At 40.7% G+C, this 115,343-nt stretch carries 87 protein-coding genes, 1 tRNA gene and 1 pseudogene (2 of these 89 only partly in view); 69 read left to right on the top strand and 20 right to left on the bottom strand.

Annotated elements, in window-relative coordinates:
• The 15 genes from KZP23_RS22375 to KZP23_RS22305 all read left to right on the top strand — a co-directional run.
• On the top strand, positions 1-127 hold the 3' portion of the coding sequence (locus KZP23_RS22375; protein ID WP_226334018.1) for a peptidyl-prolyl cis-trans isomerase. The gene continues 1,493 nt to the left of window position 1, outside the view; 127 of the gene's 1,620 nt are visible here — the last part of the coding sequence; its start codon lies beyond the left edge, outside the window; it ends in the stop codon at positions 125-127.
• Positions 128-189: 62 nt separating this feature from the next.
• On the top strand, positions 190-582 hold the full coding sequence (locus tag KZP23_RS22370; RefSeq protein ID WP_226334017.1) for a hypothetical protein: 393 nt from the start codon (positions 190-192) through the stop codon (positions 580-582).
• A 103-nt stretch (positions 583-685) separates the two neighbouring features.
• Complete coding sequence (locus KZP23_RS22365) at positions 686-1,051, top strand: hypothetical protein (RefSeq protein WP_226334016.1); 366 nt, start codon at positions 686-688, stop codon at positions 1,049-1,051.
• Between the two features lie 486 nt (positions 1,052-1,537).
• Positions 1,538-2,695 (top strand): endo-1,4-beta-xylanase, encoded by a 1,158-nt coding sequence (locus KZP23_RS22360; protein WP_226334015.1) that lies wholly within the window; start codon positions 1,538-1,540, stop codon positions 2,693-2,695.
• Between the two features lie 54 nt (positions 2,696-2,749).
• Entirely contained in the window at positions 2,750-4,291 is a 1,542-nt protein-coding gene (locus KZP23_RS22355) for a glycoside hydrolase family 43 protein (protein WP_394370991.1), read from the top strand.
• 14 nt (positions 4,292-4,305) lie between these two features.
• Complete coding sequence (locus KZP23_RS22350; RefSeq protein ID WP_226334013.1) at positions 4,306-5,685, top strand: family 43 glycosylhydrolase; 1,380 nt, start codon at positions 4,306-4,308, stop codon at positions 5,683-5,685.
• Between the two features lie 278 nt (positions 5,686-5,963).
• On the top strand, positions 5,964-8,447 hold the full coding sequence (locus tag KZP23_RS22345) for a glycoside hydrolase family 95 protein (RefSeq protein ID WP_226334012.1): 2,484 nt from the start codon (positions 5,964-5,966) through the stop codon (positions 8,445-8,447).
• Positions 8,448-8,490: 43 nt separating this feature from the next.
• Complete coding sequence (locus KZP23_RS22340; protein ID WP_226334011.1) at positions 8,491-9,456, top strand: glycoside hydrolase family 43 protein; 966 nt, start codon at positions 8,491-8,493, stop codon at positions 9,454-9,456.
• A gap of 23 nt (positions 9,457-9,479) precedes the next feature.
• Positions 9,480-10,316, top strand: a complete 837-nt coding sequence (locus tag KZP23_RS22335; RefSeq protein WP_226336571.1) for a sialate O-acetylesterase — start codon at positions 9,480-9,482, stop codon at positions 10,314-10,316.
• Positions 10,317-10,329: 13 nt separating this feature from the next.
• A complete protein-coding gene (locus KZP23_RS22330) occupies positions 10,330-12,249 on the top strand; it encodes an alpha/beta hydrolase-fold protein (protein ID WP_226334010.1) in 1,920 nt (639 codons plus the stop codon).
• Between the two features lie 105 nt (positions 12,250-12,354).
• Positions 12,355-14,304 carry a glycoside hydrolase family 97 protein gene (locus KZP23_RS22325; RefSeq protein ID WP_226334009.1) on the top strand — a complete coding sequence of 650 codons (1,950 nt, stop codon included), beginning with the start codon at positions 12,355-12,357 and terminating at the stop codon, positions 14,302-14,304.
• Between the two features lie 204 nt (positions 14,305-14,508).
• Complete coding sequence (locus KZP23_RS22320) at positions 14,509-15,879, top strand: glycoside hydrolase family 43 protein (protein WP_226334008.1); 1,371 nt, start codon at positions 14,509-14,511, stop codon at positions 15,877-15,879.
• A gap of 197 nt (positions 15,880-16,076) precedes the next feature.
• On the top strand, positions 16,077-17,819 hold the full coding sequence (locus KZP23_RS22315; protein ID WP_226334007.1) for a glycoside hydrolase family 43 protein: 1,743 nt from the start codon (positions 16,077-16,079) through the stop codon (positions 17,817-17,819).
• 243 nt (positions 17,820-18,062) lie between these two features.
• Positions 18,063-18,989: an alpha/beta hydrolase gene (locus KZP23_RS22310; protein ID WP_394370990.1), complete on the top strand. Its 927-nt coding sequence runs from the start codon at positions 18,063-18,065 to the stop codon at positions 18,987-18,989.
• Between the two features lie 45 nt (positions 18,990-19,034).
• The gene (locus KZP23_RS22305) at positions 19,035-21,755 is read left to right on the top strand and encodes a glycoside hydrolase family 3 protein (RefSeq protein ID WP_226334005.1); all 2,721 of its coding nucleotides are present in this window, start codon (positions 19,035-19,037) and stop codon (positions 21,753-21,755) included.
• Positions 21,756-21,909: 154 nt separating this feature from the next.
• Here the strand turns inward: KZP23_RS22305 and KZP23_RS22300 are convergent, their stop codons facing one another.
• On the bottom strand, positions 21,910-23,817 hold the full coding sequence (locus KZP23_RS22300) for a 7TM-DISM domain-containing protein (protein WP_226334004.1): 1,908 nt from the start codon (positions 23,815-23,817) through the stop codon (positions 21,910-21,912).
• A gap of 478 nt (positions 23,818-24,295) precedes the next feature.
• Here KZP23_RS22300 and KZP23_RS22295 point away from each other — a divergent pair, with 478 nt between their 5' ends.
• The 5 genes from KZP23_RS22295 to KZP23_RS22275 all read left to right on the top strand — a co-directional run bounded on the left by KZP23_RS22295 (position 24,296) and on the right by KZP23_RS22275 (position 32,159).
• A complete protein-coding gene (locus tag KZP23_RS22295) occupies positions 24,296-25,438 on the top strand; it encodes an endo-1,4-beta-xylanase (RefSeq protein ID WP_226334003.1) in 1,143 nt (380 codons plus the stop codon).
• Positions 25,439-25,500: 62 nt separating this feature from the next.
• Positions 25,501-26,607: a glycoside hydrolase family 43 protein gene (locus KZP23_RS22290; RefSeq protein ID WP_226334002.1), complete on the top strand. Its 1,107-nt coding sequence runs from the start codon at positions 25,501-25,503 to the stop codon at positions 26,605-26,607.
• Between the two features lie 387 nt (positions 26,608-26,994).
• Entirely contained in the window at positions 26,995-29,817 is a 2,823-nt protein-coding gene (locus KZP23_RS22285) for a glycosyl hydrolase 115 family protein (protein WP_226334001.1), read from the top strand.
• 11 nt (positions 29,818-29,828) lie between these two features.
• Positions 29,829-31,784, top strand: coding sequence for a sialate O-acetylesterase (locus KZP23_RS22280; protein WP_226336570.1), 1,956 nt, complete (start codon positions 29,829-29,831; stop codon positions 31,782-31,784).
• A 135-nt stretch (positions 31,785-31,919) separates the two neighbouring features.
• A complete protein-coding gene (locus tag KZP23_RS22275; RefSeq protein WP_226334000.1) occupies positions 31,920-32,159 on the top strand; it encodes a helix-turn-helix domain-containing protein in 240 nt (79 codons plus the stop codon).
• 503 nt (positions 32,160-32,662) lie between these two features.
• On the opposite strand, the pseudogene KZP23_RS22270 reads toward KZP23_RS22275, so the two are convergent.
• Positions 32,663-33,493: pseudogene (locus KZP23_RS22270) on the bottom strand (IS1595 family transposase); the annotation flags it as partial.
• 635 nt (positions 33,494-34,128) lie between these two features.
• Between KZP23_RS22270 and ltrA the strand changes: the two are divergent.
• From ltrA to KZP23_RS22235, 7 genes are all read left to right on the top strand, one after another.
• Positions 34,129-35,409 carry a group II intron reverse transcriptase/maturase gene (gene ltrA / locus KZP23_RS22265; RefSeq protein WP_226333999.1) on the top strand — a complete coding sequence of 427 codons (1,281 nt, stop codon included), beginning with the start codon at positions 34,129-34,131 and terminating at the stop codon, positions 35,407-35,409.
• Positions 35,410-35,774: 365 nt separating this feature from the next.
• Positions 35,775-36,260 (top strand): hemerythrin domain-containing protein, encoded by a 486-nt coding sequence (locus KZP23_RS22260; protein WP_137404738.1) that lies wholly within the window; start codon positions 35,775-35,777, stop codon positions 36,258-36,260.
• 3 nt (positions 36,261-36,263) lie between these two features.
• Positions 36,264-36,701: an RrF2 family transcriptional regulator gene (locus KZP23_RS22255; protein WP_137404737.1), complete on the top strand. Its 438-nt coding sequence runs from the start codon at positions 36,264-36,266 to the stop codon at positions 36,699-36,701.
• A gap of 95 nt (positions 36,702-36,796) precedes the next feature.
• Positions 36,797-38,620 carry a cbb3-type cytochrome c oxidase subunit I gene (locus KZP23_RS22250; protein ID WP_226333998.1) on the top strand — a complete coding sequence of 608 codons (1,824 nt, stop codon included), beginning with the start codon at positions 36,797-36,799 and terminating at the stop codon, positions 38,618-38,620.
• The gene (locus tag KZP23_RS22245; protein WP_137404736.1) at positions 38,604-39,596 is read left to right on the top strand and encodes a cbb3-type cytochrome c oxidase subunit II; all 993 of its coding nucleotides are present in this window, start codon (positions 38,604-38,606) and stop codon (positions 39,594-39,596) included. The genes KZP23_RS22250 and KZP23_RS22245 overlap by 17 nt, the downstream gene beginning before the upstream one ends.
• A 4-nt stretch (positions 39,597-39,600) precedes the next feature.
• Positions 39,601-39,885 (top strand): hypothetical protein, encoded by a 285-nt coding sequence (locus KZP23_RS22240; protein ID WP_222840310.1) that lies wholly within the window; start codon positions 39,601-39,603, stop codon positions 39,883-39,885.
• On the top strand, positions 39,872-40,294 hold the full coding sequence (locus tag KZP23_RS22235; RefSeq protein ID WP_137404735.1) for a cytochrome C: 423 nt from the start codon (positions 39,872-39,874) through the stop codon (positions 40,292-40,294). Before KZP23_RS22240 ends, KZP23_RS22235 begins: the two co-directional genes overlap by 14 nt.
• 962 nt (positions 40,295-41,256) lie before the next feature.
• On the opposite strand, the gene KZP23_RS22230 is transcribed toward KZP23_RS22235, so the two are convergent.
• Both KZP23_RS22230 and KZP23_RS22220 read right to left on the bottom strand, forming a co-directional pair.
• Positions 41,257-41,961, bottom strand: coding sequence for an anaerobic ribonucleoside-triphosphate reductase activating protein (locus KZP23_RS22230; protein ID WP_226333997.1), 705 nt, complete (start codon positions 41,959-41,961; stop codon positions 41,257-41,259).
• Between the two features lie 149 nt (positions 41,962-42,110).
• On the bottom strand, positions 42,111-44,234 hold the full coding sequence (locus tag KZP23_RS22220; protein ID WP_226333996.1) for a ribonucleoside triphosphate reductase: 2,124 nt from the start codon (positions 44,232-44,234) through the stop codon (positions 42,111-42,113).
• Positions 44,235-44,517: 283 nt separating this feature from the next.
• On the opposite strand from KZP23_RS22220, the gene nadA reads away from it, so the two are divergent.
• The 17 genes from nadA to KZP23_RS22135 all read left to right on the top strand — a co-directional run bounded on the left by nadA (position 44,518) and on the right by KZP23_RS22135 (position 62,628).
• Positions 44,518-45,444, top strand: a complete 927-nt coding sequence (gene nadA / locus KZP23_RS22215) for a quinolinate synthase NadA (protein WP_226333995.1) — start codon at positions 44,518-44,520, stop codon at positions 45,442-45,444.
• Between the two features lie 2 nt (positions 45,445-45,446).
• Complete coding sequence (locus KZP23_RS22210; protein ID WP_226333994.1) at positions 45,447-46,982, top strand: L-aspartate oxidase; 1,536 nt, start codon at positions 45,447-45,449, stop codon at positions 46,980-46,982.
• The gene (locus KZP23_RS22205; RefSeq protein WP_137404731.1) at positions 46,966-47,382 is read left to right on the top strand and encodes a 6-pyruvoyl trahydropterin synthase family protein; all 417 of its coding nucleotides are present in this window, start codon (positions 46,966-46,968) and stop codon (positions 47,380-47,382) included. Before KZP23_RS22210 ends, KZP23_RS22205 begins: the two co-directional genes overlap by 17 nt.
• Positions 47,383-47,586: 204 nt before the next feature.
• Positions 47,587-48,276, top strand: a complete 690-nt coding sequence (locus KZP23_RS22200; RefSeq protein ID WP_226333993.1) for a hemerythrin domain-containing protein — start codon at positions 47,587-47,589, stop codon at positions 48,274-48,276.
• 100 nt (positions 48,277-48,376) lie between these two features.
• On the top strand, positions 48,377-49,609 hold the full coding sequence (locus KZP23_RS22195; protein WP_226333992.1) for a hypothetical protein: 1,233 nt from the start codon (positions 48,377-48,379) through the stop codon (positions 49,607-49,609).
• Positions 49,610-49,668: 59 nt separating this feature from the next.
• The gene (locus KZP23_RS22190; protein ID WP_226333991.1) at positions 49,669-50,169 is read left to right on the top strand and encodes a c-type cytochrome; all 501 of its coding nucleotides are present in this window, start codon (positions 49,669-49,671) and stop codon (positions 50,167-50,169) included.
• Positions 50,170-50,196: 27 nt separating this feature from the next.
• Positions 50,197-52,221 (top strand): Sec-dependent nitrous-oxide reductase, encoded by a 2,025-nt coding sequence (nosZ, locus tag KZP23_RS22185; RefSeq protein ID WP_226333990.1) that lies wholly within the window; start codon positions 50,197-50,199, stop codon positions 52,219-52,221.
• Between the two features lie 7 nt (positions 52,222-52,228).
• Positions 52,229-52,816, top strand: a complete 588-nt coding sequence (locus tag KZP23_RS22180) for a hypothetical protein (RefSeq protein WP_226333989.1) — start codon at positions 52,229-52,231, stop codon at positions 52,814-52,816.
• 46 nt (positions 52,817-52,862) lie between these two features.
• Entirely contained in the window at positions 52,863-53,252 is a 390-nt protein-coding gene (locus KZP23_RS22175) for a nitrous oxide reductase accessory protein NosL (RefSeq protein WP_226333988.1), read from the top strand.
• A gap of 10 nt (positions 53,253-53,262) precedes the next feature.
• Positions 53,263-54,507, top strand: a complete 1,245-nt coding sequence (gene nosD, locus KZP23_RS22170; protein ID WP_226333987.1) for a nitrous oxide reductase family maturation protein NosD — start codon at positions 53,263-53,265, stop codon at positions 54,505-54,507.
• Positions 54,500-55,216 (top strand): ABC transporter ATP-binding protein, encoded by a 717-nt coding sequence (locus KZP23_RS22165; RefSeq protein WP_137404726.1) that lies wholly within the window; start codon positions 54,500-54,502, stop codon positions 55,214-55,216. Before nosD ends, KZP23_RS22165 begins: the two co-directional genes overlap by 8 nt.
• The gene (locus KZP23_RS22160) at positions 55,209-55,976 is read left to right on the top strand and encodes an ABC transporter permease subunit (protein ID WP_137404725.1); all 768 of its coding nucleotides are present in this window, start codon (positions 55,209-55,211) and stop codon (positions 55,974-55,976) included. The genes KZP23_RS22165 and KZP23_RS22160 overlap by 8 nt, the downstream gene beginning before the upstream one ends.
• A 4-nt stretch (positions 55,977-55,980) precedes the next feature.
• The gene (locus tag KZP23_RS22155; protein ID WP_226333986.1) at positions 55,981-57,066 is read left to right on the top strand and encodes a hypothetical protein; all 1,086 of its coding nucleotides are present in this window, start codon (positions 55,981-55,983) and stop codon (positions 57,064-57,066) included.
• Between the two features lie 36 nt (positions 57,067-57,102).
• Positions 57,103-59,352 carry a nitric-oxide reductase large subunit gene (locus KZP23_RS22150; RefSeq protein ID WP_137404723.1) on the top strand — a complete coding sequence of 750 codons (2,250 nt, stop codon included), beginning with the start codon at positions 57,103-57,105 and terminating at the stop codon, positions 59,350-59,352.
• A gap of 1 nt (position 59,353) precedes the next feature.
• Positions 59,354-59,794 (top strand): RrF2 family transcriptional regulator, encoded by a 441-nt coding sequence (locus tag KZP23_RS22145; protein ID WP_137404722.1) that lies wholly within the window; start codon positions 59,354-59,356, stop codon positions 59,792-59,794.
• A 187-nt stretch (positions 59,795-59,981) separates the two neighbouring features.
• Positions 59,982-60,707 (top strand): iron-sulfur cluster repair di-iron protein, encoded by a 726-nt coding sequence (gene ric / locus KZP23_RS22140; RefSeq protein ID WP_137404721.1) that lies wholly within the window; start codon positions 59,982-59,984, stop codon positions 60,705-60,707.
• A gap of 661 nt (positions 60,708-61,368) precedes the next feature.
• A complete protein-coding gene (locus KZP23_RS22135; protein WP_226333985.1) occupies positions 61,369-62,628 on the top strand; it encodes a tyrosine-type recombinase/integrase in 1,260 nt (419 codons plus the stop codon).
• 96 nt (positions 62,629-62,724) lie between these two features.
• On the opposite strand, the gene KZP23_RS22130 is transcribed toward KZP23_RS22135, so the two are convergent.
• The 6 genes from KZP23_RS22130 to KZP23_RS22105 all read right to left on the bottom strand — a co-directional run bounded on the left by KZP23_RS22130 (position 62,725) and on the right by KZP23_RS22105 (position 70,795).
• Complete coding sequence (locus tag KZP23_RS22130) at positions 62,725-65,805, bottom strand: efflux RND transporter permease subunit (RefSeq protein WP_226333984.1); 3,081 nt, start codon at positions 65,803-65,805, stop codon at positions 62,725-62,727.
• Between the two features lie 12 nt (positions 65,806-65,817).
• Positions 65,818-67,335 (bottom strand): efflux RND transporter periplasmic adaptor subunit, encoded by a 1,518-nt coding sequence (locus tag KZP23_RS22125; RefSeq protein ID WP_226333983.1) that lies wholly within the window; start codon positions 67,333-67,335, stop codon positions 65,818-65,820.
• Between the two features lie 20 nt (positions 67,336-67,355).
• Positions 67,356-67,634 carry a hypothetical protein gene (locus tag KZP23_RS22120; RefSeq protein ID WP_226333982.1) on the bottom strand — a complete coding sequence of 93 codons (279 nt, stop codon included), beginning with the start codon at positions 67,632-67,634 and terminating at the stop codon, positions 67,356-67,358.
• Positions 67,635-67,653: 19 nt separating this feature from the next.
• Positions 67,654-68,838 (bottom strand): TolC family protein, encoded by a 1,185-nt coding sequence (locus KZP23_RS22115; protein ID WP_226333981.1) that lies wholly within the window; start codon positions 68,836-68,838, stop codon positions 67,654-67,656.
• 79 nt (positions 68,839-68,917) lie between these two features.
• Positions 68,918-69,334, bottom strand: a complete 417-nt coding sequence (locus tag KZP23_RS22110; protein ID WP_226333980.1) for a hypothetical protein — start codon at positions 69,332-69,334, stop codon at positions 68,918-68,920.
• A gap of 876 nt (positions 69,335-70,210) precedes the next feature.
• Positions 70,211-70,795: a Crp/Fnr family transcriptional regulator gene (locus tag KZP23_RS22105; RefSeq protein ID WP_137404665.1), complete on the bottom strand. Its 585-nt coding sequence runs from the start codon at positions 70,793-70,795 to the stop codon at positions 70,211-70,213.
• A 316-nt stretch (positions 70,796-71,111) separates the two neighbouring features.
• On the opposite strand from KZP23_RS22105, the gene KZP23_RS22100 reads away from it, so the two are divergent.
• Together KZP23_RS22100 and KZP23_RS22095 are read left to right on the top strand one after the other, a co-directional pair.
• On the top strand, positions 71,112-71,549 hold the full coding sequence (locus KZP23_RS22100) for a MauE/DoxX family redox-associated membrane protein (protein ID WP_226333979.1): 438 nt from the start codon (positions 71,112-71,114) through the stop codon (positions 71,547-71,549).
• Positions 71,550-71,975: 426 nt separating this feature from the next.
• Complete coding sequence (locus KZP23_RS22095; protein WP_015268157.1) at positions 71,976-72,245, top strand: hypothetical protein; 270 nt, start codon at positions 71,976-71,978, stop codon at positions 72,243-72,245.
• A gap of 53 nt (positions 72,246-72,298) precedes the next feature.
• On the opposite strand, the gene KZP23_RS22090 is transcribed toward KZP23_RS22095, so the two are convergent.
• From KZP23_RS22090 to KZP23_RS22080, 3 genes are all read right to left on the bottom strand, one after another.
• A complete protein-coding gene (locus tag KZP23_RS22090) occupies positions 72,299-73,657 on the bottom strand; it encodes a RagB/SusD family nutrient uptake outer membrane protein (RefSeq protein WP_226333978.1) in 1,359 nt (452 codons plus the stop codon).
• Between the two features lie 717 nt (positions 73,658-74,374).
• Positions 74,375-77,587 (bottom strand): SusC/RagA family TonB-linked outer membrane protein, encoded by a 3,213-nt coding sequence (locus tag KZP23_RS22085; protein ID WP_226333977.1) that lies wholly within the window; start codon positions 77,585-77,587, stop codon positions 74,375-74,377.
• A gap of 34 nt (positions 77,588-77,621) precedes the next feature.
• Entirely contained in the window at positions 77,622-78,980 is a 1,359-nt protein-coding gene (locus KZP23_RS22080) for a TlpA family protein disulfide reductase (protein WP_226333976.1), read from the bottom strand.
• 940 nt (positions 78,981-79,920) lie between these two features.
• Between KZP23_RS22080 and KZP23_RS22075 the strand changes: the two genes are divergently transcribed.
• From KZP23_RS22075 to KZP23_RS22050, 6 genes are all read left to right on the top strand, one after another.
• A complete protein-coding gene (locus KZP23_RS22075; protein ID WP_226333975.1) occupies positions 79,921-80,322 on the top strand; it encodes a helix-turn-helix domain-containing protein in 402 nt (133 codons plus the stop codon).
• A 267-nt stretch (positions 80,323-80,589) separates the two neighbouring features.
• Entirely contained in the window at positions 80,590-81,891 is a 1,302-nt protein-coding gene (locus tag KZP23_RS22070; protein WP_226333974.1) for a Shedu immune nuclease family protein, read from the top strand.
• A gap of 276 nt (positions 81,892-82,167) precedes the next feature.
• Entirely contained in the window at positions 82,168-82,617 is a 450-nt protein-coding gene (locus KZP23_RS22065; protein WP_226333973.1) for a hypothetical protein, read from the top strand.
• Positions 82,604-83,392 carry a hypothetical protein gene (locus tag KZP23_RS22060; protein WP_226333972.1) on the top strand — a complete coding sequence of 263 codons (789 nt, stop codon included), beginning with the start codon at positions 82,604-82,606 and terminating at the stop codon, positions 83,390-83,392. The genes KZP23_RS22065 and KZP23_RS22060 overlap by 14 nt, the downstream gene beginning before the upstream one ends.
• 175 nt (positions 83,393-83,567) lie before the next feature.
• Entirely contained in the window at positions 83,568-86,831 is a 3,264-nt protein-coding gene (locus tag KZP23_RS22055) for a hypothetical protein (protein ID WP_226333971.1), read from the top strand.
• 260 nt (positions 86,832-87,091) lie between these two features.
• Positions 87,092-87,505 carry a hypothetical protein gene (locus KZP23_RS22050; protein WP_226333970.1) on the top strand — a complete coding sequence of 138 codons (414 nt, stop codon included), beginning with the start codon at positions 87,092-87,094 and terminating at the stop codon, positions 87,503-87,505.
• A 199-nt stretch (positions 87,506-87,704) separates the two neighbouring features.
• Here the strand turns inward: KZP23_RS22050 and KZP23_RS22045 are convergent, their stop codons facing one another.
• The gene (locus KZP23_RS22045) at positions 87,705-88,052 is read right to left on the bottom strand and encodes a hypothetical protein (protein WP_226333969.1); all 348 of its coding nucleotides are present in this window, start codon (positions 88,050-88,052) and stop codon (positions 87,705-87,707) included.
• Between the two features lie 82 nt (positions 88,053-88,134).
• Between KZP23_RS22045 and istA the strand changes: the two genes are divergently transcribed.
• From istA to KZP23_RS22030, 3 genes are all read left to right on the top strand, one after another.
• A complete protein-coding gene (gene istA, locus KZP23_RS22040) occupies positions 88,135-89,682 on the top strand; it encodes an IS21 family transposase (protein WP_226333968.1) in 1,548 nt (515 codons plus the stop codon).
• A gap of 11 nt (positions 89,683-89,693) precedes the next feature.
• A complete protein-coding gene (gene istB / locus KZP23_RS22035; RefSeq protein ID WP_226333967.1) occupies positions 89,694-90,431 on the top strand; it encodes an IS21-like element helper ATPase IstB in 738 nt (245 codons plus the stop codon).
• Positions 90,432-90,932: 501 nt separating this feature from the next.
• Complete coding sequence (locus KZP23_RS22030) at positions 90,933-91,550, top strand: hypothetical protein (protein ID WP_226333966.1); 618 nt, start codon at positions 90,933-90,935, stop codon at positions 91,548-91,550.
• Between the two features lie 120 nt (positions 91,551-91,670).
• Here the strand turns inward: KZP23_RS22030 and KZP23_RS22025 are convergent, their stop codons facing one another.
• Complete coding sequence (locus KZP23_RS22025) at positions 91,671-92,399, bottom strand: hypothetical protein (protein ID WP_226333965.1); 729 nt, start codon at positions 92,397-92,399, stop codon at positions 91,671-91,673.
• Complete coding sequence (locus KZP23_RS22020; RefSeq protein WP_226333964.1) at positions 92,386-93,045, bottom strand: sigma-70 family RNA polymerase sigma factor; 660 nt, start codon at positions 93,043-93,045, stop codon at positions 92,386-92,388. Before KZP23_RS22020 ends, KZP23_RS22025 begins: the two co-directional genes overlap by 14 nt.
• 113 nt (positions 93,046-93,158) lie before the next feature.
• Between KZP23_RS22020 and KZP23_RS22015 the strand changes: the two genes are divergently transcribed.
• The 10 genes from KZP23_RS22015 (at position 93,159) to KZP23_RS21970 (ending at position 101,950) form a co-directional block, all read left to right on the top strand.
• Entirely contained in the window at positions 93,159-93,332 is a 174-nt protein-coding gene (locus KZP23_RS22015; RefSeq protein ID WP_226333963.1) for a hypothetical protein, read from the top strand.
• A 2-nt stretch (positions 93,333-93,334) separates the two neighbouring features.
• Positions 93,335-93,745 carry a lecithin retinol acyltransferase family protein gene (locus KZP23_RS22010; RefSeq protein WP_226333962.1) on the top strand — a complete coding sequence of 137 codons (411 nt, stop codon included), beginning with the start codon at positions 93,335-93,337 and terminating at the stop codon, positions 93,743-93,745.
• Between the two features lie 4 nt (positions 93,746-93,749).
• Positions 93,750-94,511: an SMODS-associated NUDIX domain-containing protein gene (locus KZP23_RS22005; protein WP_226333961.1), complete on the top strand. Its 762-nt coding sequence runs from the start codon at positions 93,750-93,752 to the stop codon at positions 94,509-94,511.
• A gap of 2 nt (positions 94,512-94,513) precedes the next feature.
• Positions 94,514-95,686 (top strand): nucleotidyltransferase domain-containing protein, encoded by a 1,173-nt coding sequence (locus KZP23_RS22000; RefSeq protein ID WP_226333960.1) that lies wholly within the window; start codon positions 94,514-94,516, stop codon positions 95,684-95,686.
• Between the two features lie 466 nt (positions 95,687-96,152).
• Positions 96,153-96,551 carry a hypothetical protein gene (locus KZP23_RS21995; RefSeq protein ID WP_226333959.1) on the top strand — a complete coding sequence of 133 codons (399 nt, stop codon included), beginning with the start codon at positions 96,153-96,155 and terminating at the stop codon, positions 96,549-96,551.
• A gap of 870 nt (positions 96,552-97,421) precedes the next feature.
• Positions 97,422-97,895: a DinB family protein gene (locus KZP23_RS21990; RefSeq protein WP_226333958.1), complete on the top strand. Its 474-nt coding sequence runs from the start codon at positions 97,422-97,424 to the stop codon at positions 97,893-97,895.
• Between the two features lie 533 nt (positions 97,896-98,428).
• Entirely contained in the window at positions 98,429-99,343 is a 915-nt protein-coding gene (locus tag KZP23_RS21985) for an IS1595-like element ISEvi2 family transposase (protein WP_226333957.1), read from the top strand.
• Positions 99,344-99,569: 226 nt separating this feature from the next.
• Positions 99,570-100,040 carry a JAB domain-containing protein gene (locus tag KZP23_RS21980; protein ID WP_226333956.1) on the top strand — a complete coding sequence of 157 codons (471 nt, stop codon included), beginning with the start codon at positions 99,570-99,572 and terminating at the stop codon, positions 100,038-100,040.
• A 196-nt stretch (positions 100,041-100,236) separates the two neighbouring features.
• Positions 100,237-100,386 carry a hypothetical protein gene (locus tag KZP23_RS21975; RefSeq protein WP_226333955.1) on the top strand — a complete coding sequence of 50 codons (150 nt, stop codon included), beginning with the start codon at positions 100,237-100,239 and terminating at the stop codon, positions 100,384-100,386.
• A gap of 10 nt (positions 100,387-100,396) precedes the next feature.
• Positions 100,397-101,950, top strand: a complete 1,554-nt coding sequence (locus KZP23_RS21970; RefSeq protein ID WP_226333954.1) for a recombinase family protein — start codon at positions 100,397-100,399, stop codon at positions 101,948-101,950.
• Here KZP23_RS21970 and KZP23_RS21965 read toward each other — a convergent pair.
• Together KZP23_RS21965 and purL are read right to left on the bottom strand one after the other, a co-directional pair.
• Positions 101,916-101,988: transfer RNA gene (locus KZP23_RS21965), tRNA-Gln, on the bottom strand. The two genes, KZP23_RS21970 and KZP23_RS21965, sit on opposite strands and share 35 nt — an antisense overlap.
• Positions 101,989-102,148: 160 nt before the next feature.
• On the bottom strand, positions 102,149-105,835 hold the full coding sequence (purL, locus tag KZP23_RS21960) for a phosphoribosylformylglycinamidine synthase (protein ID WP_226333953.1): 3,687 nt from the start codon (positions 105,833-105,835) through the stop codon (positions 102,149-102,151).
• 555 nt (positions 105,836-106,390) lie between these two features.
• On the opposite strand from purL, the gene KZP23_RS21955 reads away from it, so the two are divergent.
• From KZP23_RS21955 to KZP23_RS21940, 4 genes are read left to right on the top strand one after another with little or no spacing between them, the layout of a single operon-like run.
• Positions 106,391-107,053, top strand: coding sequence for a TetR/AcrR family transcriptional regulator (locus KZP23_RS21955; protein WP_226333952.1), 663 nt, complete (start codon positions 106,391-106,393; stop codon positions 107,051-107,053).
• 3 nt (positions 107,054-107,056) lie between these two features.
• Positions 107,057-108,412: a TolC family protein gene (locus tag KZP23_RS21950; RefSeq protein ID WP_226333951.1), complete on the top strand. Its 1,356-nt coding sequence runs from the start codon at positions 107,057-107,059 to the stop codon at positions 108,410-108,412.
• Positions 108,413-108,438: 26 nt separating this feature from the next.
• Positions 108,439-109,572, top strand: coding sequence for an efflux RND transporter periplasmic adaptor subunit (locus tag KZP23_RS21945; protein WP_226333950.1), 1,134 nt, complete (start codon positions 108,439-108,441; stop codon positions 109,570-109,572).
• A 2-nt stretch (positions 109,573-109,574) separates the two neighbouring features.
• Positions 109,575-112,979, top strand: a complete 3,405-nt coding sequence (locus tag KZP23_RS21940) for an efflux RND transporter permease subunit (RefSeq protein WP_226333949.1) — start codon at positions 109,575-109,577, stop codon at positions 112,977-112,979.
• A gap of 435 nt (positions 112,980-113,414) precedes the next feature.
• Here KZP23_RS21940 and KZP23_RS21935 read toward each other — a convergent pair whose 3' ends face one another.
• The gene (locus tag KZP23_RS21935; protein WP_226333948.1) at positions 113,415-113,831 is read right to left on the bottom strand and encodes a lipocalin family protein; all 417 of its coding nucleotides are present in this window, start codon (positions 113,829-113,831) and stop codon (positions 113,415-113,417) included.
• Between the two features lie 349 nt (positions 113,832-114,180).
• Positions 114,181-115,343 carry the 3' portion of a M1 family metallopeptidase gene (locus KZP23_RS21930; RefSeq protein WP_226333947.1) on the bottom strand. Its footprint extends 703 nt past the window's final position, so the window shows 1,163 of its 1,866 coding nt (coding positions 704-1,866); its start codon lies beyond the right edge, outside the window — the gene reads right to left on this strand; its stop codon occupies positions 114,181-114,183.

The raw sequence follows: 115,343 nt of genomic DNA, 5'->3' as shown, positions 1-115,343 counted from the left end.
TCAAATTCAAAATAACTTATTGAAAGAAAAAGAGAGCAAAATACGTGGTCAGCAAATAACTTTATTGAAAGAGACTTACCCGATTAGTATCAATCTATTGGAGTCACAAGTGGCCACATTAAAATAAGAAAGTCAATTGATCAATATATAGAGGAAGTTAAATGAATTAATAACAACTAAAACCTAAAAATGATGAAAAAGTTAATCTTAATGTTTGCTATGGTGTTCATGGCCTTTTCTAGCAGTTTTGCATATAATAATGAGGAAATGGTTGAAGCCTATTATTCGAACAATACATTTGATTCTAAGAATGTGAATATTAATTCATATAGCACATTCAATTTAAGTTATAGTATTGAGAGGGTAAGTAGTGGGGCTCCCAATTATGATTTTAATGGTCGGGTCGCAGTTAAAAATAACGGAGTTACTATATTTAGTAAGGAGGTTGATTTAGTTGGATCGCCTGGATTTTATTATGAGCAAGGTAGTAATTTATCTTTTGGCTGGAATCATTGGGGTACAATTACAATTGAAGCCGAAGCTATTTCCAATGTACGTTCTTATGCGATTTTAATGTGGTAGGAGTTGACATAATATTTAAAATTATCATATAAAAAGTAAATTTTAATAATTTGATCAATTGACTTTATTCTTGTTATAATAAACTTTAACAACTAAATCTAAAATGATGAAAAAGTTAATCTTAATGTTTGCTATGGTATTCATGGCCTTTTCAAGCAGTTTTGCTTATGATAATGGTATTGGTGTAATGGCTACACCATATGTAAATTCAGATTCTCAAACGGCTACTATTAACCAGTATTGTGATATTGAATTTTCCTATGTGATCCATAGGGCTGATCCAAATTATTTGTATTCAGGAAGTGTGTTTTTGAGACAAGGTGGAGCTTATATTGCGGGCACTGAAATTATTGGAAGTAATGATTCAAATTATAATAGTGATACAAAAGTACTGACGAGACAATGGTATACTTTAACGTTGACATCTACCGCTAGTAATGGTTATGCTCATGGCCTTTTGTATTGGTAATGAAATTGTAAGAATAGTTTAACGAGTTAGAAATGGTTGTTTACTTGATCATTTGATAATTGCCCGGCCATTTAGGCCGGGCTTTAAATAGATATCCATTATTTTCAAATTGATCATAACTATTTAACTTATTAATATTCAGATTCTTGTCTTAAACGAACCATTGTTGGGCTTATGTGTGAAATACTAAACCTGTAAAGGTGAAATAACCTGTGTTTTAATAAATAAATAACGATTTATAAGTGCAATGATTCTCGTTAAGTCATTGATAAATAATATGTTGGGATGTTGTTGTGAAGTTTGAATCAACTCTAGTTGCTTTTATCTTTGATTTAAGATAGTTAGTTTTCATTAACCCAAAAAAATATCGACCATGCCTTAATCTATCTCCCTCATATTGCTGAATATATAGCTTGATTTCGCATCCTTAATTAGTCTTGGCTAATAGCATAGCCACTTTCAATTAACAATATAATAACCACTAATATGCAGTTTCGATCCACCCTACATCAATTTATACCCGTCCTGATCGGTTTCATTTGTTTGAGCCTTTTGGCCTGCAGTACTTCGGGAGAATCCATAAATAGAAATCCTGTTGTTTTAAAAGATACTTTTCAAGAGAAGTTTGTAATGGGTACAGCCCTAAATGCATGGCAAATAACCGGCAGGGATACCTCTTCCATTCAAATTGCAAAAGAACATTTCAGCGGTATTGTCGCTGAAAACATCATGAAAAGCGGTCGGATACAGCCACGTGAGGGGGAGTTTAATTTTGATCTGGCTGATCAGTTTGTGGAATTTGGGGAAGAAAACAATATGCAGATCCATGGGCATACGCTTATTTGGCATTCTCAGGCTCCCAGATGGTTCTTTACCGATGAAGAGGGGAATGAGGTGTCACCAGAATTGCTGACTGAGCGAATGCGCAAGCACATCTATACTGTTGTGGGCCGATATAAAGGTCGGGTGCATTCCTGGGATGTGGTCAATGAGGCCATATTGGATGATGGAAGCTATAGAAAGAGCAAGTTTCATCAAATTTTAGGCAAGGACTTTATCAAACTGGCCTTTCAGTTTGCTCATGAAGCTGATCCGGATGCAGAACTGTATTATAATGATTTTTCTATGTCCCAAGCAGGTAAACGGGAAGGTGTGGTCAAGATGGTAAAAGAACTTCAAGAGGAAGGTATTCGAATAGATGGTATAGGTATGCAGGGACATATCAGCTTAGAACATCCGGAAATTGAAGCGTTCGAAAAGAGCATGCTCGCCTTTTCTGATTTAGGAGTGCAGGTCATGGTTACCGAATTGGATCTTTCTGTGCTTCCTTCCCCATGGAGAAATAGGGAAGCGGGAGCCAATATTTCGGATAATGCGGATTATGAAGATCGGATGAATCCCTACAAAGATGGTTTGCCAGATAGTGTGTCGCAGGCTTTTGATAAACGATACTTGGAATTTTTTGAGCTTTTCCTGAAACACCAGGATAAGGTTTCCAGGGTTACCCTATGGGGGGTAAATGATAGTAATTCTTGGAAAAACAATTGGCCGGTGAGGGGTAGGAAAGACTATCCTTTGCTTTTTGACAGGGAAAATAAAGCAAAGCCCATAGTTGAAAAACTGATAAATCTTGCCAAGCAATAAATGTTATATAAGCTTTAGTGTCAAATGAGAGAATTTAAAAAATCATTTACTGTGATGAATTTTGTGGTGGCTTTTTTTATTGGCCATACTGCGGTGTCACAGGATCAAGGCGCAAAAAACCCTATCATCCATGCGGATGTACCGGATATGTCCATGATTCGAGTTGGTGATACTTATTATATGAGTAGCACCACCATGCACATGAATCCTGGTGTTCCGGTCATGAAGTCAAAGGATTTGTCCAATTGGGAATTGATTAATTATGCTTATGATCAATTGGGAGAAGTAGATGCCCTCAACATGGAAAATGGGAAAAATGCATATGGGGCTGGCTCTTGGGCAAGCTGTTTGAGATTTCATGAAGGGACTTATTACCTCAGTACTTTTTCTTCCACCACAGGCAAGACCTATATTTTTACCACCAATGATATGGAAGAAGGTTCATGGAAAACACATTCCTTTTCTCCTTCCTATCATGACCATACTTTATTTTTTGATGAGGATGGTAAAATTTATATGATATGGGGGGGAGGAAAGCTCCATATGGTAGAGTTAAAATCGGATTTATCAGGAGTCAAGCCCGGTACGGAAAGGGTGTTGATAGAAAATGCTACTGCTCCATCTGGGCCCAATGTGATGCTCCCGGCAGAAGGATCACAATTGTTCAAGGTAAATGGGAAGTATTACCTTTTTAATATCTCTTGGCCCCAAGGCGGGATGCGTACGGTCATTGTCCATAGAGCTGATCAGATAACCGGGCCCTATGAGGGAAAGGTCATGTTGCAGGACAAAGGAGTCGCTCAGGGAGGTTTGATCGATACGCCAAGTGGTGAGTGGTATGCTTATCTTTTCCGTGACAATGGAGCTGTTGGAAGAATACCCTATCTGGTACCAGTGGAATGGAAAAATGGCTGGCCGGTACTGGGAGAGGAAGGGAAGGTGCCAGATCAGTTGGATCTTCCTGTCAATGGAAGCCTGATTCCTGGTATTGTTGCTTCAGACGATTTTGACCGGAAAAGGAAAGACAAGGACTTGCCTTTGGTCTGGCAGTGGAACCATAATCCCGATCCGGCCTATTGGTCAGTTAGGGAAAGAAAAGGATACCTGCGCTTAACCACAGCAAGGGTGGATGCTTCTCTTATCGAAGCTAAAAATATTCTGACCCAGCGGACCATAGGCCCAAAATGTACAGGTGTCACCAAAATTGATTTATCAGGGATGAAGGATGGGGACTTCGCTGGCCTTGCATTGCTCCAGAAACTTTATGGACAGTTGGGGGTGAAAGATGAGAATGGCCAAAAGGTGTTGGTGATGATCAATGCAGATTCCGGAGAGACTAAAGAAATTGAACGAGTCCCACTCAACACAAAGTCTGTTTACCTGAAAGCTATTTGTGATTTTACCGATCGCCGTGATGAAGCCAATTTCTTTTACAGCCTTGATGGCAAAGAATGGAAAGCTATTGGGTCGACACTTCACATGAAGTATACACTTCCTCATTTTATGGGCTATCGCTTTGCCTTGTTCAATTATGCGACCAAATCACCTGGAGGCCATGTAGACTTCGATTACTTTCATATTACTGACCAACCCTAACCAGATTTATTCAAATGCCTAAAATATCCTATAATAAAAACTACTCCATCCTAATTGCCCTTTTTGTCCTTTGGGCAGGAATTTCCAAGGCCCAGAATCCTTTGGTCAAGGACCAATTCACAGCGGATCCATCTGCCATGGTAGTAGGTGATAGGGTTTATGTTTATCCTTCACATGATGTTTATTGGGAGGAAAATAACGGTAGGGAAAATTGGTTCTGCATGCAGGATTATCATGTGTTTTCATCCGAAAACCTCACTGACTGGACCGATCACGGAGTTATCCTTCGTCAAGAGAATGTCCCTTGGGGAAATCCCACCGCCAACAGCATGTGGGCACCAGACTGTATTGAAAGCAATGGAAAATATTATTTCTATTTTCCTGACCATAGCAATGCATCCAGTGTGAATGGGGAAGGTTTTACCATTGGGGTGGCCGTGGCAGACCACCCGGAAGGTCCGTTTGTCCCCCAAGAAGAGCCGATAAAAGGAGTAAAGGGAATAGATCCGAATGTGTTCATTGATGATGATGGCCAGGCTTATCTCTATTGGTCTCAAGGCCATATTTATGGAGCAAAACTCAAGGAAAATATGCTTGAGCTGGCAGCTGAGCCTGTGATTTTACAAGAGCTTCCGAGCAAAGGCCTTAAAGAGGGACCTTATATGTTCAAAAGAAATGGTAACTATTACCTTACCTATCCTCATGTGGAAAATGAGACAGAAAGGCTCGAATATGCCATAGGAGAGAATCCTTTGGGGCCTTTTGAATTTAAAGGGGTGATTATGGATGAGTCCCCTACAGGCTGCTGGACCAACCATCATTCGATCATCAATTTTAAAGGACAGCATTATCTGTTTTACCATCATAATGATTATTCTCCTGATTTTGACAAAAATAGGTCTATAAGGGCGGATAGTTTGTTTTTTGAAGCAGATGGAAGTATTCGAAAGGTAGTGCCTAGCCTTCGGGGCATAGGATTGAGCAGTGCTTTTGAGAAAGTCCATCTGGATCGTTACAGTGAGCTCAGTGAAACTGGAGCTACTATTGCCTTTTTGGAAGAGTCAAATCCATTTCTAGGCTGGAAAACGATTTTGGGAAATCAGGAAGGCTGGGTCAAATTTGATGCGGTGGATTTTGGAAAGGGAGATGCCCGAAGTATGACCTGGAGGGTCAGGGCTCCCCAAGGTGGAAAAGTTCAAATCAGGCAAGTAAGCAAAGAGGGACAGTTAATCAGTGAGGTAGAGTTGGTGAAGAATGAAGAATGGCAATCCATCACGGTTCCGCTGGCTTATAGGCCTTTGGGGATTCAGGATTTGGTTTTGCAAGGAAGTGAAGCAGTAGAAGTGGATTGGGTAAGGTGGGAAAAGGCCAAAGAAGGACTGGGAAGTTTATAGAAGTGAACAGGACATAATGGATGCAAAATGTTTTTCAAGAGAGTATGCTTGTGATTGGATATTAGGTATTTGATAATTGTAATGTGTGACATTAATGTGTATTCGGAAAGATGTGCGAAAAAGAAATTTTAAACGGAAATCCAAAATTTGGCCTTTGGGAAAAACAAAAAGGTAGAACTGTTACTCGATCTGTTAAGCAGTTAACCAATTAACCCCGACTCGGGCATTGACCTACTTAAATTAAAATTGGGCCATATAACAGATAACCTAATATAACCATGAATAAACTAATAACCCTTTTATCAATTTTTAGTCTGCTTTGCTTGTCTTGTGGGACTTCCGAAAAGGTGGATCAAAGCATCGAAGTTTCGGATGATCATTTGCGGCTTTGGTACGATGAACCTGCGGAACAGTGGGTGGAAGCATTGCCGGTTGGGAATGGCCGTTTAGGAGCGATGGTATTTGGAGATCCAAATAAGGAAACCATTCAGCTCAATGAAAATACTTTATATGCTGGAAGGCCCTATCGAAATGACAAGCCCGAGGCCAAAGAAGCTTTGTCAGAAGCTAGGAAGCTGATTTTTGAAGGAAAGTATGACGAAGCCCAGGAACTTATCAACCAAAAGTTTTTTAGCGGTGTCTATGGTATGCCTTATCAAACATTGGGGAATTTGAGATTGAATTTTTATGGAGAGGAACCAACTTCCGAATATTCGAGAGAACTCGATTTAGAAAAGGCCATTGTAACTACCCGGTATGAAAAGGGAGGTGTAAACTATGAAACCAAAGTGCTGTCCTCTTTTCCTGATCAGGTGATTGTGGTACAAATAACAGCGGATAAAGCGGGTGCCCTCGAATTTTCAGCCACCATGGACCGCCCTGGGCAATTTGATCTGCGCACCAATGGCAATGAGGAATTGATCCTTACAGGAATTTCAAGTGATCATGAAGGCATCAAAGGAGGAGTAGAATTTGAATCACGGGTAAGGATCGTGACAGAGAATGGGAAAATGTCTGCTACAGATGACAATTTAGCAGTAACCGGTGCAGATAAGGCCACCTTGTATATTTCCATGGCCACAAATTTTGAGAACTACCAGGATATCAGTGGGGATGAGACTGAAAAAGCCAGTGCTTTTTTGGAAAAGGCCACCAATAAAGGCTTCGACGCTATATTAAATGATCATGTGGCTGATTATCAGCAATATTTTAAGCGGGTGAGCCTTGATTTAGGAGAGACTGATGCCGTGGATAAGCCCACAGATGACAGAATTGTTGAATTTTCACAGGGAAATGATCCGCAATTAGTGACCCTTTATTTTCAGTTTGGCCGTTATTTGTTGATTTCTTCCTCCCGTCCAGGAGGTCAACCGGCCAATTTACAGGGGATATGGGCAGATCAGCTCAAGCCTGCTTGGGATAGCAAGTATACGGTCAATATCAACACCGAGATGAATTACTGGCCTTCGGAGATCACCAACCTATCTGAGATGAATGAACCCTTGGTCCAAATGGTCAGAGAACTATCCGAAACAGGGAAGAAAACGGCTAGAGATATGTATGGAGCTTCAGGTTGGGTGATGCACCATAATACGGATATTTGGCGGATTACTGGACCGGTTGACGGGGCTTTTTGGGGACAGTGGCCCATGGGCGGTGCTTGGCTTTCCCAACATTTGTTTGACAAATATGAATACGCTGGTGACATAGCCTATCTGGAATCTGTTTATCCCATTCTCAAGGGGGCTGCTGAATTTTATTTGGATTTTTTGGTTGAGGAACCTGACAATGGTTGGTTGGTGGTAGCGCCTTCTGTGTCCCCAGAAAATGCACCTTATAGTGATCATGGGGCATCAGTTTCCGCAGGAACTACCATGGACAATCAACTGGTTTTTGATGTTTTTACCAAAACTGTACGTGCCGCAGAGGTGCTGGGAGTGGATGCTGAGATGAGGCAAAAGATTAACGAAAAACTGGAGCAACTTCCTCCAATGCAAATAGGAAGCTGGGGGCAACTTCAGGAATGGATGTATGATTGGGACAATCCCGAGGACAAGCACCGCCATGTTTCCCACTTGTATGGACTCTTTCCATCCAATCAGATTTCCCCTTACAGAAATCCGGAATTGTTCGAAGCAGCTAGAACTTCTCTGGTGGCCCGAGGTGATGAATCCACCGGTTGGTCCATGGGCTGGAAGGTCAACCTTTGGGCAAGGTTGCTGGACGGCAACCGAGCACTTAAACTGATCACGGACCAGTTGAGTCCGGCCATATTGCCGGACGGAAAACACAAAGGAGGCACCTATCCAAATTTGTTTGATGCACATCCCCCTTTCCAGATCGATGGTAACTTTGGCTGCTCGTCCGGAATTGCGGAAATGTTGCTGCAGAGCCATGATGGAGCTATCCATATTTTGCCTGCTTTGCCCGATGCCTGGCAGGAAGGTAAAGTCAGCGGGCTAAGAGCCAGAGGGGGCTTTGAATTGGCAATAGAATGGAAGAAAAACCAGCCAAAGAAAATTGTTATAAAATCCACTCTAGGTGGGAACTGTAGAATTCGCTCTCATTATCCGCTTTCTGGAGATGGACTCTCGGAAGCAGAGGGAGAGAATGCTAATCCATTTTACCAAGAACCGAACACCAAGAAACCCTTGATCGCAGGAGGTGCTGAGCTAAACGGGCTGTCACTGAAGAAGATATATGAATATGATCTGGCGACATCTTTAGGTGAAGTATATGAAATAGTCCAAGATGAAAAATGAATTAATTCTTAAAGAAAGCATATTGATCAATTAACCAATAACCATGATTACTAAGAAAATAATATTGTTGGCAATGTTTATCGCTTTTATTGGAAGCAAAGAGCTTTTTGCCCAAAATCCCATTATCACTGATGTATTTACAGCAGATCCGGCACCTATAGTTCATGATGGTAAAGTTTATCTCTATACCAGCCATGATACAGCAAGTGTAGATGCCACCAACTACCAAATGAAAGATTGGTTGGTCTTTTCCTCTACAGATATGGTGAACTGGACCAACCATGGAGCACAGCTTTCCCCAAAATCATTTTCATGGGCTACAGGGGATGCTTATGCAGCGCATTGTATAGAAAGGGATGGTAAGTTTTACTGGTATGTATCCACTTTTCATAAAAAGGATGAAAACAGCAATGGTGGTGCAGCCATTGGAGTAGCTGTTTCTGATAGTCCTACCGGGCCATTTAAGGATGCTTTAGGAAAGGCTTTGATTGTTAATGAAATGACCACGGATAATGAGCATGGTTGGGATGATATTGACCCGGCTGTTTTTATAGATGATGATGGCCAGGCATATCTCTACTGGGGCAATGGCAGCTGTAAATGGGCTAAGCTAAAAGATAATATGGTTGAATTGGACGGTCCTATACATCACTTTAAGCCTAAGCATTTTATAGAAGGGCCTTGGGTGTACAAACGGCAGGACCTTTACTACCTGGTATATGCCAGTGCAGGTACCCAACCAGAAATGATAGAATACTGTACAGCATCAAGTCCTGAAGGGCCTTGGACCTATCAAGGGATAATCATGGAAAATGTTCCCAATTGCTTTACTGTTCATCCAGGTATAGTCACTTATAAAGGAAAAGATTATTTCTTTTATCATAATGGGGAGCTACCTACGGGAGGAAGTTATCGCCGGTCGATCTGTGTGGACTATATGCATTATAATGAAGATGGCACCATCCAAAAAATCAATCAGACCCAAAAAGGAGTGTTGTCAGTGAAATAATCCTTTACCACTAAACTATGAATATGAAATTATTATTGAAATGGATTTCTCTATCATTCGTCATTTTGTGCTTTGGAATTTCAGCTCAAGCGCAAGATAAGAGTTTTTACATTTTTCTGGCTTTTGGCCAGTCCAATATGGAAGGAGCTGCAAAGTTTGAGGAACAGGATATGGACGTGGACCCGAGATTTCAGGTGCTACAGTCTATCGATTGTCCTGACCTGAATAGAGAAAAGGGAAATTGGTATCCTGCTGTGCCACCCTTGACCAGATGTCATACAGGGCTTACACCTGTGGATTATTTTGGTAGGACTCTGGTGGAAAATCTTCCTGACAGTATTCGGGTAGGGGTGATCAATGTGTCTGTGGGAGGGTGTAGAATAGAGCTTTTTGAAAAGGACAATTATCAATCCTATGTGGAAACAGCTCCGGATTGGCTTAAAAACATGGTCAAGGAATATGACGGAAACCCTTACCACCATTTGGTAGAACTGGCAAAAACTGCCCAAAATGATGGGGTCGTCAAGGGAATACTACTGCATCAAGGGGAGTCCAATACAGGGGATAAAGACTGGCCACAAAAAGTAAAAGGAGTATATCAAAATCTACTGGCAGACTTGGGCTTAGCTTCAGAAGAAGTTCCTTTATTGGCTGGTGAAATGGTCAGCGCAGCGCAAGGGGGAAAATGCGCCAGTATGAATGCCATCATTGCTACTTTACCTGAAGTGATCCCCAATGCACATGTAATTTCATCTGAAGATTGTGAGGCCGTTTCCGATGGGCTACATTTTTCAGCAGCAGGATACAGGGAACTGGGTAGACGATATGGAGCACAAATGCTTTCGATTATTGGCAATTAACTTTTAAAAAATTATGAAAAAAATAACCTACTTATTGATTTTACTTGTTGGGACCGTTGCTACAAGCTTTGGTCAGCAAATAGAAAAAGAAGCTCCAGAGGGTTTTGACCAAGTGCAAAGTGGAATTGCACATGGAAAGTTAGATACGGTGGAGTATCAATCAAAAACCGTGGGCACAAAGCGCAAAGCAGTTGTTTATACCCCACCGAACTTTAATAAGAATAAAAAATATCCCGTATTGTATCTGCTGCATGGAATAGGCGGAGATGAAACAGAGTGGTTACGCGGTGGACAGCCTCAAGTGATCATGGATAATCTCTATGCAGCAGGAAAGGCCGAACCCATGATCATCGTCATGCCCAATGGCCGGGCGATGAAGGATGACCGGGCTACCGGAAATATCATGGCCAAAGATAAAGTGGAGGCCTTTTCCACCTTTGAGAAAGACCTGCTTCATGACCTGATACCTTTTGTTGAAAATAATTATCCCGTGTTGGCGGACAGGGAACACAGGGCTATTTCAGGCTTGTCCATGGGTGGTGGCCAAACCCTGAATTTCGGCTTGGGAAATTTAGACCAATTCGCTTGGATAGGCAGTTATTCTGCAGCACCCAACACCAAAAGTCCTGAAATGCTCGTTCCTGATCCAGCCTATGCCAAGGATAAATTAAAGTTGCTTTGGATCTCTTGTGGAGATCAAGATGGCCTTTTGGGTTTCAGTCAGCGCACCCATGATTACTTGGTCAAAAATGATGTTCCCCATATTTATTATTTAGAGGAAGGTGGCCATGATTTTAAGGTATGGAAAAATGGACTATACATGTTCTCCAAAATGCTTTTTAAGCCGGTTGACACATCCAAATTTAACCAATATAGTCCTTTAGGAATTCCAGCTTCTACAAATATCAGGGGAGCCAAATATCCACAAATTATGCCTGATGGAAGTGCTAAGTTCAAGTTAAGGGCGCCATCTGCCGATAATATTCAGCTTGACCTAAGAAAGAAATATCCTATGACCAAAAATAATGAAGGTGAATGGGAGGTGACCACAGAGCCTTTGGGAGAGGGGTTCCATTATTATTCCCTGTTGATTGATGGAAAGGCTGTGGCTGATCCCGCAAGCGAGACATTTTTTGGTATGGGAAGAATGGCCAGCGGAATTGAAGTGCCTTTCGATGGAGATGATTATTACGCAGTGAAAAATGTTCCTCACGGCGAGATCCGACAGGTCAGGTACTATTCATCACAATTGAGATCCTGGAGGAGATTTTTCCTCTATACGCCCCCAGGATATGATATGGACACGGACCGTGAGTACCCAGTACTCTATATCCTACACGGAGGAGGTGAGGATGAAAGGGGCTGGGCACAGCAGGGGAAGACCGATTTGATCCTAGATAATCTTATTGCTGAAGGGAAGGCCCAACCTATGCTGGTGGTGATGCCCGATGGAAATATGCCAATAGCAGCTTTTGAGGAAAGAGGACTGCAAATGTTCGAAGACGAATTAAAGAATGAGATCATTCCTCATGTGGAAAAGCATTACAGAACGCTAAATGGCCCGGAAAACAGGGCCTTGGCAGGACTTTCAATGGGAGGCATTCAGACGCTTTATGCGGGAATCAATAATACAGACCTGTTTTCCCACTTAGGTGTATTCAGTTCAGGATGGATCTCTCAGCGTCAAGGCAGCGTTGCCGAGGGGCAGTACGCTTTTATGAGTGAAAATGCAGAAAAGATCAATAATGACCTAAGCCTTTTTTGGATTTCCATGGGAGGAGAAGAAGATATCGCCCACAATAATTGTGAGAAAATGCTTGGGGAGTTTGATAAGATGGGGATAGACTATGAGTATAGCGAGTATCCCGGAGGACATACCTGGCCCGTATGGAGGCATGATCTCCACAGTTTTGCTCCTTTGTTATTTCAATAAATGCCTAAGCAATAATGGAGTACTATTAAAACCTGACAGGTTTTTCCTTGCTCTCAAATACAAAAAGTAAGATTGTTGACTCCCTAATAATTCAAAAGTCCAAAAATGAAAATTATTTCTTTTACACTATTATACCTTTTCTGCTTGTTGTTTACTGCGGAAGCTAATGCACAAAATGCCAAGTCCGTTTCCAGTCCTGACGGCCACCTCGAAGTCAGGGTGTCTATAAGCAATGGTAAGGCCCAATATGCGGTTCACTATCAGGATAAGGTAATGCTGGAGAACTCTCCTTTGGGGCTTGTGACCAATGAGGGTGACTTTACCTCCAATATGAGTTTTGTGGATGCTTCCACTGGGAAAATCGACAAGTCCTACACCCAGGATAAGATCAAGACTTCCTCTGTACAGTATCAGTCCAACACCTTGACTTACACGGCCAAGAATGAGGAAGGAAAGCAAATTACTTTTCACTTTCAGGTGAGCGATCATGATATCGCATTTCGCTATGAATTGCCCAAATGGGGGGATACCAGGGCAACAGTAGTGGAGCGGGAATTGACAGGGTTTCGCTTCCCATTAGCCACTACTACCGCTTTTCTCTCTTCGATGATGAAGCCCATGACAGGTTTTGCACGGACCGCACCCAGTTATGAAAGTGGTTATGTGACAGATGCGGCTTTGGAAAGCACTACGGCGGAATTTGGCTATGTTTTTCCGGGTCTTTTCAAAGTGGGGGAAGATGGATGGGTACTGCTATCCGAAACAGGTGTAGGAAGTAATTATAACGGAGCACACTTAAGTAGCTTTCAAGATGGAATGTACACTGTGGAATATCCTCAAATGGAACAAAATAATGGCTTTGGGAGCACAGGCGCACAAATAGGCCTTCCTGGTTTTACACCATGGCGTACCATTACAGTTGGGAAAACGCTCAAGCCAATAGTGGAAACCACCATTCCTTTTGATGTGGTGGAGCCGCTATATGAGGCCTCCCAAGCTTACCAATATGGAAAAGGAACCTGGAGTTGGATCGTATGGCAGGACAACAGTATGAATTATGAAGATCAGGTGAAGTATATCGATTTGGCTGCAGCCATGGAATTTGAATACATCCTGATCGATGCCTGGTGGGATGAAAGGATTGGCTATCAAAAGATGGAAGAGCTGATCCAGTATGCCAATTCGAAAAATGTGGATGTATTTCTTTGGTACAATTCCAACGGTACGGCCAATGATGCTTTCCAGACTCCATTGAACAAAATGAACACCTCCATTGCCAGAAAGAAGGAAATGAAATGGCTGAAGGAAGCAGGGGTGAAAGGATTGAAAGTGGACTTTTTCGGTGGGGACAAGCAGGAGACCATGCGGCTATACGAAGATATCTTGGTGGATGCCAATGACCATGGATTAATGGTGATTTTCCATGGAACCACACTTCCTAGAGGCTGGGAGAGAATGTATCCCAATTTTGTGGGAAGTGAAGCTGTCCTAGCTTCGGAAATGCTCATATTTTCCCAAGGTGTCCGAGAGAATGAAGCGTTTTATGCCTCCTTGCATCCCTTTATTAGAAACGCTGTGGGCAGCATGGAGTTTGGAGGGGTCTTGCTCAATAAATTCCTTAACAGGGGAAATGAACGAGGTCAAGAGCGCTTGACCACGGATAGCTTCCAATTGGCCACCGGGGTACTTTTCCAAAATCCTGTTCAGATGTTTGGTTTGACTCCTAATAACTTAACTGATGTACCGGAATTTGAACTGGAGTTTTTAAGGAAACTGCCCACTACTTGGGACGAAACGGTCTTTATTGATGGATATCCGGGCAAATACAGTGTCTTGGCCCGAAGAAGTGGGAAGCAATGGTATATCGCAGGCGTAAATGCTGAAAATGCTGCCAAGACATTGAAAATCAATCTTCCTATGCTCAAAGGACAGGAAGTCTCCTTGTACAATGACGATAAAGAAAGACAGCCCACACTCCAAACTGTGAAAGTTGGGAAAAATGGGGAACTGACCGTTACGGTTCAGCCGAGGGGAGGCTTTGTGATAACTCAATAAATTGAACAACACCTGGATAAATGATGAAATCTAGCATATTCCCCCAATGGAAAATGGTATAGATCTGCCAGGTTTGTATTTACCCATTAAACAAACCTGGCAGGTCTGCAACGCTCGGACATCCAATAGGCATCGGTCATCTGAGATAACAAATTCGTGACAATAACTAAGTATCTCATTTGTAGAACAGAAAAAAATAGACAGATGAAATTTCTTTTCAGACTACTTATAATATCCGTGCTTATTTCAGGTACGGGTATTCTACAAACAAAAGCACAAAACCCTATCATTCAGACCTCCTATACTGCGGATCCCGCGCCTATGGTGTACCATGATAAGGTCTATTTATACACCTCCCATGATGAGGATAATTCAACCTGGTTTACCATGAATGACTGGAGACTGTACACAAGCGAAGATATGGTCAACTGGACAGATCATGGGGCAGTTTTGTCTTATAAGGAATTTAGTTGGGGCAAGATGAATGCTTGGGCACCTCAGTGTATAGAACGGAATGGGAAATTCTATATGTATGTGCCGATAACTGATAGAAACAATAAAAACGGCATTGGTGTAGCGGTAGCTGACAGCCCTTATGGCCCTTTCATTGATCCATTGGGCAAACCTTTGATCAGTAATAGTATGGCGGATATTGACCCGACTGTTTTTGTGGATGATGATGGTCAGGCTTACTTGATGTGGGGAAACCCGGTATGTTATTATGTGAAACTAAATGAGGATATGATCACCTATGATGGAGAAATTGAACAGTTTCCCAATACGGTAGCAGCTTTTGGCAAGCGGGAAGGCAAAGAGGATCCACGACGTCCCACAACCTATGAGGAAGGCCCTTGGTTGTATAAAAGAAATGACCTGTATTACCTGCTCTTTGCGGCGGGTCCATTACCTGAACATATTGGCTATTCAACCAGTAGCAGTCCGATTGGCCCGTGGAAATACCAAGGCGTATTGATGCCCACCGAAGGCAGGAGCTTTACCAATCATCCAGGAATAGTGGATTTCAAGGGGAAAACCTATTTGTTCTATCATAATGGTGCCTTGCCCGGAGGAGGTGGATTTACCCGATCCGTCTGTGTCGATGAGGTGAAGTTCAAAGAAGACGGGACCATTGTTCCCATGACAATGACAGCAGGAATCACCAAGAGTTTGGGAACAATCAATCCTTATATCAAAAATGAAGCGGAGACCATTGCTTGGTCTGAAGGGGTAAAAGCCAATAAGAATGAGGTAGTGGGAAATTTTATAATAGCCACTAAGAACGAGGCCTATACCCAAGTAAAGCAAGTGGATTTTCGTGATAAGGGGCCAGCTGAATTTACGGCAAGGGTAGGGACTGTCCACAATGGCAATGTAAGCATGGAGATCAGGCTAGATAGTTTGGACGGGGAGCTATTGGGTACGGTCAATGTGCCGCTAACAGGCGGAGATGACAGGTGGTCTTTGGTGTCTACCAAAGTAAAACAGGTGGAGGGTGTCCATGACCTGTATTTTGTTTTCAAAGGAAAAGCACCCAATAATATCCTGTATTTCGACTATTGGAAGTTTTCGGATTGAGGCATTGCCGGATGGCAGGTGTAATGGAACTGAAGACCACAGTCCTAAGCAAGGACATAGACCTGCCAGGTTTGTTTAACGAGTATCTACAAACCTGGCAGGTCTACAACGAGAGCTTGAGTGAGCGGGCAACTTAGCATGTGACCAGAGACCTATTTAAATGAAAAAATAGCAACGTAAACATTTTATAAAGAGCAATGAAAAAGCAATTAACAAGTATTTTAGCGGTTTTGATGACTGTTTTCTCCTTGACCGGAGCTTATTGCCAAAAGAAACCAAACAATGTCCCCGTATTTTCGAAGGCAGTCTATGAAGGGAATGACGAGGTCTATAAAAATAACCCTTTAGCAGAGGATGAATTTTATAACCCGATTCTTCAAGGATGTTATCCTGATCCGGCCATTACCAGAAAAGGTGATGATTATTATATGGTAGTATCCTCTTTCGCTATGTTCCCGGGGGTACCGATTTTCCATTCCAATGATTTGGTGAACTGGACTCAGATCGGTCATGTGCTGGACAGAACCTCTCAGCTAGATGTGCATGATACAGGAATCAGTGCAGGAGTGTACGCTCCGGATATCCGTTATAATCCGCACAACGATACTTTCTATATGATAACCACTGCATTTGCAGGAGGTTTGGGGAATTTTGTGGTCAAAACCAAAGACCCCATGAAGGGCTGGAGTGAACCCTATAAGTTGAACTTTCAGGGGATTGACCCCGCCATATTCTTTGATGAGGACGGGAAGGCCTATGTGGTGCACAATGATGCACCAGCGCAGGGGAAGGAATTGTATAATGGTCACCGCGTGATTAAGGTTTGGGAATATGATCTTGAGAAGGATCAGGTTATTGCCGGAACAGATAAAGTGATTGTCAATGGGGGAGTGGACCTGTCCCAAAAACCAATTTGGATTGAAGCTCCACATATCTATAAGAAGGATGGCAAGTATTATTTGATGTGTGCTGAAGGTGGTACCGGAGGATGGCACAGTGAAGTGGTCTTTGTGAGCGATGATCCAAAAGGACCTTATATCCCGGCGCCAAGTAATCCGATTCTTAGCCAACGGTATTTATCCCAGAACAGACAAAATAAAGTAGACTGGGCGGGTCATGCTGACTTGGTATTGGGACCGGATGATAAGTATTATGGCGTTTTCTTGGGTATTCGTCCTAATGAAAAGAATCGGGTAAATACAGGCAGGGAAACCTTTATCCTACCAGTGGATTGGTCAGGAGAGTTTCCGGTTTTCGAAAATGGTTTGGTACCGATGGAGCCCAAACTGAAAATGCCCGAAGGCGTGGAGAACAAAACAGGACAGGAAGGGTTCTTTCCAAATGGTAACTTCACTTTTACAGAGGATTTTACTTCAGAGAAATTGGATTACCGTTGGATAGGCCTAAGGGGACCAAGGGAAGCATTTATTTCCAAAACTAAAGGCGGTTTGCAGATCAAACCTTTTGACACCAATATCAAAGAGGTCAAACCTACTTCCACGCTCTTTCACAGGCAGCAGCACAAAAACTTTTCTTTTACTACTACCATGGCATACCAGCCCCAGTCAGAAAAAGACTTGGCAGGTTTGACCAGTGTGCAAAGTGAAGCCTTCAATTATGTGTTTGGAGTTACCAAATCCGGAAAGAAAAATGTACTGGTACTGCAGCGAACTGAAGCACAGGGCAGAGGAAGAGACCGCGAGGTGAAGTCTGAAATCTTGGCGAGTACGGAGATTGACCTCAAGAATCCTGTGTCATTAAGAATAAGTGCTAAAGGAGATGAATTTCAGTTCAGCTATTCCACCAACGGAACTGATTTCCAAAATCTGGGAGGTACAGTGTCCGGCGATATCCTTTCCACGAATGTAGCTGGTGGCTTTACGGGCAATTTAATCGGTCTTTATGCTACGAAAGCCAATGATGCCTATCCAACGGAGTAGACAGATTTAAAAATCCATTAACACCAAAGCATGAAATACCTTTTTAAACCACCAACCAAAAGAGGTGGGGACTTTATGTCCTCACTTCTTTATTGACAGGATCCTGTTTGGAACATACCGAAGAATTAGGTCAAGTAGCTTAGTTCGAATGGTACTTGGAGGACCGTGGCTTGTATGAGGTCATGGCTAATGATATAATCGATTAATTTTAACCTATTTAATAACCTTATTATGTTTTATGTGATGAAAAACCTCACCAAAACCGTTTTTGCAATTGCCTTGCTCTTTAGCATCAAGCCTACCATGGCGCAGGATGGGACCATGTATCCAATTGACAAGCCTGAGGAACCCAATGCCATCCCACTGGGTACAGGAGGTGTGGAAGGTCAACCTGCTCCCGAGAGCTGGTTCCGTCAATGGGGTGATCCAATGGCCAGAAATATCAGTACTGCCACCCTGACCCCTTTTTTTCCAGAACCCGGTAAGGCCAACGGCACGACGGTGATCGTAGCGCCCGGAGGTGGGTTTAGATGGCTTTCAATGGGCAACGAAGGCTGGGAAGTGGCCAAAGCACTAGCTGAGCAGGGAATCACGGCATTTGTACTCAAATACAGGCTGCATCCGACGCCAGAATCTTTGGAAGATTTCAGTAATTCCATGAACAGGACCTTTGACGAAGCAGCAAAAGGGACACAAAATGGAGAAGCCACACCGCGACCTCGCAGGAACCTGTCCGATCAACTGGAGGATGCAGAAGCCGCCTATGCCATGATTGTTGAGCGTGCCGAAGAATGGGGAGTGGATATAGACAGGATAGGCATGATTGGCTTTTCGGCAGGTGCCGGACTTACTATGCACTGCACACTCAACTCAGAGACCATGGATTTGGCCTTTATCGGTCCGGTCTATGGCGGTATGGGAGAAGTGGAGGTACCAAAGGATGCACCGCCTATGTTCAATGTAATTGCCAGTGATGATTTTCTTTTTCATGGACAATTTGGTGTGATCCGCTCTTGGTACGAAGCGGATATACCAGTAGAGTTTCACCTTTACCAAAATGGAGGTCATGGTTTCGGTCTGGGAAACCCCGATCGCACCAGCAACAGTTGGTTTGAGGCTTTTATGCACTGGTTGGAGGTGAATGACTTTCTGAAGGGGGACGACAAGTGAGAAAGTGGAGCTAGAAGTAAATGATTTCATCAAAATGACCTTATCATGAATATGAAAACTAAAGAGGAACCACTTATACACAAATTAGGATTTAGTCATAGTACTATGGGGTTAAAATATTGGGGTTTAGGCTTCCTATTTTACTTTATGGTCGGAAACATGGCTATCCAGGCCCAGGAAGGTAACCTTGATTTTTCCTTTTTGGACACGGATAAAAACTTCGAAGAGCGGGTGGATATTCTGGTGGATCAAATGACTTTGGAGGAGAAGGTAAGTCAAATGATGAATGCCTCTCCGGCCATATCCCGTCTAAAGGTGCCTGAATACAATTGGTGGAACGAATGTTTACACGGCGTAGCCAGGGCAGGCTATGCCACCGTTTTTCCCCAGTCCATTTCCGTTGCGGCTTCTTTTGATAAAGGCCTTATGAAGGAAATCGGTACAGTGATTTCCGATGAGGCCAGGGCCAAGCACCATGAGTTTATCAGGAATGGAAAAAGGGGGATTTATACCGGACTGGATTTTTGGTCACCAAATATCAATATATTTCGGGACCCACGATGGGGAAGGGGCCATGAAACTTACGGCGAAGATCCTTATCTCACCGGAGAGCTGGCTTCCCAATTTATAGAGGGCTTGCAAGAGTATGATGGAAAATACCTGAAGACCATTGCGACTTCCAAACACTTTGCGGTCCATTCCGGTCCGGAGCCACTTCGACATTCTTTCGATGTGGATGTGAGTGATAGGGACTTGTATGAAACCTATCTTCCGGCATTCCGCAAAACGGTCAAAGAGGCAAAGGTGTATTCTATCATGGGGGCGTACAATAGATTTAGGGGTGAATCGTGCAGTGGCCATGACTTTTTATTAAATCAAGTGCTGAGGGAGCAGTGGGGCTTTGAAGGTTATGTGGTTTCGGACTGTGGCGCGATCCAAGATATTCATACAGGCCATAAGATTGCCTCGACAGCAGCGGAAGCTGCGGCAATTGGGGTTTCTGGTGGTTGTGACTTGAATTGTGGGAATTATTATGCCCACTTGACGGAAGCGGTAGAAGAGGGACTGGTAAGCGAGGAAGAGATTGATGTTGCTGTAAAGCGACTGTTTTTGGCCAGGTTCAAATTGGGAATGTTTGATCCAGAGGAAGCGGTTTCCTTTGCCCAGATACCTTTTGGTATTGTCTGTTCTGAAGCGCATAATACCTTGGCAAGACAGGCAGCCCAAAAAAGCATGGTACTGCTGAAAAATAAGGATGATTTACTGCCCCTTTCGGTAGATCAAGTCAAAAAAATAGCGATAATAGGCCCCAATGCAGATAATGTAGAATCGCTTTTGGGTAACTATCATGGCATACCCAAAAAGCCGGTTACTTTTCTGGAGGGAATAAAGCACAAAGTGGGACCAAAGGCGGAGGTTTTGTATTCAGAAGGCGTACATTCTGCGGAAGGGTTTTATAACCTGAAGCCTGTACCTTCTGCTTATTTTCAAACCGATGATGGACGTCAAGGGCTTAAAGCGTCTTATTATAATAACCTAAACTGGGAAGGTGAGCCGGTCTTGGAGCGGATAGATGACCAAATTGATTTTTCCTGGGAGCACCAGCCCATTTCCAAAGAGCTGATCGACAACTTTTCCGTAAAATGGGAGGGTTATTTGGTTCCTCCGGCAAATGGACGTTATGAATTCGGTGTGTTTTCAAAAAGAGGTATGAAAATACGTATTGACGGGAAAGAAATATCCAATGGAGCTGGTACCATCCACCGGGGAAGGTATGCCACCGATATTGTTTCCTTGGAAGCAGGGAAAAGGTATAAAGTTGAAGTGACTTTCTTTAGTGATGAGACCAATGCCATTGCCCAAATGCTGTGGGCAAGGCCGGATGTAAGCAAGATAGATGAGGCGGTTGCACTGGCCCAAAGTGCGGACTTGGCCGTGGTGGTGCTGGGATTGTCCCAAAGGCTGGAAGGGGAAAGCATGGATGTGGTCACTCCGGGATTTGATGGCGGAGACCGTACCGCGATCACTTTGCCGGCACAGCAGGAAGCTTTGCTCAAGGCCGTTAAGGCTACGGGAAAACCGGTGATTTTGGTGCTGAATGCAGGAAGTGCCATGGCCATCAACTGGGCCAAGGAAAATGTGGATGCCATCATCAGTGCTGGTTATCCGGGAGAAGAAGGTGGTAATGCACTTGCAGATGTGGTCTTTGGAGACTATAATCCTGCGGGGAGGTTGCCAATCACCTACTACCAATCGGTGGAGGATTTGCCACCATTTGAAGATTATGATATGAAAGGAAGGACCTACCGTTATTTTGAAGGTACTCCGCTTTATCCATTTGGCTATGGACTCAGTTATACCCATTTTGAATATACTGAGCTGACAATTCCTGCTCAGGTAAAAGCTGGAGAAGCTGTATCCTTAAGTGTGAAAGTGACCAATTCGGGGGATAGGGCAGGTGATGAGGTGGTTCAGTTATACCTGACAGACCAAGAAGCTTCTACTTTGCGGCCAATTCGGCAATTGGAAGCTTTTGAACGGATACACCTGAAACCTGGAGAAAGTAAAGAAGTGCGTTTTACCTTATCCCCCAGACAGCTTTCCATGATCAATGCCCAATCCAAAAGGGTCATTGAAGAAGGACGTTTTACGGTGCATGTGGGTGGAAAGCAGCCAGGCTTTGAGGGTGATTTGGATGCAGAAACTACCATGGTGGTGGAAGGAGAATTTCAGGTCAAGGGAAGTCAGGAGCTAGTTGATCTTTAAGAGCAAAATAATTGTGATTTTAGCAGTAAGTAATGTGAAACGATCACTTATTGTTAAATTTAAACCATTGTCCTATTAGAAAAGGAGGGACAATGGTTTTTCCATTCAAGTAGAGAAAGGTTGGTTTTAAATTAAGCACTTTTGACGACCATATTTATTCCAAATGAACCAATACTAAATTTTCCCATCCACTGAGGTCTTTATTGTGTCCGACTTTTTCCATGGCCTGAGTAATTTTGTTCTTGAATGCCCAGCAGGTTTCTCTCCTTAGGTCCAAGATCTCAGAAAGTTCGTTTAGGGTAAGGTCCACATCCTTTCTGTTGGACAGGTATAAAATGTAAAAAGCTTTTTCTATTGGGAATTTTAGTTTGTGAAATAAGGTTTCCACGGTCGGCGATTCAAAATAGTTGCAATTTTTACATCTTCTGCCATGGTTGGGAGCCTCGGCATATTTATTATATCCGCATTTTCTACATATGTATTTATCCTTCCATTTAAGTTCAGACAAAAACTGTAGGCAACTGTCCTTGTCAGGAAATACATTTTTGAAACTTTCAAAATCCAAGCCCTTCATCAGCGCAAGGTTTTTTGTTACTTCCTCCATATTGGTACGAAGTTGTTCATTGTTTTTTCTCAGGTACTCGTTGATCTGATTGACCTGGGTGTTGAGTTCTTGTAGCTTTAGATTGGTTGTTTGGAGCTGTACATTTTTGCTGGCCAAATCCTTTGCCATATTTTCAATCTTTTCTGTCCTTTCTTTTACCTTTTGCTGGAGTTTATTATTGAGCTCATCTGCTAGACGGTTTTTCTCTTCCAATGCCAATGTCTTTTCCTCACTCACTGTTTTGTATTGTTCCTGAAGAAATTTCATTTGGTTGAAAATAGAAAGGGAAAATAGGACCACTTCCAGAAAGATTACCGGATGTACAAAATACCAGTTGATCACTTGGTCATCAAATAATGCAAAGGCGATGGTATGACTATTAATGATGACCAAAAATAAGCAGGCATAGGCGAAAATATAGGACCAAGAATAGATTTTGGATTTCAATAAAAGTCTAAGACCAATAGAAAAAGGGACCAGCATAATAGATATGGTCAGGCCTATATAAGTTCGACCTTCTATATGAAATAGTGTGTCTTGGATAAAAAATAGGACGAATTTAAGAATAATTGCAATGATAGTTGCACGAAACATCAAGCTACTTGTATTGTATTTTTGTACAAACCTGTTGGAAAATAGTAAAGTAGCTATGACCACTGCCACCTGTGTGATATTTCCTTGGGTCAAAAAATTAAATTCAGGATGATTTGGCCATAAATATTGAAAGCCTAAGCCATCCCTACCAAAAGAAAACCAAATACAGGCCAGTATCAAACCTGCAAAGTAGAGGTATAAAGTGTCTCTTAACTTGTATACTAGATATAGATTGAAGACCAAAATGAGTGTTAGCACACCATAATATATACCTAAGAAATAATATTCGTTGAGGGTGTGTGCAATGAATTTTTCATTGGTACGCAAATGTAGATTAAAGGCAAGCGGATAGCTTCTCTTTACCTTAAAATAGTATGTCTTTTGCTCTCCAGGCCTTATGTCAAGGAGGTAATTAAAGTTTTTGTGTTTGATATTCCTTTGGTAAAATGGAAAATCATATCCTGAGGTATTAGCAGTAAAGCTACCGTCAGGATTGGGAAAATAATAAGTAAATTGATTGATGTCAAAACCCCAAGATTCAAAATACCATGAATGATTATGGATGTTTTCTAAATTTTTGATTTTCAGTCTTAACCAAATGTTTTGGTCAAATGCTTCATAAACAACATGAATATCAGAAACTGGCTCAAATTTATTAATGTATTCTGGAGATGAAATATCCTGGATGCCTAGTTGCGATGAAGGGTCAACGTAATAATCCATGTATTCAATGATATTTGCATAGTCTTTAGCCTCTTCTATATAGAATATATTATCATCTTTTTCAGTTTGCTTCCCATATAAATCTTGAAAAGAAAATATTTGATAAAGAAGTAGACTAATAATAAAATAAAAGCGATTCATTTTACTATGAAGATTATTTGGGTTAGTAATAAAGTGTTGAATATACAAATAAAAAATAAAGGTCCATAGCTTTTAAAAATACACGCAGTTAAAGTCGTTAATTAAAGGTTTATCATTTTCTTTAAGCGAAATATAAATGGGGTTTTAGTATAATTTTATTTTTAACTTTCTGATAATCAAGATTTTGTTTAAAGCGCAATTATTGTCAATGCTTCTTAACTATATTGTTTAGTAATTTTTACCAAAAGTTCATTCATTGGTAATATGAGCTAAGTTTTTATAATAGGCAGTAGTTTTAAACTGTTTGATATTTAAACGAGCGATTTTTATTTAACCTTTTGATTTTCAGGTATTTGTATGTGTTTGTGATACTTTTAAATTGATTTTGTTTGGTTTAAGTTTGTTTTGTATCCAGACGATAGAAAGGATTTTTGTTTGGATAGATCAATGATAACCCAATAATAATCGTGTATTACGTATGAAGAGTGCTTTATTGAAAAGGAGTTTTTTAGTCGGTTTAATATTTATTTTATTGAGTGGCTTTAGCACCAATGACCGACTTGGCTTCAAGGAGGTATTTATAGAAGATTTTTATATAGGATCGGCATTGAGTTTACGAAACATTAATGTCGATAATAATAAGGTAAAGCAAGTACTGTCAAAGAACTTTAACAGTATCAGTCCAGAAAATTTATTGAAGTGGCAATCAGTTCACCCAAGACCTGATACCTACGTTTTTGAATCCGCAGATCGTTATGTTGAATTAGGCGAACAGTTGGATATGTTTATCATTGGACATACCCTAGTATGGCATAATCAAACACCTTCTTGGGTATTTGAAAATTCAAATGGAGAATTATTAGATGAAAAAGTCCTTAACAAACGCATGGAAGGACATATTGAAACCGTGATGGGAAGGTATAAGGGAAGGATACATGGCTGGGATGTGGTAAATGAGGCCTTTACCGATGATGGAGAATACCGCAAGTCTAATTGGTATAATGCAATAGGCAAGGACTTTATCAAACAGGCATTCAAGAAAGCCAAGGAAGTGGATGGTGGTGCAGAACTGTATTATAATGATTATAATCTTTGGAAACCTCAGAAGATCGATGCAGTGATAGAGATGGTGAAAGAAATGCAAGCTGAGGGTGTGCATATAGACGGGGTAGGAATGCAGGGACATTACGGACTAGCTACCCCCACATTAGCACAAATAGAAGCATCGATCAAAAAGATTGCCGATCAGGGGTTAAAAGTAATGATTACAGAATTGGATATCGATGTACTGCCTAATCCTACCAACAGGCGTGGTGCTGATATAGATGACAATTTTGATTATGAACCACAATACGATCCATTAAAAAAAGGTATTCCTGAGGAAATCAAACAAAAATTAGCCAAACGATATTTCGAGCTTTTCCAATTATTTCAGAAATATCGAACAGATATAAGCAGGGTGACATTTTGGGGGATTCGAGATCAGGATAGCTGGTTAAATAACTGGCCTATAGTGGGGAGGACGGCATATCCACTGGTTTTTGAAAAAGATTACGCTATCAAGGAAGAAGTAATAAAACAAATAGAAGTGCTTAAAGATCAAGATGGAGTGATGCCTTGATCAAAGTTCATTTAGCCAATATAGATTATTAAATCAAACCTATTAAACCAATTAAAGGAATCATGAGATATCCAATATTCATCACACTTGTTTTTATTGCAGGAGGTATTATTTCTGGATGTGGAAGGGGAAATACCGAAGAGTCTAAGAAGGAATTTACTTTAGATACAGCGGAAGCAGTCGAGTTTCTTAATCCCCCTTTGATCAAGGAAATCTATACGGCTGATCCTTCAGCCCATGTTTTTGAGAATAAAATATATATATACCCCTCTCATGATGTGGAATCTACAGTGGAGGAAGATGACTCAGGAGCGCAATACAATATGAAGGATTATTTTGTGTTTTCGTTGGATAAGGCAAACGGGCAAGTAGTTAATCATGGAAAGGTTTTGGATGTCAAGGATGTGAAGTGGGCAAAACGGCAAATGTGGGCTCCAGATGCTGCTGAAAAAGACGGTAAATATTATCTCTATTTTCCGGCAAAAGACCATGAGGATTTATTCAGGTTGGGAGTAGCTGTTTCAGATGAACCAACAGGTCCTTTCATACCAGAGGAAGCACCAATGAAAGGTAGTTTCAGTATGGATCCATCAGTTTTTCAGGATGATGACGGTCAATATTATATCTATTGGGGAGGAATCTGGGGTGGACAGCTTCAAAAATGGAGGACCGGAAAATATGTATCGACAGGGAATAGTCCCTATGATGATGAGCCTGAGGATAACGAGCCAGCTATAGCACCCCAAGTGGCCATGCTAAGCGATGATATGTTGCAATTCAATGAAGCACCAAGAGATGTTGTCATTTTAGATGAAGCTGGAAATCCCATCAAAGCAGGAGATCATGAGAAAAGGTTTTTTGAAGCATCTTGGATGCACAAATATAATGGTACTTATTATTTCTCTTATTCTACCGGAGATACGCATAAGATAGTTTATGCCACTGGAAATAATCCATACGGTCCTTTTACATACCAAGGGGTAATATTGAATCCAGTACAAGGATGGACCAATCATCATTCAATTGTTGAGTTTGACGGGCAGTGGTATATTTTTTATCACGATACAGAACTATCGAATAAAAATTATTTACGGAATGTAAAGATGAGTCCACTTCGTCACTTGGAAGATGGAAGTATAGAACTTATTGAACCGATCATAGAAGAATAGATCATGATATACTGGACCCTCATATTGGTTTGTGGGCGGATTTTAACGTGGGGTTTACCACTTGCAAATCAAATGAGGATTGCCAGTTATCAGTGTGATGAAAAATAGAGGAATTGGCTGATAAGCAGTGTTGTGATTTAATAGGAAACAAAAAGAAATTATATCCATAGGATAAAAAGAGTTAACACTGGACCATAGATGGGTTTAGGTTAAAATAGGGTTATACATAACGAAAAATCAGGAGAGGGTCTCTCCTGATTTTTTCTTCAATGAAACACAAAAAGTGTTTCATTGCTAGGTATTTAAGTGCTGATTTAATAAAAATATATGCTTGTATTTAAAAAAGTAATCATAAAGTCTTTATTAATTGCATGGCTTGGGCTTTCAATGTCCTCACTAGAAGCTCAACAATTGGAGAAAATTGTAAGTTTTGAACCAGATGATAAGGGATTTTCATTGGTAGGAACAAATGGTTCTTCTGCTATTTTATTGGAAGAGGAAGCTGATGGAGGTGTAAAGGTAGCGGTTGAGAATTTTTTAAGTGATATACAGGAGGTTACCGGAGTTACTCCCGAATTATTGGATAGACCGCTAGACAGTCAATCGTCCCGAATGGTGATTATTGGTACCATCGGGGAGAGTAATTTGATCAATGATCTTATTGAGAACAGGAAACTAGAAGTGAGTGATGTGGGAGGGAAATGGGAAAGCTTTTTAATTCAAACCGTTCCAAAACCATTTCCAGGCGTTGAAGAGGCTTTGGTAATTGCGGGCAGTGATAAGCGGGGAACGATTTTCGGTATATATGAGATGTCTGAACAGATTGGGGTAAGCCCCTGGAGCTGGTGGGCTGATGTGCCTGTAAAAAAATCAGGATCACTTTATATAAAAAAGGGCAGGTACAGTTTGGGAAGCCCTGCGGTAAAGTACCGGGGAATATTTATCAATGACGAAGCACCGGCTTTAAGTGGCTGGGCCCATGAGAAATTTGGAGGCTTTAACCATAAGTTTTATGAGAAAGTTTACGAACTGATTTTAAGGTTAAAAGGGAATTTTCTATGGCCGGCCATGTGGGGCCGTTCCCTATATGAGGACGATCCTCTCAATCCTGTTTTGGCGGATAAATATGGAGTAGTCATCGGTACTTCCCATCATGAGCCTTTGATGCGTGCCCATGTGGATTGGGCCAAGCATGGAGAAGGTGAATGGGATTATACCAAGAATGATGAGAAATTAAGGCAGTTCTGGAGGAAGGGTATGGAGCGGATGGGAAGCCATGAAAGTTTGGTGACGATAGGGATGCGTGGAGATGGTGATGAGGCCATGAGTGAGGAAAGCAATGTAGCACTATTGGAAAAAATAGTAAATGACCAACGGGAGATCATTGCAGAGGTCACGGGAAAGCCAGCCCATGAAACCCCTCAGGTATGGGCCTTGTACAAAGAAGTACAGGAATACTATGACAAAGGCATGCGGGTACCAGATGATGTGACCTTATTACTTTGTGATGATAATTGGGGTAATGTCAGGAAACTTCCCAAGATTGGTGAAAAACAGCATTCGGGTGGCTATGGTATGTATTATCATTTTGACTACGTGGGTGGTCCCAGAAATTACAAGTGGCTCAATACTAATTCTATTCCACGAATATGGGAACAAATGCATTTGACTTATGAACATGGGGTGGATGAGATTTGGATTGTCAATGTCGGTGATATCAAGCCGATGGAATTGCCCACCAGTTTCTTTTTGGATTATGCATGGGACCCCAATGCATTGCCTGCGGAAAGATTGCCTGAATATACGCGTAGATGGGCAGCGCAACAATTTGGAGAAAGATTTAAGGTGGAAATCGCTGAGATCCTTGACCTATATACTAAATATAATGCCCGGAGAACCCCGGAAATGTTAGATCAGAATACTTATAGTCTTAATCATTATCAGGAGGCCGAAAGGGTAGTGGCTGATTATAAGGTTTTGGCTCAGGAGGCACAGGCCATTTATGACCGATTGGAAGCACAATATAAGCCTGCTTATTATCAGTTGGTATTATTTCCCGTGTTAGCTTGCTCTAATCTGCATGAGCTGTATTTGTCTTCGGCCAAGAACCGACTTTATGCCCAACAGGGCCGGGCGGTGACTAATGATATGGCGAAAAAGGTGGAAGAGTTGTTTGCTTATGATGCGGAATTAACGAGTTACTATAACGAGGAACTTTTGGACGGTAAATGGAACCATATGATGGACCAAAATCATATCGGTTATACCTATTGGCAGGAACCAAAATCCAATGTTATGCCGGAAGTAAAACGCATTGAACTGCCTGAAACGGGAAGTTTGGGAGTGGCGATATCAAATGCTGATGCGTTTTATCCCCAGGCCACTGAGTTGGTGCTCGAGGAGATGAGTCCTTTCCAGACCTATGATCAGCATATTGTTTTATTTAACCGTGGAAAATCACCTATCCAATTTGATATCCAAAAAAAGCCCAAATGGCTTGTACTGGATAAGTCCTCTGGTGGCCTTGATAAGCAAGAGAAGTTGACCATAAAGGTAGATTGGGAAAAACTGCCTTATGGAAAAACGGAAGGGGAGTTGACCATCAGATCCGGCAAAGAAAAAGTGAAAATACAAGTTCCTGTTAACCGGCTTGAATTACCGGAGAATTTTACGGGTTTTGTGGAGAGTAACGGTTATGTGTCGATGGAAGCAGACCATTTTACTTCGAAAGAAGAGATCAGGCCGGTGAGTTGGCAGATTATTCCTGGTTTGGGTAAAACGGGTTCTGCGATTACAGCTTTTCCGGTGGCTTATGAAACTGAGGATACAGGCGCACTAAAGCACCATGTTTCATTTGATGCCTATTTTACATCATCTGGTGAAATAACTATTCATACTTATCTATCCCCAACCTTGAACTTTAAAAATACAGAAGAGGGGTTGCGTTTTGGGATTTCTGTTGATGATGAAGCGCCTCAGATCATTTCTATGCATAAGGAAGAAAGACCTGGAAGTTGGGATAAATGGGTTGGTGAGCACATCAATATTAAAAGTAGCCAACACCTTATCAATCGGCCTGGGAAACACCAAATCAAACTATGGTTGGTAGATCCTGGTGTGGTGTTCCAAAAAATAGTGGTGGACACAGGGGGACTCAAAGGCAGTTATTTAGGACCTGAGGAAAGCTTTTTTAAAGTAACTAATAAATAAAGGAGATGAAAGTGTGTTTGAATAGAAGTTCAGTTGTTTGTCTAATTATATTATTGGTACTTAAGGTTCATTGGGGTTATGGAGAAGTGAAACTGCCCCATTTGATCAGCAATGGAATGGTGCTGCAAAGGGACCAAGAAATCCGTATTTGGGGCTGGTCGGATGCTGGTGAAACGGTGAAAGTGGTTTTTGAAGGAAAGAACAAGGTCGTAACGGCAAGTGCCGATGGAGTATGGGAAGCGTTTTTTCCGGCAATGAAGGCAGGGGGACCCTATGCTATGAAAATTTCCGGAAGTGCCAATGCTATTTCCTTGGAGGATATCTGGCTGGGGGATGTGTGGGTTTGCTCTGGTCAGTCTAATATGGAGCAGACCATGGCCAGGGTGAACCCCATGTTCCCAGATGAAGTAAAAAGTGCCAATAACCCCAAAATCCGTTATTTTGATGTGCCGGATGCCTATGATTTTGCTAGTCCCCAACTGGATGTGAAGGGAGGAAAGTGGCTTCCGGCTGATCAGGAACATATCAAACAGTTTTCCGCTGTAGCTTATTTTTTTGCCCAAAAGGTCTACCAGAAGTATGGGATTCCAATAGGTTTGGTCAATGCTAGTGTGGGTGGATCACCGATTCAATCATGGATCAGGGAGCGTGAGCTCAAACGTTTTCCAGATGATTATAAGGAAGCTGTTCGGTTCCAAAATCCAAATTTGATCAAAGAAATCGAACAACAGGACAGGAATAATATGCGGGACTGGCACCGGGCGGTAAGAAAAAAGGATCAAGGCTATGTCAATACTTCTATGTCTTGGCATGATCCTAAATATCACCCGGAAAATTGGAAGGAAATGGAGCGACTGGATCTGCTTCCAGTAGCACCCGGAAAACATCCCGAAAATGGCGTGTATTGGTTCCGAAAGGATTTTTTTCTGGAGCAGGAAAATGTAGATAATATAGAGGCCAAATTGCTTTTGGGAACTATTGTTGACAGTGATTCGGCATATATCAATGGAAAATTGGTAGGCACCACCGCTTATCAATATCCTCCAAGAAGATATAATGTTCCTAAGGGTGTTTTGAAGCCTGGAAAAAACATATTGGTAGTGAGAGTGATCAATGAGCGGGGCAGAGGAGGTTTTGTCAAAGATAAACCCTATCAACTTACAGTAGGAGATGAAATCATTAACCTGAAAAATGACTGGTACTATAAACAAGGGGCTGTCATGCCTCCTATGCCGGGGCAGACTTTTATTAGATTTAAGCCATTAGGCCTTTATAATGCCATGGTGGTGCCATTGCAGCAATTTCCTGTAAAAGGAGTGCTTTGGTACCAAGGGGAATCCAATGCTGGCCAGCCTCATAAATATGAGGATCAAATGGTCTCTTTGATTGAAGGTTGGAGGAAATCCTGGGGGATGCCAGATTTACCTTTTCTGTTTGTACAACTTCCTAATTTTATGGCTCCTACGGATGCTCCACATTCAGGAAACTGGCCTGAGCTGAGGGAAGCCCAAAGACAGACCTTAAAGGTTCCCCATACGGGAATGGCAGTGACCATAGATGTGGGTGAAGCCAATGATATTCATCCCTTAGATAAAAAGACAGTTGGGAACAGGTTGGCCCTTCAGGCTTTTAAAGTGGCTTATGGTGAAAAGAAGGGTGTTTATTCCGGTCCTATGATCAAAGGTGCCCAAAAAAGAGGAGATAAGGTGGTGCTAACTTTTGATCATGTAGGGCAGGGCTTAGACCTCAGCGAAGGAGAATCTCTTCAAGGATTTGCTATGGCTGGAGCAGAAGGGGATTATAAATGGGCAGAAGCCAGATTGGAGGGAGGGAAGGTCATTTTGAAATGTGGGGAGATTTCTCATCCGGTAAAAGTTTGTTATGCTTGGGCCAATAATCCTGTTCAAGCGAACTTGATCAATAAAGAGGGGCTACCTGCAAGTCCTTTTATTATAGATATTCAATAGGGATCTTTTTTGTCAGCTTAGATAATTCTAAAGTTGGATAGATTAAACAATAAACTCATTTGGTGAGTTTTAGTGGCCAAAAAAGAAATAATGGAGCTGCTACCTTATCAATAATCAAAATACTAACTCATTATATTGATATTATCAACCTACCTTAAAATCTGCGGAACAGTTGGTGCAAGCTTTTGGACTATCCAAAACTGGATGCATTCGGAAAGGTGGAAAGAATCGGGTCAACCTCCTAAGCCCATAAACGAAAAGGCTAAAGAACTGTATAAAAAGGGGATGTCTTACAACGAAGTGGCAAAGGCTTTGAAAATTTCCCGTTCTACCGCTTTTAAGTATGTCAAGGCGAGTGGTAAAGGTGGGGGGTGATTTTGCTAAACGCTGTTCTCGCAGCCGATTCAGTCCCCATCACCCCCTAGGTGCTGGCCAAATCTTACCGTTTTGACAAAACTTGATTCAAGTTACTGAAAATTGTTGAAAGTGGGTGGGATTGGGTATCTTTGTACTGAAAGCCGTTGCGGGCAAGTAACCCGTATGCCTTCATGGGATGGAGGGACTAAGTTCAGCGACTGATTACAGCGTAGCGGTTTTAAATCCCGTGTATAGAGCCAAGTTAGAAATGACTTGGCTTTTATTTTTTGTTGATTTTTCAGGGAAATGTCGGGAAAACGGAAAATAAAAAAAAAAATCCATAAAACATTGATTTTTAATGTTTTATGGATTTTCAACTGTTGACCCCTCAGTACTTATTTCGAACCGTTTTGTGGAGGATTTGGGAATAATTTTGAAACTTTCTGATGAAATTAATACCAAGAATAATTGTTTGTGATCCCGTCAGCTGGAGTTGACGGTACGTGGATCGAACACATTTCAAACTCAATCAAATAGTTCTGTAAATATTTATAAGTTATCATGTGATATACCCCCAACAGGTTTCTTTTAAGGTTACTGATGGCTTTGTGGCCCTATTTCAAGGTGTCGTTTACGGACTCCTTTCCAGATGGGACAGACAAATGGGAGGTCACCACTTCCTCTATTTTCGAGTAGGCCTTGTTCTTGTCGGTAAACAGTACCACATCGCCCTGGTGTTGGCCCGGAAAGGCATTGACACTCGCGCTGTCCACTTTGTACATGACCCTCATTTTGAAATAGCCACTGCGTTTTTTGATCAGTCCAGAATCCAGGTCTTCCAACAGGAAGGATTCGGCAGCCATGGCCACTGCTATCTGCCTCTGACGGCCCTTCCCCGTTTTAGCTGCACCTCGATCTGTTTCTCCTGTACGGTTTCCATGTAGCATTCATCATATTCGATCATATCACTAAGGGTATAGATTTCATCCCGTTGCCCCATCGCCAACCTGATCCTGTGTATTAGCCGGAAAGTGGTCTCATATCTGCTGAGGCCCAATTGTCGCTGGAGCTCAAGGCAGGAAAACCCTTTCTTGGTCGCCGACATAAACAGCCTGGCCAATAGCCAGATCCGGAGCGGTAGCTTACTGTTTTCCGTTACCGTTCCCGATTTCAGGGAAGAGCGCTTCCGGCAACTGCTGCATTCGAAAAACCTGCCGTTGGCAAACCAATAGTGACGGGTTATCTCTTGGTAGCTTTGTACACTGTATCCCTCTTTTCTCCCTGTATTTTTTGGTGTACTGTTCATAACTCTCCTCGTCGGGAAAATGCCCCGTGAATTCTATCAGGTTCATAGCTTTTCTTGTTTTTTATGCATGAAAACAACTATTCTCCCTCCTTGAAATTTAATGACACGTATTGTCACATTTTATTACGTGCTCTCTTACGGATACACATATGTGTGCCTTGAAGCGGAGGAATAAGTTCTCCGCATGCTGTTGAAAAGATGATGGTCGGCCCATCGTGTAGGCTGTCAGCCAGACTTCACAAACCACTTTATGGTGCGACTCACCGAAAGGTATTCGTACTGAGCGATAAAGAAAAGGCAGAGGTCATCTGTCAGGTGGGTAACGGGGAGCTGAACGAGAGTGAACCTCCATGTTAAAACATCGATATATCCATAGACCATACTGAAACTGAGGGGGTATATGTGTCCTCAGGAACAAGTCCGGCAGAAGTAAGCTGTTTACCGGCCGGACAGTATGCGGTGTAAAGGAGGCAGGAACCCGTTACAGGCTTTTCAACGGAACAAGGGAACTCTTTCAGCAGTGCTAAGGGAAAGCACAAGCAGCGAACCTGTAAGGCGAATACCGAAATGCTGAAAGGGGGCGGATTTCATCGTAGTAGTGGTGATACTCTGCGAAAGTAGAGAGGAGCAAAGGGTGGAACCAGAGTTGGTTTCCATATTAACAACAACTTGTAACAGGGGATGATTGATTATTATGAAACAAAGGAACATCCTGTAAGCAGGGTAATGGTACTGGAGGCCTTCAAGAAGGTCAAGATCAGTGGAGGAAGCGGAGGAATAGACGGACAGAGTATCAGCGACTTCGAGGAGGAACTAAACAGGAATGTTTACAAACTCTGGAACCGCATGAGCTCAGGAAGCTATCACCCTTCGGCGATCAAAGAAGTGTTGATTCCCAAGAAATCAGGGGGAACCCGTAGTCTTGGGATCCCAACGGTATCTGACAGGGTATGTCAGCAGGTAGTCAAGGCGTATCTGGAACGTATAGTGGAACCGACTTTTCATCCCGACAGCTACGGATATCGGCCAGGACGTAATGCCCACATGGCCATTCAGTCAGCAATCAGGCGATGCAGTAAAATCGGTTGGGTACTGGATATCGATATCAGTGGATTCTTCGATAACATACCCCACGATCTAATGCTGAAGGCGGTAGAACATTATACCAAGGAGAAATGGGTTTCGATGTACATAGATCGCTGGCTGAAAGCTGATGTTGTGAAGCAGGAAACAGGATTGACTGAAGGACGGGAGAAGGGTACTCCTCAGGGAGGGGTTATCAGCGGACTGCTGGCGAATATGTTTCTCCACTTCACCTTCGATAGGTGGATAGAGAAATACTGTCCGAAAATGCAGTTTGAAAGATACTCGGATGACATCATAGTTCACTGTGTTAGCAACAAACAGGCAGCATTCATGAAAACCCGAATAGCGGAAAGGATGAACGAATGCGGACTGTCAATGAACGAAGCAAAGACAAAGATTGTCTACTGCCGAAATGACCGAAACAGGGAAAACCCTGAGACGGCATGCTCCTTTGACTTTCTGGGTTATACGTTCAAACCGCGCTATTGTCCGACAAAAGACGGGCTGAAACTGATCACCGCTGCATGTATGAGCGAATCTTCCAAAACATCGATCAGGGATAAGGTCAGGAAGTTTTCCATAAGGAAATACCGAGGCAATATTCAAGGACTGTCGTCAGCTATCAATGTCATGATAAAAGGCTGGATCAATTATTACTGTAAGTTCCATAAATGGACAACAGTGGGATTATGGTTCTGGCTGAACAAGAAACTGATAGAATGGAAGATGGCCCAGAAAAGGAGGATTGGGAAACGAAAGGCAATCAGGTGGCTGGAAACAGTCTACCGTGGAAAGCCAAACCTGTTCGCCCACTGGCAATTAGTACCCCCAACCCTTGGCAAGAACAGGAGGCCTAACTTTGGAAGCGCCGTGTGATGGGAGACTATCACGCACGGTGCTGTGAGAGGTTTGGGGTGAAATTCCCCTTACCTACTCGACAAAATATTTAGAGTAAAGAATATGCAAAAGCTGTAAATAAAAGATAAAAATGTCTTTTATTTACAGCTTTTGCGTTTTACATTTGGGTTAAATATAATAGGATATTTGTTGGACCTTAAATTGATAAAAATCAGGGAGAAATTTAAATAGTACCAATAAGATTTTAATTATATGTGATACGGGAAAAAGGACTAACAGAGAAGCGGGTTTCTCAATTAATGTAATCGAGGGGAATGGTGAGTAATTAATTTATAGGTTGATGAATTGACTTAAGTAAAATTTTGTAATAATACTACTAATTTATGCCCAAGCCATTAAAACGTCATACTGCTTTGATCCCTCTCTCACAGGACCATCATTTTGGTCTGTTATTGGTGTGGAAGATACGTCAAGGACTAATGAAAAAAGTGGAAATTCAAAGGATTGTAGATTACCTTGATTATTTCGTTACTAACCATCTGGAATCTCATTTTCAAATAGAAGAAGAACTGCTCTTTTCTTTTTTAGCTAAAAATGACCTAATGCGAAAAGAGGCGGAGGAACAGCACAGATCAATCAGGGAGAATTACAAAAAAATTATCCAATTAGGGGTTGATGTGGATCAGCTTTCTCGGTTTGCAGATGAACTGGAGGCACATATTCGATTTGAGGAGAGGAAGTTATTCCAATATATGCAGGTTGAATTGTTAGATGAGGATTTTAGGAAGATGAGCGAAAAGGTTTATGAAGTACACCGCAAAGTAGAGGAGGAATGGCTAGATGAGTTTTGGGGAAAATCAAAGGTTTAATATATGTTTTCAAAAGCATGTGAGTACGGAATTCGGGCGATGATTTATATCTGGTCCCAAAGTAAGGATGGAGGGAAATTGGGTGTCAGGGATATCTGTAAGGAAATAGATGCACCGGAATATTTCACTGCTAAGGTGTTACAGTCTTTGGCAAAAAAGGATATGATAAGCTCTACTAAAGGACCAAATGGTGGTTTTTTTATCAACACTGCCCAAGAAAATCTACGATTGATCGATTTGGTGATTGCCATAGATGGTGATAGTATTTTTAGTGGATGTGGACTGGGACTGAAGCAATGCTCAGCAGCTAATCCTTGTCCTATACACCATGAGTTTAAAACCGTAAGGGACAAGCTGACCAATATGCTCACAAAAATGACACTCAAGGAGCTTGCCGAAGAAGTGTCACAGGGGAGCGCTACCTTATCTAGGTTAATATAATTCGAAAAACTGATCAAAGGATTTTGATGATCTTGGAAAATCTTAATAAAAGATAAAAAGGTCTTAATGTGCTAAAATAAAATCATTAATAGGATATGTTTAAAATATTGGTATGGCTGGCAGGAACAATGGTCATGACTGGAACCGTCATTGCCCAGGGAAAAGTAGAAATTGATACTTCCACATGGTCTACACAACCGGGAGTAATCGGGACGGTATTATTGTCAGTTTTAGTACTTGTGGTATTAGCTTATCTGATGGTGGTCAGGCTAAATAAGCTAATGAATGTCTCCGAAAAGGTGAAATGGACAAATGAAAGGGAGGACCTTAAGTCTGTTCTCATCAATCTGGAACGAGAGGAAGTTGATGAACTGCTAGAACGAAGAAAGAAGGCCGGCTTGTATCGTTTGAGGGGAAATGAAATAGGAGGTGAGCTCAACTTTAAAGATGAAAAGGGGCTTATCAGGAAAATCACGAAAAGCCCTCATAACCCCTTGGTGGATGATAAAAAGTCAGGGAAGTTGAAAGTAGAGACAGATGATAGATTAATCCGCCTGATAATAGCATATGTAGTAGCTGCAGCTTTTTGGCTGATATTCGGGACCCTGATGGGGCAATATTTGGGAATGAAATTTGTGTGGCCTGAAATGGACCAACAGCCTTGGTTGTCCTTCGGTAGGTTAAGGCCGGTACATACCAATACAGTTTTCTGGGGCTGGGCATCCTTAGGGATGTTAGGATTGGGATATTTTGTCGTAAGCCGTACCTCCAACAGATCGATCTTCAGTTATAAATTAGGCTGGTGGACATTTTACTTGATTAATGCTTGTGTGGTCCTGGGCAATATTGCGCTGATGAACGGGCTCAATAATGGTGGGGGAGAGTATCGGGAATACATCTGGCCAGTCATGTTGCTATTTGCAATTGGTCTGATATTGGCCCTAATTAATATTTATAAGACCATTTCCTTAAGAAATACGGTTGAAATCTATATTTCCAACTGGTTTATACTAGCGGCATTGACATGGACAACGGTGCTGGCCATTATAGGGTACCTCCCGTTTTATCAGGAAGGTTTAGGAGAGACAGTTATCCAAGGATATTATATGCATCAAGGAGTGGGGATGTGGTTCATGACCTTTACATTGGGATTGGTTTATTATTATCTTCCCGCTTCGCTCAACAAGCCAATTTATTCATACAGCTTAGGTGTACTGGCGTTTTGGACCCAAATGCTGTTTTATACGTTGATCGGTACCCACCACTTTGTGTTCAGTCCATTGCCCTGGTGGTTACAGACCGTTGCAATCGTGTTCAGTGCAGGGATGTTTATTCCTGTACTGGCGGGTACCACCAATTTCATGATGACCATGAAAGGTAGCCGAAAGGCGATAGAAGATTCCTATGTCCTTCCCTTTATGTTGGTAGGGGTAATTTTTTACTTTGTTGGTTCCACCCAAGGTAGTTTTCAGGCATTTCGATTTACTAATTACATATGGCATTTTACGGATTTTAATGTGGCCCATTCCCATATGACCATGTACGGAATCATCTGCTTTTTTCTTTGGGGAGGGATGTATTCCCTTCTTCCAAAGCTTACCCGAAAGGAGCCCAACCAACTGGCCGTAGGAATGCATTTCTGGTTCGCTTTCATAGGTCTTGTGATTTATATGTTCTCTCTAATGATCGGTGGGACTGAAAAAGGAATGAGTTGGGTTGATGGACAACCGTTCATTGACTCGGTAAGGTTGATGGCCCCTTACTGGCTTTGGAGGGCTGTCGGTGGTTCATTAATGTTCATTTCCCATTTGGTATTTGGCTATAACCTTTACCAAATGGTAAATGGGTATCGAATCGGCAGAAAGAGGAATACTAAAATAGTTAAGGTTAAAAAAGATGAATATGCTAGATTTTCATAAAAACCACCAACTATTATTGGTGACAATTTTGACGATATTTGTTGTGCTAAGTTTGTTTATTGCTGTTTTTCCAGCTTTTCAATTGCAGGAAAACAATGCTCCACTACCAGCGGAACAGCCAATGACTTCGGAAGAATTAAGAGGAATGCACCTTTTTATAAGTGAAGGATGTGTGGCTTGTCATACCCAACAGGTTCGGGGGATAGAAATGGATAAAATATGGGGACAAAGACCTTCAATGCCGTCGGACTATTACTATTCAAAAAAGCGCATGGATTTCTGGAGACAATCCCCGTCCCTTCTCGGAAGTGAACGGACAGGTCCGGATCTCACCAATGTTGGACAAAGGCAGCCTGGAGATCAATGGCACCTGCTGCATCTGTACAATCCCAGATCAGTCGTGGAAGGATCAATCATGCCATCCTATCCTTGGCTGTTCGACCATGTGGACAATGTAAGGGAGGGACAGATTGTACTGGAAGTACCCAAGAGCTTTAAGGCCGGTCCAGGAAAAGTTGTGGCCACACAGGAAGTACTGGATCTAGTAGCTTACCTGAAATCCCTTAAGCAGACAAGTATACCGGTGCTGGAAACGACCTTTATCCCTGCAGTGGGGAAGGATCAAAGGAAGGGAGAAACTGATGAACTGCTTCCTGATGGGGCAATGGTCTATGCCAATAACTGTGCAGCATGTCATCAGGGGAACGGTGAGGGGGTAGCAGGAGCTTTTCCACCTTTGGCAGGTAGCTCTATTGTCAACGATGAAGATCCCCAAGTGATGATCCAGATTATTTTGCAGGGCTATGATGCACGGCCTGATTATGGACAAATGCCCCCGTTTGCAGATTTGTTGACAGATGAGGAAATCGCTGTACTGGTTAATCACGAAAGAAGTAGTTGGGGAAATAATGCCCCCAAAGTAAGTACAGATCTGGTAAGACAGATTAGAGAAATGGTTAACAAAACACAAAAATAGGATCATGATGAAAAAAGTATTTAGATTATTCCCTGTGGTGTGGATATTCATGCCATTGACTTCCATGGCCTGTGAAGTGTGCCGGAAGCAGCAGCCCATAATGCTTGAAAATATCACGCATGGTGTTGGTCCCCAGGGACAGGTGGATTATATCATTACTGCAGTGGCCCTGATTTTGGTAATTCTGGCATTGGCATTTAGCCTTAAATTCCTCATCAAGCCCGGAGAAAAATCCGAAAAACACATTAAAAATTTAATCTTAGAAGATGAATACAATGGAAAATCATAGAAAGGTAAAAGTATTTCTGGATGATGATCAGGTTCCATTTGGTGAATTTCATCCTCCTGTAAAGTTTATGTTGGATACTACCAAGATTCCTGATGGTAAGCACAAATTGAAAATTGTGGCCAAATCCACTGATGGTATTGAAGGGGTCAGAGAAGTTAACTTTGAAGTTCGGAATGGTCCCGCAATCGATCTGGTAGGCCTCAAAGAAAATGATATTGTGGACGAAAATGTGACCCTTACTATTAATGCATACGGTAGTGAGCGAAAGGACTTATTTGTTGTGACCGGATCAGAAACTCCCAAGGGCATCCCATCATGGGTATGGGCCATTTTGATTGGATTCATTGGTTGGGGGATGTATTATTTGTTGAGATTTTGGACAGATGATAATTATATCAGTTTTTTCTAATGAAAATCAAAAGGAAACATTGACGATTTGGTTGATGTAAATCTTTTTGAAAATCGCAATAACCCAAAAAATCATCAAAAGCAATTAGCCATCCTTTAGATAAGGTTGAAAAACTGTTTGAACTTATTTACTCCTCCATATGAGGATACAATTTCGAAAATGACAACAGCAAGATAATGATAATCGAATCTTGGTAGATCATCAAATTCAACCACCTATGGCAATAACCATTGAATTAAAAAGTATTGTAAAAGTATAAGCTGAGTGAAAGAGGATCAGGATCAAGGTCGTGAAATATGGGAATACATCAATAGCCATAGGTAAGGTGTTAGCAAAATTATAAGCATTGTCTGGAATTACTGGAACTACTAAAAACATTCGGCACTGTTTCTTGTACCTTGCATATATTCAGGAATGTCCCGTAAAAGTACAGGAAACAGGATGGAAAAATTCAATACCATCCCTATAATCAAATAGGGACTGGTCGAAAGATGAGCCGACAAAATATAATTTGATTGACACACGACCCTTGATGCCAGATTTGATGAAAATCCATGGAAAAAGTACTCAATCTGCAAAAGCAATCGCCTTGGCTCTTTTTGATTATATTGTTGAATTAATAATTTTATCTGTATATTCGCTATTCCACTAGTAAGTATTAGCCTTCAAAACATTTTCTCAAAAATGACACCTGTTTCACGGAAATAATTAATTAAGTTATTGAAAATCTGTGAGGAATAAAACTGCTGGTTTGAAAATGGGAATCATATAATTTTATCTGTATATCCGCAAAGACACCAGTAGCTTTTTGTAAATAAGCTATTCTTTCAGTAAGAACATAAAAGTCCAAAGAAACGATATTTTATTCTGTGTAAATCTGTGGAATCTCCCGATAAACCGGGACAGGCTGTGAGAAATAAGTTTACTAGTGTAATAACGGATAATCATATAATTTTATTTACTTAACGCAAAACCACATTTATTTTTGAAGTGGATAATGAGGAAAGGTTTTGAATGCCTTTTGATTTGGGGAGGGGGACCAAAGTTGGTGTATTGTTCAAAAATGGCTGGATATAATAATTCCCTTTATAGTCGAGCATTTCCAAATGGTTAACCATTTTTTTGAGGCTGTCATGGGCAATAAGCTTTGAATGTACGGTAGTCCTTATCTCAAAGTCAATCCCAGTTTTTTGTAACAGATGTAGGCTTTGTTCGAATTCTTGATAAAGATTTGATCCTGTGATTTTCTTATATTGGTCGGGAAGCGCTTTGAAATCCATGGCTACATAGTCTATAAGGCCTTCGTCAAGTAATGGTTTTAACCTTTTTGGCAAACTTCCATTGGTGTCTAGCTTTACTTTGAAGCCTAGCTTTTTACAGGTCTTGATCAATGGGTATAGCTCAGGATGTAAAGTGCATTCACCACCACTAAATACTATTCCATCCAATAACTTTCTTCTGGAATAAATGAATTCTAAGGCTTGGTTTATATTTAGTTTCCCTTTTCCACGGACGATTTCCGGGTTATAACAATATCCACAACGCATATTGCAGCCTGCGAACCAAATAATGCAGGCTGTCTTGTCTGGGTAATCCAATAACGTAAATGGAGTGATGTTATATATTGGCCTAGGAATTCCCTTCAATAAAATGTGTGCGCTCTGCATGTTCACCTTTTTTTCCTAAGTTAAAACTCTCTACTGGTCTGTGATATCCCATGACTCTGGTGTATACCATGCATTTGGTACGATTGGAAATGTTTTTTAATTGATTTTCCCTTTTTTGTGTATTTTGATTTTTCATGGTTTTTTCATTTTTAATTTGAATAATTATTCTCGTTTGATTCTTTTTGAAGCTTTTCAATAAACAGTTGTTCATCACATTTTGGGCAGTATTCATGTTCCCCTTGGAGGTAGCCATGGACTGGACAAATACTGAATACAGGTGTAATTGTTACATAAGGAAGTTGGAAATTAGAAATAACTTTACGAACCAAGGACCGACATGCTTCTGCAGAGGAGATTTTTTCCCTCATATAAAGATGGAGTACCGTTCCTCCCGTATACTTGCACTGCAACTCATCCTGTAGCAGTAAGGCTTCAAAAGGATCGTCAGTAAAGTGGACTGGAATTTGTGAACTATTGGTGTAATATATGTTTGGTTCGTGTCCTGCCTGTATAATGTCCGGGAATCTCTTTTTGTCTTCTTTGGCGAAGCGATAGGTAGTCCCTTCCGCAGGGGTAGCTTCAAGGTTGTATAGGTTCCCTGTTTCTTCCTGGAATTCCCTCATTTTTTTTCGGATGAAATCAAGCATTTCTGAAGTCATATTTTTCCCGAAATTTCCGGTAAGGTCTTCCTGATCAATGGTGAAATTGCGTACCATTTCATTCATCCCGTTTACCCCAATAGTGGAAAAATGGTTGCGAAAATGGCTTAGATATCTTTTGGTATAGGGATAAAGTCCACGGTCATACATTTCTTGGATAAACTTCCTTTTTTTCTCCAAAGTAGATTTGGCCATGTCCAATAGCTGAGTAAGTCTTTTGTATAATTCAGGTTCATTACCTGCATATTGATAGCCTAAACGGGCCATATTAATGGTTACCACTCCGATACTTCCAGTCATTTCTGCACTGCCAAATAATCCATTGCCTCTTTTTAGGAGCTCACGTAAATCCAACTGAAGCCTGCAACACATACTTCGGACGGCATTGGGCTTATAAGCATTAGGGTTTTCAGTTTTCTCCCCTTTTTCATCAATGATATACTGACTTCCTATGAAATTCTGGAAGTAGGAAGAACCGATCTTTGCGGTATTTTCAAATAGCAAGTCAGTGTTTGGTCCGTGCCAATCAAAGTCCTCGGTAATATTGACCGTAGGGATGGGAAAGGTGAAGGGCTGACCATTAGCATCACCTTCTGTCATTACTGTATAATAAGCCTTATTGATTAAGTCCATTTCGGGCTTAAAGTGACTGTATTTTAGTTCTTCTAATGATTTTACCCCCCGATTACGGGCCTTTTCCAATAGCCTATCAGGTGTCAGTCCCTTGAATAGGTGCTGGTTGTTTTTAGTTGGTATTTGATCTTTCAAATCATCAGGAACTTCCCAGTCCAGGGTAATATTGGTAAAAGGGGATTGTCCCCACCGGGCAGGGACATTGAGGTTATAGACAAAGCTTCGGATGGCTTTTAGAATATCTTCATATTCTAGCTGGTCCTTAAAGATATAAGGAGCTAAATAGGTGTCAAAAGAACTGAAGGCCTGAGCACCGGCCCATTCGCTTTGTAGTATGCCCAAAAAGTTAGACATCTGTCCCAGGGCTTCCCTGAAATGTGAGGGGGGACGGCTTTCTACTCGGCTTCGGACACCATTGAATCCTTCATTCAAGAGCACCCTCAGGCTCCATCCTGCACAATATCCAGTAAGACAGTCCAAATCATGTATATGGATGTCCCCATTGCGGTGGGCATATCCCTCTTCCTTAGAATATACTTTGTCTAGCCAAAAGTTAGCGATAATCTTTCCTGCCACATTATTGACCAGTCCTGCATTGGAATAGGAAGTATTCGCATTGGCCTTTATTCTCCAGTCCGTTCTGCTAATGTATTCCTCGATGGTTTGGGTGCTATCGATATAGGTTGTGTCCTCATTTAGTCCTTGGATATGTTCACGTTGAAGCTTTCTTGTGTGTCGATAGAGCATAAAGGAGCGCATGGCATCGAAGTCCCCATTTTTAAATAGGGATTTTTCAATTATATCCTGAATTTCCTCTACAGCCCAAGTGGTTCGGGATTGTAGCAGATTAATAACCTCTTTATAGATAGTAGGGTTATAGGAGGCAGAAATGCTCTTGAAGCTTTTTTTTAGAGCATCCTCAATTTTGAAGGCCCGAAAGGGTTCATAGTTTCCATTCCTTTTGATGACGTAATGTTCCATAAATGATGGGTTGAAAATTATTTGAAACCTTTCAAAGATATCAATTGCTATAAGTGGAAAATAGTGAAAAAGTCATAGATACTTATGATTAAAATCATACCTTTTTGTCCGAAATTAAATGCTTGATAATTAGTGCCTATTAGACTTGTATTATAGCTTTGCCTTCCAATTCTGAAGATAAAAGCAGGACGGTTTTTATTGCGGAAAAAATGGAGAAATAGGGATCAGTCGATCAATTGTTTCACTTTGTTTTGGTTTCGGAAGAACATTAGTAAGTGTATTCATGGAAGAATTATTAGAAAAGATACATCAATTAAAACAGCATTATAATGCGGTAATCCTGGCACATTATTACCAAGATCCAGCCATTCAAGACTTGGCGGACTTTGTAGGGGACAGCTTGGATTTGTCCAGAAAGGCCAGAGACAGTGATGCGGAAGTGATTGTCTTTGCTGGGGTGCATTTTATGGCAGAAACAGCCAAAATACTCAATCCGTCCAAAAAGGTTTTGTTGCCTGACTTGGATGCCGGATGCTCGTTGGCAGACTCCTGTACCGGAAAGGCCTTTAAGGAATGGAAGATGCAATATCCTGATCACATTTCAGTGACCTATATTAATTGTTCTGCAGAGGTCAAAGCAGAGAGTGATTGGGTATGCACTTCGGCAAACGCACTAAAAGTGATCCAGGCTATTCCTGAAGATAAGCAGATACTATTTGCTCCTGATAAGAACTTGGGGAATTACCTGATCAAGGAAACAGGTAGGAATATGGTGCTTTGGAACGGAGAGTGTATGGTTCATAAGGCTTTTTCAATGGAGAAGCTCATGAAACTTTGGCAACAATACCCCGCTGCAAGATTGATAGCCCATCCAGAATCTGAAGATCATGTAATTCGAGTGGCTGAATTTATAGGTTCTACCTCTGCCTTGTTAAACTATGTGCAAGACTCCGATAAGGACACTTTCATAGTAGCCACTGAGCACGGCATACTTCATGAAATGCAAAGACGGGCTCCTGAGAAGCTGCTGATTCCTGCCCCGTCAAAGGACAATAATAGTTGCGCTTGCAGCGAATGTGCCTTCATGAAAATGAATACGATGGAAAAAATATATGAATGCCTGCTGCATGGAAAACCGGAAATACAGTTGGACGAAAGCCTTATGAAATCCGCTCTTAGGCCTATTGAACGCATGTTGAGCTTAGATTGAAAATGAAAGAGACCCTGATTCATACGGATGTACTGATTGTAGGTACTGGGATAGCGGGTTTATCCTGTGCTTTGGAAATGGCTCATTTATATCCCGAATATCGAATTACCCTGTTGGATAAAAGTTTTGACAGAAACAGTAACAGTCAGCATGCTCAAGGAGGAATGGCCGCCGTGATGAGTCCAGATCATGATAGCTTCCAATCTCATTTCAATGATACCCTTAGAGCAGGTAGATGGGTAAATCAAGCAGCCGTAGTGGATTATTTTGTAAGGAAAGCACCTGAGGCGATACACTGGTTGGAAACATTGGGAGTGAAATTTGACAAAGAAACCCTCGGAGATTATCAATTGGGCATGGAAGGAGGACATGCCCATCCTAGAATAGTCCATCAAAAGGATTGGACAGGAAAAGAAGTGCTCTCAGTGCTATGGAATTGTGTCATTATCCATGATCGGATAAAGGTCTTATCCGGTTATCTGGCCAAGGATTTATGGGGGATTTCTTTTGAATATGGAGGAAAACTCGAGAAATGTTGCGGCATTAAAGGCTTTGACCTTTCCAATGGGAATCCTGTGATCATCCATTCAGACATTACCATTCTGGCGACCGGTGGCTGTGGGCGATTGTTTGCCAGGACGACCAATGCTGAAATCGCGACAGGGGATGGAGTGGCCATGGCCAGTAGGGCGGGAGTGGAGCTCAGGGATATGCACTACTACCAATTCCATCCCACCGCATTATATGATAGGCAGAACGGAAGGGCATTACTGCTCACTGAAGCCTTGCGAGGTGCAGGAGCACATATAGTCAATGATCAGGGTGAACGGTTTTTATGGAAAGGGGACAAGAGGGGGGAGCTGGCGACGAGAGATATCATCTGTGCTTTGATGGAAAATGAAATGACCAGTAAGGGAGTAGACTATCTCTATTTGGATGCCCGTCATTTGGGAAGTGTATGTTTGAAGAAGAATTTTCCACAAGTAGTGGGAAATTGCCTTGGTTTGGGCTTTCATCCTGCTGAAGATCTGTTGCCCATATTACCAGCAGCACATTACCAGTGTGGAGGTATAGTAGTTGATTTACTGGGAAGGAGCAGTTTGGAAGGGCTTTATGCTTTGGGAGAATGTGCATCCACAGGACTGCACGGTAAAAACAGATTGGCATCCAATTCATTGACAGAAGGAGTGGTATTTGCACGGAAATTGGCAAAGGAACTTGTGAAATTCGAAATATCTAATCCGCCATTGAATATAAGTGAAGGTATTAAGGAAATGGGTAAATGTTCCTTAGAGGAAGTTCCTCAATTTTTGGAAATTAGGACATCTCTTCAAAAAGAAATGAACAAGTTGATTTTCAGTAAAGATCAAATAACATTAATAAATCAGGTAAGTAGTAAGGTGGAAAAATGGAAAATCATCATTGAACGCAAACTAGCCAGCAAATCTGGTATAGAACTTCAGAATTTATTGGATGTAGCTGAAGTTATGTGCAAATCCTTTAAAGATCAATTAGAAGAGCATGCTGAGCATAACTAAACGATTTGAATTTGAAATGGCCCATTTGCTTTCTGATTATAAGGGTAAATGTTCTTTTTTGCATGGACATAGTTATAAGTTGGAAGTAAGTATCACAGGGGAATTGGCAGAAGGCACAGATATGCTTGTTGACTTCAATGTGATCAAGGAGCTGGTAGAAAAGGAAGTGATCATTTTACTGGACCATCGACTGGTACTGAAAGACAACCATCAAAATATTAAGCGATTTGCCATTAGTGGAGAGGATGTTTTATGGTTACCATTTGAGCCAACTGCTGAGAGATTGATACTTTGGATAAAGGAAAAAATAGCCATTGGTCTACCAAAAAATATAGAACTGTACCGGTTAAAACTATCAGAAACTAATACCTGTTTTGTAGAATGGATTAATGATAGATAATAATAAAAGACAAATTTGTCTTTTATTCAAATAAAACTTAACTTTATAGATAGAAATATGTGGGGAAGATGTCTCTTGTTTCTGAAAATTCGGACGGGTCAGTATTAATAAAAGATTGACAAATAATATTAAGAAGATCTGGGGATGATTATATTTTAAGTATATAAAAGATAAAAAGGTGTTTTAATCTTAATAGTGAGCTTTATGATGACTTTTAACAATAAACCAAATGATGAGTTGGTGTCTGAAAATCTTAATGCAGCTATCTTTCAGGTCTTTAAAAATGACTGTACGGGTTTTCGATTGGAGCCTGGTAATCTAATGAAGGCTTTGGGATTAATACAGTCGGAAGAGAGCGTTTCCTTAGAGGAATTTTTCACTTGGCCCATAGACTTATTGGCAGATTATATTGAAAAGAAGCACCATAGTTATATAGAGCAAAGGGTTCCCGTGCTTTTGGATATGCTGAATAAGCTGTGCCGGTTACACGGAGATGATCATATAGAATTGCTGGATATTTATAGAGGTTTTTGTAAGGTAGCTAGTGAGCTTAATAGCGACTTATTGAAAGAAGAATTAATACTTTTTCCTTATATCAGAAAAATGGTCCAATTGGCAAATGAGGGAAGTAGTTTGGATGATCCTAGGTTTAGATCGGTCAAATACCATGTGTTGCAAATGATGAGAGAGCATGAATTGGATGTGGATGATTTCAAACAGATTAGAAACTTGACATCTGATTATTGTCCACCAAAGGATGCCTGCAAGACTTACAAGGTGGCATTCGCATTACTAAATGAGTTTGAGAAAGAGCTTCATTTACATATTTTCCTTGAAAGTGCTATTCTATTTCCAAAAGCGATTGCTTTTGAAAGCAATATAAATCGGATATAATATTTATTACACAAATTAAATAACGTAAATGTTTATTTGTGCGGAATAATATTTGTTAATTATTGAGAAGAATGTTGTATTAAAGGAAACAAGATGTCATATGAGAAGATCATGGACTAAAGTGGTACTATTTAATTTTTTGGTGGCCGCCGTAATGGGCCTGTTGTTGCGGATGGTATTTATTTGGGAAATTTCTTGGATAGATTACCGAAATTGGCTTCATGGGCATTCCCATGTGGCTTTATTGGGCTGGGCTTATTTGTTGTCTTATGCTTTGATGGTAGATAGGTTGGTTCCGAAAGGAAAACAAAATGCCTCTTATTATCAAAGGCTGTTTTATATCACCCAGCTTTCTGTACTTGGAATGATGGTCAGCTTCCCCATAGAGGGATATGGTCCTGTTTCTATCAGTTTTTCAACAATCCATATAGTAGGTAGTTACTTCTTTGTTTATGGGATCTGGAGAGATATGAGGACAGGGAATCAAAGTCTCAACTATTGGTTTCGGATGGGATTGTGCTGTATGGTAATTTCTACCCTCGGCGTCTTGGCAATTGGCCCCATTATGGCTTTGATTGGCAAAGGTTCTATGCTATACCAAGCGGCTATTCAGTTTTACCTTCATTTTCAATTTAACGGTTGGTTTTTGACGGTGGCCATAGGTTTGTTGATGATATTCATAGGTCAGCAAAAATTTAAAGATACTGGCAATAAATTTCGGCTTTTTTTGGGCTTGTACGTGGCAAGTATTTTATTGACCTATTTTCATATACTATTTTGGGCTTATGGGCATTCGGTTTTTTACCTGCTCAATTCAGCAGGAGTGCTCTTTCAGGCGATTGCTGTGGGTATGTGGATAGGAATGTTTTGGAAATCAATTAAAGTAACTATTGACGGGCTTGAGAAAATAGCAAAGTACCTATTTTATTTCGGATTGTTTTCTCTGAGTTTGAAAGTTTTGCTTCAGATAGCACTCATTACACCTTTTGCCGTAGAAATGTCCACTACTGTCCGGCCCCTAATAGTTGGTTATATTCATTTGTTTATGATAGGTGCAGTGAGTGCTTGGGGGCTTTTAATGCTATACCATTGGCTTAAGGTGGATTATCCGGTTTGGGCCTTGGCTTGCTGGTTGCTTGGTTTTTTAGGAACAGAAGCACTGCTTTTTGTCCAAGGTGGAATGTATGCTTTTCGTTTGGGGGCTATGCCAGCCTATCATGAGATACTCTGGGCAGCATCGTGTTTATTAGTATTGGGGGTAGCAGGACAGTTGGTTTATCTGTTATTTAACAAACGGGTTCTTCTTAATAAGCAATTGCTGCCATTTACATGAACAACAATATCCATTTATAAAATTGTAAAAACAAATCTTGACCAAAAATCCAGCTTACGATGAAAAAACGAATCTTACCATTAATTCTATTGGTCACATCACTGATCAGTTCCTGTGGATCAGGGGGAGGGGGCGAAGAAAAGAAAACTGATACGGGAACAGAAATAAAGAGTGAACTGCCCAGTTCTATTCAAGAAGGAAAAGGGGTAGGTGGCATCACTGATGTGGAGCTCTCAGATGAGCCTGATGCTGCCATGGTGGCTGAAGGACAGGCTATTTATGACATGAAATGCGCCTCATGTCATAAACTTACAGACCAGCGTGTAGTGGGACCCGGATTTCAGGGGGTTACCAATCGTAGAAAACCCGAATGGATCATGAACATGATTACTAATACCGATGTGATGTTGGACAAGGATCCCGAGGCTCAAAAACTTTTGGAGGAGTGCCTAACGCGTATGCCTAACCAAAATGTAAAAGAGAAGGATGCCCGGGATATTCTTGAATTTTTACGTCGAAACGATCTGGACAAGACCGGAGAAAAAGATGGAGCCATTTGATTTAGTGTTTTTAAACAGAATAAGAAAATGAGAACTAGAAAAGTAAATATGATCATAAGTTTGGTAACCATTATGGGGGGGATGGCCCTTGTGGTTGCCTGCGGGCAAAGAAATGCAACGACGGTTATCGAAGGAGATGCCGCGGAGCAGGTGTATATAGCTCCTGGTGAGTATGATGAATTCTATGCCTTTCTCTCAGGGGGATTTAGTGGGCAGATTACTGTTTATGGATTGCCATCCGGAAGGTTGTTGCGTGAGGTGCCTGTTTTTTCCCAATATCCAGAAAACGGCTATGGTTATAGTGAAGAGAGTAAGCCTATGTTCAATACCTCCTATGGCTTTGTTCCTTGGGATGATTCCCATCACATAGAGCTTTCCCAACAAAATGGAGAGTTTGACGGAAGATGGCTGTTTGTGAACGGGAACAACACCCCTCGCATTGCCCGGGTGGATCTTAGTACATTCGAAACGGTCGAAATACTTGAAATTCCCGATGTCGCCGGCCTTCATTGTGCGCCATTTATCACGGAAAACTCGGAGTATTTGGTTTCCGGAACACGGTTTAGCATTCCTATTCCACAAAAGGATGTCCCTATCGATACCTATAAAGAAAATTTCAAGGGGTTGATCAACTATGTGTCCTTGGATCAAGATCATGGAACCATGGAACTGGCATTTCAGATAGAAATGCCAGGGTTCAACTATGATCTGGCAAGAAATGGAAAAGCAGTATCCCATGGTTGGAGTTTTCTGACCACCTATAATTCTGAGCAAGCGCATTCCCTTTTGGAAGTGAATGCTTCCCAAAAAGATAAAGACCTTATGGCAATTATCAACTGGAAGAAAGCAGAAGAGTATGTTGCTGCTGGTAAATTTACAGAAAGACCTACTTCCTATTACCATAATCTTATGGATGAGAGTACAGGGATTGCCCATTCCCAAGAAATGAAGATGACAAGGATTTTGAAGCCTGAGGACTGTCCTGAAATGGTCTATTTCATTCCTGTTCCCAAATCCCCACATGGCTGTGATGTGGACCCTTCAGGGGAATATATTGTGGGTAATGGTAAATTATCAGCAGACATGTCGGTATATTCTTTTAGTAAAATCATGAAAGCTATTGAAGAAAAGAACTTTGATGGGGAAATAGAAGGGATTCCAGTCATCAATTACGATGCAGGGCTTCATGGAATACTTCAAAAACCAGGGCTAGGTCCTTTGCATACCGAATTTGATGAAGGTGGAAATGCTTATACAACCTTTTTTATTTCCTCTGAAGTGGTCAAATGGAATGTGGACAATCTTGAGATATTGGATAGGGAAGCTACATTTTATTCTCCGGGTCACTTGGTCATTCCAGGAGGAGAAACCAGGAAACCAGAAGGGAAATATTTGGTGGCAATGAATAAGATTACCAAGGACCGTTATTTACCTACAGGACCAGAACTTGCACATTCAGCCCAGCTCTTTGACATAAGTGGAGATAAAATGAAACTCTTACTGGATTTCCCAACGAAAGGGGAACCGCATTATGCACAGGCCATAAGGGCGGATAAAGTCAAACCAAACTCCAAGAAGTTTTACAATATTGAAGAAAACGCCCACCCTTATGCGACCTTGGGAGAAAGTAAAACTAAGGTGGTAAGAGAAGGTGATGAGGTTCATGTTTATATGACAGCTATGCGCAGTCACTTGGCCCCGGACAATATTGAAGGCTTCAAAGTGGGGGACAAGGTGTTTTTCCATGTGACTAATTTGGAGCAGGACTGGGATGTGCCCCATGGATTTGCGATACAAGGGGCAACTAACGCAGAACTGTTGGTGATGCCTGGCCAGACGAAAACCTTACTTTGGGAACCTAAGAAAGTGGGAGTATATGCTTTTTACTGTACGGATTTCTGCTCTGCGTTGCACCAAGAGATGTCCGGTTACGCCCGTGTTTCAGCAAAAGGAGCAGATGTTCCTTTGAAATGGGGATTGAATGAAACTTTAAGGGAAAACCAGGAACAAGCGGAAAAGTTTTATGAACAATTGGAAAACAAGTCTAAATAATTGAACCGTGAATGGTAAAAGTCATATTGCCCAATTTCTAATGCTAGGTGCAGTCTTGTGTTTAGGAATATTGTTTCTTCAGCCACTTTGGAAAATTACCTTAGAGGCAGCCCAATTTCCCGGTGGTCTAGACTTGTATATCTGGATCAATAAAATATCCGGAAATGATAAACATATCATCCAAAACATCAATATTCTGAACCATTATATCGGTATGAAGCCGATCCATCCCGATGCCATTCCTGAATTGAGATATTTTCCATGGGTAGTAATAGGAATGATGGCTTTTGGATTGATCTGTATAGGAGTCAATAGGCCTTGGTTTTATTTATCCTGGGTGTTGGTAATGATTGGACTTGGAGCATTGGGTATTTATGACTTTTATCTTTGGCTGTACGATTATGGGCATAATCTAGACCCAAATGCTCCTATAAAAATTGCCAATATGAATTATATGCCTCCCTTATTTGGTGAAAAAGACCTTCTTAATTTTTATGTCCGGTCTTATCCTAACTGGGGAGGAGTGTTTCTTGGCTTGGCCATTTTGTTAGGGGCAGGGGCCTTTTATTTAAAAGGAAAAAGGGTTTATGTGTAAACAAAAATAGACTTTGATGATGTGCAAACTGGTGTCCGCTAAATTGATGATAGTTTGGCTTGTTATAATCGGATTTGGTTGCAGTTCAGGTCCCGAGCCCATTCTGTTTGGAGAAGACTACTGCCATTATTGTAAGATGGGAATTGTGGATAAGCGCTTTGGTGCTGAATTGATTACAGATAAACACAGGGTGTATAAGTTTGATGCTTTGGAATGTTTGATGGACTTTATTCAGGAGCAGCCAAATGATTATCAACAAATACTGGCTTTACCCTATGATGGTACTGGAACATTGAAACCGGTGGCATCACTGGTATTTGCCGTTTCTCAGGAGTATAAGAGTCCTATGGGAAGAAACATCGCGGCATTTCTACCCCAAGCTGCTCCAAAGGGAAAATTAATGAGCTGGGAAGAATTAGTCAGTAGTAAGCCATAAAATTTGATTGATGAAAAGCATTGTTCTATTGATGATGGTTCTTGCCCTGTTTTTGGCCTATGAGGTTGAAGCTACTGTTTGGCATATTCGACCTGGTGATGGAAGTAGGCCTATCAAAGAAGCTTTGGAGAACTCTCAAGCCCATGATACTCTGTTTGTCCATTCAGGGATCTATGAAGAGTATGGCCTGCAGGTGACCAAACCTCTTTCGATAATTGGCCAGGGCAATGCAGTGATTGATGGGGGATTCAAAGGAGAGATTATAAAGGTTTTTTCAAATAATGTGCAGATAAAAGGATTGGTTTTCAAGAATGTAGGAGAAGATTTTCTTGAAGATAGAGCCGCTATTCGCCTTGTAGAGGTAAGTCAGGTGGTCATAGAGGGAAATGAATTGATAAACACCTTTTTCGGGATTTACCTGCAAAATGCACAGGAATGCAAGATCCGTAACAATAAAATAAGCGGTATGGCAGACCAAGAAGCTTATGCGGGCAATGCCATTCACCTTTGGAAATGTAGAAAGATCGCTATTGAAAATAATATAGTAAGTGGACATAGAGATGGAATATATCTCGAGTTTGTCGACCAAAGCAGGATTTATGGGAATATCAGTGAGGATAATCTGCGTTATGGTTTGCATTTCATGTTTTCTAACTACGATACCTATGAGAATAATATCTTTCAACGGAACGGTGCAGGTGTAGCAGTGATGTTTAGTAAACACATTAGAATGGTCAGCAATGTTTTTCGCAATAATTGGGGAGGGGCATCTTATGGTATTTTACTAAAGGAAATTTCTGACGGACTGATTCATAGGAATGATTTTCAACATAATACAGTTGGAGTTTATGCAGAGGGTGCTAATAGGTTAAATATCAGGTTCAATGAATTTTCGCATAATGGGAAAGCAATGGATATTAAAGGCAATTGCGTGGATAATAATATTCATCAAAACAATTTCATTGGAAATACTTTTGAGGTTCTAACTAACTCCAAGTCCAGTCTAAATCATTTTGAAGGAAATTATTGGTCCCAGTACCATGGCTATGATTTGGATAAAGATGGAATAGGGGATGTGCCCTATCGTCCCGTAAACCTATTTGCAATTATTACCCACCGGATTCCATCTGCATCGATGTTGTTACATAGTTTGATTGTAAAAAGCCTGGAATTGGCAGAAAAACTGTTCCCGCAAATTATACCGGAACAACTACAGGATGAAAAACCAATGATGAAACCAATAAGTTATGATTAGTATTGAAGGCCTGACGAAAAAATATGGTAAGCTATCGGTACTTGACCATATTGATATAAAATTTGAAAAGGGACAATGTCTAGCACTTATCGGCCCAAATGGATCAGGGAAAACGACATTGATAAAGATACTCCTGGGTTTGGTCATCCCCAATTCAGGAAGGGTACTGATCAATGGGAAAAATATTCATGGTCAATATAGGTACCGGGAGCAAATAGGATATATGCCACAGATAAACCAGTTTCCCGAACATATGCGGGTTGACCAATTGTTTGCTCTTGTAAAGTCTGTCAGGAGTGGAGTAAAGGGTTACGATGAAGAACTTTATCACGATTTTGGATTGGAGGAGATGGGCAAAAAGCGTTTGGGAGCACTTTCTGGAGGAATGCGTCAAAAGGTCAGTGCTGCACTGTGCTTCCTTTTCCGTCCCGAAATTTTGATTATGGATGAACCTACGGCGGGCTTAGATCCTTTGTCCAATGAAATTCTTATTTCAAAGCTTAAATCCAGCAGAAGAGAGGGAAAACTGATTTTGATATCTTCTCACATATTAAATGACTTGGATGAAATAACTTCTGATGTTTTGTATCTAATGGATGGAAGGGTCAGGTTTTATAAAAGTATAGAAGAGTTAAAAGCTACAACCAGCGAGCAGCGATTGAATCGAATAATGGCCTGTTTGCTAAACCCAAAAGAAGCTTATGTATAAACTGACGAAATTTATTCTGACAGACCTCCTCCAAAATTGGATAATTCATCTTTTTGCCCTGTTTTTCTTATTTGTGATAATGGGGATATTTAGTTTGGAAGGGCAGGAAGATAAGGCTTTGGTGAGTGTGTTGAGTCTTGTTTTGCTGGTAGTTCCTATGCTGGTGATGATTTTCTCTACCATATATTATTATAATATGTCCGACTTTGTATCTCTGATGTTGGCGCAGCCAGTTCAAAGGGGGCAGGTTTTGGGAAGCCTGTTGATCGGTTTGGGACTTGTTTTTAGTTTGGTAGTAGCCATTGGGCTAGGATATGCTTTGTGGTGGTTGCATTGGAGTTCTGCAGCTTGGAGCCTGCTATTGGTTGCATTGGCTTTGGTTTGGGTTTTTGTGTCAATGGCAATATTTGCTGGCGTTGTTGCTAAAGATAAAGCTAGAGGTATGGGCTTGTCTTTATTGATTTGGGCTTACTTTATTCTGGTATTTGATGGGGTGGTTTTGCTATTGATGTATAATTTTAGTGATTACCCAATAGAAAAGGTTGTCTTGATGATAACTTTTTTGAATCCTGTGGATTTGGGGAGGGTTTTGGTGTTGATGCGTACAGAAGCAGCGGCGCTAATGGGATATAGTGGAGCGGTTTTTAAACACTTTTTTGAGTCTACTTGGAGTACAATAGTGGCCCTTATGGCTTTGTTGGTGTGGGTGATTTTGCCATTATTACTATCACTAAGGTTGTTTCGTCATAAAAACCTTTAAAAATATGATCAATCGATTATTAAAAGGTGGCTGGGGGCTCCCGATCATTCTTTTGGTGCTGGTGTCTGGGATTACAGGTGGATTTTTACGAACTGGTTGTTTTGTTTTTCCTGGCCAAGGAATAAGTATGGCTCATGGACTCTTGATGACCGGAGGTTTTATGGGGAGCTTGATCAGTATGGAACGAAACTTGGAGATGAAGCAGAAAGGGTGGGCAATTGTCCCTATTCTGAGTATGAGTTCAGCTGTTTTTTTTATTTTAGGCGAATTGACAGTAGGCCTAGTCCTTCTAATCCTTTCTAGTATAGGCTTGATCGCTATGGTCTATTTTCAGTCAATGAATCATCCTAAAGCAGGAAAATGGATGATGCTAATAGGGGCATTGTGCTGGCTTACTGGCAACTTATTGGTATATAAAAGTAATATGATAGCTATGGGAAGTTCGTGGTGGGAGGCTTTCATACTTTTGACCATTTTTGGGGAAAGGTTGCAATTGAGCAGTGAGCGTTCTTGGGCAAACAGGTACTTGGCAGTGCTATTGGTCCTATTTGGTATTTTCTTTTTTGGGATGTTTCTTCCCTTTCATGGAAATGGGACCATATTCATGGGATACGCAATTGTTGGGATAGGAACATGGTTTTTGGTAAGTGATTTACATGAAGGTGTCCTTTCCAACAGTTCTGAAAATCGGTTTTGCAAATTGGCTATTTTATTAGGCTATACTTGGTTGATAGGTCATGGTATATGGTTGTTGATCGGGAGCAGCCATCCTTATTTTTACGATGTACTGCTACATACCTTTTTTCTTGGCTTTGCATTTTCAATGATTTGGGGGCATGCCCCAAAGCTTTTACCTTTGTTTTTAAACCTAAGAGGAACTGTTTTTTATGACAAGCTTTGGTGGGGAATAATGGTGTTTGAATTTAGTTTGGCCTCGAGGATGGTAGCCAGCATATTGGAGATTCCTCCATTGAGGAAGGTTTTTGTTGTAATCAATGGCTTGGTTATACTGCTTATGTTTATTATGCTATTGGTTGGCTTGGTTGCAAAAGTCAGGAGAATGAAAGAAACGAATTATTTAATTAAATAAAAGAAAAAAAGGTGTTAAAATCTTAAAATTATCATTATGAAAACAGAAAGAAAACTTTGGATAGCCTTTGGGCTTGTAGTTGGGATTTCATTTGCTGTATTGGGCTATTACGGCTATGAAATATATCAAAAAGCACCTCCCATACCTGATCAGGTAGTAGACGAACATGGTAATCTGTTGTTTTCTGGTCAAGATATCAAAAATGGCCAAAATGCCTGGCAAACAATGGGAGGGCAAGAAGTTGGTTCTATTTGGGGGCATGGGGCCTATTTGGCACCGGACTGGACAGCAGATTGGCTCCATCGTGAAGCTATGTACCTACTGGATGACCTGGCACGTCAGGAGGGGTTTGCTAGTTACAATGACGCGGATAGGCCTTTACAGGCTGCATTGCAAGCAAAGATTCAACAAGAACTTCGTGAAAATACCTATAATCAAGAGAGTGGTCGCATTACCATTTCTGCCAAAAGGTATGAAGCGTTTACTGCACTCAGCTCCTATTATTCGAAACTGTTTATGGGAAGCGAGGAGAGTGAGCTGGAAGAACTTAGAAATTATTATTCCATTCCCAAAAATGCGATTAAGGATACCCAGCGTATGGCAGAAATGAATGCTTTTTTCTTCTGGGCAAGTTGGGCATGTGTTACAGAAAGGCCAAACAGTAATGTGACATATACGCACAATTGGCCTGCAGAGGAATTGGTTGGAAATAAAGCTACTGGAGATTTGATCCTGTGGACAGGTTTTAGTGTGATCATGTTACTAATGGGAACAGGAATACTGGTATTTTATCATGCCAAGAATAAAGAAGAGGAGGTCAGTGCTCCCCAAGAGGACCCTTTAATGCGACAGCGTATCACTCCTTCAATGCGGGCAGTTGAAAAGTATTTTTGGGTGGTCAACCTGTTAATCCTCATTCAAGTCCTGATGGGGGTTATTACTGCCCATTATGGGGTAGAGGGAAATCTGTTGTATGGCTTTCCTCTTGCTGAAATTTTACCCTATGCAGCATCCAGAACCTGGCATGTTCAGTTGGCCATTTATTGGATTGCAACAGCTTGGCTAGCCACTGGCTTGTATATTGCCCCTTCATTAACAGGAAAGGACCCCAAATTCCAAAGGGCAGGTGTGAATTTCCTTTTTATTGCACTTTTAGTGATAGTTTTAGGCTCCCTGGCCGGTCAGTGGATGGGGATCATGCAAAAACTAGGCTATGTTAACAATTTCTGGTTTGGACACCAAGGATATGAATATGTGGGGCTAGGAAGGTTTTGGCAGGCCTTCTTGCTAATTGGTCTGTTTATTTGGCTGGCTTTAATGGTTCGCCCTATGGTGCCTGTATTCCAAAAAAGGACCCAGGAAAAACACCTCTTGACCATGTTTCTTATTTCATGTGCTGCTATTGCGCTTTTTTTCGGGGCGGGGTTGATGTGGGGTAGACAAACTAATCTAGCTATAGCAGAATACTGGAGGTGGTGGGTAGTTCACCTTTGGGTAGAAGGTTTCTTTGAGGTATTTGCTACTGTGGTAGCAGCCTTTCTTTTTACAAGAATGGGGCTGCTTAAAATTAAATCAGCCAGTTCAGCGGTGATTTTTGCTACAGTTATTTTTCTGGCAGGTGGGATATTGGGTACTTTTCACCACCTGTACTTTACAGGTACGCCTAAGGCCGTTATGGCTTTGGGGGCTACCTTCAGTGCTCTTGAGGTAGTTCCTTTGGTACTTATTGGATTTGAGGCTTTTCATAACTATCGTCTGAGCAAACTGACCGTTTGGCTTAGAGATTATAAGTGGCCAATTTATTGCCTAATTGCTGTGGCATTCTGGAATTTTCTTGGCGCAGGGATTTTTGGATTCCTGATCAATCCCCCTATTGCCCTTTACTATATGCAAGGCTTAAATACCACACCGCTTCATGGCCATACGGCCTTATTTGGAGTATATGGCATGCTAGGAATTGGCCTAATGCTATTTGTGTTACGTAGTCTATACCGCGATCAGGTGTGGAATGACCGTCTGATAGGTTTTTCATTTTGGTCTATCAATATAGGTTTGTTACTGATGGCGTTATTGAGTCTTTTACCGGTTGGTCTGATGCAAACTGTGGCAAGTGTTAATGAAGGAATGTGGTATGCACGGTCAGCGGAATTTCTGCAACAACCTCTAATGGGGACTTTTCGCTGGTTAAGGGTGGTTGGAGATACTGTTTTTGCATTGGGCACTTTAGGGCTTTTCGGCTTTGTGTTTGGATTACTTTACCATAGACAAAATAGTAAGCCATCATGATATGTTTTCCAAAGCATGTGAATATGGAATAAGAGCAGTTATCTGCATTTGGATTCTTAGTAAGGATGGAAAAAAAATAGGGATCAAAAAGATTTGTGAAGAAACTGATGCTCCGGAGAATTTTACTGCCAAAGTCTTGCAGTCGTTATCCAAGCTAGGAATCATTAATTCTTCAAAAGGGCCAAATGGTGGGTTTTATCTTGATAATAATCAAGCTGAGATTAAACTTATTGACTTAGTTAATGCCATTGACGGCGCAGAATGGTTTGTTGGCTGTGGCCTTGGTCTTAAAGAGTGTTCTAATGAAAATCCTTGCCCGATACATCACGAGTTTAAAAGACTACGTGAGAATTTATTTAAAATGTTGGTCAATAAGAGTGTTAAGGATCTTGCTAAGGAGGTATCGGATGGAAGGGCTACTCTAAAAAGAATAATAAAATAAGGTTTTGTTAAATCGTCCTTTCCTTCATCCATCCTAGTACTCGTATCGCTCTGTAGTAGGTATTAGAGACACAAAAACAATAAAGGACAATTTTGTCTTTTATTGTTTTTGTTATATCTTTGTATAAAACAAAAGTACAAGTGGTGCGATAAAATAAAAGATAAAAGGATCTTAAAATCAAAGTAATATGTTGGAGAAAAAAAATATAATCGGGGAAGTCGTAGCTGATGATTATCGGACAGCGCCTGTTTTTGAGTCATTTAAAATAGACTTTTGCTGTAAAGGGGGGCGTACCATAGAGGAAGCATGCCTTGCCAAGGGCCTAGATCCTGATAAAGTAATATCCGCTTTGGATAAAGTCGTTCGAAATTCAGGTGAAAAGCAGGAAGATTTTAAAAATTGGCCATTGGATTCATTGGCTGATTATATTGAAAAGCACCATCATCGGTATGTGGAAGAGAGGATACCCCTGCTTTTACAATATCTAGAGAAACTCTGTAAAGTACATGGTAAAGCCCATCCCGAATTGTTTGAGATACATCATTTATTTCAAATTTCAGCTGGAGAGCTTACTGCACATATGAAGAAAGAAGAGTTGATTCTATTTCCTTATGTGAGGAAAATGATAAAATTGTCGAAAGAAAAAGAGTCTTTGCCGGCTCCACATTTCAAAAGCGTTAGTAATCCAGTGATGATGATGATGGAGGAGCATGAAGCTGAGGGAGATAGGTTTGAAAAAATTTCAAAACTTTCAAATAACTACAAGGCCCCATTGGATGCATGTAATACATATAAAGTAACCTACTCTTTGCTTGATGAATTTGAAAAAGATCTGCACAGGCATATTCATTTGGAGAATAATATCCTTTTTCCAAAATCCATAGATTTTGAACAATCAGTGGACATTTCATAATTTTAGGGCACTATACCCTCAGAATTCCATTAAGGGTATTTCTGAAAATGATAGCTGGGATATCAAAGGTGGTGAAATTAAATAAACGATTAAGAACTAAAAGATTCTTAATGATAAGGGTAATAAAAGATTAGTCTTGTCCACTCGATAGATAATGGTTTAATTATTGATAAGAACGGCACAAAATCTCAAAATGAGGATTTGTGCCGTCAGGTGGAGCTGGCGATACGTGGATCGAACTCTTTTTTAGAAGAAATGGAAATGATAGAGAAGCTTATAGTTTTGGGGAAGTCTGGAGAGGAGCCACTATAGTTTGTAGTAAGTGGCTCTCCCTTTGCCCTGTTTTTTGATAAGATCTTGGTCCACCATTTCAGTGAGAATTTCGTAAGTTTTGGTGTTTTTCAATCCTAATAAGTTACTAGCCTCTTTCCTTGAGATTTTTCCTTTTTCAAGTAAGTATATCGGGTGGCCCACTTGGGCTCGAACCAAGGACCCTCTGATTAACAGTTATATTTTGTATTAGTATTATACTTGTAAGTATGTTTATAAACTACTGAATATAAGCTAAATATAGGATTTCAAGTTTTTCTTCTATAACTTTATTTATAAGTTTTTAGATCGATTTGTGTGCAAATTGTGTGCAAATCCAAACTAGCAAAATATGGCATCAACGAAGTTTGTAAGATCAGGAAGTGAGTTTGAAATGACACTTTACCTAGATTTAAGAAGACCCAAGGAAGACGGATATTTTCCCTTGAAGATCAAAGTCTATACACCAAGGCCCAAGCGAAGGAAATACTACCCCATAGGAATGGATATGACAGCAGAGATGTATGAAAAGGTTTTTGAAAGTACTAGGCCCAGAAAAGAAGCAAAGGAGCTAAAGGTTAAATTGGAGCAGGTCCTTTATAATTTCATTGAGGTAGCCAATCAATTGGAGACCTTTACATTTGAAGCTTTTGAAAAGGAAATATTCCGACCAGAAGGAGACAGTAAAGACATCTTTCATCAATTTCAGAAAAAGATAGATATTTTGGACAAAGAAGGTAGGGTGGGAAGTAAGATTGCCTATCAGACAAGTTTAGGAGCTCTTCAAAGATTCATGAAAGATAAAAAGAAGAGAAACCCAAGTGTTCTTTATTTTGGTGATGTTACTCCTAAATGGTTGAAGGATTTTGAGAGTTGGATGATTGAAAAAGGAAATACAAGAACCTCCGTGGGCATCTATCTAAGACCTTTAAGACACATTTTTAATTTGGTGAAAACAGATAATTACCCTTTTGGTAAAGGAAAATATGTTATCCCCAAAGGAAGTAACAAGAAGAAAGCATTGGATAAATATCAACTGAAGGTATTGTTTAAAGGAGATGTAGAAAACGAGCATCAACGGAAGGCCAAGGATTTTTGGTTCTTCTCTTACCTGTGCAAGGGTATGAACATGAAGGATATACTATATCTCAAATGGAAGAATGTAAAAAAAGATCACATTGAATTTGTGAGGGAAAAAACAAAAGATACTATAGAGTCGCAAGTGCTTATTCGTGTTCCATTAGTGGAGCACTCAAAAAAGGTTATAAAATTCTATGGTGGTAAAAGGAGGAGAAATGATGAGTATGTTTTTCCAATTATCCATGAAGAGATGACTGAAATGGATAAGCTAAAAGCAAAGCAGAACTTTACTAGATTGGTTAATCAACACATGAAAAGATATGCTGAAAAAATCGGCATTTCTGAAAATGTAAGTACTTATACAGCTAGACATAGCTTTGCCACCATGGCCATACGTAATAATGCTTCAATTGAATATGTGGGAGAATCTTTGGGGCATACAGATATCAAAACTACTAAGGCTTATATAAAAAGCATTTTGGACGATGAAAGTGATAAGGAGATGATGGGGAAATTGATGGAGTTTGATTGAAAATATCTTGTTCAAATAGAGGGGGTAGAAGAAATGTAAGGCAAAAAGAGTTAAACTGGTCGCTCAAAAGTTTGAACAACCAGTTTTAATTTAAAATTATTTCTTTCGATTGGCAAGCATATATACGCAAGGAATTACAATCAGATTGAGTAAGGTAGCCGAAAGCAATCCCCCTAAGATCACTACTGCCATTGGACTTTGTATTTCATTGCCCGGTTCGCCTGCTTTCAGTGCCAAAGGGATCAAGGCAAGCCCTGTCGTAAATGCCGTCATTAGGATTGGGTTTAACCTGTCCAATGCCCCCGTTTTTAGCAGCTCCATTCCTTTCAAGCCCTCTTTTTTCAGGTCCTCATATCGGGAAACCAACAGGATACCATTTCTTGTTGCGATGCCGAATAGACTGATAAAGCCGATGGTGGCGGCAATGCTGATAATTCCCGAAGTGAAGTACACTATCAAAATTCCTCCAATCAAAGCCAGGGGCAAATTGATCAGCACGATGAAAGAAAGTTTTACATCCTGAAACTCAGAGTAGAGCAATAGGAAAATGATCAGAATGGCAATCACCGCTGTAATAAGCAATAATTGGGATGCCTTCGCCTCACTTTCAAACTGTCCACCGTATTCCACCCGATATCCGTCAGGCAACACAATGTTTTCACCGACAATCTGCTGAATCTCACTCACCACACCTCGCAAGTCACGTCCTTGGACATTTGCGGCGACTACTATCTTTCGTCTAACATCTTCCCTGGAAATCGTATTAGGACTGCTTACCGAACTGACTTCTGCCAATTGGTCCAAAGTTGTCTCTCCACCGTTGGGCAGAGTAACCAGTGCGTTCTGGATCATTTCCATGCTGTTCCTTGATGCTTTTTGAAAGCGGACAATGAGGTCAAAGTATTGCTGGCCCTCATAAATCTCTCCCGCCTTTTCGCCTGCAAATGCAATATCCACCTGTTCCATCAAGTCTCCCACGGTCATCCCATAAGCAGCCAACATCTGTCTTTTTGGAGTGATTCGGATCTGGGGGACTTCAATCTGTTGGTCCACAGCTACGTCGGCAATCCCTTCAATGGATTTGATATTGGTCTCTACGTTTTTACCCAGCTCGAAAAGGCGTTGCAGATCATCACCGAAAATCTTGATGGCAATATTGGCCCTTGTGCCAGATAGCATATGGTCTATACGGTGAGCGATAGGCTGTCCCAAAGTGATGTTCACGCCAGGTACTACACTCAACTTTGTCCGGACTTCTTCAAAGAACTCTTCTTTTGATTTGTCCTCAAGCGTGAAGGGAACGTCAATTTCAGCAGCATTTACACCTTGTGCATGCTCGTCCAATTCGGCACGTCCAGTCCTTCGGGTCACCACTTCCACTTCAGGCATTTCCAAAAGCAGTTTTTCAATCAATTGCCCGTTCTTATTACTTTCTTCCAATGACATTCCAGGAACTCCAACCGCACTGATTACAAGTGAGCCCTCATTGAATTCAGGAAGAAAGCTCCGCCCCAATTGGGTAAACAATATCAAGCTAAAGATAAAGGCTCCAAGGGTCAGTCCTATAACTACCTTGGGGAACTTCAGCGCTCTCACCAATGCACCGGAATAACGAGCCTGAAGCCATCGCTCAACTTTAGTACCTTCAGCTTGTTTGGAGAGTACTTTTTCGCTTTTCAGTAAATACGAACAAAGTACAGGCGTCACCGTAACAGCGACAATAAGGGAAGTCAGTACAGAAGTAATAAATGCTATTCCAAGTGGTTGTAACAACCTTCCCTCCATACCACTTAAGAAGAACAAGGGTACAAAGGATACAATGATGATAAGGGTGGCAATTATTATTGAACTCCTTATCTCTACGGAAGCATTTTTAACCACCGTCAAAACAGGTAGCCGCTCTTCAATTGGCCTTTTTATGTTTTCCCGTAAGCGCTTGAACACATTCTCCACATCAATGATCGCATCATCCACTAAAGCTCCAATGGCAATGGCCATCCCCCCAAGGCTCATGGTGTTAATGGTGTATCCCAATATTTTCAACACAATGATGGAAACCAATAGGGAAATTGGTATGGCAATCAATGAAATAACCGTAGTACGCCAATTCATCAGGAATATGAACAATACGGTCACAACAAAGAATGCCCCTTCCAATAGTGTTTGGTTAAGGTTATCAATGGAAGCCTCAATAAAGTTCGATTGTCGGAAAATATGGCTTTTTATTTCCACTCCCTTTGGTAAGGTGTTTTCAAGATCAACAATGGCCTCATCCAGCCTCCCCGTCAGTTCAAGGGTGTTTACATCCGGCTGTTTGGAGATGGTAAGGATGACAGCAGGTGAAGCATTCAAAGAGCCATCACCAATTTTGTCTGCCGCTCCGATCTTTACCGTTGCCACATCCTTGATTTTTAATGTCTGGCCATTGACATTCTTTAAAACAGCTTCTTCCAACTGCTCCACGGAATAGGCCCTTCCACTACCTTTTATAATATATTGATTGCCATATTCATTGAGAAATCCACCGGGAGCATTGACATTGCTTTCCTTGACTTTTTCCAAAAGCTCCCCAAGGCTTATGTCATAGTATTTGAGCTTTTCGGGATTGGGCAATACTTGGTATTGCTTGTAATCTCCTCCGATCACTATTACATTGGCTATTCCTCCGATTGATTTTATTCTAGGCCTTATTGTCCAATCCGAAAGTGTCCTTAACTCCATTGGGGACAGGCTATCAGAGCTTACCCCCAAAAGCATCACTTCACCCATAATAGATGAAATGGGAGCCATAGTAGGTGTCCCTACGCCCGATGGTAGGTTTTCCCTGACCATTGGGATCCGTTCGCTAACGATCTGCCTTGCACGGTAAATGTCCGTTCCCCACTCAAACTCTACCCACACTATGGATATTCCTGCAGCTGAGGAAGAACGTATTCGCCGTACATTTGGCGAGCCGTTCATGGCAGTCTCCAACTGGTAGGTTACTAGTTTTTCAACCTCTTCGGATTCCATACCATGGGCTTCCGTTAGTATAGTTACTGTTGGGGCCGTCAAGTCCGGAAATACGTCCACGTTCATATTACGGGCGATGTATAATCCTGCAATGCTTAATACTACAGCAGCCAAAAGCACCATTAACCGGTTTTGTAGTGAAATCGATAATATCTTGTTCAGCATACCTTCAACCTTTTAATGTGCATGACCATGTGCGGGTGCCTGTCCAGACATAGAAGCCATTTTAACCTGATAAGCCCCTTTTGTCACTACTACTTCCCCTTTTGAAAGGCCGCTGATGATCTCCACCTCGCTGCCATTGCGTTTGCCGATGGTCACATTCCTTCTTTCAAAGCTTTCCCCTGACAATTGTACAATTACAGAGTAATTTCCATAGTCTTCCATAAGACATGAAACAGGAACAGCAAGCCCCTGAGAAGCTTTTCCAACTGCCAATTGGGCTTCTGTGAAACTTCCTTCCGGCATTTCTACTCCTTCATTTATTTCAGCGAAAACAGATAATAAGGGTTGATTGGGATCAACTTCTTTTCCTACAGATAGTATCCTGCCGCCTTTTTCTTTTAAGGCAGACCAAGTTCCGGCCTTTGGTTGATACCAAAGGTTTTGGATGTTTTGAAGCTCTGCACTGTATTTTGGACTGACCTGTACCTGAAGGAGACTACTGTTGTGACTGGTTACGGTTATCAGGGCTTTCCCTTGCTCTGCAAAACCACCGTTTTCAGTTTGAATCGACTTTATATATCCGTCCATTGGGGAAATGATCTGTTTGCCCCCAGAAGTATAGCCACTGCTAAGTGTTTCATAGTTGGTCTTGGCTACCTGGTATTTTTGTTCCACCTGCTCAAAAGCTGCCTTGGGTACAATTTTGGATTCGTAGAGCTCCTTTTTTCTCTCATATTCAGACTTTGCCTGTTCTAAATCCGCCTTGGCTTTTTGAATCTCTGCCTCCAAGTTGTTTGAAGTAAGTCCGTTACTGCTGACAGTCATCAAAACCTGCCCATTTTTAACTGCACTTCCTTCTGTAAGCACTCCTGGGCCAAATTTCACCCGTCCTGTTGCAGGTGCTACGAGTGTTTGATAATCAGTGGGAGCTACCTTCCATATTCCTGATGTAGGAATGGTCTGGTACACTTCTTTTTCGACCACTGGATCAGTTTGGAACTCAACTTTCCAGGCTTGTTCTTTCAAAAAGCTGATTTCAGTTCCGTTTTCTTCCTCGCTTCCCAAAGTTTCCTGGGCTTCTTCATTGGTTTCAAACACCTGGATATTATCCAGTGTTATCCGGTCCGAATAGGTTGGGGTTTTAAGGTCAAAAACCAATTGATAAACACCTGCCTCTTTGGGTTGTAGGGATGGTCCAAAAATCCCCGGAGAGGAGGGAGCGTCCACTGTATGCCTGATTCCCTTCTTATTTTTGATCAGGCTCACCGTAACATTCCCGTCTCGTACCGGTTGGTGTCCATTTAATATGGTGAAATGAGCTGCAAACCGACTTGTCTGTCCAACCACCAAGGCAGGAAATTCAACAAACAATTCAGTTTGTTCTGTCCAAACGGTATGGTCCACTGATGGCCTTCCATCTCCATCATGGGAGTGTGCCCCTTCTTCTTCATGGCTATGTCCATGATCTTCTACTTTTGGGGATTGGCATGCAAATACTACCGCCCAAAATAATACCAATATATATCGCATTTTGATTGATCTTTTATAGTTTAATGATCGTGATGGGTACTTCCATCATCATGAGTATGTGTAGAACCTGTTTCTTCAGCTGAATCTTCCTTGATGGTAAACTCTTCCTGCTCATGGTGGTTATCATGGTCATGATCACCGTCAGCATGACTGTGTCCATGCTCATCCGCAGATTCTTCATGGGAATGTGCTCCTGTCTCAGTGCCGTGGGAGTGCCCGTGATTGTCTTCGTTCTTCTTGCCTCCGCAGGCTATTACAGCCATGAAGCTTATCGCTAGTAGGATGTTTGAAATTTTCATAATTCTAAGTCTTTAATAGTTACAATTGATGTTTTAATAATTGGGTATGCGATATATATAATTGGTATTCTATTTCCAGCATGGCATCATAGGCCTCTCTGTAAAACTGTAGTTCCATGTAATATTCCAGAAATGAGAGCTCTCCGAGTTCATAAGCCTGGAACAGCAATTCTTCCGTATCCAAATCCGAAAGCGTATTTTGGTACTCTCTGAACTTGGAAAGCATGATTTGGTAATCATTGAATTGCTTCTCATAGGCAGCATATGCATTGGAAAGCCTGGAAGAGGAAAAAGCCTTTTTGAAGTTAACTGTAGATTTTGCGGCCTTTACCTTATTATGGTTGTTCCATAAAGGAATGGATACCCCTATAAAGCCCCCTGAATAATGGGAGTTGGAAACACCCTGACGGTTATATCCCGCTGTCAAATTTGGTAAGGCTTTGTTCTTCGCCAATCTCAGGTTCTGTTCGGCTATAGTTTCCTGTTGCTTCAAATCAAGAATAATAGGATCTAGCAACTGCTTTTCCTGCCAAATACTTTCCCTGTCCTGTAGGTCTAGGGGCAACTCATATTCATTGGATAATAAGCTTACCTCTTTGCCTCCATTTAAATTGGAGAGAAGAAGTTTGATGTTTTTCTTTTCGCTTTCTATCTGTTGTATTTTGAACTGTTCCTTCATCCAGGCGACCTTGGCTTTGTTCATTTCCAGAATCCCTACCTGCTCTTTTTCAAAGAGGGCCTGAACTTGATTGAACACTTTTTGCGCTTGTTCTACCCTGACCGTTTCGGTATTTAACCGCTTATCGAGGTAGATGAGTTTTAAGCAATAGTTTTTGGCCAAAGCCAAAACATCCTGCTTTTTGATTTGATACTCCAGTTCAAGTTTTCTGGACTCTTGATCGATCAGGTTGCTCCTTGAACCATATACCGTAGGAAACTCAAAAGATTGGGTAATTTGAAATTCTGTATAGTCACCCGAGTTATGTTCCCCAAAGGGAAGGTAATAAGCCCCAAATTGAGGGTCAGGTAAGTTGTTTCCAGATTTCAGGTCCAGCCGTTTGCTTTCCACGTATTGCCCAAGAGCAATTAATTCTTGGTTGTTTTGTTCTATCTGATTTAGGATGCTTTCTATTGAAGTCGATTGTGCATATACGCCCAATGACAACAAGAATCCGCACAAGACGAACACTATTGTTTTTAGCATTTGAAATGTTATTGTTGGATAATTCAATAAAGAATGAGCATATAAATATGCTATGGCAAAGTGTTTATTGCCGATTTAATTATCCAAGGGAAGGAGGCCCTCTAAGTGGGTGTGACTGTAGGTAAGGGTTTTCTGATGGCCGATTGTCCAAAAGGACATGCCTATGCAGGCCATTTTCATAAACTATCAGTTCTGGTACCCACTGAAAAAAGTCAGCATAATACTGATAATCCAGTTGCTTTTTAAGTTTTTGATACTCAACGGTTACTGGTGGGTGCTGATGGGTATGTTGAGAATGGGAATGGTTCTTGAAAAGAAAATCCAAAAGACTGGATGGTGAATCTTTTTTTTCCTGGTCATCCTTTTGTGGAGTATGGTGATGGTGCCCATGGTGATGATGCTCAGAAACGGCTACTTTACTTTCCCGATGTTCATGTTGGTGGTGAACATGGGGTAAGGCATTGTGCCCCATCACAAAAACTATGATAAGGAGCATGAAGCAGGCCTTTATTTGATTCAAGAGATTCACTTGAAACAAAAATAGGAAATTATTTTTACTTGTGATTTCTTAATTGCCAAGAGTATTTCATAGTTTAATAATTTAGAGTAGAAAAATTTTTTTTAATGCGATGAATATCTATTATAATGACTGCTTGGTGTAAAGTTATTTATGTAATGCTAGTCTAAGAGATGATGATAAATTGATTACCCAAGTGGTAATAGCAAGATGTAGTTTTGTATACAAAACCATCTCTTCAGCCTCCAAAGTCGGATTGAAAGGTGCTCGGGACTCGCAGCCTTTTGATGGGGGAAACTATTGGTTTTATGGTGGGAACTTGGCTTTTACTTGCCTTTGAAAAGATCAATTTTTTAAGGAGCTAATCGGTTAGTTGGAGCAGTTATGATTTCATATCCTTAATGATAATTTTATCGGTATCCACTTCCCCTTCCTGCAAAGATATTCCGGTCAGGAAAACGGTCAAGGGCGAGATGAATGCTTCCTGCTGTCAGCACCCTTGACCTTTATTCCTTCCCGTTATTAGCTGGCATCCAAGAGGAGTGAATGGGGAGGTATGGTCTTGACGGTCATCAAAAAGCAAAAGAGAGCTATTGCAAAGAGAAATTATCAAGGTTTTGAAGGAGTTATTGGGTGTCGTTCTGGACACCAGCAAGATGTAGGATTGTCTGACGCCATTCCCATCTTGGATTCCTAGTGTACTAGGGGAGCAAAATCCTTCGAAGGCGGATTTTTTGTTTTTGAGATAAAGGACAATAAGTGAAGTCCTGTTTTGTGAAATATAGATATTTTTAGAAATAGATTATTTGTCTTTTAATCAGGTAGGGAGGCGCTTCAATCATTACATGTGTTGCTTTATGGAAGCTGATTGATCAACTTGGTGATAGTGGCTGAGGAAGTATTGAATATAAAAGCCAGGTCTTTTTTGGAGAGAAAGGCCCTCTCTTCTTTGTATTGTTCCCAGAAAAAAGGGAAGCCCTCATCGATGGGAAGCTGAAAGGATTTTAGGTATTTGTAGGTCTCTTCCAATAATTCCCTGTTGATCAAGGTACTTAAGCGGCTGATTTCGGGCATTTCATTTAGAAGTGCGATTTCTGCTTCTTTTTTCAATGAAAAGCAAGAAACGTAACTCAGTGCCCTTAGGTAGAAAGGAGAATCGGATTGGTCAAAATAGGCATTTAGATCAGCGGCCACAGTACCTTCCATGAAAATCTTTACTCGGTAGTCGCGTCCTTTCTTGGCTGGAAAAAGCAGGGCAGCTGTACCGGTATAAATAAAATGAGCGGATTGTTCTGGTTCATTCAGCTCACGAATGATTTCTCCTTTTTGAAAGGTGCTGACCTGAAGATAGGGCCTCAGGTTTCTGTATATCTCAGGACGTAATTTTATCAAATGGTCAAAAGCTTCTTTCAGCAATTCGGTCTTCAATACCTTCCCCATAATGCAAACAATTAGGTGAAACAATCATCATCTTTCTGTTGGATTAAAACAGTAAATCATATTCAAAATACTAAGGGAGAGGTTTCCCTTCAAATATTCAAATACAAATTAGGGATGGTTTACCCTCTAAACAAGAAAATAGATTTATGTGGTAATTGATTGTAAATCAATGGTGTAATTTTTTTTTAGGATCGGTTTTAGGTTTTACCTTCAAAAATACAAAGTCAATTGGATGGCCACGTTTAGGAATGATTTCCTTAGACTTTATGGGCAATAAATCGAATAAGAAGATGCATAAAGGATGGATGGTGTTTTGATGGTAACTAATAAGAAGATCAATATAAACTGGTTGGTGTTTCAGGCGGCAGTGATTGCATTTGTTGTTTTATGGACAATGACAGGATTGGAAAAGCTGATAGGTTTTGGAGAATTTCAAGATGCCATACAGAACCAGACCCTTCCGGTCGGGATTTCCAGGAAGCTGGCTCCTTTGATAGTTTTCCTCGAACTATTATTTGTTCCTTTCTTACTGTTCAGGAAAACGCAAAAGTGGGGATTGTTGCTATCCATACTGCTGATGACGGTCTTTTCAACTTATATAGGACTTGTGTGGATGGGAGCATTTCCTAGGGTGCCCTGCTCTTGTGCAGGATTTATTGAATCCATGAGTTGGTCTCAGCATTTATTGTTCAACTTGGCTTTTATCCTACTCGGAACGTTAGGATTGATGATGAATACGGAGGTTGAGAGTTAGATGATCTGATCTCTGGATTTAGCAGGACAACTGATGGAACTACTGAGCAGGAGTATTGAATAGCATATTACTATTAAATAACTAATAAACACAACTCAACGAAAATACTGCCCAATCTCTCGGGAGAAGGTGTTAGGTGAGATTTACTTTTTCTCTGGCAGTAAAAGGAGGAAGCCAAAAATCCTATAAAGAGTAGGCAAAAAGCAACCTATAACCCGAAATATGCATTAGCATATCTGTTGCAGTTTGAAATTGCTTTAAAATCAGTCGCTACGCTTTAGTTTTCGACTCTACCGTAGCGGAGCTACGCTTGCGTCTCCAAACTAACTGATTTTCTTGCACTATCAAACATCACTACGATTCCCAATGCATAAATCGGGTTTAAACGTTAGGGGATTTTGATAGTTAAAAATCCCATTTTCAATAATGAAAAAGTTAATTAATAACATACCGTTGTTGGCATTTGTGCTGACAGCCATGACCGCGTTGACAATCAACCTCTCAGCAGAGGATGTGCAGGGAACCAAAGAGGCCCTGAACCCGAATACCCATACCTGGGAGGATATCACCAATCAGGAATTGGGGGTAGATTACAATTGTGATACGGAGGTCGATACGGACTGTACCCGTGAAATGGATGAGTTGGGACAAGAGGTTCCTGACTCGAGAGTGGAAGGCGAATTCAAGCCCATCTAAATTTAAAAACTATTTCAATTAGAAAAGCCAGAGGCCATGCCCCTGGCTTTTTTCTATCTTGGATTTTGTTTCATATCATTCAGCTGCAATTCATCCATGGGTATGGGATAGGCATATTTTGGACTTCCTGGTTCTAAAGTGTAGATTTCCCCATCCAAGTCCCTCGTGACTGTCTTTTCATATTGACTACCTGACAGTCTCCTCAAATCCTCCCAACGCAATCCACGAAACACCAATTCTTTTCTTCGTTCTTCCAATATCCGCTCCAATAAAACCTCCCCTGAAATCCCTGCTATAGGTTCAAACTTTCCAGCCTCAAACCGGTGTTCCAATAGATAGTTCAGATTCTCCAAAGCCTGCTCATTATTGCCCAGTCTTACAGCCGCTTCCGCCCTGTTTAGCAAAAGTTCATCCGTGGCCACTCCATCAAACAAATAAAGATTACCCATATAGGTTCCCCTGAATTTGACATGGCCATCCTGATTAGGTTGGGTAAAGAACAGTGACTTTCTTAGGTCACCGGCTGCATAACTTTTATAGATTTCCGAAAGGATAAAAGTATCAGAAGAATAACCAATGGAGCCTGATGAAAAATAACTGCAATAGACCACTTCCTCATTAAGCCTCTTGAAACCAAAAGTATTGCCCTGTTCCAAACTGGTATAATCCATCAGTTCATTTCCCAGTTCAAGTGCAAGTGAAGTGTAATCAAACACTTTTTGATAATCCCCCATAGAAAGATAAACCCTTGCCAATAGCCCATAAACCGCTTGCTTGGAAGGTCTGGTGGCAATGGTCGCCCTTGAAGGCAATAAGTCCAATGCCGCTTCCAAATCTCCAATTACCTGGGCATAGCTATCTTCGATGGAAGACCTTTTTACCAGTTTATTAACATCAGCACTTAATTTTAAAGGGATACCCAATTCAGGATTTACCAGATGATAGGGCATGGTAAAAATCCTAAGGAGATTGTAAAAGGCACTTGAACGATAAAATAAAGCAGATCCCCTCAAACGGTCCCAGTCCACTTGCTCATTCGAATCTGGCACAATATCGTCGAGTTGTTCCAGGGCTACATTGGCATAAAAAACCTGTTCATAAAGGGCGTTCCAAGAAACAAACCTGCCTGTTGGAGAGATAATATCCGCCCAAACATGGGCATTACGGGTAATCTCATTCCAGCTTTCCCATTCTTGCTTGCTGATAAAATAATCATCTGAGGCTACCTCGCCCATATCGGAATTTCTGTTCATGATATATTCATTGTCCAATAGGGCTTGAATATCTTCGAGGTTATCAGGAACCACCAAATCGGTACTGGGCTTTTCATCTAGAAAATCCTGACAGGAAGACAATAAATGAATGATGCTGATGATCATAATGGTGAGTATGGGGTTAGTTATGTTTTTCATTTTGGTTAGATTTTATGTTAGATATTAGACGCCAGACGCAAGACAAAAGACTTGTTTACGGATTCTAGGCCGTATCATACCCGTCATTGCTGTTATGGTTTCCATGTCAATTAATTACCCCCTAAATCCCCCTTGAAGGGGACTTCTTGATATCGTAACCAAAATCGGTTCTTCCCCCTTCAGGGGGAGGTTAGGAGGGGGTAAATTCTTTCTTATTTACTCTTTTATCCATCTTGCTACTATCATCTTGCTACTTTCTTCTAAAAAGAGTCCCGGTTTCCCGTCTGGAAACATTTCCCGCTGTATACAAGATGATGTATGATCACATATGAAGAAATTGCGCGGTAAGGGACTCTGTGATAGTAGCTAGTATTTAGTACATAGTAGCAAGACTTGTTCACGTGAGCGAGATCAAACCTTTTCCGTCATTGCGAAGGACCTGCCCTGTCTGACGCCGTCAGACGTGGCGGAGACTGTGGCAATCTCCTATTCCAAAAACGGGACTGCCACTCCGCTTGTGCGGATCGCAGTGACGGAGAAATAGATGTTCTCGCCTCCGAACTCAATCTTTCCTCTTTTTTCTTTATACTGTCTTACTACTATCATCTTGCTACTTTTTACTTAAAGTAAGCCCCGCCCACCAAGATTTGCCTTTAATAATCAATCTGGTTTAAAATAAACATAGATTAGGGCGGACGGAGCTATATCTTTAGTGCTTTAGAAATCTATTTTCACTCCCAGAGCAATGCTCTTAAGTGGCTTTGCTGTTCTGAAATCGGGATCCAAAGGGTCATCTTTTGCCGCTTTCCAAATGATCCCCAGGTTATTGGCATAGGCATATAGGCCCATTCTTTGGAAGGGCAGTTTGGGCGATGTCCTTTGGTCAAAGGTATAGCCCAAGCGGATGTCCTGTAGCCTAATATGATCCCCTTTCTCTACCAGCACCGAAGAAAAACTATAGAAATTATCCCTATTGGCATTCAACCTGTCCGGCATGGATGGTACGTGGGTACTGGTTTCATCCCCCGGGTTTTGCCAACGCAGGGCAAAGTCCCCATGTCCCCCTTGGGCATTGAGGACGGAGGCATAACGAACGCTGTTCCTCCTGTAATAATAGCCCAAGCGGTAACTGATATTAAAGGACAGGTTCCAGCCTTGCCAACTGAAATCATTTCTAAGTGCACCAAAATGGCTTGGCCTCGATGGTCCATGGTAAATCAGGCTTTCAGGGGTGGCTCCAGTGATGATACCTCGATAATCATTGGAGGCTTCGCCGTCCAGATAGCCCAAGGGGTCTCCGGTATCGGGGTCCAGTCCTGCCCAAGCATAGCTATAAATAGCATAGAGCGGTTTTCCACTAAGTGGTATGGGCAAATCATGATCTCCGCCCATTCCTAATGAAAGGTATTGGTTCACAGGGCCCACCAACTCATAATCACCGACCCTTTCCTTGATCCAAGAATGGAAATGATTGATCCGCCACTGGAAAGCTCCCCTGATCACTGAAGCACTGATATTAAAATCCAGGCCATGTGTTTGTGTGCTGGCTGTGTTTCCTCTAAACTCCGTAATTCCAGAGCTTGGCGCATAAGGAATATCCCCGATCAGGTCCAGCCCATTTTTGATATAGTATTCCACCGTTCCAGAAAACCGGTCATCCTTGGTGGCCCAGTCCAGCCCCAGGTTGACAATCTTAATGCGCTCCCAACTCAATGATGGATTGGGCGGGTTGAGGATGATTCCTTTTGGCAGACCTGTAATATTGCTGTTACCGTTCCTTATGGCCGTGGTATAGGCAGAGACCCGCTTGTCTATATTGCCATTATAGCCATAGGTAAATCTCAGCTTGGCATAGGGCAGCCAATCTTTCATGGGATAGAAATCATCCTCACTCAATATCCATGCAGCCCCAAGGGACCAAAGTGGTACACCCTTTTGATTGGCATCCACCCCAAAGAGGTTGGAGGTATCCTTCCTGCCACTTACCGAAAGGGTATATTTCCCCTGATGGGTATAGGCAGAGTTCAGGTAATAGCTAAGGTAGCGGTCCACTGTACTGCCCACGTGGTCCCCATTTGGAATGCGTAAGGAGGCAGAGGGAAAATAATACACGGGATAGGGATTGACATAGTCCATCTGGGCAATATTGCCCACCCGATCATTATAGCCATAAAAGCGGGTACCAAGACTGGAACTTTCAAAGGACTTCACTTCTGCCCCTGCTATGGACACCCAGTCCCCTTGCTCCCAGTCCGTTTCATAGTTCAGCTGCGCCCGTCCGTTATGTGAAAAGCTTGAATATTGGGAACGGTCCAAAATCCCGCCCTCAGGAATGATGCGGGTAAGGTTTCCCTCTTCATCCACCTGTGTGTACTGGTTGACCCAGTCACGGGCATAATAACTTTTCGCGCCATAGTGCTGTTTAACTTCCTGCTCATTGGTCCAGTACTGGTAGGATACTTGGGCATTCAGGCCTTTGATGATTTTATAATCCAATCCAAGGTTCATACGGATATCCCTGCCCTTCAGAATATCGGATTGCTCATGGATGTCCTGCAAGGGATTATAGCGCCAGTCCAGCAGACCTTCAGCTTCAGCACCATCCAAAAATCCACCCCGGTAGTCCTTGGTGATGGCCATAGGATTACCATTTTCATCCCTGAACTGCACATAAGGGGCCAGCACATCATTGCTGGATTGCTTGAGTTCACCATAGGCCAGCCCATTGCGGTCTTTATGGGTTTTGGTGAAGTAGATACCTGTGCTTAGGTTTAGCCGATCTTTTAGGAGCTTGATTTCCTGCTTGCCTCCCAGGGTAAAGCGTTTCATTCCACGGCCAACCACTGTTTCCTGGTTCTTGTCCCATCCTGCTGTCAGGAAATAGCTTTGCCTTTCGCTGCCACCGGAGATATTCAGGGCGTATTGTTGATTGATGCTTTTTCGGTAAAAATCCCTTAAATATGCCTCCCGCAGATCCTGATTCCTAAATGCAGCTATGCGGGCGTCCGCTTCGGACTGGTCGATCTCCCCATCCCTTGCAGCAATCAAGGTTTCCACTACAGGACTTAGCGCTGTTTTTCTGGGCGTGTTTTCTTTGGAATTATAAAATCGCCTGTCAAAAAGCATCAGCTCGGTATTGATAAAATCATTTACCGACATCTGGGGTTGGTAATAAGGATCAAAGACTTCTCCGATTGTAATATTGCTGTTAAGGGACACCCTGGGCTTTGCGCCTACCTGCCCACTTTTGGTGCTGATCACGATCACTCCATTGCCGGCCTTTACTCCCCAGATGGAAGCGGCAGCTGCATCCCTGAGTACATTGATGCTTTCCACATCATTGGGATTGATGTTTTCTATTGGGCCATCATAGGGAAAGCCATCCACTATGATCAATGGGCTGGAATTGGCAAATAAGGTACTCCTTCCACGGATGGAAAGTGCATCCGAAGCGGGGCCATTTCGGTTAAATATCAGTCCCGGCGTCACATCCCCAAGCCGTTCAAGAATGCTAGTGCTAACCGGACGGTCGATCAGGCTGCTATCCAGATGGACAAAGGAACCCGTTGCCCGCTCCTTAGAAATTTGCTGGTAACCTGTGGAGACCACTTCTACGCCATCCAGACCCATTGCTTCTTTTTCCAGTTTTACGATCAGCTCCTCCTCCAGGGGTAGGCTAATGTCCCTGCTTTGTCTTTGGTAGCCCAAATAGCTGAATACTATGCGGAGCTCAGATTTAGCTACCTGAAGTGAAAAATCCCCGTATTCATCTGTCACCGTTCCCTTTCCACTATCCGCTATCTGTATGGTCGCCCCAATCAACGGTACATCCCGATGGTCCAAGACCTTCCCCTTGAGGATATAGGTCTCCTGTGCCATGGCCATTCCGGACCAAAGCAAACAAATCATCCATGGTAAAATCCTTTTCATTTATCTATAGTTATATGGGTTATAAATTCAGTTATCAATGGCCTTGAGGACGATCCCTGATGACCAGCATCTTGATGGGCATGACCTTTTTGACTAGGTCCAATCCGTATGGGGCAAGGGTCTTCCTGATGCTTTCAAGGTTATTCATCTTGCCCTCCAACTTAATATCCACCTTATAATCAATCCCCGTATCATCCACTATGGGAATCCTCATGAGCTGAAGATGGAAACGCCAGTGATAGGGGAGCAGACCTATTCTCTCATTGTTCAGCTCGAGTCCAAAAGCGTCCATTTCTATCTTTCTTTCTCCACCATCTGTTCTCAGGTCGATGGTTGTATCCGTCCGCACCAAGGCCAATACCTCGGTATCCCTCATCTCCACAGCTGCCCGGTATTCTGGGAACATCCTATCCAGGTCGGTTTTCATGATATCATATTCCTGCCCAGGGTATTGGGGCGAAACGATAAGCTCATAGCAGAAACGATGGTCCAGCTTCCATTCATCATAATTGTCCAGATCGGCATTGTATTTTAGCAAGTCCGGTTCCTTTACTTCCAAAATCCTTCGATTGCGGTTGAAGTCCACCTTCCCCGCACCATAGGCAAGCCCGAAATAGGTGGGCAGGTCGGAATTGGTCAGGAAGATGCGCATCCAGCTTTTATCGGATTCCCCCGTGACCTTGTACATCGCCGGCATGCCCTCGATATAGGGCATAAAAACCGACTGCAGTAGAATCCGCTTGTCCTCATCAAATCCTCTGTTCCCGAAAAACAGCAGTTCATTCCTTTTAAAAAGGGCCTTGGGAGCTGATTTGCTTTCCAATTCTTTTACTCCCTCCAAAACTTGTCTGATACTGTCCCGAACAACAGATTCCTTAGAGGTAAAGGCCATTACCTTACCCTTAGGATCTATCCATACATAGTGGGGCAAGGTCCTGTGCGGAAATAGCTGTCGTAAGGTATTATCTGAAACGGCCATGGGCATTTTGATATCCTTCAGCACCTTCAGTCGTGAAAAGAGCTTGTCCACTTCCTCCTGATCTTGATAGGTTACTGGCAGGACTTCCAGCTTTCCCTCAAACTCCCGCCGTAAGCTATCCATCTTCGGAAAGCCCTTCACACATGGCGCACACCAGGTGGCCCAAAAGTCCAGGATCAGCAGCTTGCCCCGGTAATCTGACAATTGTATTTCCCCTTCAGGATGGTTGATGACATTTTTTACCAATAAGTCAGGCATCTGCTCACCCACCTTAAGTTCCTTCACCTGCAGGGAGACGGTATCGCCTACCGCCCCCGCAGGTGGGGTGCCTGCAACTTCCAATTGGTTTCCATATAAGTTGCTTCCGAAAAGGCATAGGTATGCTAGGAAGCATGTGAACGTTGTTTTTTTCATGCTTAATATGCGGTTGTGTAGAAAGTGTTGGGACAAGACACTGAGTCTTGTCAGATGCTAGTAGCCAGAGCCAAGATTAAAGACTGGTTTACGGAGACGATATCGAGTGTCATACCGAGCGGAGTCGAGGTACGACACGAAGGCTTCGACTAAGTTCATCCTGAGCGAAGAGCCGAAGGGCTCAGCCTGACAGACGAGATTGTCATGTTGACGAAAGAGCCTGTCCCGATACTTTCGGGAAAGCATCTCTTCCAGTAACATCCTCCCAGTCTAGTCCGCTATGACAAAGACGAAACAAGTCTAACTACTTACATCTTGCTACTAGCTACTCCAATAGCTTTCTACATTTTATAAGAAATTGATTAAATCCCAGAGCCCATAAAGCCCCGGGCCAGGCTGCCCTACCAGACGCGAGGGGCGTCCCCCAGGCGAATGCAGCCTCCGAATCGTCGAAAAGTACGGGGTATAAGGTACCCGGTACGATGTATACATTTAAAATAGGTTCGATGGTGTTATACTATTAGTAATCAGTAGCAGTACTCAGTATCGATTTTGCAATCAAAAGCTCCAGACTACCTACTAACTACTCAATACTACCATTATATTGGATTCTTCGGTTTGCGTTCGAAAAGTATATCATACTTGGAGATTCCCGGTAGGATATCAAAGGAACGGTTATCATAATAGCATACCATATCTTGCTCCACAGGATTTAATAATCTGAGCAGTAAGGAGGTGGCATTATGTGATCCGAAATGAACCATACACAATTTTACAGGAATGGCTTTGAAATCCCTTAAAAACATAGTAGTTTCGTTCTATATGACAGTAGTTTAAAACAACTAGGAATTGGAATAATCTAGATTTCATGTTAAAACACTTTTAAAAACTACAGGAAGTATGGTAATTTTTGTATATTGAATATAAAATCAAGCATCATATGAAGGAGGAAAATGGAAGCGAGTTTACTGTACTCGAGAACAAGAATATAGGTAGAAACTTTTCTGCTTTTCGTAAACTAAGGGACAAGAAAGCCTTGGAGGTAGCTGACTATTTAGGTATGTCAGAAGCCAACTATACTAAATATGAGCGGGGTGAGAATAAAATTACGATTGATCTTATTCAACAAGTAGCTGAATTTTTAAAGGTAGATCCACTTCAAATGATAGCCGCTCAGCCTGGTCATGTGATAGAGCATCTTACTAATTCTAACATTACATTTGGTGGGAAAATTAGTGCAAATTATGCCGATAAGAACCAAACAGAGGTGATGCTGAAAATGATGGAGACTATGATGCAAATGAATGATGCTATCAAGAAGATTTTAGAGGATAAGAAGTAATTTAGGATAGATTATAAGAGTGAAACTGTTGTAAAATACCCCATATGGGGTATTTTTTTTGTTATATGGCTTTTTTAGTTTTGGAGTATATATCCAGTTTTAAATGTTTAGAATAATTGGGAAGCGGTTGTAAACGTACAAATAGCCTTGAGGTAATGGGAAAGGATAAATTTGACAGACAAAAACATATAAGATATATCTAGTACTACGTGATAATATGAAAGTGTTGTATGATTTAATGTGACCAAATTAATTAATACTAATAGTATGGCAGTAACAGAACCGATAAGAGAGGAAAAAGAAATTAAGAAAACTGCAACAGTTATTGTTTATGAATTTGTAGATTCTGATAAGAAGATTAAAAAAATTAGTAAAGAACAATACCGCAGAAAAGATTTGGTGGTGCATTATCCTTGGGGATTCGACGGGAAAGATAAGTACCCTAATGTTAAGAAAATATTGTATGAGGGTTTTGATGGAAAACTTCCTGTAGGTACAGTAAAAGCAGCAACTTTTGGTTATGGTTTAAATAGTAAATTGAAGCCAGTTGGAGAGTATATAGGTAAAGAGTTGAAAGTATCAACTATAAGGGTAATTAAAAAGGGTTCTCCTAAACTTGATTCAATAAAAAAAGAAATTACTCTCACTGAAGCTAACTTGCGAAACCTTTATGATATTTTCTCGGCAAAACTTGACCAGCAATCTCAGGATAGAGCAAATTTAGCTCAGCAATCATTAAAAAATATTTTTCCAAAAGATATCGATGATGTTGAGTTTAAGTATGTGAAAAATTCAATAGCAGAAACAATTTCAACATGGGGAAGCTCAATTGATGAGTTTTCTGATAACGACAAGGCTTCTATCAAAGATATGTTTGATAAATTATCAGTTACAGATGACTTTCTGTCCACTGAAACATTGTTGGATACTAAGAAAAAATTGGATGCAAAGTATATCGAAGATGTTATATCTGAGTATAAAAGTTTGATGGATAGAACTGCGGATTCAGAAGCTACTGAGAAAAAATGGCAAGAATTTCTTAACAAACACAATTGGATTTTTTCACATATATTCTCATTCCCTATTATTTTATTTCAAGATGAAGCTTATGTTGGTGGAAAGAATCTTTCAAACAAAAATGGAAAATTGAATGACTTTTTAGTAAAAAACAATTTAACTGAAAATGTTGCTTTCATTGAGATAAAGACACATAAAACCGAATTGGTTAAGAAAGGTAAGCCTTATAGAGGAACAGATGTCTATGGGTTAAGTGATGACTTATCAGGAGGTATTTCACAGGTTCTTAACCAAAGGGACAATTTTCAAAAACATTATTCTGTTATAAAAATGGAATCTGAAGAACCATTTGAAACTTACAATTCAAAGTGTGTTGTTTTGATGGGGGAAATTAAAGAACTAGATAAGAAACAACTAAGGTCTTTTGAACTTATCCGAAGTAACAGTAAAGATGTTGAAATATTAACATTCGATGAGTTACTAGATAGAATTGAAAGCCTTCAGAAGTTGATTCAAGGTAAAGTAAAGCCAAAACGAGCTAAGAATAAATAAAACACTTGCGCCTATCTGGGTAAAGAATGCCTCTTCACCCTACTATGCTTGGAACCTTTAATTCCACATAAGATAGATGTTTGGCTTCAGATATGAGGATCAAACAATTCTTTCCATCCTGATTGTAATCTACTTTATTGTTTCGTTTACAATCCAGAAGGATATATTATTATAACTCAAGAAGAACTGAGAATAATTTGAATGATACTTTGAAATTAATGAAGGTAAAGGTTAAAATAGTACCTAAGGGACATTAATCAATCACAAACAATCAAGATGGACAAAGAAACTCCAATAATAAACATCTTTACCTATGATTTACCCTATAAACTCGCCAATCAGATTTACAATGAATACGAGTCACGTCTAAGAGAAGTGAAATATATTATAGGTATATCGCAACGATATAAATCACTTGAAAAATATCAAGACTCTGTTGAGATTTTACTAGCACTTACTATTTTTCATAAGCGTGTAATTGCCAACCTTGATGCAGCGGTCAAGTTTTATGGAACAGTTAATAAATACAGCGACTCTGATACCATACGCATTGGTACCTATCAATTCACAGCTGAAGAAAAAAATAAGCTTTTGGGGTTAACTATTAGCTACAATATTCTCAGAAAGAGGTTTGGAATACCTGATGATTTCGTTGATTATAATCAAACTAAGGAATTCCTACTGAAATGTCTTTCTTTACTCAATTCAAATTATGGAGAAAACTAATAACCAGGATCAGAGGCAAAAGAAGACGATCTCTCCTTTTAAAGAGAAAGCAGAATTAGAGAAGGAGATAAAAGGATTTATTAACAAGTTTAAATCAACGGTTAAAAATCAAGCGAATAGAATAAGTGACTTCTTTGAAATGTCATGTTTTAACTATGTAGTGAGGTTTTATGAACATCATGACTATCAAGTCAAAATTATGAACTTAATTGATAAGGAATATCGGTATAAATGTTCACCTGCCGGTATTCAAAAAAATTATTCATATTTCTCAATTACGAAAACGATAAATAAACGAGAATACAGCTTCGAAATTCAACACAACTTGGCGGTACAATCATCATTTGATAAAGAAATATTTACAAACCCAGACATAGTGGTAATCAGAGAAGGAAAGTCAAAAACAACCACGAAATACTATGAAACCAATAGAAGGTTTTCCTATGTTGAAAATAAACATACGATCACATTTATTGAGGTAAAACACTTTAACCCTTTTCCAGAGTTAATTTTCAATTTTATGGGTATTGTCAACGAAATTAGGAAAGACATACTGACCAATTCTGCAAGAGCTAAGAGACCTATTCATTTAGCACCAAGTTTAATGGTATCGGGTAAACCGAATAAGCAAACCGATAGGATTCGAAACTCACTAGAACAACGATATTGCATTAATATCATCTATGATTTATTTGACTCTGGTACCCAAACTTTTTCTAGATTTGGTGTGAGACGTCTGAAAACAACTGGAAAAAACCAGCCGCTAATTGAGTAGGTAAAGGGGAATTCTACCCCTAAACCTCTCACTACCTGTCCCGCAATAGCGGGAGAACCGTACCTGAACTTCTCGATTCATATGGCTCTTATTATTCAATTGATTGGATTAGACTAATTTGTATTGAAATGGAAATATTTTGGTTATTTTAGGCCTTCTTTAAACTACCATGTATATGGAATTAAATAAACTTTTCTTATTCTCAAAAAATACCGATGCGTTTGCTGCCCAACGAGGATATAATTATCAGACAATCAAAACTCTTGAAACCTGGGTTAGTAATTTTCTAAGCGATATCAAAGAAGATATTTATTGCGAATTTGAAGAGGATATCTTTCAAAAGGACTTGTTGGAACAAAAACTCATTTTTCGTCAAATAAAACTTTATTCCAGCAACTTCTCTTTTTCAAGCGAGGAAATTAAAAAATGTATCTGCCACTTTTTTATGCTCCATGTAAAATCAGATTACAATGATTTCACAAAAGAATATGTTTTTGAGACTAATACAAATATTGCTCAAAAATATCTACATAACGATGCCGATCTGCTAAGGGAGTGGTTTGAATACCAAGAACATTTGGATGAGAAGAAGCTTGTCAAGTATGCCCAAAAAGTAAAAAGCATAGTAACAGAATATATAGAAGAGCAAAAAAAAGCTTTGAAATATATGGATGGTCTGAAAGAAGCAGTTGATATATTCGACCAGTTGGAAGACTCATTTTGGCAAGAATTTACTAAAATAATAAAATGGAAATTTATTGGAACTTCGCCCGATGATGAGTTCTCTTCTACAAAAACCAATATAGATCTACTCATACAGAAATTACCTTACGATACAATTAAAGGCAATTCTGTACAAGTTTTTGGGGTATTGCTAAATGCCGTTTTTATGGTGATTAATGAAAAGGTGGGCGAAGAACGAAAACTAACCTACGATCAATTAGAGCAGAATCTACTCCAAATTGGCGGTGAAAATGATAAATGGTATTCAGTCAGGTACGACTTTTATAAAACCATTGCCCCCATAGATGAATTCAGAATTGGAGAGTTTTATGAAATTTTAGATTTGGCAAACTATTGTCGTAGGAAAAAGTATCTACACAAACACAAAGATATTTGGAATTCTTTCCTTATTTACTATGCACGGAATATAGAAATAGATTCCCTATTCAGGAGAAAGGCCGTTTATGAAATAGTGTTTCTCAATAATGAGTTTTATGAAGTGGATTATGAAAATCTGGATGTTCGTAAGCGGCCTGATGGAAGTTTATTAGGGTTTGAAGAAGACATCCGGTACTACTTTAGCGACTTTATTGTTTTTAAGACTGCCATAGATATAGAAAATGCTCATAATATTATCAGCTTGGTATTTGTTGCTTCTAAAAATGAAAAATCATTAATCGGTGAAGATGAGCTAAGGGGATGGTTTGTACAACTTTTCAAAAAGATTAATCAAAAATTACTGATTGAAAAAGAAATTAGTGAAAAATGCAATTTACTTGAACAGAAGGGTACTTTCCTCTTAGGAATAAACAGGGTAAGAAATAAGGGCAAAACCGAATTTATACAGTATTTTAATGAGATTCTAACTTTGGTTGAGCAAGCTCCCCTTTTCAAACTATCCCAATTTGGCGATAGAATAGAAAAATACATTAAAATGCAGCTCAATATAGATCCTGAAGATAAAATGGGTATTATAGTCTCATTGGAAGATTTTTCTGAAAGCCTCTTCCCTTTAGTTGAAAAAAGAGAAGGCAAGGTAAAACTTGCCCAAACACAGGTAAAAAGAGGCTGTAGCTATTTGAGTACCACAGTTCCGAAAAACTTACTGAGAGCATTGGACTATTTTCATAAGGCTAAGGACAACTACCTTCAAGAAGATACTATTGAAGGTTATATCTTAGCGTTGTTAAATATTGCGCAACTTTACAATTCGATAGGAATGCACTTTGCTGCTAAGAACTACGCACTTGCTGCATTCAGAATGAGTACCAATGAAGAGTTGATTAAAAGGACTGAGGATAGTTTGGTGTTATTGTTTTATTCCGACTTTAAACAAGGTTCTTGGTTCAACGCCCTTAATATTTATAGTCAGTACATTCATTTAAGGTTAGATTCTAATTTTGACCAAGCAGATTCGGAAGGGGAAAAGAGGGCCACGTTGGACACAGCGTTTATGCTATATGTAATGAACAGAAGTTCCCACCAGTTTAAATATTTAATTGAAAACTACGTCAGGCATCTTGATTATGTGGGCGAAGATATAATCAAACCCATTCAGGAAAGAATAAGTGTAGAACTACAGTCTGAAGATACCTACAATAGGGCAATCGAAAGACATATTGATGATTTTCCACTTAACGATGCTGGAAAAGAATGTAAAGTTCGTTTTTATGCTTTGGGTAGCTTATGGTGCATTAGTTTTGATAATACACATCAGGTGCGTTCAGTTGCTGAGGAATATATTTCAGCCATCCAAACTGTCTTGGCAGAGATTGCTTTATCGGATGCAGATTTTCATTTGCTTAAATCTAGGATTAAAATAGAGTTGACTTTAAGTGATAAATATCTGCCTCCTGAACAACTTCCATCGAATGAGGAGATAAACTGGAAAGTTTTTATCTGTTTTTCTGATGTAACAGGTGCTGAAAAAATTAACCAACATTCTGCGTTCAATATGATTTCTTTGCGACTTATGTTGGACAACATTAGCGTTTTGCCACAAACAGAATTTGACAAATTATTTTGGAAATTCTTCAAAGAGTCAAGGCTCGATAGTAAACAGATCGCTATTAACCTTTATCAAAAGATACACAGGGATATTTATATTGAAAAAGATTTTGAAGCGTTTCAAGCTCCGTCTTTTGAAAGAGAGCAGCTAAAACTTAATTTCCCAAAAGAAAACAAAGTAATGGTTTGGGAAAGCTCATTAAGTGAGAAATATGATAAAGTGTTTAGCCTGGGAGCCATTGAAAACCGTTTTAATAACATTAGAAAATGCACTTACCTCACGTTGGCAGACCTCAGGAAACTGCCCGATTTCCCTGCATTGCTAAATACTTTAAGAAGTCAGGGCTACAAAGATTGGCAGATATTGATGAATATGCAAAATTTTATGATCAACTACAAAGTACAGCGTTTTGAGAGGAAAGAATTTAAAAGTGAGCTAGAATATGTGGAACATATTCAAAAAAAAATGTTGGAATATATGAATATGGATGAGAAAGATTGTTACGTACAGTTTCCATTGAAAGCTTTCCAGTCAAAAGAGTTTATGGAGCAGTTCAATATAAGTTTAATCGCAGTACTTAAAACCTATGGACTGGAAACTAAATCTATGACCCCGAATTTTAAAGCAATCAAAGAGTTTTTGGATGTGAGATTTAATTTAAGCAATGATGACTATAATGAAAATAATCCTTTAAGGGATATCCGATAAAGGCGAGATTTATAAATTGCCGGAAGTGGACTTCTCCACCGCTGCTACGACCAAAAAAGGGGAAATAAATTAAGAATGAAGTCGGGTATGAATTGGGCATGTTAACCCTAAACCTTTTAACGTGCGGCTTTGTACTCTTGGAGGACCATGGTCCTCCATCACATAGGGATTAACCAAACCTGGTAGTAAATAGAGTGGTAACTGGAAAGGCTTTTCCATATTAAGTATATTGTGCTATTTATAATTTGGTTTATTCTGAGATGGATGAAATTAAAATGCAATTAACTTTGGTAACAACAGATTTTAGAAAGTTGATGGTGGAAAAAATTAAAACTTTTAAGCATCCGGAGTTTATTAATTTTCCTTCTGGCAGTTGTTTTGCCTCTTCAGTTTTATTGAATCATTTTTTAATTAATAAGGGTTATTTAGGTTTTAATATTGTATTTGCTAACCTAAATAATAAGAGTCATTCTTGGGTTCAAAATGATCAATTCATTATTGATGTGACGGCTAATCAGTTTGACGAAATTCAGGAAGAAGTATTAGTAGTTAGAAAAGGAATGGACTTTTGGCATAGAAATTTTAGTGTCAAATCAATTCGTAAAACGGATTACCGTGATTTAGTGGATCTAAATTTGATACCGTTGGGAAGGTCAATGGGGCTACTTTTTTGAAAATAGATTTTTAGATTTGATATTCCGGAGAATGCTGACCCCTTTAAACCGGAATTTTTTTTGGGTAATGGATATGCCCTTTGACTGGACGAAGAATGCTTCTTCACCCTAATATCCTGTGAATTTGTAATTCCCTTTTCCGGATTGTTATATTGTTATAAAATCTTACAGAGGATAAGCTCATTTGATAACTTTTTTGCTACCCTCCATGCTGGAAACATTTGCCATTGGCACTTTTGGTCATTCTTTTGCAACGGCTTCCTGTTTTGGTGGTACCCAAACAGCGAACGGAAGTTACCCTTAGGAGGGGGGATGCCTTTGTCGTACTGGCTTTTGCCGGAGTTACGTTATTTGTTTCACTGGCGGCTTTAGTTGGTGTGCTAGTCTTATTATTCGTTACTACTGAATTAGGCTTATAAACGCTGCAAGCAGTATAATCTTTCTTTTTGGCCTCTGTTAGTTGGAGGCTTATTTGGATATAACGGTTTGAATTGTGCCACCCATTTCGGTCAAACTGTGCCAGGCCTTTCGGTTTAAACCGTGCCATTTCCAGTACGGATTTCGGTTCGAACCGTGCCACTTTTGAAAGATCAAGTTTAACCTGCTATATCGCCTAAAAAAAGAGCGATATGGCCAACGTACTTGATCCCATGGATATAAAGCAGATTTTCAGTTTACACAGGGACGGGCTCAGCAACCGAAAGATAGGAGCCGTGCTGGGGATTTCCCGCAATACGGTAAACCAGTATATCTCCTGGCTTGCAGCCTCGGACTACGAAGTGGATGAGATCCTGTCCCTTACCGACACCAAATTGAGGGAGCTGTTCCCTTCCCGCACCACCATAAAGAATGACAGGTTTGATGCCCTGATGCGTTATTTTGAACGGGGAAAAGCAGCTAGAAACCATCCGGGATTTACCTTTCTGCACCATTATCAGGAGTACAGGCAGCTTGTGGACAGCCCCTACAGCTATACACAGTTCATGGAGCATTACCATAGAAAATATCCCAATGCAGGGGGCTCCATGAAGCTTGAACACCTTCCCGCCCATGAGGTGTTCATCGATTTTGCGGGCACAAGGATGGAGGTCGTGGACCGTGATACAGGCGAAGTGAAAAAGGCGGAAGTCTTTGTGGCCGTGCTTCCCTTCAGCCTGTATACCTATGTAGAGGCATGTTGGAGCCAGAAACGTGGGGACCTTGTCCACTGCATGAACAACATGATGTGGTTTTATGGGGGCGTTCCCAAGGCCGTGGTCTCTGACAACCTAAAATCGGCCGTCACCCGGGCAAGTAAATATGAACCCGAGATCAACCGTTCCCTTAAGGATTTTGCAAGGCACTATAACTGTGTCATCAATCCCACCAGGGCATACAGCCCACAGGACAAGGCGCTGGTGGAGAATGCAGTACAGCTCAGTTACCAGCGCATATACTATCCCCTTCGGGAGATGACCTTTTTTTCGATCGATGAGCTGAACGGCGAGATAAGAAGGCTGTTGGAAAACTACAACAACATGCTCTTCCAGAGAAAGGAAGCCAGCAGAAGGGAGCTTTTCCAGTCCATGGAAAGGGAATGCCTCAAAACCCTTCCCACAGGTTTATACCAGCTCAGGGACTATACAAGGGCAAAGGTCCAGAAGATAGGCTATGTTTACTTCTCCCCGGACAAAAGTTATTACAGCGTCCCTTACAGGTATATCGGAAAGTCCACCCAGATCCATTATACAAGGGACATCGTGGAAGTCTACCATTGCCATGAAAGGATAGCCCTTCACAAAAGGAACCCGTCAAAGGGCTGCTATAACACCAACAGGGAACACCTCAGCAGCACGCACAAAAAATACCTTGACTGGAGCCCTGACCACTTCAGGAAGCTGGCAGCTCCCCTGGGGGCCAATGTGGCCACATGTATCAGTGAGCTTTTTATCGGATCGGACTACCCGGAAACGGCCTACAAAAGGGCACAGGGCATCATAAAGCTTGCCAAGCTTTACGGCAGCGAAAGGCTGGACTCCGCTTGCGGAAGGGCCATATATGCCAGGGCAATATCCTACCGCAGGATAAAGAACATACTCGAAAACAACCTTGACAGGGTCGCCCCGGAAGAGCTGGACAAAAAGGAATCCCACATTCCCGACCACGAAAACATCCGGGGCGCATCCACTTACCAATAAACAGCACAATAATGAACAGTAACCAGACAGTAGAAAAACTCAGGCAGATGAGGCTCAGCGCCATGGCAGATCTCCACCACCAGCACATCGGCAGCAACAGGTTCGCCGACTTTACCGCCGATGAATACATCGCCCTGCTGGCAGACCACGAATGGGAAGACCGGCAGCACAAGAAAACGGCCAGGTTGATAAAAAAGGCCGCCTTCAAACAGAAAGCATCCGTTGCCGATATCGATTACAGCCATAACAGGAACCTTGACAGGAATATGTTCTCAAGGCTTGCAGGGCTTGGCTTCGTGTACAAAAAAGAAAATATCATCATTACCGGACCTTCTGGGGTGGGCAAAAGCTATCTGGTACAGGCCTTGGGAAACCAGGCCTGCCTAATGGGATACAGGACAGTATACAGCAGCACCTCAAGGCTGCTGTCAAAACTCAAGCTCTCCAAAGCCGACGGAACATACCTCAGGGAACTGAGGAAACTCCAGAATACGGATGTACTCATCCTAGATGACTTTGGGCTACAGGCTTTTGATGCGACGGCAAGGGAAATCGTTTTGGACATCATTGATGACCGGTTTACCGAAAAATCAACCCTTGTATCCTCCCAGCTGCCGGTATCCACATGGTACGATATCATAGGGGAAGGAACCATCGCAGACGCCATCCTGGACAGACTGGTAAACTCTTCCCATAGAATAGACCTTAAAGGAGAATCTTTAAGAAAGGGAATCTTGAAAAATGAATAAAAAATGAGCTACTTTAAATGATCTTTCTTAGTGGCACGGTTTGACCGAAATCACTGGCATGGTCAGACCGAAATAGCCAGCTTATTGAGCTATACTTTAAATACTTGCAGGATGATTGGTGGTATTTGGTGCCTGTTTTGGTTACATAAACCGTCTGACCATATGCCTGGGCTAATGCAAAAAATAAAGTTAGGTAGAGTAGGAGTAGGTGTTTTTTCATTAATAGATGAGTATTGGGAATATTTGAACTTATTAAGATAGGTGTTTTGAAGTAGGTAAAAAATACCCTAGATGGGGTGTTTTTTGTTTTTAGGGAATTCATTAAGTTTAGGGATTCGATCTTTTGATCACTGTGAAATATTTTACAAGTAATAAAAGCTAAGAGCTTAATTGGATAGATGGATATGAAATTTAAAAAATGATCTCATGTATCCTATGCTTAAACAAAAGGTTGGGTTTTAGGTAGATAAAACAAGTTATTGCTCATATTAAAGGACAATAATGCACTTCAAACTGACAGAAGAAATTTTAAAGTTAAGTAATTCCAAATTTTGGGAAAGTGCAAAACACGAATGGAGTTTTGAGTATGCTTATCATAGTGACGAACTACAAACTTGTTTGTGTGGTCATTATCCAATCAAGAATATTTGCGTTATAAAAAACGGAACAAACAAGAATGTAACTGAAGTAGGAAATTGCTGTATTAATAAATTTTCGGGAATTGATGACGGAAACAAAATTTTTGTATCCATTAAAAGGCTTAAGGAAGACTTGTCAAAAAGTATGAGTGCAGAAGTCTTGGATTATTTAAATTCCAAGAAAATACTTAGTTCGTTTGAGTATGCCTTTTACCAAGATATAATTAGAAAACGGAATCTTACACAGAAACAACTCGAAATTAAAAAGCGAATAAATGAAAAGCTTATAAATTTTACTAGCTACGAAGCAAACTCTCATTTTAATCGCATAAACATGGTATTGAAGTGGGCTCAAAAGAACTCTTGGTTTGACACTGATTTCATTCAATCACTAAAAACATCTTGTGAGCGAAATGGGAAACTAACAGAAAAGCAAAAGAATGCCTTAGAAAACATCATAGCGAAATTGAAAATAGAATGAAATAGGTTGTAGTTATTGGTATAATTCCCCGATTGGGATAGTATGCCGATAACTATACTAGGAATGGGTAAATCCTGTTGATATGACATTAAAATTCTTAATATCGATTTTTGGATAAACTTATATAGGATAAATGCCTTTTTCGTACATCCAATCTATTGCCACTTTTATATTTGATTCTGAAAACTTCTTTTTTTCTTCCGACCATTTATAGAACTTTTTAGTTAGCAGTTCCATGTTAAATGTCTGGTTTTCTTCTAATACCTCCTGCCAGCAAGCGAAAATTGTAGCTACTAATTCCACTTTTTCCGATTTCATATTTCTAAAAATTGAAATTAGTTTATCTATCTGCTCTAACTGGTTATGAAAATAACGCTCATACCATTCCTTGTGAGCACCTGCTTTAGTAAGTGGCCAGTATTTTTGAGTAGATGCTCCTCGGTATTCAAACCATTGATTTTTCTTGAGCTGAGAGTCTATAGATCTCATTAATTTAGGGTCATAAGGTCCCATGGCCTGCTTTAAAAAGTTGGTGTGGATGGCCATTCCTAAAGAATTCTGGCAAAGAAAAATGAGTTTATGCAATTTCAAATGCCCAAGAGACCATTCTTGATGAAGTTGATAAACTATTTCAGCTGCTAATACAGTTCTTTTATGATAGTCAGTTTTATCTATTTTTTTTGTTGGCTTTTTTGTTGATTCCAAAATTTTGGATGGATCGATCTTATTAGCATTTGCTTTAAATTCAAAATCTTTAAAGAAATGACGGAACTCCTGAATCTCGTCTGAAGATTCTGGGAACCCAAAGCCAGTACTGTTAAGGAATGAATTTAAGTTATCCGATTTCATTTTTTTCTGATTCAGCAGTTCTAAAGGCTTCTTTCGCAATATTAATTTTATCCATCGCTTCCTTTTTATATCCTCTTATTGTGGATTGCTCGATGTTTAGGTGGTCGCGTAATTCCTTAAGTAGTTTTCTTGGAAGATTGCAACCGGCATTCTCATATGCGATATATGTAAGGTATATCACTCTATGACTATAAGGTAATGAGCTTATTATTTTGTAGATCATCTTACTTTCTGGTGATGCAGTGTAAGGTAATTCAGGCAATTTAGTGATCAGAGATTCAGAACCATCTGACCATTTTCCATCTTGTTTCTTTTTTTGAATACGATAAATATCTACTAGCCGGTTTTTTGCAATTCCAATTAGATAAATAAGGAATGAATCATCATCATTTTTTCCTTTTGAATTTTCAATATTGAAACCTGGCTTTTTGGCATATGACTCGAAAACACTATGAACGAGCTCCTCCGCAACTTCAAATGACTGGCCAAAGTTTTTGCATCTAATTTCACAAAAATTAAGCAAATCCTGTCTGAATCTGTAGACCAGCACATAAAATGCTTCTTCTCGATTAATATGACAAGGATCTTGAAAAATATCAATCAGCTCCCTGGTTGCCATATTCTCATATTTCTTCCAATCATTCATAAACTATACGCAAAAGCGTTGGGAACCCATTTGCGTACTAAAGGAAACGCAGCTGGTAATAAAAATAGATTGCCAAATGTAATAAACTAATTGTTAAACTAAAATTTTATCAAATGGCAAAAAACAAGCCTTATGGCGACAATGCAAGAAAAGGACAGGTGAGAGGGAGGTCTCAGACCCTTAATCCTAAAACTGGTCAGTGGACCAAAAGGGACAGTAGTACCGGAAGGTTTATGGATGGCAAAAAGGATGGTACACCATTTAAAGGAGTTCGTAAAGAGAAATAGTTATGGAATTGAAAAAATTGAAATTGGAAAATCGGAATTCCTTGGAGGCCGGAGATGTACTCATAAGGAATAAAAGTGCCTTTGGGCTTATAGATCATTATGGGCTCTATATAGGTAATGGAAAGGTGATTGATAACCACCCAGACAGAGGAGTGACCATGTTGGCTTTGGAGTCCTTTCTAAATGGTAGGGAATTGAATAGGGTGGATAGGTTCGCAGGTGATTATTGGAGTAGGCGCCAAGTGGTCCAAAAAGGAATATCCATGATAGGTATGGAGTACCACCTCACTGATTTTAACTGTGAGCATTTTGTAAATGTGGCAAGGGGATCGGCTAAGAAAAGTCAGCAAGTAACAGCCATGGGTATATTCCTGTTGTTTTTTGTAATCATTTTTGGGTTAAATAGAGCGTGAAATAATGGGAGTATATACAGGATTATTGTCACTCGCAAAACCAATCATTACTAAGGGCGCATCTATTGCCTGGGAGAATCGTGAACATTTAGGCTTGTTTTTCAAGACCAGATTCACAAAATATAAGGATATGGATATCCGCTTTTCGATGAGCGGAATATATAAGATACAGATACCTGGAACAAATAAGTATTTGTTGGTCCTTAACAGAAGAATACCTGACCAATTACAACCTGTGGGAGGAGCTTATAAGCGCTTCGGAGATGACAGTCTCTTCAATAAATGGGGGTATCGACCAGATAATTCAAGAAATGGACTGGATGTGGATGATAAAAGTAGCAAGGATTTGCGGTTTATGGTGAAAGGAAGATATGTAATAGAGGTGTTGAACTGGTTTGATAGCAAACAAGAAAGAGAGACAGAACCACGAAGAGAGTTCAAAGAAGAGTTAATAGATACAGGAATTCTTGATTCAGATGTCTTCAATTATTTTGATCAAAAGCATATTAGGAGATTTTCGAAAAACCTGGTCTGGAGTGATTACTTCACTTGTTTTGAGATATTAACCTATGATGTGTTTGAGCTAAAGCCTAATGAAGAACAAAGGCGAGCACTTGTGGAACTAGATAAACAGGGAACCAAATTAGGAAATGGTTTTGCCATTGTCAGTTGTGACGATATACAGCAGCTCCGCCTTATGGAAGGTAACAGGCAGGTTGCCCGAATCGGACACCATTCAAAACTATTAATTAACCAAACCTTTTGATCATGAAAGATATATTTAGTGACTACATCTTACAACGAGAAGAATTGCTTGCGAGAATTGCCCAAGAATTGCAATTGAATAAAACCAGGTTGGAAAGAATGAAATCAGCATACAATGCTGTTTCAGAACTACTAAAAAATGATGAAGACTTCTTTGAAGGTCTTGAGATAGAAATATATGCTCAGGGTTCAACGAGAATCGAAACTACCGTGAAGCCTATTAATAACGAAGATTTTGACCTAGATGCAGTATTACACATTTATGACCCTTATTTCAATCATTCCCCAGAGGAAATATATTCAGCATTGGTAAAGGCTCTGGAAAAGGATGATTACTACAAGGATATAATGGAAAAGAAAACCAGATGTGTACGATTAAATTACAAGGGGGATTTTCATATGGATATTCTTCCTGCATGTATGCCAGATTTCTTTGAAAAGGAAAAGATTAAAATTCCAGAAAAAGCCTTAAAGGCATGGTCTTCAGGTAACCCAAAAGGATTTGCTAAATGGTTCCTAAGAATCTCTAACACTGTAGGGGAGACTTTGCTTAAAAGACACTCCCAAGTCTTGCTTTCCCAGGTGGAGGCTGAGCCATTACCTGAAGAGCTTTATTCAAAAACACCGCTTCAAAGAGCTGTGCAGCTCATCAAAAGGTACCGGGATATCTATTATGAAAAAAGAGATTATAGGGTTTCTAGTATCGTCATAACAACTCTGGCCGCCCATTTCTATCAAGGAGAAACTTCCATATATGAGTCAATTGATCAAATTGTTGCCAGGATTAGCAATGAATATCAGGATGCGATAAGGTTTGGATATAGGTTTAAAGTGTTGAATCCTGTAAATGGTGAGGAAGACTTTACTGATTCCTGGAGCGAACAGCATTATCAAAGCTTTTTTGATTTTATATCTGCTTTTCAAAAGAAATGGCAAAGTCTTAAAGAAACATTTAAGTACAGTAATAAAGAATACATCGAATTATTTGGAGAGGGTATATATAAAAAATCGCTGAATGAACAGCATTTGTATTTTTCCCAATCAACTAATGACCCCCTAATAAAATCAAGTAGTTTAATCACAAGTGGAATCGCCTACACGAATTCCAAAGGGAATATTAACAGGAGGGAAGGCGTTAAAAATGAAGCTCATCACAGCTATGGAGGAGATTATTAGAAAAGTAAATCAATATCATTGGGATGTATTTCTTAGTGTCCAAAAGTCGTTGGTTGAGGAGCACTTTGATTGGATCCCTTTAAAGATTAACACTTCAAAAAAGGTTTTACATGGCAAAGGTGTATTGAGATTAAAAGGGAAAAGCTATACAGTTATAATATTTTACTCGCCTTTTCATGATCATAGGTATGATCGTGTATATATTCTCGATGATTCAATTAAGTATCATCGAAACATACATTTGTACCCTGATCACTCCCTTTGCTTATACCACCCAAAAATTGATCAGCCCTTAACAGAGAGGATTCCATTATATAAAATGATTCCATGGATTACGGAGTGGATTGTTTTCTACGAACAGTGGAAGAAATATGGTGTGTGGCTGGGGAGGGAGATAAAACACTGAATTTTTGAAAGAAATAAGCACAAAAAAAATCTAACGTCTTATACTTTAAATTAAACTATTATGATTAAACCTAGTATTTCTATTCCTACGGATAATCTGTACAAGTTTTTTTCAATTGCTGGTTTTTTCCTCGTAATTAGTGCTACCTGTGTATTTTATAATTATAACAATCATTTATTTAACGAATTATATCAGTTAAAGGAAAAGGAAGCTTTATTGACTTTTAGGGATCTTCAAAGCCCTCCTTTAGAAGAACAAAGTTTACTAAAGGAGGAAAGGATTGTATTGAATAATAAAATTGATCGTTTTGGTATAAAAGCAAAAAAATATATAGATAATCTGATTCTTTATGTGGTTTGTATGGCATTGTTTTGGGCAGTCACAATCTTTGGGACTTCTAAATGGTATAATTGGCAGGTTTTACAGGATATAAAATTCTTAAACAATTTGAATTCATAAGTAGCTTCGTCTATTAAAAATGGGAAAGAAGGTTTCTAAATTAAGATAGATGTCCCCCAATTGTGTGAGGTATGCCTATTCAGCCTACTATGCTGGGAATTTGTAATTCCCGTTTCCGGATTTTATAGCTGTCGCTAGGGTGTTGGTATATATAATATTTCCAAGAATTAATTTACCTGAAGGCAAGGTATCCCCAAGACATCCCCTAGGTGTCTACAAGGGAACTACTAAGTAATAGTAAAGAGGAGACATAGAGGGAACAACGAGGAGACGTCGTGGGAACGTCTAGGGAACGTCCAAATTTTATTTGGTGGTTATCTTATGTTCTTTTATTCAGGGATAGTATAGTTTTAACGGTCTTCATGAATGCCTTGCATTTCCATTGATGAAAAGAACCAAACCTGCCTGCTGCAGGCAGGAATCTAGGCCCGTGGAGCCTTCTTCAAATTGAGGAAATTTGGTTACCGATAACAATTCAATTGCCTCAATTTAATTTTGTGCCACTTGATTTTGGCTAAAAATGAGTAGATCTCGCTCGTCCACTTCGCGAGCTAACTCATTTTTTTAACGCCCCCATCAACTGTCACAAAACCGAATGCTCCAAAGGCCAATTAATGGGATTTCGATGAGTATTTCGTTTCTTCAGGGATCGGATAGTAGTAAAGAGGAGACATAGAGGGAACGTCTAGGGATTGTTTGGGTTTTATATTGTGGCTTTGGGAGGGGGGAAAGGGTAGGGGTTCTCCTATGGATGCTCCCATGCCTAGTGGAGATCCCCAGTGTCAAGTCAAGGTGTAAATGAAGTATAAGGTCTAACTGAAGCGAGTAATAATCAAGTTTAAGAAAAAATAAAATACACTTTTCGATATTATGATAATGACTCAAACTGAATTAATTATTTTAAATTTTAAAGAAATAAGGCGCAGAAGCATAGCACTCTGGCAGGGACTCCCCAAAAGCCATTATAATTGGAAACCTGATGAAAATGCAACAACTGCTATTGAAATGGTTAGGCACGTCCTAGAGGCTGACTACGGTTGGAATATTATCATTAATAATGGTGATATGTCAACTTACAGCACTCCATGGAAGAATAGACCCTTTCAGAGTGTTGAGGATGAACTTGAATTTGCTAAACCATATCGAGAAATATTTCTAAATAGTGTACAGAAGTTTTCAGACAGAGAGCTTATTGAAAACACTATTATTCATCCTGGTAATGGGGAATTGAAACCACTCGGACAATATTTATTACGAATAGGTTATCATGAATCTGTCCACGCAGGGCAATTTATTTCGTACCTGAGAGGAATGGGGGTAGAGCGACCATTTATTTGGGATTAATTTCTAAAAATTACAGTTAACAAAATCTGAATGCAAGTGGTCAGGCAGGGATGAACAGATAAACTATTAACTAACTTTGGACGTTATGGGAAGGTCTTAATTTTTTTTGGTGGTTTTAGAGGGGAAAAGGGCTGGGGCTGCCCTGCAAGCTGGCTACTCGCTAAAAACAGTCACTGACTGTTTTCTTTACGCTCGTCCCCCTATGGATGCTCCCATGCCTAGTATACCCCTAGTATACTATACGTTTACTTTTGGCTGAATTCTAAGAAACCGTTGTACTTTATGGATAGGTTAAGATTAGGCCCTTCGCTATAGATCTTTAATGTATAAAACTTTCACAAATCCATTTTACTGACCCAAAATATAAATCGGTGAGGCCATTATTTTTGTTAAAGATGTGTTTTTGAAATTAATAAATATGTATATCCGCAATTGCACCAGTAGCCAAATAAAATAACATTGACAGTTGGTGTCCATTGCTTCAATAGAGTTATTACTATCTATAAATTAGGTCAAAACAAACGGTTCTGACCATGAATATCATCAACTTCATCAATCGGTTTCCTGACGAATCTTCCTGTGTCGAGTTTATCAGGCAGAAAAGGGGCCAAGCTGGTATTGTCTGTAAAAGGTGCGACTGTACCAAGCATTATTGGTTGGCCAACAAAAAGTCCTTTCAATGCTCTTCCTGCAGCTTCCGAACAAGTATCAAAAGTGGTACGGTTATGGAAAACAGTAACCTTCCGATCAGGACATGGTTGTTGGCCATGACCTTCATTACAGCTACCAAGAAGGGATTCAGTGCATCGGAACTGCAAAGGCAGCTGGGCATGAAGCGATATGAACCTGTTTTCAGAATGTACCATAAGCTCCGCAAGGTCATGGGGAAACGCGATGATATCTACAGGCTTGAAGATATGGTCGAGTATGACGAGGCTTTTGTGGGCCAAGTCACCAAAAGCCCGAACAAGCTCAAACGAGGCAGGGGCAGCCAAAAACGGTCGATTGTGGCGGTAATGGCCGAATCAACGGTTTTGGAAGACCTTGAAACGGGCAAGTCCGACAAGAGCTGTAGATATTTTAAGATGAAGAAGATAAAGAACCTGGAGGCGAAAACTGCTCAGAATTTGGTCAGGGAATTTATTGATCCAAACTCCGTGCTTCAAACAGATATGAGCACCACCTTCTCAGACCTGAGTGATTGTATAGATGTGCATGTCAAGGAGATATCGGGAACCGAAAAGGGGCACTTCAACCTCAAATGGGTACACATTGCTATAAGTAACTTAAAGAAACACCTGCAGACATACCATATGATAAGTGAAAGAATGATGCAAAACTATCTTGACGAGTTCTGTTATAAGCTCAACAGAAGATATTTCGGTCAAAAACTATTTGACAGGCTCATCATTGCTGCTATTTATCCCTACTGGCATGATTGCGGATAATCATATTAATAAATTAGACCCTTCATTATGGCTAAGCGCTTTTATCAATGATTCTTATTAATCATGTCACAATTTAGCTTTCGGGCTGCTGAAGCGGCCAAGAGTGTCCGGCATAAACACTTTCCTGCCCACATAGCCCTCATTTATTCCGTTGCCACTTGGCCTTGATTGCCCTCAAGCTGTATTACGTACCATAATTAATTTCTAACCATTAAATCGAAATGTTATGGATATCAAGAACAGAAATCTCGTGTCAAACCAAGTATCGGAAATAATTTTGAGCTATCAGCCAAAAATCAAATTGTCAAATTTGCCAAAAATCACTTCATCCAAGGAAGCATATGAACTGTTAATTGGGAATTGGGATCAATCCAAACTGCGATTTATAGAGCAGTTTAAAGTGATGTTGTTGAACCGGGCCAATAAGGTTCTCGGAATCGTAAATATATCTACTGGGGGTATATCTGGAACTGTGGCTGATCCCAAGTTGATTTTTGCCAGTGCTTTAAAGACCAATAGTTCAGCAATCATCTTAAGCCATAATCATCCCTCGGGAAATCGTATGCCTAGTAGGGCAGATAGGATACTTACCAAAAAGATAGTTGAATTGGGAGTATTGATGGAACTGCCAGTAATTGATCATATTATTGTGACCTCTGAAAGTTATTATTCATTCTCAGATGATGGAGGGCTGTAAGGCCCTTTTTTTATTGCTGGTAATTTTTTAGTTTTATCCTGATCAAGATGATGTACTTTTTGCCGAACCATCTTGTATTCATGCCTTTTTGATTATTTAAAGGAGTGAAAATATTTGACCTTACTGGGGTTTAACTGGTGAATAATTTCCAGGCAGATAATGGACTTTATAGGGTTTACCAAACCATATCCATTTTATGCAAGAATTAACACCAGAGCTAGCACAAAAAATATTGGAGAAACATGGACACACCATTTCCTCATCAGAAGCAAGTAGCCTGCTCCATTTTATGGAAGAGTTGGCAATTGGTATTGTCAAGGCAGTATTGCGGAAGGAAATGGAATAAATAAAATAATATGATGGAAACGGCTGATTTGTATGTAAGGGTGAGTACAGACGAACAAGCAGACAAAGGTTACTCACAGCGGAACCAGGAAGAGGTGTTGGTTCGGTATTGTAATAATCATGGAATTACCGTCAACCGGGTGATATATGAAGATTTTTCTGCTAAAACATTTTATCGTCCAGAATGGTCTAGACTTCTTGGGCAACTTAAAGAGAAAGGGAATAAGAGTAACCTCGTGCTATTTACCAAATGGGATCGCTTTAGTCGAAATGCCGGAGATGCCTATATGATGATCAATACCCTCCGAAAGCTGGGGGTAGAGCCACAAGCCATCGAACAACCCTTGGACTTGTCAATCCCTGAAAATAAAATGATGTTGGCCTTTTATCTGGCAGCACCCGAAGTAGAGAATGATCGTAGGGCATTGAATATATTTCATGGTATGCGGAGAGGATTAAAGGAAGGTAGATGGCTTTGGATGGCACCCTTTGGATATAGAAATGCTAGGGATAGTTTTAAACGTCCTATTATAGAGATTGAGGAGGAAGAGGCAGCTCATGTAAAATGGATTTTCGAAAACCTTGCAGCTGCTAATTACTCCTCAGAACAGGTGCTTTTGCATGCCAGAAGAAGAGGGGCTAAACTGCCAAAAAATAAGTTTTGGAGGATTGTTAGAAATCCGTTCTATTGTGGGAAGCTTTATGTCCCTGAATTTAATGGTGAAAAGGGACATTTTGTAAAAGCTCAACATCAAGCCTTGATTTCAGAGGATCTGTTTTATAGGGTGCAGGATGCGTTACAGTTGAAAAAGAGAAAACGAAGGACTGAAATTGTAAGTCCAGAAGAGATTCCTTTAAGAGGTTTCTTAAAATGTCCTAAATGCAGCAGGAACCTTACTGCAAGTGCTTCAAAAGGTAGGAATCAATATTATCATTATTACCACTGTACATCAAAATGTGGTGTGAGGTTTAAGGCCAAGGATGTAAATACCTCTTTCAGAAAATTCCTATCGAAATACAAGCCCAAAAAGGGTATGATAGACTTATTCGAAATGGTCTTTAATCAAGCTTTTTTAAGCGAAAATAAAATTGACCTGAGCGAAAAAAGGAAGCTGAAATCAGCCATAGAAAAACTGGAACAAAAGATTTCCAAAACCAGGGATTTGTACATTGATGAAAAACTGGATATTGAGGATTATCGAGTGGTAAAAAGAAGGTGTGAAGAGGAAATAGAACGATTGGAAGCCAAAGGGACAAAAATCGAATCAATCATTACCCAAGATATTCCAGAGAAAGTCAAAAAGGCCCTTGAAATGGCAGAGAGGCTTGATTTATTTTTTGATACTGCTGATTTGGGAATTAAAAGAAAGATAATTGGTTCGATCTTCCCCGAAAATATCGTCTTTGACGGTAAGCAACATCGAACCGCTCGGGTGAATGAATTCTTTCGGGCTATCTATCAGATTAACAGTATGATAGCCTGTAAAAAAATAAGTCCAAAGTCGAAAAATTCAACTTTGGACCGAGTTGTTGACCCACTAGGGCTCGAACCTAGACTCTTCTGAACCAAAATCAGACGTGTTGCCAGTTACACCATGGGTCAGTAATTTGTGTGTTTAAAGCCTCGTTTGCCTTAATTGTGGTACAAATGTAGGGGCTTTTTTCTTTAATGCAAACCCCCTTTAAAACTTTTTTGAAGACTTTTTTGTAAGTCCCTTGATTTCAGTATAAAAACTTTCAAGGGACTTACATGGTCTTTATGCTTACTGATGAGAGGCAACCCAGTTTTTGGCATTGACAAATGCCTCAACCCATGGGCTGATTTCTTCCTCTTTTCTTCCAGCTGGATAGCTCGGCCAATTCCATGGGAATAGGGCACGCTCGATGTGCGGCATAATAGCCAAATGTCTACCGTCCTGAGAAGCCAAACCTGCTACTGCATAGTCAGAGCCATTTGGATTGCCTGGATAGGCTTCATAACTATAGGTCATGCCAATATTATAGGCTTCTTTTTCCTTAGGTAGGGAGAACTTGCCTTCTCCGTGAGCTACCCATACGCCCAGTCTTTGTCCAGCAAGAGAACCAAACATGACGGTGTTGTTTTCTGGGATATCCACGTTCACAAAGGAAGATTCAAATTTATGGCTTTCATTGTGCAGCATCTTAGGCTTCACATCATGCTGGCGGTTGATCAGTCCCAGTTCCACCATTAGCTGACAGCCATTGCAAACGCCTAAGCTTAGGGTGTCAGGACGTGCATAGAAGTTATCCAATGCCGTCTTGGCCTTTTCATTATAAAGGAAAGCACCAGCCCAGCCTTTAGCTGAACCAAGAACATCAGAGTTAGAGAATCCACCTACAAAGACGATCATATTGACATCTTCTAGGTTTTCCCTGCCGGAAATCAAATCCGTCATATGGATATCTTTGACATCAAACCCGGCCAACCATAAAGAGTAAGCCATTTCACGGTCTCCATTTACTCCTTTTTCACGGATAATGGCAGCCTTGATACCTGTAGATCCTTTTCTGTAAGGATTAAGTTTAAAGGCGTCAAATGAGCCTTCCCAATCTTTAGCAAAAGAGAAGGATAAGGCTTGGTTTTTATAATTATCAAAGCGGTCTTTGGCCAGTTTGGCCCCACTTTGTTTTTGGTCTAATAAGAAGGAAGATTTGAACCAAGTATCTCTGTGTTCAGCTACATCCAAGCTAAGGTCAATGCCTTCCAGCTCAACTTTTCCGTCAAGACTAACAGTGGCAATATCCTTATAACTGATTCTTGCAGCCTCAAGTTGTTCCGCTACTTTAGCATGATCTTTAACTTGAAGGACTACACCAGGGTTTTCACTGAACAATGCTTTTACCAAGTCTTTTTCATCCAATTGGTTGGGTTGAACTTTCAATCCACACTTTGTAGTAGGGAAAGTCATTTCCAATAGCACAGTAATCAAACCACCTGAAGAGATGTCATGTCCTGCCAGGATATCGCCATTTTCGATCAATTGCTGAACAGCAGCAAAGGCTTTGGCAAAATAGGCGCTGTCTTTTACAGTAGGAGGAGTATTGCCCACTTTATTAACTACCTGAGCAAAGCTACTACCGCCTAGTTGAGCGTTGTCTTTGGAGAAGTCAATATAGATCAATTTACTGCCCTCTACTGGTTTTAAATCTGGGGTAACCGTTTTACGGATATCAGAACATTCTCCAACACTGGAAATGATTACAGTACCTGGAGAATATACCGTCTTTCCATCAGGATATTTCTGGGTCATGGAAAGTGAATCTTTACCAGTTGGGATGTTAATGCCCAAGTCGATGGCAAAATCACTTACTGCTTCTACTGCTCTATAAAGACGATCGTTTTCTCCTTCATTTTTGGCTGGCCACATCCAGTTGGCACTTAAGGAAACGCCACTCAATCCATCCTCGATTGGCGCCCAGATCAAATTGGTCAATGCCTCAGCAATGGCCAATTTGGAACCGGCTTCAGGGTTGGCCAAAGCTGCTACGGGTGCATGACCTATGGAAGTGGCGATACCTTTGGTACCTGTATAATCCATGGCCATGACAGCCACGTTGTTCAATGGAACCTGGATTTCACCCGTAGTTTGCTGGGTAGCCACTCGGCCTGTTACAGATCGGTCTACTTTATTGGTTAACCAATCTTTACAAGCAACCGCTTCCAATTGGAGTACTTCTTTGATGTATTTTCCAAGATCGGTATTTTGATAAACCGGCTCAGAGAAATTGCTTTGGCTTTTCTTATCAGTAAGAATGGTCTTTGGTGAGCTGCCAAACATATGGGAAAGGTTCCAGTCCACAGGCTTCTCACCAGTTTTCATATTTTCGAACTTGAAGTGCATGTCTCCTGTAGTCTCACCAACCACATAGAATGGAGCGCGTTCACGTTCTGAGATTTTTTGTAAGGTATCTACATCCTTTTCGCCAATCACCAAGCCCATTCTTTCCTGGGATTCATTTCCAATGATTTCCTTGGCAGATAGGGTAGGATCACCGACTGGTAATTTGTCTATATCAATGGTTCCCCCAGTTTCTTCTACCAATTCAGAAAGACAGTTAAGGTGACCACCAGCTCCATGGTCATGTATGGAGATAATAGGGTTATGGTCATTTTCTGCCATGGCACGGATGACATTGGCTACCCTTTTTTGCATTTCTGGGTTAGAACGCTGGATGGCATTCAATTCGATGGAATTGCTGAATTCTCCGGTATTAACTGAAGAAACGGCACTACCCCCCATTCCGATGCGGTAGTTGTCACCACCCATGATGACTACTTTATTGCCTTTTACCGGGGTGTTTTTAAGGCTGTAATTCTCTCTGGTAAATCCAATGCCACCCGCCAACATGATCACCTTGTCAAAGCCATATTGTTTACCCGATTCCTCATGTTCGAAGGTAAGGACACTACCAGAGATCAAAGGTTGTCCAAATTTGTTTCCAAAATCACTGGCTCCATTGGAAGCTTTGATCAGGATATCCATTGGTGTTTGGTATAACCAATTTCTTTCTTTAAGGTCTTTTTCCCAGCTTCTTCCAGCTTCACTTCTGGAATAAGAAGTCATATATACGGCAGTTCCTGCCAATGGGATGGAGGCAGTACCACCTGCCAGTCTATCCCTGATTTCTCCACCAGAACCAGTGGCTGCGCCATTGAAAGGCTCCACAGTAGTTGGGAAATTGTGCGTTTCTGCTTTTAGGGAAAGCACCGTATCTATGGTTTCAGGCTGAAAGAAATCAGCCTTGTCCTGTGATTTAGGCGCAAACTGCTGGGCTTTTGGTCCTTTGACAAAAGCCACATTGTCCTTATAGGCCGAAACAATTTTATTGGGATGCTTAACGGAGGTCTTTTTGATCAATTGGAAAAGGGTGTTTTCTTTTTCCTCTCCATCTATAATAAAGGTACCGTTGAAGATTTTATGTCTACAGTGTTCTGAGTTTACCTGGCTGAAACCAAATACCTCACTGTCTGTTAAAGGTCTGTTCAAGCTATTGCTTACCCCTTCCAAATACTCAATTTCTTCATCACTTAATGCCAACCCTTCTTTCTCATTATAGGCTTTGATATCAGTGATGGAGATCACTTTCTGAGGTTGAAGGTCAATGGTGAAAATATGTTGGTCGAGGCCATTATAGCTTGCCTGTAGCATAGGGTCTATGCTGCTATTTTCCCCTTGAAGTGTGAATTCTTCAATTCTTATGATACCCTGAATGCCCATATTGGCTGTGATTTCCACCGCATTGGTAGACCAAGGGGTTATCATTTCTTTTCTGGGGCCTGCGTATTTGCCTTCCACTTTTTCCTGATGTAGCTGATGGGCTTCTCCAAATAGCCAGGAGAGCTTTTCAAGATCAGCAGGTGCAACAGGTTGGTTGGCTTCTAAAGCGTAGATGGTATTCTTTTGTGGGGATTGGAAAAAGAGAATCATGTCCGTGTTTATTGGATGACCATAAATTAAGGAGCAAAGGTACACAAATGCATGAAAAGAATAAATTAAATTTTATTTGGGAATGGTTTTTTTATGCCTTGTGAAATAATGAGCTGTTAGGGATTAAAATAGGAACAAGTAATGTCTAGGTTGATTCATCAATTTAACTTGCAGAAAGGATGCAAAGTGAAGCATGCTGCTTTTAGGCAGCTAATAACTGCTAATTTTATTATCCCTATACCTCGTTTTTTTTTATGTTTAAATAAATCAATTAATATGTGTTTAGTTATATAATATCAAAAAATAACATTCAATAATTATATTTTGGTCTCTTGGTTTTATAATTTTGCCATACTATTTAAGGAATAGGAGCTTTTGGTCTAGGAGAATGAATTTTCTTAGTAATTACTTGATCGTTTTTGGACAGGTGCTGTTCGGTGGCAATACAGTTTAAATTTAGTTTATGCCTTATCTCTTTGTAAATCAGTGAACAGCAATTGAAGTAGGGTTTTTGCTAAAGAGAATCATGTTCATGAAAATAAAACTCTGGAAACTTTGAAAATCCTTAAAGTTTCCGGAGTTTTGCATGAGAATGATAAAAGCCAGTTAGATTTGGGGACTAGGGAGAAAATAATTGATGTAGCGAACGAACAGTTTATCCAATTGGGGGTAAGGTATGTTACCATGGACGATATAGCCAGAGCAGCAGGCGTATCCAAAAAGACCATTTACCAGGAATTTGATGATAAAGGCCGCTTGGTATATGAATCCTTTAAAAGTAGTTTGGACAAGGATCAGGTTTTTTTTGAGACCCTGCATAAAGAGGTAAGTTGTCCGATAGAGCATTTCGTACTTATTTCCAAGTATATTAGGTCAAGATTTGCCAAGATCAATCCTTTGGTTTTTAGTGAAATACAGCGGTATTACCCTGAGTCTTGGAAGTTGCTGCAGGATTTTAGGAACAACTGCGCAGTAAAAACCATCACAGAGGTGATCAATAGTGGAAAGGCAAAGGGATATTTTAGAAGTGAGATCAATGCCGATATACTGGCGATGATCAGGATGGATCAAATTTCCGGCATTTTTGATCCCGGCAGATTTTCTTCTTCGGAATATAATATTTTAGACATACAAATGACGGTAATGGACCATTTTATTCATGGCCTACTTACCGATAAAGGACGAGAACTATTTTATAAAATCAATAATCAGGATTAATTCATGCGTTTAACAACCAGAATCTCCCTTTTTGGTGTCTTGCTCTTCTGTCTTTTGGCAGGTAGGGTATCCGCCCAGGAAGTATTGGAGTTTACTTTAGAAGAAAGCGTTCATTACGCTTTGGAAAACAACCCCGATGCCAAGAATGCTTTACTGGAGACTTTTGCTTCAAAAGCTTCGGTAGGAGAGCAGGTGGCTCAGGGATTGCCACAGGTCAATGGTAGTTTTGATTTTACCAAGAACATTGCGGTTCCAACCATGTTTGTTCCGAACGAAGGCCCTTTTGCTGATCCTGACAACCCCTCAGATGTATTGCCGATTACCTTGGGTGTTAACTATCAAAGTGGGCTATCTGTAGCGGTCAATCAAATGATCTTTGACGGTTCTTATTTTGTGGGGCTCAAGGCCGCCCGTACTTATAGGCAGCTCAGTGAATTTGATAAGGAAAAAACAGAAAATGATGTGATCGAGCATGTGAAAAAGGCCTTTTTTACCGTATTGGTCAATAAGGAGCGTCAGCATCTTGCTGAAGCTAACTTGGCAAGAATCGACACCTTATTGCAGGAAACTACGGCTTTGTATGAAGAAGGCTTTGCTGAAAAGATTGAAGTTTCCCGTGTAAAAGTCCAGTATAACAATATCAGTGCGGAGCTGGATAAGATCAATGCGGCCACTGAGATCAGCAAGCAGTTGCTGAAGGTGCAGATGGGACTGCCCATCGAGCATGAAATCGAGATAACGGAAAGTCTGAGGGATTTGAACCAGCCCCAACAAATTCAGGATTTATTGGACAATCCAGGGTACAGAAGAGTGGAAATGGACCAGCTGAAGACCAATTGGGAATTGGTGAAACTGGACCTTAAGAACAATACTGTGCAGTATTTGCCGAGCCTCAATGCCAACTTTACCTACCAGAGAAACGGTGCAGGGCAGCAGTTCAATACCCTTTGGGATAATGAAAACTGGTTTACAGGGGCATTTGTGGGACTTACCCTGAATGTGCCGATTTTTGATGGTTTGGCCAAGGCCAAGCGGATACAACAGAACCGTATCCAGTTGCAGCAGATCGAAAACCAGATCGATATGCTTGATGACAATATCGATGTGGAGCGCTTCCAAGCAAGGACCAATCTGAAGAACAACCTGAAAACACTGGATGTTCAAAGAGAAAACATGGAGCTAGCCAGTGAAGTGTATAACATCAGCCGGATCAAGTATGCCGAAGGAGTGGGGTCTAACCTTGAAGTCGTGGAAGCTGATTCAGACCTTGTAGAGGCAGAAATCAATTATTACAGTGCTTTGTACGACGCTTTGATCTCTAAGGTTGACCTTGAAAAAGCACTGGGAATTTTAAGATAAAAAAATACTATTACCTAAATAAAGATATGAAGACCTTTTCCAAATTATTACTGTCAGCACTGACTATACTAGCTTTTTCCTGTGGCGAACAGGAGATGGACCTTGCTGAGAAGAAAGCACATCTTGCCGAACTTAAGACGGAATACCAGGACATCAAGGGAAGGATTAAAAACCTTGAGCAAGAAATAGCTGAGGAGGATACCGCATTTGCAAAAAGTAATAGAAAATCCATTTTGGTAACGACTACCAGCTCTCAAAATGAAGATTTTGAACACTTTGTTGAGGTAACTGGATCAGTTCTTTCCAAGAAAAATGTCAATATCAGTGCAGAGGTGTCCGGAAGAATTCAGGAAATTCCCGTTACCGAGGGGATGAGAGTTGGTAAGGGAGAGGTGTTGATGACGGTGGACGATGAGTCCATAGAGAACAGCATTGCAGAACTTGAAAAGCAGCTCGAGCTGGCCACTATTCTATATGAAAAGCAAAAACGTCTTTGGGATAAAGAAATAGGCACTGAAGTACAGTTTCTGGAGAGTAAAAACAGGAAGGAGACATTGGAGAAAAACCTGAATTCCCTTAAGACCCAAAAGGGCAAAGCAACCATTACAGCGCCTTATTCTGGGACGGTAGAGTCTTTGATGGTTCGTTTGGGAGAATTGGTTCAGCCGGGGATGCCGTTGATCAACTTTGTGGGGGAAAGTGACCTATATATAGAAGGTGAAATTTCGGAAGCTTACGTTGGCGTGATGGATAAGGGAGATTCAGTAAATGTTTATTTTCCATCCTTAGACAAAGAATTCAAGAGTAGGGTGACAGCAATAGGTGCCATTATTAATCCTAACAACAGGACTTTTAAAGTAGAAGTCAGTCTTCCAAAGGCGGATCATGTAAAGCCAAATATGGTAGCTGTACTTAAAATCAAGGATTATGAAAGTAAATCCGCAGTGACCATCCCTACCAATCTCATTCAACGGGACAATAGAGGAGAATTTGTTTATGTGGTCAACCAAGGAGAGGCGGACAAAAAGTACATTGATAAAGGTAAGTCCTTTGGGAAGAAGACAGAGGTAAAAGAAGGACTTTCAGGTGGAGAAGCTTTGGTAGACAAAGGCTTCAGAGAAGTGTCAGTAGGTTCTAAATTGGAAATTGTTGAAGAATAATTATGTCAGATCAACAAGGAAGTAAAAAGAAGGTAACCAGGGAATTTGGTCTGTCTTCCCTCTCGGTGGACAATAAGACCAGTGTGATCATACTTGCCCTGATCATTACGTTTATGGGCTTAAATGCCTATACGACCATGCCTAAGGAAAGTTATCCTGAGATAGTTATCCCTACTGTATATGTGGGGACCAGTTATCCAGGGAACTCCCCGGTGGATATGGAGAACTTGATCACGAGGCCTATAGAAAAGGAGTTAAAGTCCCTGAAGGATGTTAAGAAGATCAATTCCACCTCTATTCAGGATTATTCGACCATTATCATTGAGTTTAATCCCAATGTGGATATTTCCAGGGCCCTTCAGGATGTGAAGGATGCGGTAGACAAGTCTAAGAGTGAATTGCCATCCGACCTGGACCAAGATCCTAATATTTTTGAGATGGATTTTTCTGAGATGCCGATCATGTTTGTGAACCTTTCCGGGAATTATTCCCAGGAAGAGCTCAAAAAATATGGAGAATATCTTGAAGATGAAATCGAGGGTTTACCAGAAATTTCCAAGGCGGATTTGACAGGTACCATTGAGCGAGAAATCAGGGTAGATGCTGACCTCTATAAAATGGAGGCCATGAAGGTGAGTTTTAGTGATATTTCGGATGCGATTTCATCCGAAAATGTAACCATTTCTGGGGGGAATATCCTAAGTGGAGACTTTAGAAGGGCATTAAGGATCACCGGTGAGTTTGAGGATCCTATGGAATTGAATAATATCATCGTCAAAAGTGAAGGTGGTGATATCGTGTACCTCAAGGATGTGGCAACGATCCGTGATACCTATAAAGAGAGGGAGAGCTATGCCAGGGCATCAAAACTTCCGGTAGTAACCATCAATGTGGTGAAAAGAGGCGGGGAAAACCTTTTGGATGCCAGTGATAAGATCAAGGAGATAATAGAAGAGGCCAAGGCCAATCGTTTTCCTTCGGATTTGAAAGTCAGCATTACCAATGACCAATCCAAGTTTACCCGAAGTATGGTTTCCAATTTGGAAAACAGTATCATTTCGGGGGTGATCTTGGTGATTACAGTTTTGATGTTTTTCCTAGGTTTTAGGAATGCGTTATTTGTGGGGATTGCCATTCCACTTTCCATGTTCATTTCATTTATGATATTGAATGCTTTTGGGGTGACCTTAAACATGATGGTATTGTTCTCCATGATCCTGGCATTGGGGATGTTGGTGGATAATGGTATTGTGGTAGTTGAAAATATCTATCGATTAATGCAGGAAGGAAAGTCTCCGATTGTAGCTGCAAAAGAAGGTGTGGGCGAGGTAGCCTGGCCAATTATTACTTCCACAGCTACTACAGTAGCCGCTTTTATTCCTTTGGCATTTTGGCAGGGTATTATGGGTGAGTTCATGAAGTACCTGCCGATTACCTTGATCATTGTATTGTCATCCTCATTATTTGTGGGCTTGGTGATCAATCCTGTGGTGACTTCCATGTTTATGAAGATCCAGAACTTGGATAATATTAAACCCAAAAGAAGGTCTTTTGCCATTGCGGGGATTTTCTTGACCATTGCTGTGCTTTGTTATTTGACAGGAATATATGTAGTGGCCAATATCCTGCTTATAGCTACCATCATCACGCTGATGAATGCATTGTTTATGAAAAGGGCCATCAGGTGGTTCCAGGTTGATTTCTTGGTGAAATTGGAGGAATTGTATGAGGGGACCCTTAAATATGCATTGGATGGTAAGCGACCCTATTTGTTCTTCTTTGGGATGTTTGGGGTTTTGATTTTTTCTATGGTCTTGCTGATGGTAAGGGCTCCACAGGTAGAGTTTTTTCCCAGCAGTGATCCCAATTATGTCAATATCTTTATTGAATATCCCATTGGTACAGATATAGAAGCTACCAATTCATTCAGTAAAAAAGTGGAAAATGAGGTCTTGGAATTGATTGAACCGCATAAGGATATTGTAGAGGCTTTTATTGCCCAAGTGGGAGAAGGCACTAGCGATCCATCCGAAGGGCCAAGTATGGGAGTAACCCCTCACAAAGCCATGTTGACGGTTAGTTTCGTGGAGTACCAATACAGAAATGGCAAAAACACTTCTGATATTATGCAGGACTTGCGTGAGGCCATGGCCAAGTACCCGGGAGTTCAGATCACGGTGGACAAAGAACAAAATGGACCTCCTGTGGGTAAGCCAATTAATATCGAGGTCAGTGGTGAGCACTATGAAAGTTTGGTAAGTGAAGTAGAAAAGATCCGCGCTTTTATCAATGCTTCAGGAATTAGAGGCATAGAAGAACTTAAGATGGACTTGGAGACCGGCAAGCCTGAGTTGATCGTCAATATAGATAGAGAGAAGGCAAGAAGGTTTGGTTTGTCTACCTATACCATTGCCAATGAATTGCGTACAGCATTGTTTGGCTTGGAGGTTTCCAAATACAAAGAAGGAGAGGACGATTATCCGATAGAGTTGAGGTTGGCTGATGAATTCCGCTATGATGTGAATGCTTTGATCAACAAGAAGATTTACTTCATGGATAAATTCGGAAATAAAAAACAGATTCCTATCACCTCAGTGGCCAATTTGGAATACAGTTCCACTTATGGTTCCGTGAAACGTAAGGATTTGGACAAGGTAATTACCATCTATTCCAATGTGGAAGAAGGCTATAATGCCAATGAAATCAATGAAAGTATCAGGACTTTGTTGGCTGATTATGAGCTGCCAGATGATATTGATATCAAATTTACCGGCGAGCAGGAAGAGCAGGCAAAGTCAATGGCTTTTTTGATGAATGCCATGATCATTGCTGTTGCAGCCATATTCCTGATCATTGTGGCGCAGTTTAACTCCCTAATGACACCATTTATTATCATGTGTTCTGTGCTATTGAGTACCATTGGGGTGTTCTTGGGGCTGTCCATTTTCAATATGGATTTTGTAGTGATCATGACCGGTATCGGGATTATTTCCTTGGCAGGGGTAGTTGTAAATAATGCTATTGTATTGATTGATTATACCAATTTGGTTAGGAAAAGAAAAAGGGCAGAATTACAGTTAGGGGAGGACGAACATTTACCTTATTCAGAAGTGGTAGGAAGTATCGTAGAAGGTGGTAAGATTCGTTTGAGACCGGTGTTGTTAACGGCCATTACCACTATTCTGGGCTTGATTCCAATGGCGATAGGGATGAATATAAATTTCTTCACATTATTGTCATCTTTCGATCCGCAATTCTATGTAGGAGGGGATAATGCAGATTTCTGGGGGCCGATGGCATGGACTGTAATATTTGGGTTAACCTTTGCTACCTTTTTAACGTTAGTAATAGTACCTGTCATGTATTTATTGGCAGATAAGATCAATATAGCTATTCGCAAAAAATAGTTTATGTAGATTTATTTAAAGGTTGGTGGTTTTTTAAGTGTTAAAACCTCTGGGGCATTGTCCCAGAGGTTTTTATTTTTTACCGATGGCATGACTTTGAGTCATGTCGGATGAAGCGTAATAGTTGGGGGCTGGAAAAAGGCATCTTTTATCAAAAAGTTTGGTGTTAGATTAGAGAAAAGAGCCAAGAATCAAGACAAAGGCTTGACAAAGCAAAGGTACGGAATGTTGTGCCAAGGGCTGTGCCCAGGTACACCGAAAACTTGGGGCTGAGCCTCAAGTGGTATTGGGTTTACAATAGGAAGATGAAGAAGAAATTGCAAATTAATATAAGCCTTCCTTTGTGTCACTCTTAACACTCCTTGAATAAAAACAAATAACTATTCCCCAGAAATATTGCTTGATCCATAATTAAATCCTCGATAAAGAAAATAATTAATCTTCGAGTTTTTTGTACTTCACCGAACAACCTTCAATACATACACTGGTCTTGGGGTTTAAGATCATATAATCCTTTTCAAAAATCACGGTATAGGTGAAAGGATTAATTTGATTTTCACCAAGATCTTCACAGGCATAGGTGAAGGTAAGTTCATCGGCAGCTAAAGTATAGGAGCCAGAATTGCAGGTGAAAGCCTCTGTTGCAGAAAAGCCACCATCGTTTTTAAAGGATATCCTATGTCCATTTTCTATTTCTTCAGTAATTGGCGGTCCGCCATAGCTGTAAGTTCGTTCAACTGCTTCCCAAGTTCCGGGCAGTCCTTGAGGATTTTTCTGATATGAACTTTCTCCCCCAATAATATTACATCTGGAGAAAATGAGTGTTAGCAGAATAAAGTATATAAGTTTCATGATTGTTTTAGTTAAAAAGTTTGTAATAAGTTTTTCCCTAGACGAGAAGATAGCTTATAATGAGACATTGGTGTCATTGAGTCGAGATAGATAAAAAGCTAAAAACCAGATAAGATGTAAAAATATCTCAATGTTTAGCTATCTAATTTGTAGGAGCAAAAGATGATTTCTTTCCCGAATGGGTATAAAAATGTTTGAAGGAAAGAGTTGAAAAAGAGGCTGCTTCAAATTTTGTCAATTCGACTTTAGGAGAAATCTCTAGATTTACTTTTGCTTTAAATCAATTTTTGAGATTCTTCCTTTCGTCAGAATGACACAATAAACAGACAAATGAGACAGCCCCTTATTTTTATTGTATTTCTTCAGTCGAATTTTCGATCATGAAAGTGTTGTTTTCCCTGTTGATGTCTGCCATCCTTTGGCTCGGGTCAATTTCTATACTTTTGATATCGCTCATATCTTTTTCAAGGATCACTTCGGTAGTGATATTGGTCCAAGGCCACCGCTGGGTTTTAATCCTTTTTGGCATTCCATTTTCCTCTGGTTTGTTGCCTCTTTGGATAACCAATGGAAGATAAACCATTTCCTTAGATCCATCCTGATAGGTGATCACCAAATCAACAGGCATCGGCATTAAACCATTTCTTTGCAGTGTGATGTGGGTGTTTTTATCCCCTTCTTCAACAGTTTTGACGGCATAATCAATGGTTTTGGTACTGTTTACCCAATATTCCTTATACCAGTCCAATTCCAAGCCACTTTGTTTTTCCATCATCCGAATGACATCGTTGGTTTTTGGATGTTTGAATTTCCAGGCATTGAAATAGTTCAACATGCCCTTGTCACGGTTTTCCTCACCGATAATATAGCCCAATTGTGCCAGGAATACAGCCCCTTTGGAATAAGCAGCAGATCCGTAGGCGTAATTGCTGTGGTAATGATCCGAATGGGTGGTCATTGGTTCTTCTTTACCAGATTTGGCCAATCTTTCATAGCCCGCATAAGATCCTCTTTGAGGGAATTCGGAAGGAGTTTCAGAAAAAATATTGGCCATGGTTTTATTGGTAGCGAAAGTGGTAAAACCTTCATCCATCCATGGGTAAAGAGCTTCATTTGATCCTAGGACTCCTTGGAACCAACTGTGGGCCATTTCATGGACCATTACCCCCACCAAACTAGGCAAGGTTCTTTCACCAGTGATCAAAGTAGACATAGGGTATTCCATACCGCCATCACCACCTTGGATTACTGAGTATTGCTTATAAGGATACTGACCAAAATGCTCGCTGAGGTATTCCATGGACTTTGGTGTGTATTCTTTTAGCTTTTCCCAGTTATTGGCTGTTTTGCTGTTTTTGATATAGAGATGGTGGATGGTGATTCCATTGTCCATTTCAATCTTATCGTGGGTGAATTTGGGGTCTGCAGCCCACATAAAGTCGTGAACCATCGGAGCCTTGAAATGCCAGGTTAAGTTTTTACCTCTAGGCTGCTTGACCTTTTGACCTTCAC

This window comes from Echinicola marina (genome assembly GCF_020463795.1).
Lineage (GTDB): Bacteria > Bacteroidota > Bacteroidia > Cytophagales > Cyclobacteriaceae > Echinicola > Echinicola marina.
Note: the sequence above shows the minus strand (reverse complement) of the source record. Positions and strands in the feature narration are given on the sequence as shown.

Bases quoted from the DNA above. Each gene is read 5' to 3' on its own strand.
- KZP23_RS22120 (WP_226333982.1), bottom strand. From the start codon at position 67,634: ATGAAAATTTCAAACATCCTACTAGCGATAAGCTTCATGGCTGTAATA.
- KZP23_RS21970 (WP_226333954.1), top strand. From the start codon at position 100,397: ATGATGGAAACGGCTGATTTGTATGTAAGGGTGAGTACAGACGAACAA.
- KZP23_RS22105 (WP_137404665.1), bottom strand. From the start codon at position 70,795: ATGGGGAAGGTATTGAAGACCGAATTGCTGAAAGAAGCTTTTGACCAT.
- KZP23_RS22305 (WP_226334005.1), top strand. From the start codon at position 19,035: ATGAATATGAAAACTAAAGAGGAACCACTTATACACAAATTAGGATTT.
- nadA (WP_226333995.1), top strand. From the start codon at position 44,518: ATGGAAGAATTATTAGAAAAGATACATCAATTAAAACAGCATTATAAT.
- KZP23_RS22025 (WP_226333965.1), bottom strand. From the start codon at position 92,399: ATGAAATCGGATAACTTAAATTCATTCCTTAACAGTACTGGCTTTGGG.
- KZP23_RS22070 (WP_226333974.1), top strand. From the start codon at position 80,590: ATGGCAGTAACAGAACCGATAAGAGAGGAAAAAGAAATTAAGAAAACT.
- ric (WP_137404721.1), top strand. From the start codon at position 59,982: ATGTTGGAGAAAAAAAATATAATCGGGGAAGTCGTAGCTGATGATTAT.
- KZP23_RS22165 (WP_137404726.1), top strand. From the start codon at position 54,500: ATGATTAGTATTGAAGGCCTGACGAAAAAATATGGTAAGCTATCGGTA.
- KZP23_RS22095 (WP_015268157.1), top strand. From the start codon at position 71,976: ATGAAAAAGTTAATTAATAACATACCGTTGTTGGCATTTGTGCTGACA.
- KZP23_RS22315 (WP_226334007.1), top strand. From the start codon at position 16,077: ATGAAAAAGCAATTAACAAGTATTTTAGCGGTTTTGATGACTGTTTTC.
- KZP23_RS22290 (WP_226334002.1), top strand. From the start codon at position 25,501: ATGAGATATCCAATATTCATCACACTTGTTTTTATTGCAGGAGGTATT.
- KZP23_RS21935 (WP_226333948.1), bottom strand. From the start codon at position 113,831: ATGAAACTTATATACTTTATTCTGCTAACACTCATTTTCTCCAGATGT.
- KZP23_RS22200 (WP_226333993.1), top strand. From the start codon at position 47,587: ATGATGACTTTTAACAATAAACCAAATGATGAGTTGGTGTCTGAAAAT.
- KZP23_RS22145 (WP_137404722.1), top strand. From the start codon at position 59,354: ATGTTTTCCAAAGCATGTGAATATGGAATAAGAGCAGTTATCTGCATT.
- KZP23_RS22045 (WP_226333969.1), bottom strand. From the start codon at position 88,052: ATGGCACGGTTTAAACCGAAAGGCCTGGCACAGTTTGACCGAAATGGG.
- KZP23_RS22005 (WP_226333961.1), top strand. From the start codon at position 93,750: ATGGGAGTATATACAGGATTATTGTCACTCGCAAAACCAATCATTACT.
- KZP23_RS22190 (WP_226333991.1), top strand. From the start codon at position 49,669: ATGAAAAAACGAATCTTACCATTAATTCTATTGGTCACATCACTGATC.
- KZP23_RS22195 (WP_226333992.1), top strand. From the start codon at position 48,377: ATGAGAAGATCATGGACTAAAGTGGTACTATTTAATTTTTTGGTGGCC.
- KZP23_RS22310 (WP_394370990.1), top strand. From the start codon at position 18,063: ATGAAAAACCTCACCAAAACCGTTTTTGCAATTGCCTTGCTCTTTAGC.
- KZP23_RS22240 (WP_222840310.1), top strand. From the start codon at position 39,601: ATGATGAAAAAAGTATTTAGATTATTCCCTGTGGTGTGGATATTCATG.
- KZP23_RS22235 (WP_137404735.1), top strand. From the start codon at position 39,872: ATGGAAAATCATAGAAAGGTAAAAGTATTTCTGGATGATGATCAGGTT.
- purL (WP_226333953.1), bottom strand. From the start codon at position 105,835: ATGATTCTCTTTTTCCAATCCCCACAAAAGAATACCATCTACGCTTTA.
- KZP23_RS21975 (WP_226333955.1), top strand. From the start codon at position 100,237: ATGCAAGAATTAACACCAGAGCTAGCACAAAAAATATTGGAGAAACAT.
- KZP23_RS21990 (WP_226333958.1), top strand. From the start codon at position 97,422: ATGATAATGACTCAAACTGAATTAATTATTTTAAATTTTAAAGAAATA.
- KZP23_RS22365 (WP_226334016.1), top strand. From the start codon at position 686: ATGATGAAAAAGTTAATCTTAATGTTTGCTATGGTATTCATGGCCTTT.
- KZP23_RS22100 (WP_226333979.1), top strand. From the start codon at position 71,112: ATGGTAACTAATAAGAAGATCAATATAAACTGGTTGGTGTTTCAGGCG.
- KZP23_RS22335 (WP_226336571.1), top strand. From the start codon at position 9,480: ATGAAATTATTATTGAAATGGATTTCTCTATCATTCGTCATTTTGTGC.
- KZP23_RS22295 (WP_226334003.1), top strand. From the start codon at position 24,296: ATGAAGAGTGCTTTATTGAAAAGGAGTTTTTTAGTCGGTTTAATATTT.
- KZP23_RS22210 (WP_226333994.1), top strand. From the start codon at position 45,447: ATGAAAGAGACCCTGATTCATACGGATGTACTGATTGTAGGTACTGGG.
- KZP23_RS22130 (WP_226333984.1), bottom strand. From the start codon at position 65,805: ATGCTGAACAAGATATTATCGATTTCACTACAAAACCGGTTAATGGTG.
- KZP23_RS22160 (WP_137404725.1), top strand. From the start codon at position 55,209: ATGTATAAACTGACGAAATTTATTCTGACAGACCTCCTCCAAAATTGG.
- KZP23_RS22065 (WP_226333973.1), top strand. From the start codon at position 82,168: ATGGACAAAGAAACTCCAATAATAAACATCTTTACCTATGATTTACCC.
- KZP23_RS22330 (WP_226334010.1), top strand. From the start codon at position 10,330: ATGAAAAAAATAACCTACTTATTGATTTTACTTGTTGGGACCGTTGCT.
- KZP23_RS21980 (WP_226333956.1), top strand. From the start codon at position 99,570: ATGGATATCAAGAACAGAAATCTCGTGTCAAACCAAGTATCGGAAATA.
- ltrA (WP_226333999.1), top strand. From the start codon at position 34,129: ATGATTGATTATTATGAAACAAAGGAACATCCTGTAAGCAGGGTAATG.
- KZP23_RS21995 (WP_226333959.1), top strand. From the start codon at position 96,153: ATGATTAAACCTAGTATTTCTATTCCTACGGATAATCTGTACAAGTTT.
- KZP23_RS22090 (WP_226333978.1), bottom strand. From the start codon at position 73,657: ATGAAAAACATAACTAACCCCATACTCACCATTATGATCATCAGCATC.
- KZP23_RS22020 (WP_226333964.1), bottom strand. From the start codon at position 93,045: ATGAATGATTGGAAGAAATATGAGAATATGGCAACCAGGGAGCTGATT.
- KZP23_RS22370 (WP_226334017.1), top strand. From the start codon at position 190: ATGATGAAAAAGTTAATCTTAATGTTTGCTATGGTGTTCATGGCCTTT.
- KZP23_RS22250 (WP_226333998.1), top strand. From the start codon at position 36,797: ATGTTTAAAATATTGGTATGGCTGGCAGGAACAATGGTCATGACTGGA.
- KZP23_RS22110 (WP_226333980.1), bottom strand. From the start codon at position 69,334: ATGCTCCTTATCATAGTTTTTGTGATGGGGCACAATGCCTTACCCCAT.
- KZP23_RS22150 (WP_137404723.1), top strand. From the start codon at position 57,103: ATGAAAACAGAAAGAAAACTTTGGATAGCCTTTGGGCTTGTAGTTGGG.
- KZP23_RS22060 (WP_226333972.1), top strand. From the start codon at position 82,604: ATGGAGAAAACTAATAACCAGGATCAGAGGCAAAAGAAGACGATCTCT.
- KZP23_RS21945 (WP_226333950.1), top strand. From the start codon at position 108,439: ATGAAGACCTTTTCCAAATTATTACTGTCAGCACTGACTATACTAGCT.
- KZP23_RS22175 (WP_226333988.1), top strand. From the start codon at position 52,863: ATGATAGTTTGGCTTGTTATAATCGGATTTGGTTGCAGTTCAGGTCCC.
- KZP23_RS22245 (WP_137404736.1), top strand. From the start codon at position 38,604: ATGCTAGATTTTCATAAAAACCACCAACTATTATTGGTGACAATTTTG.
- KZP23_RS22340 (WP_226334011.1), top strand. From the start codon at position 8,491: ATGATTACTAAGAAAATAATATTGTTGGCAATGTTTATCGCTTTTATT.
- KZP23_RS22205 (WP_137404731.1), top strand. From the start codon at position 46,966: ATGCTGAGCATAACTAAACGATTTGAATTTGAAATGGCCCATTTGCTT.
- KZP23_RS22255 (WP_137404737.1), top strand. From the start codon at position 36,264: ATGTTTTCAAAAGCATGTGAGTACGGAATTCGGGCGATGATTTATATC.
- KZP23_RS22260 (WP_137404738.1), top strand. From the start codon at position 35,775: ATGCCCAAGCCATTAAAACGTCATACTGCTTTGATCCCTCTCTCACAG.
- KZP23_RS22300 (WP_226334004.1), bottom strand. From the start codon at position 23,817: ATGAATCGCTTTTATTTTATTATTAGTCTACTTCTTTATCAAATATTT.
- KZP23_RS22345 (WP_226334012.1), top strand. From the start codon at position 5,964: ATGAATAAACTAATAACCCTTTTATCAATTTTTAGTCTGCTTTGCTTG.
- KZP23_RS22080 (WP_226333976.1), bottom strand. From the start codon at position 78,980: ATGAAAAAAACAACGTTCACATGCTTCCTAGCATACCTATGCCTTTTC.
- istA (WP_226333968.1), top strand. From the start codon at position 88,135: ATGGCCAACGTACTTGATCCCATGGATATAAAGCAGATTTTCAGTTTA.
- KZP23_RS22015 (WP_226333963.1), top strand. From the start codon at position 93,159: ATGGCAAAAAACAAGCCTTATGGCGACAATGCAAGAAAAGGACAGGTG.
- KZP23_RS21950 (WP_226333951.1), top strand. From the start codon at position 107,057: ATGCGTTTAACAACCAGAATCTCCCTTTTTGGTGTCTTGCTCTTCTGT.
- istB (WP_226333967.1), top strand. From the start codon at position 89,694: ATGAACAGTAACCAGACAGTAGAAAAACTCAGGCAGATGAGGCTCAGC.
- KZP23_RS22010 (WP_226333962.1), top strand. From the start codon at position 93,335: ATGGAATTGAAAAAATTGAAATTGGAAAATCGGAATTCCTTGGAGGCC.
- KZP23_RS22360 (WP_226334015.1), top strand. From the start codon at position 1,538: ATGCAGTTTCGATCCACCCTACATCAATTTATACCCGTCCTGATCGGT.
- KZP23_RS22075 (WP_226333975.1), top strand. From the start codon at position 79,921: ATGAAGGAGGAAAATGGAAGCGAGTTTACTGTACTCGAGAACAAGAAT.
- KZP23_RS22030 (WP_226333966.1), top strand. From the start codon at position 90,933: ATGCACTTCAAACTGACAGAAGAAATTTTAAAGTTAAGTAATTCCAAA.
- KZP23_RS22085 (WP_226333977.1), bottom strand. From the start codon at position 77,587: ATGAAAAGGATTTTACCATGGATGATTTGTTTGCTTTGGTCCGGAATG.
- KZP23_RS22055 (WP_226333971.1), top strand. From the start codon at position 83,568: ATGGAATTAAATAAACTTTTCTTATTCTCAAAAAATACCGATGCGTTT.
- nosZ (WP_226333990.1), top strand. From the start codon at position 50,197: ATGAGAACTAGAAAAGTAAATATGATCATAAGTTTGGTAACCATTATG.
- KZP23_RS22125 (WP_226333983.1), bottom strand. From the start codon at position 67,335: ATGCGATATATATTGGTATTATTTTGGGCGGTAGTATTTGCATGCCAA.
- KZP23_RS22285 (WP_226334001.1), top strand. From the start codon at position 26,995: ATGTCCTCACTAGAAGCTCAACAATTGGAGAAAATTGTAAGTTTTGAA.
- KZP23_RS22220 (WP_226333996.1), bottom strand. From the start codon at position 44,234: ATGGAACATTACGTCATCAAAAGGAATGGAAACTATGAACCCTTTCGG.
- KZP23_RS22000 (WP_226333960.1), top strand. From the start codon at position 94,514: ATGAAAGATATATTTAGTGACTACATCTTACAACGAGAAGAATTGCTT.
- nosD (WP_226333987.1), top strand. From the start codon at position 53,263: ATGAAAAGCATTGTTCTATTGATGATGGTTCTTGCCCTGTTTTTGGCC.
- KZP23_RS22230 (WP_226333997.1), bottom strand. From the start codon at position 41,961: ATGCAGAGCGCACACATTTTATTGAAGGGAATTCCTAGGCCAATATAT.
- KZP23_RS21985 (WP_226333957.1), top strand. From the start codon at position 98,429: ATGAATATCATCAACTTCATCAATCGGTTTCCTGACGAATCTTCCTGT.
- KZP23_RS22050 (WP_226333970.1), top strand. From the start codon at position 87,092: ATGGATGAAATTAAAATGCAATTAACTTTGGTAACAACAGATTTTAGA.
- KZP23_RS22135 (WP_226333985.1), top strand. From the start codon at position 61,369: ATGGCATCAACGAAGTTTGTAAGATCAGGAAGTGAGTTTGAAATGACA.
- KZP23_RS22320 (WP_226334008.1), top strand. From the start codon at position 14,509: ATGAAATTTCTTTTCAGACTACTTATAATATCCGTGCTTATTTCAGGT.
- KZP23_RS21940 (WP_226333949.1), top strand. From the start codon at position 109,575: ATGTCAGATCAACAAGGAAGTAAAAAGAAGGTAACCAGGGAATTTGGT.
- KZP23_RS22355 (WP_394370991.1), top strand. From the start codon at position 2,750: ATGAATTTTGTGGTGGCTTTTTTTATTGGCCATACTGCGGTGTCACAG.
- KZP23_RS22350 (WP_226334013.1), top strand. From the start codon at position 4,306: ATGCCTAAAATATCCTATAATAAAAACTACTCCATCCTAATTGCCCTT.
- KZP23_RS22155 (WP_226333986.1), top strand. From the start codon at position 55,981: ATGATCAATCGATTATTAAAAGGTGGCTGGGGGCTCCCGATCATTCTT.
- KZP23_RS22325 (WP_226334009.1), top strand. From the start codon at position 12,355: ATGAAAATTATTTCTTTTACACTATTATACCTTTTCTGCTTGTTGTTT.
- KZP23_RS22115 (WP_226333981.1), bottom strand. From the start codon at position 68,838: ATGCTAAAAACAATAGTGTTCGTCTTGTGCGGATTCTTGTTGTCATTG.